This is a genomic window from Bacillus sp. FSL M7-0307, from assembly GCF_038627835.1.
Lineage (GTDB): Bacteria > Bacillota > Bacilli > Bacillales > Bacillaceae > Bacillus > Bacillus altitudinis.
Window position 1 is genome coordinate 1,229,461 of the sequence record NZ_CP152023.1, and the last position, 115,343, is coordinate 1,344,803.

Annotated in this window: 122 protein-coding genes, 7 riboswitches and 1 other annotated feature (2 of these 130 only partly in view); of the genes, 90 read left to right on the top strand and 32 right to left on the bottom strand. The window is 40.6% G+C overall.

The genetic code is table 11. The features are described 5' to 3' along the window. From MHI41_RS06225 to MHI41_RS06235, 3 genes are all read left to right on the top strand, one after another. Positions 1-503, top strand: partial view of an SDR family oxidoreductase gene (locus MHI41_RS06225; protein ID WP_008346247.1) — the 3' portion only. Its footprint begins 283 nt before the window's first position; the window shows 503 of its 786 coding nt (coding positions 284-786); the start codon falls outside the window, past its left edge; the stop codon is at positions 501-503. A 93-nt stretch (positions 504-596) separates the two neighbouring features. Further along, positions 597-1,553 (top strand): sugar-binding transcriptional regulator, encoded by a 957-nt coding sequence (locus MHI41_RS06230; protein ID WP_017359143.1) that lies wholly within the window; start codon positions 597-599, stop codon positions 1,551-1,553. A 63-nt stretch (positions 1,554-1,616) separates the two neighbouring features. Beyond that, positions 1,617-1,946, top strand: coding sequence for a hypothetical protein (locus tag MHI41_RS06235; protein ID WP_017359142.1), 330 nt, complete (start codon positions 1,617-1,619; stop codon positions 1,944-1,946). A gap of 13 nt (positions 1,947-1,959) precedes the next feature. On the opposite strand, the gene MHI41_RS06240 is transcribed toward MHI41_RS06235, so the two are convergent. Then, entirely contained in the window at positions 1,960-3,285 is a 1,326-nt protein-coding gene (locus tag MHI41_RS06240) for an amino acid permease (protein ID WP_008346243.1), read from the bottom strand. A 329-nt stretch (positions 3,286-3,614) separates the two neighbouring features. On the opposite strand from MHI41_RS06240, the gene MHI41_RS06245 reads away from it, so the two are divergent. Next, positions 3,615-4,565 (top strand): ring-cleaving dioxygenase, encoded by a 951-nt coding sequence (locus MHI41_RS06245; RefSeq protein ID WP_342494648.1) that lies wholly within the window; start codon positions 3,615-3,617, stop codon positions 4,563-4,565. Positions 4,566-4,607: 42 nt separating this feature from the next. Here MHI41_RS06245 and MHI41_RS06250 read toward each other — a convergent pair whose 3' ends face one another. Further along, entirely contained in the window at positions 4,608-5,927 is a 1,320-nt protein-coding gene (locus MHI41_RS06250; RefSeq protein WP_008346238.1) for a trypsin-like peptidase domain-containing protein, read from the bottom strand. A gap of 169 nt (positions 5,928-6,096) precedes the next feature. Between MHI41_RS06250 and proG the strand changes: the two genes are divergently transcribed. The 10 genes from proG (at position 6,097) to MHI41_RS06300 (ending at position 16,492) form a co-directional block, all read left to right on the top strand. After that, a complete protein-coding gene (gene proG, locus MHI41_RS06255; RefSeq protein ID WP_342494649.1) occupies positions 6,097-6,921 on the top strand; it encodes a pyrroline-5-carboxylate reductase ProG in 825 nt (274 codons plus the stop codon). Positions 6,922-7,110: 189 nt separating this feature from the next. Beyond that, positions 7,111-7,935: a M55 family metallopeptidase gene (locus MHI41_RS06260; RefSeq protein WP_008346235.1), complete on the top strand. Its 825-nt coding sequence runs from the start codon at positions 7,111-7,113 to the stop codon at positions 7,933-7,935. A gap of 18 nt (positions 7,936-7,953) precedes the next feature. Next, positions 7,954-8,889 carry an ABC transporter permease gene (locus MHI41_RS06265; RefSeq protein WP_342494650.1) on the top strand — a complete coding sequence of 312 codons (936 nt, stop codon included), beginning with the start codon at positions 7,954-7,956 and terminating at the stop codon, positions 8,887-8,889. After that, a complete protein-coding gene (locus MHI41_RS06270; RefSeq protein WP_008346230.1) occupies positions 8,886-9,848 on the top strand; it encodes an ABC transporter permease in 963 nt (320 codons plus the stop codon). Before MHI41_RS06265 ends, MHI41_RS06270 begins: the two co-directional genes overlap by 4 nt. Positions 9,849-9,855: 7 nt before the next feature. After that, positions 9,856-10,869: an ABC transporter ATP-binding protein gene (locus tag MHI41_RS06275; RefSeq protein ID WP_008346229.1), complete on the top strand. Its 1,014-nt coding sequence runs from the start codon at positions 9,856-9,858 to the stop codon at positions 10,867-10,869. After that, a complete protein-coding gene (locus MHI41_RS06280; RefSeq protein WP_008346227.1) occupies positions 10,866-12,485 on the top strand; it encodes a peptide ABC transporter substrate-binding protein in 1,620 nt (539 codons plus the stop codon). Before MHI41_RS06275 ends, MHI41_RS06280 begins: the two co-directional genes overlap by 4 nt. Before the next feature lie 114 nt (positions 12,486-12,599). Then, positions 12,600-13,541 (top strand): LD-carboxypeptidase, encoded by a 942-nt coding sequence (locus tag MHI41_RS06285; RefSeq protein WP_008346224.1) that lies wholly within the window; start codon positions 12,600-12,602, stop codon positions 13,539-13,541. Then, positions 13,538-14,617 (top strand): dipeptide epimerase, encoded by a 1,080-nt coding sequence (locus MHI41_RS06290; protein ID WP_017367086.1) that lies wholly within the window; start codon positions 13,538-13,540, stop codon positions 14,615-14,617. Before MHI41_RS06285 ends, MHI41_RS06290 begins: the two co-directional genes overlap by 4 nt. Next, positions 14,617-15,534 carry an NlpC/P60 family protein gene (locus MHI41_RS06295; protein ID WP_019743453.1) on the top strand — a complete coding sequence of 306 codons (918 nt, stop codon included), beginning with the start codon at positions 14,617-14,619 and terminating at the stop codon, positions 15,532-15,534. The genes MHI41_RS06290 and MHI41_RS06295 overlap by 1 nt, the downstream gene beginning before the upstream one ends. Continuing rightward, the gene (locus MHI41_RS06300) at positions 15,524-16,492 is read left to right on the top strand and encodes an oligopeptide/dipeptide ABC transporter ATP-binding protein (protein ID WP_017367088.1); all 969 of its coding nucleotides are present in this window, start codon (positions 15,524-15,526) and stop codon (positions 16,490-16,492) included. The genes MHI41_RS06295 and MHI41_RS06300 overlap by 11 nt, the downstream gene beginning before the upstream one ends. Before the next feature lie 53 nt (positions 16,493-16,545). Here the strand turns inward: MHI41_RS06300 and MHI41_RS06305 are convergent, their stop codons facing one another. Then, a complete protein-coding gene (locus MHI41_RS06305; RefSeq protein WP_342494651.1) occupies positions 16,546-17,406 on the bottom strand; it encodes a dimethylarginine dimethylaminohydrolase family protein in 861 nt (286 codons plus the stop codon). 178 nt (positions 17,407-17,584) lie between these two features. Between MHI41_RS06305 and MHI41_RS06310 the strand changes: the two genes are divergently transcribed. From MHI41_RS06310 to MHI41_RS06330, 5 genes are all read left to right on the top strand, one after another. After that, positions 17,585-18,106, top strand: coding sequence for an acyl-CoA thioesterase (locus MHI41_RS06310; protein WP_008346212.1), 522 nt, complete (start codon positions 17,585-17,587; stop codon positions 18,104-18,106). Positions 18,107-18,220: 114 nt separating this feature from the next. After that, on the top strand, positions 18,221-18,547 hold the full coding sequence (locus tag MHI41_RS06315) for a PadR family transcriptional regulator (protein ID WP_017367090.1): 327 nt from the start codon (positions 18,221-18,223) through the stop codon (positions 18,545-18,547). 4 nt (positions 18,548-18,551) lie between these two features. Continuing rightward, a complete protein-coding gene (locus tag MHI41_RS06320) occupies positions 18,552-19,304 on the top strand; it encodes a hypothetical protein (protein WP_342494652.1) in 753 nt (250 codons plus the stop codon). A 110-nt stretch (positions 19,305-19,414) separates the two neighbouring features. After that, positions 19,415-19,903, top strand: a complete 489-nt coding sequence (locus tag MHI41_RS06325) for a small multi-drug export protein (protein WP_017367092.1) — start codon at positions 19,415-19,417, stop codon at positions 19,901-19,903. Between the two features lie 16 nt (positions 19,904-19,919). Beyond that, positions 19,920-20,465: a GNAT family N-acetyltransferase gene (locus tag MHI41_RS06330; protein ID WP_046343353.1), complete on the top strand. Its 546-nt coding sequence runs from the start codon at positions 19,920-19,922 to the stop codon at positions 20,463-20,465. Between the two features lie 18 nt (positions 20,466-20,483). On the opposite strand, the gene MHI41_RS06335 is transcribed toward MHI41_RS06330, so the two are convergent. Beyond that, positions 20,484-21,527 carry a trifunctional transcriptional activator/DNA repair protein Ada/methylated-DNA--[protein]-cysteine S-methyltransferase gene (locus MHI41_RS06335; RefSeq protein WP_326114323.1) on the bottom strand — a complete coding sequence of 348 codons (1,044 nt, stop codon included), beginning with the start codon at positions 21,525-21,527 and terminating at the stop codon, positions 20,484-20,486. A 199-nt stretch (positions 21,528-21,726) separates the two neighbouring features. Further along, positions 21,727-21,836, top strand: a riboswitch (guanidine-I (ykkC/yxkD leader). Positions 21,837-21,902: 66 nt separating this feature from the next. Here MHI41_RS06335 and MHI41_RS06340 point away from each other — a divergent pair. After that, positions 21,903-22,232 carry a multidrug efflux SMR transporter gene (locus tag MHI41_RS06340; protein WP_017367095.1) on the top strand — a complete coding sequence of 110 codons (330 nt, stop codon included), beginning with the start codon at positions 21,903-21,905 and terminating at the stop codon, positions 22,230-22,232. Then, a complete protein-coding gene (locus tag MHI41_RS06345; protein ID WP_017367096.1) occupies positions 22,229-22,543 on the top strand; it encodes a multidrug efflux SMR transporter in 315 nt (104 codons plus the stop codon). Before MHI41_RS06340 ends, MHI41_RS06345 begins: the two co-directional genes overlap by 4 nt. A 33-nt stretch (positions 22,544-22,576) precedes the next feature. Here MHI41_RS06345 and MHI41_RS06350 read toward each other — a convergent pair whose 3' ends face one another. Then, on the bottom strand, positions 22,577-22,762 hold the full coding sequence (locus MHI41_RS06350; RefSeq protein ID WP_017367097.1) for a hypothetical protein: 186 nt from the start codon (positions 22,760-22,762) through the stop codon (positions 22,577-22,579). Between the two features lie 163 nt (positions 22,763-22,925). Between MHI41_RS06350 and purU the strand changes: the two genes are divergently transcribed. From purU to MHI41_RS06380, 6 genes are all read left to right on the top strand, one after another. Beyond that, positions 22,926-23,828 carry a formyltetrahydrofolate deformylase gene (gene purU, locus MHI41_RS06355; RefSeq protein WP_250026554.1) on the top strand — a complete coding sequence of 301 codons (903 nt, stop codon included), beginning with the start codon at positions 22,926-22,928 and terminating at the stop codon, positions 23,826-23,828. A gap of 43 nt (positions 23,829-23,871) precedes the next feature. Then, positions 23,872-24,090: a binding site (T-box leader), on the top strand. Between the two features lie 56 nt (positions 24,091-24,146). After that, positions 24,147-25,244, top strand: a complete 1,098-nt coding sequence (proB, locus tag MHI41_RS06360) for a glutamate 5-kinase (RefSeq protein WP_029575424.1) — start codon at positions 24,147-24,149, stop codon at positions 25,242-25,244. Positions 25,245-25,256: 12 nt separating this feature from the next. After that, entirely contained in the window at positions 25,257-26,504 is a 1,248-nt protein-coding gene (locus MHI41_RS06365) for a glutamate-5-semialdehyde dehydrogenase (RefSeq protein ID WP_017359123.1), read from the top strand. Positions 26,505-26,629: 125 nt separating this feature from the next. Continuing rightward, on the top strand, positions 26,630-27,766 hold the full coding sequence (locus MHI41_RS06370) for a tetratricopeptide repeat protein (RefSeq protein WP_008346192.1): 1,137 nt from the start codon (positions 26,630-26,632) through the stop codon (positions 27,764-27,766). Next, on the top strand, positions 27,756-27,890 hold the full coding sequence (locus tag MHI41_RS06375; RefSeq protein WP_008346190.1) for a hypothetical protein: 135 nt from the start codon (positions 27,756-27,758) through the stop codon (positions 27,888-27,890). The genes MHI41_RS06370 and MHI41_RS06375 overlap by 11 nt, the downstream gene beginning before the upstream one ends. A gap of 182 nt (positions 27,891-28,072) precedes the next feature. After that, positions 28,073-28,501 (top strand): organic hydroperoxide resistance protein, encoded by a 429-nt coding sequence (locus MHI41_RS06380; RefSeq protein WP_017367099.1) that lies wholly within the window; start codon positions 28,073-28,075, stop codon positions 28,499-28,501. Positions 28,502-28,534: 33 nt separating this feature from the next. Here MHI41_RS06380 and MHI41_RS06385 read toward each other — a convergent pair whose 3' ends face one another. Continuing rightward, a complete protein-coding gene (locus MHI41_RS06385; RefSeq protein ID WP_041092337.1) occupies positions 28,535-28,981 on the bottom strand; it encodes a MarR family transcriptional regulator in 447 nt (148 codons plus the stop codon). Positions 28,982-29,142: 161 nt separating this feature from the next. Here MHI41_RS06385 and MHI41_RS06390 point away from each other — a divergent pair, with 161 nt between their 5' ends. Continuing rightward, complete coding sequence (locus MHI41_RS06390; RefSeq protein WP_008346186.1) at positions 29,143-29,562, top strand: organic hydroperoxide resistance protein; 420 nt, start codon at positions 29,143-29,145, stop codon at positions 29,560-29,562. Between the two features lie 73 nt (positions 29,563-29,635). On the opposite strand, the gene MHI41_RS06395 is transcribed toward MHI41_RS06390, so the two are convergent. From MHI41_RS06395 to MHI41_RS06405, 3 genes are all read right to left on the bottom strand, one after another. Further along, positions 29,636-30,106 (bottom strand): nucleoside deaminase, encoded by a 471-nt coding sequence (locus MHI41_RS06395; protein ID WP_008346184.1) that lies wholly within the window; start codon positions 30,104-30,106, stop codon positions 29,636-29,638. 142 nt (positions 30,107-30,248) lie between these two features. Further along, a complete protein-coding gene (metE, locus tag MHI41_RS06400) occupies positions 30,249-32,537 on the bottom strand; it encodes a 5-methyltetrahydropteroyltriglutamate--homocysteine S-methyltransferase (protein WP_046343358.1) in 2,289 nt (762 codons plus the stop codon). A 155-nt stretch (positions 32,538-32,692) separates the two neighbouring features. After that, positions 32,693-32,885, bottom strand: a riboswitch (cobalamin riboswitch). A 113-nt stretch (positions 32,886-32,998) separates the two neighbouring features. Then, positions 32,999-33,958 carry a S8 family peptidase gene (locus MHI41_RS06405; protein WP_050827199.1) on the bottom strand — a complete coding sequence of 320 codons (960 nt, stop codon included), beginning with the start codon at positions 33,956-33,958 and terminating at the stop codon, positions 32,999-33,001. A 461-nt stretch (positions 33,959-34,419) separates the two neighbouring features. On the opposite strand from MHI41_RS06405, the gene MHI41_RS06410 reads away from it, so the two are divergent. The 9 genes from MHI41_RS06410 (at position 34,420) to MHI41_RS06450 (ending at position 41,115) form a co-directional block, all read left to right on the top strand. Beyond that, entirely contained in the window at positions 34,420-34,722 is a 303-nt protein-coding gene (locus tag MHI41_RS06410; protein ID WP_008346180.1) for a hypothetical protein, read from the top strand. Beyond that, complete coding sequence (locus MHI41_RS06415) at positions 34,712-34,927, top strand: helix-turn-helix transcriptional regulator (protein WP_169476040.1); 216 nt, start codon at positions 34,712-34,714, stop codon at positions 34,925-34,927. The genes MHI41_RS06410 and MHI41_RS06415 overlap by 11 nt, the downstream gene beginning before the upstream one ends. A gap of 199 nt (positions 34,928-35,126) precedes the next feature. Continuing rightward, a complete protein-coding gene (locus MHI41_RS06420; RefSeq protein WP_008346176.1) occupies positions 35,127-35,813 on the top strand; it encodes a response regulator transcription factor in 687 nt (228 codons plus the stop codon). A 3-nt stretch (positions 35,814-35,816) separates the two neighbouring features. Further along, positions 35,817-37,166: an ATP-binding protein gene (locus MHI41_RS06425; RefSeq protein ID WP_008346174.1), complete on the top strand. Its 1,350-nt coding sequence runs from the start codon at positions 35,817-35,819 to the stop codon at positions 37,164-37,166. 66 nt (positions 37,167-37,232) lie between these two features. Beyond that, positions 37,233-37,922 (top strand): PepSY domain-containing protein, encoded by a 690-nt coding sequence (locus MHI41_RS06430; RefSeq protein ID WP_008346172.1) that lies wholly within the window; start codon positions 37,233-37,235, stop codon positions 37,920-37,922. Between the two features lie 93 nt (positions 37,923-38,015). Then, positions 38,016-38,534, top strand: coding sequence for a PepSY domain-containing protein (locus MHI41_RS06435; protein ID WP_008346169.1), 519 nt, complete (start codon positions 38,016-38,018; stop codon positions 38,532-38,534). Positions 38,535-38,610: 76 nt separating this feature from the next. Then, entirely contained in the window at positions 38,611-38,754 is a 144-nt protein-coding gene (locus MHI41_RS06440) for a hypothetical protein (protein ID WP_008346168.1), read from the top strand. A 131-nt stretch (positions 38,755-38,885) separates the two neighbouring features. Beyond that, positions 38,886-39,049: riboswitch (M-box (ykoK) riboswitch) on the top strand. Between the two features lie 207 nt (positions 39,050-39,256). Further along, complete coding sequence (mgtE, locus tag MHI41_RS06445; protein ID WP_007498785.1) at positions 39,257-40,615, top strand: magnesium transporter; 1,359 nt, start codon at positions 39,257-39,259, stop codon at positions 40,613-40,615. Between the two features lie 101 nt (positions 40,616-40,716). Beyond that, positions 40,717-41,115, top strand: coding sequence for a hypothetical protein (locus tag MHI41_RS06450; protein WP_017367106.1), 399 nt, complete (start codon positions 40,717-40,719; stop codon positions 41,113-41,115). Positions 41,116-41,259: 144 nt separating this feature from the next. Here the strand turns inward: MHI41_RS06450 and MHI41_RS06455 are convergent, their stop codons facing one another. After that, positions 41,260-42,123: a LysR family transcriptional regulator gene (locus tag MHI41_RS06455; protein ID WP_025207232.1), complete on the bottom strand. Its 864-nt coding sequence runs from the start codon at positions 42,121-42,123 to the stop codon at positions 41,260-41,262. 205 nt (positions 42,124-42,328) lie between these two features. Here MHI41_RS06455 and MHI41_RS06460 point away from each other — a divergent pair, with 205 nt between their 5' ends. Next, complete coding sequence (locus tag MHI41_RS06460) at positions 42,329-42,691, top strand: cupin domain-containing protein (RefSeq protein ID WP_017367108.1); 363 nt, start codon at positions 42,329-42,331, stop codon at positions 42,689-42,691. A gap of 241 nt (positions 42,692-42,932) precedes the next feature. Here MHI41_RS06460 and MHI41_RS06465 read toward each other — a convergent pair whose 3' ends face one another. Beyond that, the gene (locus MHI41_RS06465; protein WP_007498778.1) at positions 42,933-43,262 is read right to left on the bottom strand and encodes a MerR family transcriptional regulator; all 330 of its coding nucleotides are present in this window, start codon (positions 43,260-43,262) and stop codon (positions 42,933-42,935) included. A gap of 192 nt (positions 43,263-43,454) precedes the next feature. Here MHI41_RS06465 and MHI41_RS06470 point away from each other — a divergent pair, with 192 nt between their 5' ends. From MHI41_RS06470 to MHI41_RS06480, 3 genes are all read left to right on the top strand, one after another. Continuing rightward, positions 43,455-43,610, top strand: coding sequence for a hypothetical protein (locus MHI41_RS06470; RefSeq protein ID WP_008346151.1), 156 nt, complete (start codon positions 43,455-43,457; stop codon positions 43,608-43,610). Between the two features lie 38 nt (positions 43,611-43,648). Then, a complete protein-coding gene (locus MHI41_RS06475) occupies positions 43,649-43,807 on the top strand; it encodes a hypothetical protein (RefSeq protein WP_035700511.1) in 159 nt (52 codons plus the stop codon). A 356-nt stretch (positions 43,808-44,163) separates the two neighbouring features. Then, positions 44,164-44,628: a MarR family transcriptional regulator gene (locus MHI41_RS06480; RefSeq protein WP_088004396.1), complete on the top strand. Its 465-nt coding sequence runs from the start codon at positions 44,164-44,166 to the stop codon at positions 44,626-44,628. Between the two features lie 234 nt (positions 44,629-44,862). Here MHI41_RS06480 and MHI41_RS06485 read toward each other — a convergent pair whose 3' ends face one another. Then, positions 44,863-47,286, bottom strand: coding sequence for an EAL domain-containing protein (locus MHI41_RS06485; protein WP_008346144.1), 2,424 nt, complete (start codon positions 47,284-47,286; stop codon positions 44,863-44,865). A gap of 248 nt (positions 47,287-47,534) precedes the next feature. Here MHI41_RS06485 and MHI41_RS06490 point away from each other — a divergent pair, with 248 nt between their 5' ends. From MHI41_RS06490 to MHI41_RS06505, 4 genes are all read left to right on the top strand, one after another. Further along, entirely contained in the window at positions 47,535-48,149 is a 615-nt protein-coding gene (locus MHI41_RS06490) for a DedA family protein (RefSeq protein WP_007498772.1), read from the top strand. A 78-nt stretch (positions 48,150-48,227) separates the two neighbouring features. Then, positions 48,228-48,337, top strand: a riboswitch (yybP-ykoY riboswitch). Positions 48,338-48,433: 96 nt separating this feature from the next. Next, a complete protein-coding gene (locus MHI41_RS06495) occupies positions 48,434-49,225 on the top strand; it encodes a TerC family protein (protein WP_046527615.1) in 792 nt (263 codons plus the stop codon). A 215-nt stretch (positions 49,226-49,440) separates the two neighbouring features. Next, complete coding sequence (sigI, locus tag MHI41_RS06500) at positions 49,441-50,196, top strand: RNA polymerase sigma factor SigI (protein WP_008346139.1); 756 nt, start codon at positions 49,441-49,443, stop codon at positions 50,194-50,196. After that, a complete protein-coding gene (locus MHI41_RS06505) occupies positions 50,193-51,386 on the top strand; it encodes an anti-sigma factor domain-containing protein (protein WP_342494653.1) in 1,194 nt (397 codons plus the stop codon). The genes sigI and MHI41_RS06505 overlap by 4 nt, the downstream gene beginning before the upstream one ends. Positions 51,387-51,425: 39 nt before the next feature. Here MHI41_RS06505 and MHI41_RS06510 read toward each other — a convergent pair whose 3' ends face one another. Together MHI41_RS06510 and MHI41_RS06515 are read right to left on the bottom strand one after the other, a co-directional pair. Beyond that, the gene (locus tag MHI41_RS06510) at positions 51,426-51,620 is read right to left on the bottom strand and encodes an alpha/beta-type small acid-soluble spore protein (protein WP_017367112.1); all 195 of its coding nucleotides are present in this window, start codon (positions 51,618-51,620) and stop codon (positions 51,426-51,428) included. Between the two features lie 124 nt (positions 51,621-51,744). Further along, complete coding sequence (locus tag MHI41_RS06515; RefSeq protein ID WP_017367113.1) at positions 51,745-52,461, bottom strand: DUF1836 domain-containing protein; 717 nt, start codon at positions 52,459-52,461, stop codon at positions 51,745-51,747. 278 nt (positions 52,462-52,739) lie between these two features. Here MHI41_RS06515 and htpX point away from each other — a divergent pair, with 278 nt between their 5' ends. The 5 genes from htpX (at position 52,740) to MHI41_RS06540 (ending at position 56,092) form a co-directional block, all read left to right on the top strand. Next, positions 52,740-53,639, top strand: coding sequence for a protease HtpX (gene htpX, locus MHI41_RS06520; protein WP_282833562.1), 900 nt, complete (start codon positions 52,740-52,742; stop codon positions 53,637-53,639). 143 nt (positions 53,640-53,782) lie between these two features. Beyond that, on the top strand, positions 53,783-55,129 hold the full coding sequence (locus MHI41_RS06525) for a TrkH family potassium uptake protein (RefSeq protein ID WP_007498761.1): 1,347 nt from the start codon (positions 53,783-53,785) through the stop codon (positions 55,127-55,129). Between the two features lie 98 nt (positions 55,130-55,227). Beyond that, on the top strand, positions 55,228-55,755 hold the full coding sequence (locus MHI41_RS06530) for a YetF domain-containing protein (RefSeq protein WP_017359458.1): 528 nt from the start codon (positions 55,228-55,230) through the stop codon (positions 55,753-55,755). Beyond that, positions 55,752-55,913, top strand: coding sequence for a hypothetical protein (locus MHI41_RS06535; protein ID WP_186365890.1), 162 nt, complete (start codon positions 55,752-55,754; stop codon positions 55,911-55,913). Before MHI41_RS06530 ends, MHI41_RS06535 begins: the two co-directional genes overlap by 4 nt. Continuing rightward, positions 55,910-56,092, top strand: a complete 183-nt coding sequence (locus MHI41_RS06540) for a hypothetical protein (RefSeq protein WP_017359457.1) — start codon at positions 55,910-55,912, stop codon at positions 56,090-56,092. The genes MHI41_RS06535 and MHI41_RS06540 overlap by 4 nt, the downstream gene beginning before the upstream one ends. Before the next feature lie 33 nt (positions 56,093-56,125). On the opposite strand, the gene MHI41_RS06545 is transcribed toward MHI41_RS06540, so the two are convergent. Continuing rightward, positions 56,126-57,145: an acyltransferase family protein gene (locus MHI41_RS06545; RefSeq protein ID WP_342494654.1), complete on the bottom strand. Its 1,020-nt coding sequence runs from the start codon at positions 57,143-57,145 to the stop codon at positions 56,126-56,128. 293 nt (positions 57,146-57,438) lie between these two features. On the opposite strand from MHI41_RS06545, the gene MHI41_RS06550 reads away from it, so the two are divergent. The 3 genes from MHI41_RS06550 to MHI41_RS06560 all read left to right on the top strand — a co-directional run bounded on the left by MHI41_RS06550 (position 57,439) and on the right by MHI41_RS06560 (position 60,351). Then, positions 57,439-59,634, top strand: a complete 2,196-nt coding sequence (locus tag MHI41_RS06550; protein ID WP_019743075.1) for a PAS domain-containing sensor histidine kinase — start codon at positions 57,439-57,441, stop codon at positions 59,632-59,634. Between the two features lies 1 nt (position 59,635). Next, entirely contained in the window at positions 59,636-60,127 is a 492-nt protein-coding gene (locus tag MHI41_RS06555; RefSeq protein ID WP_019743074.1) for a methylated-DNA--[protein]-cysteine S-methyltransferase, read from the top strand. Between the two features lie 89 nt (positions 60,128-60,216). Next, positions 60,217-60,351, top strand: a complete 135-nt coding sequence (locus MHI41_RS06560; RefSeq protein ID WP_008346115.1) for a hypothetical protein — start codon at positions 60,217-60,219, stop codon at positions 60,349-60,351. Positions 60,352-60,375: 24 nt separating this feature from the next. Here MHI41_RS06560 and mtnA read toward each other — a convergent pair whose 3' ends face one another. Both mtnA and mtnK read right to left on the bottom strand, forming a co-directional pair. After that, entirely contained in the window at positions 60,376-61,437 is a 1,062-nt protein-coding gene (mtnA, locus tag MHI41_RS06565) for an S-methyl-5-thioribose-1-phosphate isomerase (RefSeq protein WP_017367119.1), read from the bottom strand. Positions 61,438-61,443: 6 nt separating this feature from the next. Further along, positions 61,444-62,637, bottom strand: a complete 1,194-nt coding sequence (gene mtnK, locus MHI41_RS06570; RefSeq protein WP_268389787.1) for an S-methyl-5-thioribose kinase — start codon at positions 62,635-62,637, stop codon at positions 61,444-61,446. 79 nt (positions 62,638-62,716) lie between these two features. Further along, positions 62,717-62,880: riboswitch (SAM riboswitch) on the bottom strand. Between the two features lie 163 nt (positions 62,881-63,043). On the opposite strand from mtnK, the gene MHI41_RS06575 reads away from it, so the two are divergent. From MHI41_RS06575 to MHI41_RS06600, 6 genes are all read left to right on the top strand, one after another. Then, the gene (locus tag MHI41_RS06575) at positions 63,044-64,234 is read left to right on the top strand and encodes a pyridoxal phosphate-dependent aminotransferase (RefSeq protein WP_019743071.1); all 1,191 of its coding nucleotides are present in this window, start codon (positions 63,044-63,046) and stop codon (positions 64,232-64,234) included. 44 nt (positions 64,235-64,278) lie between these two features. Then, positions 64,279-64,380, top strand: a riboswitch (SAM riboswitch). Between the two features lie 99 nt (positions 64,381-64,479). Next, on the top strand, positions 64,480-65,697 hold the full coding sequence (mtnW, locus tag MHI41_RS06580; protein WP_342494655.1) for a 2,3-diketo-5-methylthiopentyl-1-phosphate enolase: 1,218 nt from the start codon (positions 64,480-64,482) through the stop codon (positions 65,695-65,697). Then, complete coding sequence (locus tag MHI41_RS06585) at positions 65,698-66,393, top strand: 2-hydroxy-3-keto-5-methylthiopentenyl-1-phosphate phosphatase (protein ID WP_017367123.1); 696 nt, start codon at positions 65,698-65,700, stop codon at positions 66,391-66,393. After that, on the top strand, positions 66,357-66,989 hold the full coding sequence (locus MHI41_RS06590; RefSeq protein WP_025207241.1) for a methylthioribulose 1-phosphate dehydratase: 633 nt from the start codon (positions 66,357-66,359) through the stop codon (positions 66,987-66,989). The genes MHI41_RS06585 and MHI41_RS06590 overlap by 37 nt, the downstream gene beginning before the upstream one ends. Before the next feature lie 16 nt (positions 66,990-67,005). After that, complete coding sequence (locus MHI41_RS06595; protein WP_008346104.1) at positions 67,006-67,536, top strand: cupin domain-containing protein; 531 nt, start codon at positions 67,006-67,008, stop codon at positions 67,534-67,536. Between the two features lie 301 nt (positions 67,537-67,837). Continuing rightward, positions 67,838-68,080 carry an aspartyl-phosphate phosphatase Spo0E family protein gene (locus tag MHI41_RS06600; protein WP_008346101.1) on the top strand — a complete coding sequence of 81 codons (243 nt, stop codon included), beginning with the start codon at positions 67,838-67,840 and terminating at the stop codon, positions 68,078-68,080. A 51-nt stretch (positions 68,081-68,131) separates the two neighbouring features. On the opposite strand, the gene MHI41_RS06605 is transcribed toward MHI41_RS06600, so the two are convergent. Continuing rightward, positions 68,132-69,631 carry an ATP-binding protein gene (locus MHI41_RS06605; RefSeq protein WP_008346092.1) on the bottom strand — a complete coding sequence of 500 codons (1,500 nt, stop codon included), beginning with the start codon at positions 69,629-69,631 and terminating at the stop codon, positions 68,132-68,134. Positions 69,632-69,835: 204 nt separating this feature from the next. Here MHI41_RS06605 and MHI41_RS06610 point away from each other — a divergent pair, with 204 nt between their 5' ends. Then, positions 69,836-70,291: a MarR family transcriptional regulator gene (locus MHI41_RS06610; protein WP_003211701.1), complete on the top strand. Its 456-nt coding sequence runs from the start codon at positions 69,836-69,838 to the stop codon at positions 70,289-70,291. A 181-nt stretch (positions 70,292-70,472) separates the two neighbouring features. On the opposite strand, the gene motB is transcribed toward MHI41_RS06610, so the two are convergent. From motB to MHI41_RS06625, 3 genes are all read right to left on the bottom strand, one after another. After that, entirely contained in the window at positions 70,473-71,237 is a 765-nt protein-coding gene (motB, locus tag MHI41_RS06615; RefSeq protein WP_017367125.1) for a flagellar motor protein MotB, read from the bottom strand. Continuing rightward, on the bottom strand, positions 71,230-72,024 hold the full coding sequence (motA, locus tag MHI41_RS06620) for a flagellar motor stator protein MotA (RefSeq protein WP_008346088.1): 795 nt from the start codon (positions 72,022-72,024) through the stop codon (positions 71,230-71,232). The genes motB and motA overlap by 8 nt, the downstream gene beginning before the upstream one ends. Before the next feature lie 386 nt (positions 72,025-72,410). Beyond that, positions 72,411-74,516, bottom strand: coding sequence for an ATP-dependent Clp protease ATP-binding subunit (locus MHI41_RS06625; RefSeq protein WP_342494656.1), 2,106 nt, complete (start codon positions 74,514-74,516; stop codon positions 72,411-72,413). Between the two features lie 245 nt (positions 74,517-74,761). On the opposite strand from MHI41_RS06625, the gene MHI41_RS06630 reads away from it, so the two are divergent. The 6 genes from MHI41_RS06630 to MHI41_RS06655 all read left to right on the top strand — a co-directional run bounded on the left by MHI41_RS06630 (position 74,762) and on the right by MHI41_RS06655 (position 78,893). Then, entirely contained in the window at positions 74,762-75,805 is a 1,044-nt protein-coding gene (locus MHI41_RS06630) for a hypothetical protein (protein WP_282833570.1), read from the top strand. Between the two features lie 71 nt (positions 75,806-75,876). Then, positions 75,877-75,921: riboswitch (PreQ1 riboswitch) on the top strand. A gap of 158 nt (positions 75,922-76,079) precedes the next feature. After that, the gene (gene queC / locus MHI41_RS06635) at positions 76,080-76,736 is read left to right on the top strand and encodes a 7-cyano-7-deazaguanine synthase QueC (protein ID WP_025207244.1); all 657 of its coding nucleotides are present in this window, start codon (positions 76,080-76,082) and stop codon (positions 76,734-76,736) included. Further along, positions 76,737-77,177 (top strand): 6-carboxytetrahydropterin synthase QueD, encoded by a 441-nt coding sequence (queD, locus tag MHI41_RS06640; RefSeq protein WP_342494657.1) that lies wholly within the window; start codon positions 76,737-76,739, stop codon positions 77,175-77,177. Continuing rightward, positions 77,170-77,901: a 7-carboxy-7-deazaguanine synthase QueE gene (gene queE, locus MHI41_RS06645; RefSeq protein ID WP_008348085.1), complete on the top strand. Its 732-nt coding sequence runs from the start codon at positions 77,170-77,172 to the stop codon at positions 77,899-77,901. Before queD ends, queE begins: the two co-directional genes overlap by 8 nt. A 17-nt stretch (positions 77,902-77,918) precedes the next feature. Then, positions 77,919-78,416, top strand: a complete 498-nt coding sequence (gene queF / locus MHI41_RS06650; protein WP_003211403.1) for a preQ(1) synthase — start codon at positions 77,919-77,921, stop codon at positions 78,414-78,416. A 258-nt stretch (positions 78,417-78,674) separates the two neighbouring features. Next, positions 78,675-78,893 (top strand): hypothetical protein, encoded by a 219-nt coding sequence (locus MHI41_RS06655; RefSeq protein WP_017367128.1) that lies wholly within the window; start codon positions 78,675-78,677, stop codon positions 78,891-78,893. A 99-nt stretch (positions 78,894-78,992) separates the two neighbouring features. On the opposite strand, the gene MHI41_RS06660 is transcribed toward MHI41_RS06655, so the two are convergent. Continuing rightward, positions 78,993-79,517 (bottom strand): GNAT family N-acetyltransferase, encoded by a 525-nt coding sequence (locus tag MHI41_RS06660; RefSeq protein ID WP_282833572.1) that lies wholly within the window; start codon positions 79,515-79,517, stop codon positions 78,993-78,995. Between the two features lie 133 nt (positions 79,518-79,650). Next, entirely contained in the window at positions 79,651-79,839 is a 189-nt protein-coding gene (locus MHI41_RS06665; RefSeq protein WP_003211747.1) for a DUF2187 family protein, read from the bottom strand. Positions 79,840-80,006: 167 nt separating this feature from the next. Here MHI41_RS06665 and MHI41_RS06670 point away from each other — a divergent pair, with 167 nt between their 5' ends. The 16 genes from MHI41_RS06670 (at position 80,007) to MHI41_RS06745 (ending at position 98,400) form a co-directional block, all read left to right on the top strand. Continuing rightward, a complete protein-coding gene (locus tag MHI41_RS06670; protein WP_008348081.1) occupies positions 80,007-80,201 on the top strand; it encodes a hypothetical protein in 195 nt (64 codons plus the stop codon). 306 nt (positions 80,202-80,507) lie between these two features. Next, positions 80,508-81,167, top strand: coding sequence for a cell wall hydrolase (locus tag MHI41_RS06675; protein ID WP_282833573.1), 660 nt, complete (start codon positions 80,508-80,510; stop codon positions 81,165-81,167). A 113-nt stretch (positions 81,168-81,280) separates the two neighbouring features. Beyond that, positions 81,281-82,597 carry a polysaccharide biosynthesis protein gene (locus MHI41_RS06680; RefSeq protein ID WP_317329085.1) on the top strand — a complete coding sequence of 439 codons (1,317 nt, stop codon included), beginning with the start codon at positions 81,281-81,283 and terminating at the stop codon, positions 82,595-82,597. Between the two features lie 54 nt (positions 82,598-82,651). Next, a complete protein-coding gene (gene stoA, locus MHI41_RS06685) occupies positions 82,652-83,140 on the top strand; it encodes an endospore biogenesis thiol-disulfide oxidoreductase StoA (protein WP_017367131.1) in 489 nt (162 codons plus the stop codon). A 295-nt stretch (positions 83,141-83,435) separates the two neighbouring features. Then, positions 83,436-85,355: a heavy metal translocating P-type ATPase gene (locus MHI41_RS06690; RefSeq protein WP_342494658.1), complete on the top strand. Its 1,920-nt coding sequence runs from the start codon at positions 83,436-83,438 to the stop codon at positions 85,353-85,355. A gap of 104 nt (positions 85,356-85,459) precedes the next feature. After that, on the top strand, positions 85,460-86,554 hold the full coding sequence (locus MHI41_RS06695) for a Xaa-Pro peptidase family protein (protein ID WP_008348072.1): 1,095 nt from the start codon (positions 85,460-85,462) through the stop codon (positions 86,552-86,554). Between the two features lie 291 nt (positions 86,555-86,845). Beyond that, a complete protein-coding gene (locus MHI41_RS06700; protein ID WP_039956480.1) occupies positions 86,846-87,835 on the top strand; it encodes a LacI family DNA-binding transcriptional regulator in 990 nt (329 codons plus the stop codon). 55 nt (positions 87,836-87,890) lie between these two features. After that, positions 87,891-88,745 carry a transcription antiterminator gene (locus MHI41_RS06705; protein ID WP_017359435.1) on the top strand — a complete coding sequence of 285 codons (855 nt, stop codon included), beginning with the start codon at positions 87,891-87,893 and terminating at the stop codon, positions 88,743-88,745. 202 nt (positions 88,746-88,947) lie between these two features. Beyond that, positions 88,948-91,047, top strand: coding sequence for a glucose-specific PTS transporter subunit IIBC (gene ptsG, locus MHI41_RS06710; protein WP_017367134.1), 2,100 nt, complete (start codon positions 88,948-88,950; stop codon positions 91,045-91,047). 93 nt (positions 91,048-91,140) lie between these two features. Further along, the gene (locus tag MHI41_RS06715) at positions 91,141-91,407 is read left to right on the top strand and encodes a phosphocarrier protein HPr (protein ID WP_003211078.1); all 267 of its coding nucleotides are present in this window, start codon (positions 91,141-91,143) and stop codon (positions 91,405-91,407) included. Beyond that, positions 91,407-93,125 (top strand): phosphoenolpyruvate--protein phosphotransferase, encoded by a 1,719-nt coding sequence (gene ptsP / locus MHI41_RS06720; protein ID WP_017367135.1) that lies wholly within the window; start codon positions 91,407-91,409, stop codon positions 93,123-93,125. Before MHI41_RS06715 ends, ptsP begins: the two co-directional genes overlap by 1 nt. A 98-nt stretch (positions 93,126-93,223) precedes the next feature. Continuing rightward, the gene (locus MHI41_RS06725) at positions 93,224-93,466 is read left to right on the top strand and encodes a transcriptional regulator SplA domain-containing protein (protein WP_034646394.1); all 243 of its coding nucleotides are present in this window, start codon (positions 93,224-93,226) and stop codon (positions 93,464-93,466) included. An 80-nt stretch (positions 93,467-93,546) separates the two neighbouring features. Further along, on the top strand, positions 93,547-94,575 hold the full coding sequence (splB, locus tag MHI41_RS06730; RefSeq protein ID WP_007498710.1) for a spore photoproduct lyase: 1,029 nt from the start codon (positions 93,547-93,549) through the stop codon (positions 94,573-94,575). Between the two features lie 115 nt (positions 94,576-94,690). After that, positions 94,691-96,652, top strand: a complete 1,962-nt coding sequence (locus tag MHI41_RS06735; RefSeq protein WP_035392234.1) for a methyl-accepting chemotaxis protein — start codon at positions 94,691-94,693, stop codon at positions 96,650-96,652. Positions 96,653-96,728: 76 nt separating this feature from the next. Beyond that, a complete protein-coding gene (locus tag MHI41_RS06740) occupies positions 96,729-97,514 on the top strand; it encodes an SDR family oxidoreductase (RefSeq protein ID WP_017367137.1) in 786 nt (261 codons plus the stop codon). Positions 97,515-97,527: 13 nt separating this feature from the next. After that, positions 97,528-98,400, top strand: coding sequence for an NAD(P)-dependent oxidoreductase (locus tag MHI41_RS06745; protein WP_342494659.1), 873 nt, complete (start codon positions 97,528-97,530; stop codon positions 98,398-98,400). A gap of 114 nt (positions 98,401-98,514) precedes the next feature. On the opposite strand, the gene MHI41_RS06750 is transcribed toward MHI41_RS06745, so the two are convergent. Further along, positions 98,515-99,312, bottom strand: coding sequence for a CAP domain-containing protein (locus MHI41_RS06750; RefSeq protein ID WP_048003071.1), 798 nt, complete (start codon positions 99,310-99,312; stop codon positions 98,515-98,517). A 336-nt stretch (positions 99,313-99,648) separates the two neighbouring features. On the opposite strand from MHI41_RS06750, the gene MHI41_RS06755 reads away from it, so the two are divergent. After that, positions 99,649-101,775: a penicillin-binding protein 2 gene (locus MHI41_RS06755; RefSeq protein WP_024719663.1), complete on the top strand. Its 2,127-nt coding sequence runs from the start codon at positions 99,649-99,651 to the stop codon at positions 101,773-101,775. A gap of 156 nt (positions 101,776-101,931) precedes the next feature. Next, a complete protein-coding gene (locus MHI41_RS06760) occupies positions 101,932-103,758 on the top strand; it encodes a PAS domain-containing sensor histidine kinase (protein WP_197197276.1) in 1,827 nt (608 codons plus the stop codon). A 25-nt stretch (positions 103,759-103,783) separates the two neighbouring features. On the opposite strand, the gene MHI41_RS06765 is transcribed toward MHI41_RS06760, so the two are convergent. Next, complete coding sequence (locus MHI41_RS06765) at positions 103,784-104,956, bottom strand: aminotransferase A (protein WP_272511450.1); 1,173 nt, start codon at positions 104,954-104,956, stop codon at positions 103,784-103,786. A gap of 294 nt (positions 104,957-105,250) precedes the next feature. Here MHI41_RS06765 and MHI41_RS06770 point away from each other — a divergent pair, with 294 nt between their 5' ends. After that, positions 105,251-106,135, top strand: coding sequence for a cation diffusion facilitator family transporter (locus tag MHI41_RS06770; RefSeq protein ID WP_342494660.1), 885 nt, complete (start codon positions 105,251-105,253; stop codon positions 106,133-106,135). Positions 106,136-106,200: 65 nt separating this feature from the next. On the opposite strand, the gene MHI41_RS06775 is transcribed toward MHI41_RS06770, so the two are convergent. Further along, entirely contained in the window at positions 106,201-106,353 is a 153-nt protein-coding gene (locus MHI41_RS06775) for a hypothetical protein (protein ID WP_017367142.1), read from the bottom strand. 300 nt (positions 106,354-106,653) lie between these two features. Here MHI41_RS06775 and MHI41_RS06780 point away from each other — a divergent pair, with 300 nt between their 5' ends. From MHI41_RS06780 to MHI41_RS06790, 3 genes are all read left to right on the top strand, one after another. After that, on the top strand, positions 106,654-107,193 hold the full coding sequence (locus tag MHI41_RS06780) for an RDD family protein (protein WP_007498690.1): 540 nt from the start codon (positions 106,654-106,656) through the stop codon (positions 107,191-107,193). A gap of 125 nt (positions 107,194-107,318) precedes the next feature. Continuing rightward, complete coding sequence (locus tag MHI41_RS06785; RefSeq protein ID WP_342494661.1) at positions 107,319-108,629, top strand: MFS transporter; 1,311 nt, start codon at positions 107,319-107,321, stop codon at positions 108,627-108,629. Between the two features lie 73 nt (positions 108,630-108,702). Continuing rightward, positions 108,703-109,611, top strand: coding sequence for a chemotaxis protein (locus MHI41_RS06790; RefSeq protein WP_008348035.1), 909 nt, complete (start codon positions 108,703-108,705; stop codon positions 109,609-109,611). A 34-nt stretch (positions 109,612-109,645) separates the two neighbouring features. Here MHI41_RS06790 and MHI41_RS06795 read toward each other — a convergent pair whose 3' ends face one another. Next, positions 109,646-110,107 carry a YkyB family protein gene (locus MHI41_RS06795; RefSeq protein WP_008356877.1) on the bottom strand — a complete coding sequence of 154 codons (462 nt, stop codon included), beginning with the start codon at positions 110,105-110,107 and terminating at the stop codon, positions 109,646-109,648. Between the two features lie 219 nt (positions 110,108-110,326). Beyond that, positions 110,327-111,223 carry a helix-turn-helix domain-containing protein gene (locus tag MHI41_RS06800; protein WP_125588961.1) on the bottom strand — a complete coding sequence of 299 codons (897 nt, stop codon included), beginning with the start codon at positions 111,221-111,223 and terminating at the stop codon, positions 110,327-110,329. Between the two features lie 113 nt (positions 111,224-111,336). On the opposite strand from MHI41_RS06800, the gene MHI41_RS06805 reads away from it, so the two are divergent. Continuing rightward, on the top strand, positions 111,337-112,269 hold the full coding sequence (locus MHI41_RS06805; RefSeq protein ID WP_342494662.1) for an EamA family transporter: 933 nt from the start codon (positions 111,337-111,339) through the stop codon (positions 112,267-112,269). Between the two features lie 169 nt (positions 112,270-112,438). Here the strand turns inward: MHI41_RS06805 and MHI41_RS06810 are convergent, their stop codons facing one another. After that, positions 112,439-112,654, bottom strand: a complete 216-nt coding sequence (locus MHI41_RS06810) for a hypothetical protein (RefSeq protein WP_008348016.1) — start codon at positions 112,652-112,654, stop codon at positions 112,439-112,441. 167 nt (positions 112,655-112,821) lie between these two features. Between MHI41_RS06810 and MHI41_RS06815 the strand changes: the two genes are divergently transcribed. Continuing rightward, positions 112,822-112,998: a hypothetical protein gene (locus MHI41_RS06815; RefSeq protein WP_008348014.1), complete on the top strand. Its 177-nt coding sequence runs from the start codon at positions 112,822-112,824 to the stop codon at positions 112,996-112,998. 227 nt (positions 112,999-113,225) lie between these two features. Here MHI41_RS06815 and MHI41_RS06820 read toward each other — a convergent pair whose 3' ends face one another. The 3 genes from MHI41_RS06820 to MHI41_RS06830 all read right to left on the bottom strand — a co-directional run. Next, a complete protein-coding gene (locus tag MHI41_RS06820) occupies positions 113,226-114,503 on the bottom strand; it encodes an MFS transporter (protein ID WP_008348012.1) in 1,278 nt (425 codons plus the stop codon). A 73-nt stretch (positions 114,504-114,576) separates the two neighbouring features. Continuing rightward, a complete protein-coding gene (locus MHI41_RS06825; protein ID WP_178930098.1) occupies positions 114,577-115,074 on the bottom strand; it encodes a L,D-transpeptidase family protein in 498 nt (165 codons plus the stop codon). 156 nt (positions 115,075-115,230) lie between these two features. Further along, positions 115,231-115,343, bottom strand: partial view of a metallophosphoesterase gene (locus MHI41_RS06830; protein ID WP_342494663.1) — the 3' end only. The gene runs 745 nt beyond the window's last position; only the last 113 of its 858 coding nucleotides appear in the window; its start codon lies off the right edge, out of view; its stop codon occupies positions 115,231-115,233.

A 115,343-nucleotide genomic window follows, 5' to 3' on the forward strand; every position in this document is an offset into this window, starting at 1 on the left:
AATCCCTTCCTTTTTTAGAAGTTGATTTTTCACTTTGGAAAAAAACACTGGCTGTGAATCTATATGGTCTTTTCTACTGCATCAAAGCATTAGCACCCTATCTATGTGAGCGGAAAGAAGGCAGCGTCGTCATTATTGGATCAGGATCTGCGATAACAGGCTCTGGCGGCGGCATCCAGTATTACGCGTCAAAAGCCGGGGCATTTGGTCTCATGCGTTCGCTTGTAAAGGAATTGGGTTCCCATCATGTCCGCATCAATGTCATTGCACCACGCGTCATTGAATCTCAGATGCTTGATACGCTCTATCCGACTGAGCTTGAGAAAAGTCAGCTTCGATCACTTATTCCTATCGGGAGATTAGGAAAACCAGAAGATATTGCTGGAGTCACTTTATTTCTCGCAAGTGACGAGGGAAGCTATTTGCACGGACAGATACTCTTATTAGATGGCGGGAGAACGTATCAGCCTAAATATAGCGAGGGAAAAAGAGCGGAGAGTTGATCGCTCTTTTTGTCATTTTCATAACAATTGTTCCAATTAGAAACGAATGTTTGGTATACTGGTAATCATAGTATATTAAAAGGATGATGTCACATGCTGAATTGGGAAGAAAGACGACAGCTCGTCAAGGTTGCTCATCTTTATTATACAGACGGGTGGACGCAGCAGGAGATTGCAAAAAAACTCAATGTCTCAAGACCAGTCATTTCAAAGCTCTTACAAAAAGCAAAAGATGTGGGAATCGTTGAAGTGTACATTAAAGACGAAAGTATTCATACAGTGGAACTTGAAAAGCAGCTGGAAACGACCTTTCAATTAACGGATGCTGTCGTTGTTCCAAGTGTCGGGACAATGTCTGAGATGGTCAAACGGGCAGTCGGTCAAGCGGGCGCCTATTATCTTTCTAAAAACATGAAAGGCGCTGAGAAAATCGGTATTTCATGGGGAACCACACTTGCCGAGCTCGTGAAGGAATATCCATTTGAGCGAAGAAACGATGTCAAAGTCATTCCTTTAGAGGGCGGAATGGGCAGGCAGGCAGTCGACATTCACGCGAATCAGCTGGCATATGAGCTGGCAAAGAAGATGAATGGTACGTGTTCCTATTTATATGCACCTGCGATTTTAGAAACAGAAGAATTAAAAGAGCGGCTGATGGCGATGCAGGACATAGAAGCTGTGCTTGAAGAAGGCAGAAATGTTGATATTGCCCTGATCGGTATTGGAAATCCGCATAAAGGCTCTACATTGAAAACAGTCGGTTATTTAAAAGAAGAGGATTTGTCTGGGTTGAGACAATCAGGGGCTGTTGGTGATATTGGTTTTCGTTTCTTTGATGGTGAAGGGAAACCAGTCCAAGATGAGCTGAACCAAAAGGTGATTGGATTATCGTTAGAACAATTAAAGAACGTGAAAAAAGTCATCGCAGTTGTGGAAGGAACCCATAAAGCTGAAAGTATTTTAGGGGCCTTAAACGGCGGCTTTATTCAGGTGCTCGTCACCGACGAATTAACTGCGGCAGCTATTTTAAAGGAAGCATCTGTCCAATAAACAGCTGACAGCTATCGTATTGTATAAAAAGAGCAACATCAAACGAGAAAGGAGCTGTGTATCTTGAAGAAAACCGAAATGGAAGCAAACCTACACTGTACTCGGTGCCAAGAAGAGACCCTCCACAGCATCGTTTATGTGAATGATCAGATGAAAAGCGTTGAGTGTACAGAGTGTCATCAGAAAATCAGTGTGCAAGTCGACATCATAAAGGAATTTTACAAAGAAGTATATGAAAAAATTGCCACAAAGCCGAAGCGGATGACGCAGGAGTATAAGGCGAATCTGAATGGATTTATTTCAAGACTCCCCATCCGGGTTTTAAGTAAGCCATACCGGCTGATGAGATATTTAAACGAATCTTATAAGGTCATTAAGCAATATAAAAAATAAAGCAGAGGCTGTCTTAGCGCTCTGCTTTATTTTGTGTTTTTTTCATATAGTAATAAATCGGCAGTCCGGCAATGCCGATCAGCATGGAGATCAGGCAGCTTTGCCAATCGGTGATCATGGTGCTGATTAAGACAAAGAAAGAGCCGATAATCGCAATGATCGGTGTGAGCGGATAAAGTGGTACGCTATAAGCGCGCTTCATTCCCTTGTTTTGTTTTCTTAGCTTAAAGACAGCGAAAAAGGCCATCACATAAAAGATGTAAATCATGAAAATCGAAACCTCTGACAGCTTCTCGGGATTACTGACGATCATAAACACAATGGCAATCAAAATCTGTACAAATACAGCGATCCAAGGTGTTTGAAAAGTAGGATGAATGCGTGAAATGGCTTTGGCAAATGGAATTTGTTTTCGTTCTGCCATCGCAAAAATGACACGCGGGAACGAAAGAACCTTTCCATTCAAACAGCCAAAGATACTAATGATGATTCCGATACTAATAATTTTACCGCCAATTGGACCAAAGAGCATTGTAGCAGCTGTGCTTGTGGCATTTTCACCTAGTTGAACGATTTGATCAGCTGGTAACACATGCAAAAGGGCGATGTTAATAAAGAGATAACATGCTGTGACAATTAAAATACCGCCTGCCATCGCGCGAGGAAGCAGTTTCTCTGGATTTTTCATTTCACCGCCAAGCGCTGCAAGCAAAATCCAGCCATCATAGGCAAATAATGTCGCCAAAATTGCTGCACCGAAGTTCATTTGTGCGATACTCTCATTGACGGCTGTGAAAATATGTTCATTTCCTTTCCATAAGCCAAACACAATAATTGCTGCAATTGGAACAAGCTTTCCGATCGTGGTCAGTCCTTGGACAAAACCACCGTATTTTGTTCCCATGATGTTGATTACACATAAAAAAAGAACGGTGATAATGCCAATGGTTGTAGCCCATAAAGAAGAAAGAGAAAATAAATTAGCTAATAATGAACCAAAATAAAGACCAAGAGCACCAATAATCGCTGGCCCGTAAATAATAATTTGCACCCAGCCACATAAGTAGCCCCAAAATTCACCGTATACTTCTTCAAGATAGGCATATAAACCGCCAGTACGTGGGATTTGTGTACCAATTTCAGCGACTGTGAGTCCGCCTGCAAGGGTTAAGATCCCGCCTAACAGCCATGCGAATAAGGCGATGCCTGAGCTTCCTGAATAAGAAAGGACGTTGCCAGGCTTCATAAAAACGCCAGATCCAATAATTGTTCCGATGACAAGAGATAGGGCAAAAAATAAGCCGATGTCTTGTTTTAACGCTGGTTGTTCTTTGTTCATTACACACGACCTCCTGCATCACTTTCATACGTTACTGTGACATGTATTTTGTTCATTGTAATACGATTTTAGGAAAACAAGAATTAAAAAAATTTTCTGATTTTCGTATTTGTATTTAAAAGTGTTCGTTTATTGGATATATTAGGATGAATGTTATCTTAAAAGCGAACAATACAAGAATATTTTTGATTTAATGTTAATTTAATAGGCGAAAGCCGAACATCCAATAAAGATGCAGCCGAATGGTTGACTTTTCTTCTAAAATGACCTATTTTATTCATAAGGATATTATCTTGAATTCGAGATATTTTATAATAGGAGTGAACACAATGAAAATAAATGGGATTCACCACGTATCAGCACTAACAGCAAATGCTCAGAAAAACGTTGATTTCTACCGCCAAATCCTTGGCTTAAAACTGGTGAAAAAAACAGTCAATCAAGATGATCCATCGATGTATCATCTATTTTATGGAGATGAGGTCGCCTCACCTGGTACAGAGCTGACGTTTTTTGAAATACCGATGCTCGCCCGCCGGCTGGACGGAACAAATGCGATCTCACGCACAGGTCTGATTGTCACTTCAGAAGAGGCACTCGCCTTTTGGGAAAAGCGCTTTGAAGAAAAAGGTGTAAAGAAAGAAACAGCTTCTTTAAGAGGCGGCAGACCTACCTTGAAATTTACAGATCCAGAAGGACAGCAGCTGTTTTTGACTGTAGAACCAAGCGTGCAAGATGGAGCGAAGCCGCCAGTGCATGATGAGATTCCTGCTGATTTTGCGATCAGAGGTTTGGGGCCAGTAGAATTAACAGTCGCAGAATCAGATAAAACGATCAGTGTGTTAACGAGCATCCTTGGTTTCACAGAAAAAGCACGTGAACAATCAAATGATGGGGAAATCGTGACGATTTTTGAATCAGGACAAGGCGGAGCTGGAACAGAGATTCATGTCATTGAAAAAGCAGAAGGACCTGTTGAGCGATCTGGCAGAGGTAGTGTTCATCACGTAGCTTTTCGTGTAGCGGACGCAGAAGAGCTTGAAAAATGGCATGATAAAATAGCCAAAGCCGGTTTCACCAACTCTGGTGTTGTAGAACGTTTTTATTTTAAAGCCCTATATTTTAGAGAGCCAAACGGCATTTTGTTTGAAATCTCAACAGACGGTCCGGGATTTACAGTGGATGAAAGCGTGGATGAACTTGGTGATCAATTAGCACTTCCACCATTTTTAGAGCACAAACGAGCAGAAATTGAACAAAGATTGGTCCCAATCAAGTGAACATGAAAAAAGCAGCTCAATTTTTATGAGCTGCTTTTTTCGTTAAGAGCTGACTTGCTTTGATTCAGATTGTGTTAATGTCACTTGTTTTGTTTCTTCTGTTCCATTACGAACGAGTGTGATGCTGACGGTATCTCCTACTTTTGCATTCGTGTAAAGCTCGTGGCGTAATTCACTGCCAGTTGTCACTTTTTTGCCATTGATGGCGGTGATGACATCCTCTGTCTTTAATCCAGCTTTTGCAGCAGGTGAGCCAGCAGCGATTTCTTTTACGTACACGCCTTTATCGAGCTGACTGTTTGTCAGTCCAAGCGTTTCCTTCTGATAAGCATCTGGTACTTGTTCGAGATCCAGCATGCTGATACCGATATAAGGTCGTTCGATTTTTCCTTTTGTGAGAAGCTGCTCTGCAATTGGTTTGACATCATTGATTGGGAGCGCAAACCCGATACCTTCCACACCTGTTTCAGAAATTTTCATACTGGTGATCCCCACAACCTTTCCGTCTGTTGTTAAAAGCGGCCCGCCGCTGTTGCCGGGGTTAATGGCTGCATCTGTTTGGATGACATTAATACTGCTTTCGCCAGCTGATGTATCCATAGAAACTGTTCGATCGACACCGCTGACAATTCCTTGTGTCACTGTTCTTGATAAATCTTCACCAAGCGGGTTTCCGATTGCGATGACGGTTTCTCCCGCACGAAGGGATGAGGAGTCTCCAAGTTCAGCGACTTTTGTAACGCCGTTGCTGCTAATTTCGACGACAGCAAGATCAGTCAGCGGGTCAGAACCGACCACTTTTCCTTCCACCGTCTTGCCATTATGCAAGGAGACTGTTAATTTATTTGCTCCTTCAATCACATGGTTGTTTGTTAATACATAGGCTTTACTGCCCGATTTTTTGAAAATAACCCCTGATCCGGTACCGCTTTCTTGCTCTTGACTGCTGCTGTTTTGATTTTGCTGTGATCCATCAAAAGGTGTGTTCATATCGCCAAAATCTGTGGTTGTTTGACTTTGTGTTTGATAGTTTGTAATGCCGACGATGGCTGGTGATACGTTTTCGACCATACTGGAAATACTGCTGGTCGAATTGGATGTTTGTGACGCTGTTGTTTTTGACGAATTTGTACTTGTATCATTTGTCGATACAGCGGCTGTTTTCGTTGACGAATCAGTTGAATTATTTTCTGAATGCTGAGCATATGGAGTCAGAACGTAAACACCTAACGCTAACGTACCGCCTACAATCCCGCTGACAAATGGCTTCAGCCAGCCACTTGGCTTCTTCTGATGTTTTTTCGGCTGTTCAATTGTTTGTAATTCATAAGAAGTGCGTTTTTCATCTTTTTGATGTGTCATCAAGATCACTCTCTTTCATCGATTTTTACATGTATGTGTTTAAGGTGATTGACCGTATGTGGTGGATACTGACTTTATCGTAAGAAAAAAGTGTGGGATAAAAATGAAAACATTGTGGGAAATTGTTAAAATAAGTAGTGAATCTAAGCAAAATAGAGGAGATTAAACTGTGGAGACTATTGGAATCATTGGATATGGAAGCATGGCAGATATGATGGTGCAAAAATGGCTGGACAAAGGAGTACTTCATGCCAGTCAGTTTATGATCCATACAAGAAGTGAAACGGAGCGGCTGCAACAGCTGAAAGAGAAGAACCAGCATGTAAACATTTGCTCTTTAGATGACATCTCTGCATCATGTGATGTCGTGTTTGTTTGTGTACCACCAATTGCTGTACTGGATGTCATAGATCAGCTGAGCCCCGCAAAGACATCTCTTCATATCGTATCAGTGGCAGCGGCTGTCACGTTAGACAAATTAATGCAACATACGAATCAGCCGGTTTCTAGATACATTCCCACTTTGACATCAGCCGTAGGGACGGGTGTATCCCTTGTGGCGCATGGTGAAACCGCTGGGCAGGAGGCGCAAGAACGACTCCACCACCTGCTTTCAGCTTTTAGTATTGTCAGGGAAGTGGAAGAGGACCGGTTTGATGCGGCGAGTAATTTGACAAGCTCTTCCCCAGGCTTTATTGCAGCAATCTTTGAAGAAATGGCGAGAGCCGCTGTTCGGAATAGTGAGCTGTCTTTAGAAGAAGCCTATGAATTTTTAACATATGCGCTGCTAGGAACAGGTCAGGTTCTTGTTGAACGAGGACTGACATTTGCTGAAACGGTGAACAGGGTCGCAACAAAAGGCGGAATTACAGGAGAGGGCGCTGCAGTCATTCAGCAGCAGGCACCGCAAATGTTCGATGACTTATTTACACAAACGATGAAAAAATATGCGCAGCTAAAATCGCAAATCGATGAAGCAGACAAACACCACTAAAGACATAGCTAGTGGTGTTTTTTCTGTAAAATAAATCCTTTCGCATCAATGCTTTTGACCTGTATTACATGAGTCTAATTTCCTTATTTTCAGACATTGTATTGAAAAATCAATCAAGTTCTCATATAATTTTTTAGAAAATTTAGAAAAATATACACAAATTTTAAGTTTAATTAAAGGGGGATGGGGATGAAGCTCTATTTATCAGTCGATATGGAGGGAATTACTGGTCTAGCTGATCATACATTTGTTGATAGCCGCCAGCACAATTATGAGCGCGGTAGAAAAATCATGACAGGTGAAGTGAACGCCTGTGTAGAAGCTCTTCTTACACATGGGGCGACCGATATTTTAGTGAATGATAGCCATTCTAAAATGAATAATCTGTTGATTGAAGAATTGCATGAGGAAGCATCTCTCATATCAGGTGATGTAAAGCCTTATTCAATGGTCCAAGGATTAGATCAAACGTATGATGCCGCTGTTTTTTTAGGCTACCATGCGAGGGCATCAATGAAAGGTGTGATGTCTCACAGTATGATTTTTGGTGTCAGACATTTTTACATAAATGATCATCCGATTGGTGAAATGGGCTTTAATGCGTATGTCGCAGGCTATTATGGTGTTCCGGTCATTCTTGTATGCGGAGACGATCAAGCGGCACTTGAAGCAGAAAAGCTAATGCCTGGCGTGAAAACAGTGGCGGTGAAAGAAACCATTTCAAGATCTGCTGTGAAATGCTTAACACCAGCGAAAGTGAGCACCCTCATCTCGCAGCAAGTGGAAGCTGCCATGAAGCAAATTCATCAAATGAAGCCGCTCACGCCTCCTGAGCAGCCAGTGCTGAAAATCGAGTTTGCCAATTATGGACAAGCCGAATGGGCGAATTTAATGCCGGGTACGGCCATCATCGAAGGGACAACAACGGTGACGTACCAAGCAGAGAATATATTAGAAGCCTACCAAGCCATGCTTGTCATGACAGAGCTTGCCGCACGTACAACATTTTGTTAAGCGAGGGGGAGACAGCAGATGGCCAGCTTTTTGCTCAAGCGTTTGATTGCCATAATTGCCACGATTTTAACCATAACAACTTTAACGTTTATTTTAATGAAGGTCATCCCAGGATCGCCCTTCAATGAAGAACGAAATACAAACGAAACTGTCCAGCGAAACCTCGAAAGCTACTATCACTTAGACGAACCACTCTATGTTCAATATATGATCTATTTAAAATCCATCGTTACTTTTGATTTTGGTCCTTCCATTAAAAAGCCTTCTGAAAGTGTCAATGATTTATTGGCGAGAGGTTTTCCAGTCTCATTAGAACTTGGTCTTATCTCTATTTTGATTGCTGTCATCTCCGGTATCTTGCTCGGAATCATGGCTGCCCTCCGGCATAATGGCTTGATTGATTATATCGCCATGACGATTGCTGTTTTCGGTATATCCATACCAAACTTTATCTTTGCTACCTTATTAATTCAGCAGCTTGCTGTGAATGTAAAGCTCTTTCCTACAGCGATGTGGACAAGTCCAATGCATATGGTGCTTCCTACCATTGCACTGGCGGTAGGTCCAATGGCGATCATTGCCCGGTTAACGAGATCGAGCATGATTGAAGTGCTGTCGCAGGACTATATTCGAACTGCAAAAGCGAAAGGACTTTCCCCTTATAAAATTGTGTTTAAACATGCCCTGCGGAATGCGCTTTTACCTGTTGTCACGATCCTTGGCACGCTTGTCGCAAGTATTTTAACAGGCAGTTTTGTGATTGAAAAAATATTTGCGATCCCTGGAATGGGAAAATACTTTGTCGAGAGTATTAATAACCGTGACTATCCTGTCATCATGGGAACCACTGTTTTTTACAGCATCATCTTAATTACCCTTCTTTTCATTGTAGATGTGACATATCGTCTGCTTGATCCAAGGATCCAGCTGCATCAGAAAGGAGGAAAGGCATGAGTATACACCTTCAGCATGATCAAATGAATCAAGCGCATGAAGTGCCAGATGAATGGTTTGCTCCTAAAGAACAAAAGACATCTGAAGTCCATGCCATTAAAAGACCCTCACTTTCGTATTGGGCAGATACTTGGCGACGGTTAAAACAAAATAAACTCGCTATGTTTAGTTTATCGGTGCTGATTTTTCTTTTCGTCATGGCTGTATTAGGTCCACTCCTTGCGCCGAATAGTGTGACAGAACAGCGGCTTTCCATGCAAAACTTGCCGCCGTCAGCTGCTCACTGGTTTGGAACAGATGAGCTTGGACGTGATGTGTTTACACGTACTTGGTACGGCGCACGCATTTCGTTATTTGTGGGCGTGATGGCCGCTCTCATTGATTTTGCGATCGGTGTCATCTATGGCGGTATTGCAGGATATAAGGGCGGGAAGTATGACCATGTCATGATGCGGATCGTCGAGGTGCTTTACGGTCTGCCGTATTTACTTGTCGTCATTTTATTGATGGTTCTGATGGGGCCTGGGCTTGTCACTATTATTGTGGCGCTCACTGTCACAGGCTGGATCGGGATGGCAAGAATCGTGAGAGGTCAAGTCCTTCAGCTGAAAAGCCAAGAATATGTCCTTGCCTCGAAAACCTTTGGCGCAAAAAGTTTGCGCATCATCCGCAGAAATTTACTGCCGAATACGATGGGACCGATTATTGTCCAGATGACGCTGACTGTACCGACAGCGATTTTTGCTGAAGCATTCTTAAGTTTTCTCGGTTTAGGGATTCAAGCGCCGTTTGCAAGCTGGGGTGTGATGGCCAATGATGCCTTGCCGACAGTGCTGTCAGATAATGGTCACTGGTGGCGTTTATTCTTTCCGGCATTTTTTATTTCGCTGACGATGTTTTGTTTTAATAATTTAGGTGATGGCTTGCAAGATGCGCTTGATCCAAAGATGAAGAGGTGATGGCGCTATGAGAAAAATGCTTCGGATTATCGATCTGCATGTCAGCTTTCGGACATATGGCGGTTCTGTTCAAGCGGTACGCGGAGTGAATGTGGATGTGTATGAAAAAGAAACCCTCGCCATTGTCGGAGAATCAGGCTGCGGAAAAAGTGTGACGTCTCAAAGTATCATGCGGCTTCTCCCTGCATACAGCGCACAAGTCGATCAAGGGGAAATTTGGTTTCGTGATCGCAACTTGCTGTCATTATCTGAAAAAGACATGCGCAGCATACGTGGTGTCGATATCTCCATGATTTTTCAAGATCCTATGACGGCACTCAACCCGACGCTGACAATTGGAGATCAGCTGATGGAGGCTGCAAAAGTGCATCAGAAGCTGACAAAAAAAGAAGTGAAAGAAGAGGCGCTTCGTATGCTTGATTTGGTGGGGATTCCGCAGCCGAAAGAGAGGCTGAAGCAATATCCGCATCAGTTCAGCGGCGGCATGAGGCAACGGCTCATGATTGCAATGGCTCTTATTTGTGAGCCGAAGGTGCTGATTGCAGATGAACCGACAACTGCACTAGATGTCACCATACAGGCGCAGATTTTAGAACTATTTAAAGAGATTCAGAAAAAAACAGGCGTGACGATTATTTTAATCACACATGACCTAGGGGTCGTAGCACAAGTCGCTGATCGAGTGGCCGTCATGTACGGGGGGAAAATCGTTGAAGTTGGGACAAGGCGAGATATCTTTTACAGTCCGCAGCATCCCTATACAAAAGGGCTACTGCAATCCGTTCCAAGGCTGGATATGAAAGATGAACTCATTCCTATTGAAGGAAGCCCGCCTGATTTATTTGCCCCGCCAAAAGGATGTCCATATACCGATCGATGCCCGTCTGCGATGAAAGTGTGTGATCATATCATGCCGCATGAAACGCAGCGTTCACCTACACATGCAGTACATTGCTGGCTCCAAGATGAACGAGCGAAGCAAACGGTTTTATCTTCAACACAAAGGGGGAGTTTTTCATGAGAAAAACAGGTTGGATTCTCAGTATGTGCTTTATCGCAGTGATGCTGCTTGCAGGATGTACAGCCAATGAGCAAGCAGGCAAAGGATCTTCAAGCAAGGGCGAAGAGAAAGTTTTAACATTAAATAATGAAAACGAACCGACATCATTTGATCCGCCTATTGGTTTTAATAATGTGTCCTGGCAAGGGCTCAATAACTTAATGGAAGGATTAACAAGACTGAATGAAAAGCACGAACCATCTGCTGCCATGGCGGAAAAATGGGACATCTCAAAGGACGGAAAAACGTACACGTTCCATTTAAGGGATGGGATTAAGTGGTCAAATGGTGATCCAGTCAAAGCAAGTGACTTTGAATATGCGTGGAAGCGGCTGCTAGATCCAAAGACGGGCTCTTCTGCGGCATTCTTAGCTTATATGATTGAAGGAGGCGAAGCGTTTAACAGCGGAAAAGGGAAGAAAGAAGATGTAAAAGTCAAGGCTGTTAATGATCAAACGCTAGAGGTCAAGCTAGCATACCCGCAGAAATCTTTCTTAAATATGACCGCAAACCCTGCCTTTTTCCCGGTGAATGAGAAGGTAGCGGAGAAGGACCCGAACTGGGCCAAGGATGCGAAAACCTTTGTCGGTAATGGACCGTTTAAGCTGACAGAGTGGAAGCATGATGAAAGCTTTACAATGGAAAAAAGTGACACGTATTGGGACAAACAAACGGTCAAGCTAGATCAAGTGAAATGGCTCATGATCAGTGACCGAAACACAGATTACCAAATGTATCAATCAGGAGATTTAGATACGGCCTTCGTTCCGGCAGAACAAAGTGAAGACCTGTTAAAAAGCAAAGATGTGCAAATTGAGGATCAAGCAGGGCTGTTTTTTTATCGCCTGAATGTCAACATGGAGCCTTTTCAAAATAAGAACATTCGCAAAGCCTTTCAAATGGCGATCAACCCTCAGGATATTGTAAAGTATGTGACGAAAAATGAAGAGAAGCCAGCACGTGCCTTCGTTTCACCAGGAATTTTAGATTCAAAGGGTGAAGATTTCAGAGAAGCTGGCGGCGACCTTGTCAAACATGATACGAGTGAAGCCGTAAAACTATTAGAAAAAGGGTTGAAAGAAGAGAACTATTCAAAGCTGCCGCCCGTCACATTAACATATAGTACAAAGCCTGAAAATAAGAAAAAAGCAGAAGCCATTCAGCAGCAATTAAAAGAAGCGCTAGGGGTAGACGTGAAGCTTGCAAACATGGAAGCAAATGTGTTTGCAGAAGATCAAAAGGCACTCAAATTCCAATTCTCGCAAAGTTCATTTCTAGCTGACTATGCAGACCCAATCAATTTCTTAGAGAGCTTCCAAACAGGAAATGCGATGAACCGGACAGGTTGGTCAAATGATACGTATGATCAGCTGATCAAAAAGGCGAGTCAAGAAGCAGATGAACAAAAGAGAAATCGTATGCTGCATGATGCCGAGGCACTTCTGATGGAAGAAGCACCAATCATTCCCATTCATTTTTATAACCAAGTCTATTTACAAAAAGAAGGCGTAAAGGGCATTGTCCGTCATCCTGTTGGTTACATTGATTTGAAATGGGCACAGGTAGATGGAGAGTAAATGAAAAAATGAGAGAACGGGACGCTTTGAAAAAAGCGTCTGTTCCTTTATTTGTTCATGTTATGAAGAAGATGCCCATAGATTGAAAGAAACGAAGAGAAAGAGGGGATTGGCATGAACCATCTGCCAGTGGCACTTCAAACAGGAGATAGAGTGGGAATCATTGCACCAGCAAGCCCGCCTGATGAGCTGAAATTAGCAAGAGGTATTTCTTTTTTAGAAAGCTTAGGGCTAAAGGTGAAAAAGGGGAAGTATATCGACTCCCGGTATGGTTATTTAGCAGGTCATGATCATGAACGAGTGGAAGATATTCATCACATGTTTCAAGATCCAGACGTGAAGGCAGTGATTTGTGCTTGCGGAGGTTACGGAACAGGAAGAATTGCAGAAGCCATTGATTATGACCTCATTCGCCGGAACCCAAAAATCTTTTGGGGATACAGTGATATTACGTTTTTACATACAGCGATTCAGCAGCAGACGGGTCTTGTGACCTTTCATGGTCCAATGCTCTCCTCTGATGTGGGACTTGAGGAGGTTCATCCGTATACAAAAGATACCTTTTTACAGCTATTCACTCCAAAAGCCTTTTCGTATACGAACCACCTGTCACCTCTTCACACTTTTTATCATGGCACAGCTTCAGGCGAAATCACCGGAGGAAATCTTGCCCTTATTGTCACGACACTTGGTACACCTTTTGAAATTGATACAAAGGGGAAGCTTTTATTGATAGAAGATATTGACGAAGAACCATATAAAATCGATCGAATGATGCAGCACTTAGCATCTGCAGGAAAATTACATGATGCGGCGGGATTTATCATTGGTGATTTTCATCAATGTGAGCCGAAAAAGAAAGAGCAGTCGTTAACGCTCGATCAGCTATGGGAGACGTATATTGTCCCGCAACAGAAACCTGCACTTGGCGGCTTTCGGATCGGTCATTCATCTCCAAACTTCGCCATTCCAATCGGCGTGCAGGCTACATTAGATGCTACAGGGAAAAAACTGCATATTTCCCCAGGTGTTGCAGCGAAAGAGGCGATCAAATGAAAATCGTAGATGTTCGCACAAGCAGAACGAGTGTACCGCTAAAGAAGCCTTTCAAAACAGCATTAAGAACGGTGTATGATGCCGCATCTCTTATTGTGATCATCACCTATGATCAAGGTGATGTCAGCTATGGAGAGGCAGTGCCGACATCGGTCATTACAGGTGAAACACTGGAAAGCATCGACTATGCTATTTGCGCTGTGATGAGGCCGATCTTGATTGGGGCCTCATTGTCACAATATGAACAAATCTTTTCAGCGATCGACCGTGTACTTGTAGGAAACACGAGTGCAAAGGCTGCAATAGATATGGCGATTTACGATGGTTTAGCGAAGCAGGCTGGCCTGCCGCTTTATCAATATCTTGGTGGTTATCGCGATCAGCTGGAAACGGATTACACGGTTAGTGTCAACCGTCCGCTAGAAATGGCAGAGGATGCGAAGCAATATGCAGCTGAAGGCTTTCGTACCTTAAAGATCAAAGTGGGAAAAGATGATATAGATACGGATATTCAGCGGATCAAACGGATTCGAGAAAAAGTCGGGCCGGATATTCAAATCAGGCTTGACGCCAACCAAGGCTGGACATGGAAGGAAGCGATTGTGGCCATTCGAAAAATGGAGGCACTCGATATTGAACTAGTCGAGCAGCCAGTGCCTAAAGAAGACATCGAGGCTCTGCGCCGGGTGACGGAAGCAACAGACACATTGATTATGGCAGATGAAAGTATTTTTAGCCTCCATGATGCCATCAAGGTGTTAGAAACGAGAAGCTGTGATCTCATCAACTTAAAATTAATGAAAACAGGCGGTATCAAAAAAGCGCTGAAAATCAATAGTTTAGCAGAAGCATACGGCGTCAAGTGCATGGTTGGCAGTATGATCGAGTCAAAACTAGGGATTACCGCAGCCGCTCATCTTGCTGCAAGCCAGCCGAATATTACCCGTTATGATTTTGATGCGCCGCTTATGCTCAAAGAGGACTTAATAGACGGAGGAATTGTCTATCAAGGAAAAGATATTCTCTTTCCGCCGCATCATGGATTAGGCATTCAAGGAGTGAAAGGGGTCTTATGATGTTATATGAATCAAAGGTTCCAGTCGCAAATATATGGACAGCACCGCAGTCGCCGAGAGATATGGATCGACACGTTCTTCAAAGTTCCGTCCAGATCAAAGAATGGATTGATCAGCAAACATATGAACAGAAATTGGCCTTATGTGAAGAAAACCTTATTCAAACCCAAGTACTGCTTGGCGAACGAGTCATTGGGCTGGAGGAGACAGATGGCTGGATGAAAGTTGTCATCCCGCAGCAGGCAAGCCGGAAACACCCGCAAGGCTACCCAGGTTATATCCCTGTAGAGCAATTAAATGAAGTATCAGAGAGTGAACCACCTGCTAGTCCCTTGATTGTTTGTCAGAAAAAAGCGGTTTTATATCAAAACGGAACACCGAATATGGAGGTTAGTTTTCTAACAGAACTAGCACCTGTTGAAGAAATGAGCGATTCCTTTGATGTTCTGACTCCAGTAGGAAGAAGAGAAATCAAAAAAGAAGATGTGCGCCGCGCTTCATCACCTTCTTCTATGAGCGGTAAGGATGCTTTAGCCATAGGAAAACAATTTATTGGACTGTCATATTTGTGGGGCGGCATGAGCAGCTATGGCTACGACTGTTCGGGTTTTGTTTACAGCATGTACAAAGCGTGTGGATGTTTATTACCGAGAGACGCAAGTGACCAAGCAGTTCAAGGAACTCCAGTCGCATCAAACCATTTAGCGCCAGGTGATCTCATGTTTTTTGCCAATGACAATGGGAAGGGAGCTGTTCGCCACGTAGGGATGTATGCTGGAGATGGCATGATGCTTCACTCGCCTAAAACGGGCAGACAGATTGAACTTCTTTCTCTTTCTGGTACTTCATATGAACAGGAATGGGCAGGAACAAGGCGGTATTTGAAAGCTGAGAGGGGGAGATGTGATGGGAAGTGAACCACTTCTGCAAGTCAACAACTTAAAAAAGCATTTTCATCTATCGAAAGGAAGAACGTTAAAAGCATTAGATGGTGTCACCTTTCAGCTGAAACAAGGCGAAACCTTTGGTCTTGTTGGTGAGTCAGGCTGCGGTAAATCTACACTTGGAAAAGTGCTCATGCGGCTTTATGACCCGACAGAAGGTGAAGCTTTGTATGAAGGGAAAAGTCTCCATCACTTATCGAACCGAGAATCATTTGATTTCAATAGACAAATTCAAATGGTGTTTCAAGATCCGTATTCTTCTTTAAATCCTAGGCTCTCTGTAAAAGATATTATGCTGGAACCGATGGAGATCCACCAATTGTATGGCAGTCAAAAGAAAAGGCTCGCACGTGTGAAGGAACTGCTTGAAGCGGTGGGGCTAAGTCATGATTTTGCTACACGCTATCCTCACGAATTCAGCGGAGGACAGAGGCAAAGAATAGGGATTGCTAGAGCACTAGCCTTATCGCCAAAGTTTATCGTGGCAGATGAGCCGATTTCTGCACTAGATGTATCCGTTCAAGCTCAGGTCGTGAATTTGCTGAAAAAACTGCAAAAAGAAGAAGGATTGACGTTTTTATTTATTGCCCATGATTTATCGATGGTCAAATATATTAGCGATCGAATCGGTGTCATGTACTTAGGACATCTCGTGGAAATGACTAGCAGTGATGCTTTATATAAAACACCGCTTCATCCATATACACAAGCATTGCTGTCTGCTATCCCGATTCCAGATCCTGATGTGGAAGATAAACGCAAGCGGTTTATTTTAAAGGGAGAAATTCCAAGTCCAGTGAATCCGCCAAGCGGCTGCGTATTTCGGACAAGATGTCCTGCTGCAATGGATGTATGTGCGGACAAAAAGCCAGTATTACAAGCAGTCGAAGAAGGACATGAAGTGGCCTGTCATTTATATGATAGGAAATAGATAAAGGGAAGCAGACAAGCGTTTAAAAAGCCAGCGAGTAAACAAGCTGGCTTTTATGAACGCCTAATAGGTAATGTACAGCATCTAAAAGAGCCGCCGGATTTAATGATTTCTGAAAAATCCACTTCAATGACGGTGTAGCCGCGTGCTGTTAATGCAGCATTTGTTTCTTGGTTGATTGGTAAGCTGATGACTTTTTTCTGACCAATGGACAAAACATTTGGTCCAAGTGTGAACTGCTCTTGCTCACTTATTTCAATGAGATCATAATGCTTTTTGAGTATATGAAGATTCTTTTCCGTAAAAGCTTCAGGGTAAATCAATATCTCATGAGAAGAAAGAATATTCATCACACAATCAAGATGCAAAATGTGAGAAGGAAGATGAATAGGAATGATGTCGTGATTCGGCAGTTCTTTTTTGAGTTGCTGGATGGCGGCTAGATTTGTTCTTTTGCTGATCCCCACAAATACCCGTGTTTGGTCTACAAGCACATCGCCGCCTTCAATCGTTCCATCATCCAGCGTGATGGTTGTCCATCCTTTTGTCTGTGCCCATTCTTTTAAGGAATGTTCTTCTCCTTGTCTGACAGGGGCTGCCATGTTTGAAACAAATAAAGTCTGTCCAATTGTAAATCCAATATCCCGAGTGAAGACTTGTTCAGGGAATCGTTCATTTGCAGGAAGAAGGACAGGCCGGACATGATGGTTTTTCAGCGTTTGGATGAATTGCTTATGCTGCGTGAGGGCTTTGATTTGAGAAATATTTTCTCTTGCAAAATGCTTTTGGGTTTCATTGATGATCTGTTTAATTTCCATATAAATTGGACTGCATAAGAGGACTTCTTGTAAATCATCATATTCACTCATACATTGCGGCGTTTTATACACTTTCTCTGATTTCATAGAATCCATCAAAGGCCTCCTTGTTTATCGATAGTTATATTATTCCTCCTTCTAGTAAATGTTGAAACATTTCCGAAAGAAAATCTCTCATGAGAGACTAAAGCAAAAAGTTTAGACAAACCTAATAGAATAGTGTTTAATAAAAGTCGTTCCGCATCAACGAAAACAGCAAGAAGGAGCTATGACGATGAGTGAAGAAAATTTCAAATACTGCAAGGAATCAAAAGTTGTGAAAACCAGCAGGGTATTCCCCCTCGATACGAATAACCACCAAACGTTATTTGGCGGGAAATTAATGAGTTATATAGATGACATTGCTTCCATCTCGGCAGCAAGACACAGCCGTAGTGAAACAGTCACCGCATCAATGGATTCAGTTGATTTTTTAGAGCCGATTGGACAGAAAGAGTCCGTCTGCTTAGAATCTTATGTGACATGGGTCGGCACATCTTCTATGGAAGTATTCGTCAAAGTCATTAAGGAAAACTTGATGTCTGGAGAGCGCAGACTCGCAGCAACTTCATTTCTTACCTTTGTCTCGCTTGATGAAAACGGGAAGCCAAAACGAGTTCCACAAGTCATGCCGGAAACAGAGGAAGAAATCATGCTTCATCAAACAGCGAAGCAGCGGGCAGAGGAAAGAAAAAGCCGCCGAAAGCATAGTAAAGCTTTGGCTGACGCACTTGGGACGGATAAGCCTTGGGCGTAAAAATCACCCTTTAAGCGGTGATTTTTTTCTGAGTCGGTATCTTGCATGGCAAGATAGTGTGTGGTAAGATCAAACTATCTTGTCATGCAAGGTACTGAAAGTGGAGGATCGATGATGACACAATCAACACAAATGCTAAAAGGAATTCTAGAGGGATGCCTACTGTCGATTATTTCTGAAGGTGAAATTTATGGCTATGAAATGACAAAGAAGCTTGCGCACTATGGGTTTGATCAAATTAGTGAAGGCAGTATTTATCCGATCTTGCTGCGCATGCAAAAAGAACAACTAGTTCATACGTCCACAAAAGCATCGGCGAGCGGGCCGAAAAGGAAATACTATACGCTCACACAAAGAGGCGAAGAAGCGCTGACGGATTTTACCATGCGATGGAATGAGCTGTCAGGGAATGTAGAGCGATTATTACATAAAGGGAAGTGAGAAGATGGTAACAAAAGAAACGAGACACATCTTATTAGAGCTGCAACTCTATCTCATATCAAAAGGGAAAAATCAGGACGAGATCGACGAAGTGATGGATGAATTAACGACACACGCTGTCGAAGCTGAGAAAGAGGGGAAAACAGGGGAAGATGTATTTGGAGGAGATCCACGGGGCTTTGCTGATGAGCTAGCAAAAGAGCTCTCTAGAAATCATAAAGACTGGGTTCCGTTTGTCAGTGCTTTTTTAATTGGATCTCTTTTTTACATGATGTTAGCAGATGCCATCAGTCAAAGTTTATCGTATTCTTGGTATGCACTCATTGGTTATCCGCTCATCATAGTGGCCAATGTGATCATGACCATTGTGATGTTTAGAGCTTCTGCCTTTCAAACAAGCAGGAGGGCATTCTTTTACTTTTGGATATTAGGTGTTTTTCAGATGACAGCCTTGATCACAGTGAAATTATTGGACCAAAAACTTGGTACTCCTTTACTTGTGCTGACCTCGAGCCAAAGATGGTGCGTCATTCTTCTGTTGCTGCTGTGTATTGTCTTATTAAATGCCATATTAAAGGCGAATATGGTGTCGCTCATTCCGGTGATCTTCTTTGGACCGCAACTCCTATTCGAATGGCTTGGATGGACATCACCTCTCATGCTTCTTTTCACAAGTCTGGTATCCATTGTGATTTTAGTCTTGCTCACAATTGCTTTTTTACGGAAAACAAACAAGAAAAATGAACATTTAATGTAAATAGAGCACATCACTTGCGATGTGCTTTTCTTTTTCTAAAAAAATGTAGATATGGGATCACATTTTTCTTTACAATGAGAAGAGGACAAAAATGAAAAGGGGTTCTGTGATTGGATATTGTATGGGGGTATGTACTCGTTTTTATATTGGCTGCTTTACCTTTCTTTGAAGTGGTTGGTGTCGTTCCGCTGGGGATTTTAAGTGGTCTGCATCCTGTGACAACGGCAGTTATTGGATTCGTCGGCAACTTTCTTACCGTCTTGCTACTCATCGTCTTCGTGGACCGATTTAAAGCGTGGTGGCTGAAGAGGAAAGAGGAGAAACATGATGAAAAAGGAGAGAAAAAACAGCTGAAAGCCAGAAAGGTTTGGGAACGGTATGGTCTCCCTGGTCTGGCACTTATTGGTCCTTTTATTATTGGCAGTCATTTAGCGGCTTTTATGTGTATGAGCTTCGGTACGAAAAGAAAACAAGTCGCTATGTGGATGACGGTCAGTTTAATCATGTGGACCGTATTAGCAGCTAGTTTAACGGGTGCGGGCTTCCATTACTTTGCCCCAGATTCAAATGGGTTGTTCGGGGATATTTTTAGCAAGTAAGCAGGGGGGATAAAAAATGGCACATCAAACACGGATCGTGCTTGAAACAGAGCGCCTCAGACTGAGAACAATGGATGAAGACGATGCGCCTTTTTTATATGAAAAGCTGTTCCAAGATGAAGAGGTCATGAAGTATTATCCTTCACTAAAGGATGAAAAGCAGACAAAAGAGTGGATTGCTTGGAATCAAAAGAATGACCGCACGTACCATACATCCCTGTGGATCATTGAAGAAAAAGAAACGAAAGAACCACTTGGACAAAGCGGAATTGTTCTCCAAAACGTCGAAGGACAAACAGAGCTTGAAATTGGCTATATGCTAAAGAGATCCGCATGGGGAAAAGGATATGCTGTTGAGGCTGCAAAAGGCTGTCTTGCGTATGGTTTTGACGAAATGAAGGTGAGACGAATGGTCAGCTTAATTCGCCCTGACAATGAAGCGTCAGTCAAGGTCGCAATGAAAATGGGGATGAAAAAAGAAAAAACCATTTCAAAATGGGATCAAATGATTGATGTTTACAGTGTTACTCGTGACGGAAAAAGCGGCTCGCTTGAATCATAAGGAGAGCCGCTTTTTCTTTTATATACGCTGTTCTAACTGAAGTAAATATTTCTTTCGTTCGATTCCCCCGCCATATCCGCCAAGTTCACCGCTTGTTTGAATGACTCGGTGACAAGGAATGATGATGGCCAACTGATTGGCACCATTTGCATTTCCAACTGCCCGAACCAAATGGGGATCGCCAAGCATGATGGCAAGATCTCGATATGATCTCGTTTCGCCTGGCGGGATCTGTAAGAGAAGATCCCATACCCTTTTTTGAAAAGGGGTGCCATGTATAGAAAGTGGCACAGTAAACTGCGTGAGTTTCTTTTCAAAATATAAGGCCAATTCCTTTGCTAATTGCTGATGAACGTTTGTTTCTCCAACTAAAATACGGGCATGATGTTTTTTTCTGATGTTCTCAATTTCTCTTTCTAATCCTCGCCTGTCCATAAATTCAAGCAAATACACATGGGTTGCATCTGAAATGCTCATCATCCGCCCAATCGGAGTAGAAATAAAATTCGCATGCAAAATATTGACTTGCGCCTTTTTGGGTGGATTTCCCATGATTTTCGTAAAGGCATCATTGAAGGCACTGGAAGACTCGTAACCGAAGGTGACTTGCTGATCTATGACTTTTTTTCCGTTCAGAATCTCTTTAAACGCTAGCCCCATTCGGCGTGATCTAGCATATTGAACAAAGGTCATTCCATAGATTTCTTTAAATTTTCTCCGAGCTGTTGCAGAGTGAATCCCTAATTGTCGAAAATCTTCTTCTTTCCATCGTTTCTCAGGACTCTCTTCAACTGCTGATACAAGTGTTTTGACTTCTTCTGGAATGCTGTTAGGATATGTTAAAGGCGTGCATCGCTTACACGGCCGATACCCTGCAAGCAGCGCCTCCTCTGCTGTAAAGAAAAACTCGCAGTTCTCATATTTTGGTTTTCTAGCAGTACATGTGGCATGGCAGAAGATGCCGGTTGTTTTAATACCAGCAAAAAACGTGCCGTCATATTGCGGATTCTTATCAACAAGTGCTTGATAAAATTCGTGTTTTTGTTCGTCGGTCATCATCATTTGATCCACCTCTTGTTTTATTATATCAGTGATGTGGTCGTTCCTCTTTCTAACATTTAGTATACTTCGCTTTCATCCACTTTCTTTCGAAAAATGAACAAGTATATTTGAAGGGGAAAAGCAAAGTGGTAGACCGGCATATCAGGGTGTGATACACTTTTTCATACAGAATCGGCTCTATGCTAGATCTGATTATCATGAATTGGTTTTCTAGGGTTCCGTGCGGGCAGCGCAGTCTGGACCGAGAGAAAACACATAGGGTCTAGACAATAGACCGTATGGACACGGAGGGATAAAAGCCCGGGAGATTTGATCAAACGATCGATTTCCGGGCTTTTTTTATTGCTTGGAATCGGTAAGAAAGGAAGAGATCGAATGAAATGGGGAAACGTTTTGATTGCAGCCGTATTTGAAGTCGGCTGGGTAATGGGGTTGAAATATGCTGACTCTATATTGGAATGGAGCGCAACCATCGTTTGTATTGTCGTCAGCTTTTATTTACTCCTGAAAGCCACGACTGTACTTCCAGTTGGCACACTTTACGCCGTTTTCACCGGACTTGGAACAGCAGGTACGGTCATAGTAGGTATGGTCATGGGTGAGCCGGTACAGCTAGTAAAATTACTTTTGATCATGGTCCTTTTAAGCGGTGTATTAGGACTCAAATTAACCACAGGTGAAAAGAAAGGGGAGGCTGAATCGTGAGCTGGCTTTTACTCATTGGGGCAGGCATCTTAGAAATGCTTTGTGTCACCATGATGAATCAATTCCAGAAAGATCGCCATGTCAAATGGATTTTCTTCATAGCAGCTGGATTTTCGCTATCCTTTCTGATGCTGTCTCTTGCGATGAATACAATTCCGATGGGAACGGCGTATGCGATTTGGACAGGAATCGGAGCAGCTGGAGGAGCGATTGTCGGAATGCTGTTTTACGGTGAGTCAAAAGATGCAAAACGTATTTTCTTTATCGCACTGATTTTATCGGCAGCGGTCGGGTTGAAAATCATTGAATAAGAAAAGGCTGGCACATGTTTGCCAGCCTTTTTGCTACATCGAAGGATGATTGGAATCGTTTTCATTTTTGCGGTAAAGCTGACTCACAAGCAGAAAACATACACCAAATGTAAGTAAAGGAATGAGTCTTTCTCCGGTCATAAATAGATAAATGCCCGTAATGAGACATACGATGCCGAGCCAAAAGCTCACTTTACCAAACAAAGTCATGCTTTTCATCTCCATCACTCCTTTTGTGATAAAAGGTCTATTCATATTATATCACGCCAGGTGCAGAATTGAATGAATATTCAATAAAAAATACGACGCTTAATTGCTTTTTCTCTTTCCAGTCCAGTATAATATTTCATTAGAATGAAAAACGTAAATGAGGTCATAAGACATGAGAACATTGATTACAGAGAAACTTGAATTACACAGACAAAAGCATGAGCAAAAAGGAAGGCTTTTAGTCAGCTGCCCGGATCAGCCTGGTATTGTGTCAGCTGTTTCTACTTTTTTATTTGAACATGGAGCAAACATCATTGAATCTAGTCAATACACAACAGATCATGAGAGCGGCCGGTTCTTTTTAAGAATTGAATTTGATTGGAAAGACATTTCTGCCAACTTAGATCAATTGAAAAGCTGTTTTGAGCCAATTGCGCAATCATTTCACATGACGTGGAGCATGTCGCGTGCAAGTGATCTGAAAAAGCTAGCGATCTTTGTGTCCAAAGAGCTTCATTGTTTACATGAACTTTTATGGGAATGGCAAAGCGGTAATTTAATGGCTGAAATAGCGGTTGTCATCAGCAATCATGAAACGGCAAAAGATACAGTCGAAGCACTCGGCATTCCATTCCATTTCGTGAAGGCAAATAAAGACATTCGTCAAGATGCAGAAAAACAACAGCTTGCATTATTAGAAGAGTATGACATTGATGCGGTTGTGCTAGCTAGATATATGCAAATTTTGACGCCAGCCTTTATTGAACAGCATCCGAACAAAATCATCAATATTCATCATTCCTTCCTGCCAGCGTTTATCGGTGCAAACCCATACAAGCGGGCATACGAGCGGGGAGTCAAATTAATTGGTGCGACTTCTCATTATGTCACCAATGATTTAGACGAAGGACCAATCATTGAACAGGATATTGAGCGGGTAGATCATAGAGATGATGCAGAGGCATTAAAAAATATTGGCCGCACGATTGAGCGCAGCGTGCTTGCCCGTGCTGTCAAATGGCATCTAGAAGATCGAATCATTGTCCATGAGAATAAAACGATTGTGTTTAATTGACCGCTTGACTTTTCTGAAGCAATTGGTGATAATATAAAAAAATTAACGAGCGTTGAGAAGGAATAGTAAGCAGGACCTGCTGTGTAAAGAGAGCAAATGACATGCTGAAACATTTGCCGCAGCCAGCTGCTGAACCTACCCTTTGAGCCTTAGAGGAAAAATCTAAGCGCATGCCTGGCGTTACAGGAGTTGAGTGGAATAAGCAGACGTATGCTTATTCAATGAAGGTGGTACCACGGAAAATCCCTTTTTCGTCCTTTACATAAGGAGAAAAAGGGATTTTTTATGTGGTGAAAGGTATAGCGGAGGGAATCAATGATGAAAAAGCAAAGGATCGTCATAAAAATTGGTAGCAGTTCATTAACAGAGCAAAAGGGAGCCATTGATGAACACAAAATGCAGGATCATGTCAAAGCCATCGCAAAGCTAAAAGAGGCAGGGCATGAAATCATTCTCATTTCGTCAGGTGCCGTTGCGGCGGGATTTGGCAGTTTAGGATATCCGTCAAGACCTGTGACCTTAAAAGGAAAGCAGGCTGCTGCTGCCGTTGGTCAAGGCTTGTTAATGCAGAAATACACAGAACTATTTTCACAGTTTCAGATGACGCCTGCACAAATGCTTTTAACACGTAATGACTTTTCAGATCGTACAAGATATCGAAATGCTTACGCAACGATGATGGAACTGCTCGAAAGAAAAATTTTACCGATCATTAATGAAAATGATTCTGTGTCCATCGAGGAGCTTACCTTTGGTGATAATGACATGTTATCAGCACTGGTCAGTGGCTTAATTCATGCAGACCAATTGATCATTTTAACAGATATCAACGGAATTTATGATGCCAATCCAAGTGAGAATCCTGATGCGAAGCGGTTTGATGTGCTGACTCACATTTCAGATGAATTGTTCTCATATGCGAAGAGTACGGGTTCAAAGGTTGGAACAGGCGGGATGAAATCTAAGCTTTCAGCTGCACAAACAGCTCTCTCCCTTGGCGTTAAAGTCTTCATTGGCACAGGTGCAGGAGAAGACAAGCTTCTTCACATTCTCGCTGGTCAAGGGGACGGCACATATATTGGTGAACAAGACTTATCATCAGTCAATAACCGTCGCCAATGGATTCAATTCCACTCACCAGTCTCTGGGAAGATCATGATTGATGCGGGGGCAGAGGCGGCGATTTTGCATAATGGAAGAAGTCTTCTTCCAGCTGGTGTCATTGATGTAGCTGGTGAATTTTCTAAAGGAGAGGTCGTCGAAGTCGTTGGTCCAAACGGATTAGTCGGTAAAGGACAAACATTGTATGATTCTGATGAGCTTCTTGGCATCAAAGGGATGCGAAGTCATGAGCTTTCTCATGAAAAACCTGAAGTCATTCACCGAGATCACTGGGTTCAGCACATACAAAACTGAGGAGGGAAAACGATGAATGAAGTTCTAGAAAAAGCAAAAAAGGCAAGTGCAGCCAAAGATCAGCTGCTATTAAAAACGACTGAACAAAAGAATGCTGCATTAGACGCTATTGCAAAAGCATTAAAAGCATCTTCAGCTTATTTAATTGCCGAGAACCAAAAGGACGTTCAGGCGGCTATAGACAAAGAGTTCACGCCATCTGTGATCGACAGAATTACATTAACAGAAGAGAGAATTGAAGCGATTGCAGACGCTACGCATCAACTCATTCAGCTCAAAGACCCAATTGGTGAAACATTAGAAACCATTCAAAAAGAAAACGGGCTTTTCATTGAAAAAGTACGTGTGCCTCTTGGAACGGTTGGGATGATTTACGAAGCAAGACCAAACGTGACAGTCGATGCGGCCACTCTTTGCTTGAAAACTGGAAATGCTGTGATTCTTCGAGGAAGTTCATCGGCCATTCATAGTAATAAAGCGATTGTGAAAGTCATTCATGAAGCGCTGCAACCAACGGATATTCCAGTAGACAGTGTACAATTGATTGAAGATACAGGCCGTGAGACAGCTAAAACCCTGTTCACTTTAAATGACTATCTAGATGTCCTTATTCCACGCGGCGGGAAACATTTAATTGATCTTGTTGTGAGAGAGTCTACTGTTCCAGTACTTGAGACGGGTGCAGGGAATTGTCATATTTACATTGATGAAACAGCCCAAAAAGAAATGGCTGAACAAATTGTTCTGAATGCGAAAACACAAAGACCATCTGTTTGTAATGCCATTGAGAGCATTGTCATTCATGAAACATGGGCAAAAGAACATGGCGCTTCGCTCTTTGAAGCACTTCAGACACATGGTGTAGAGATACGGGGCGATGAAGCAGTATGTGCACTTGCACCGAGTGCCACATTAGCTAAGGCCACTGATTTTGAAACGGAATTTTTAGCGCCGATTGTCAGTATTAAAACCGTAAAGACCATGGAAGAGGCGATACAGCATATTCAAATGTATAGCTCTAAGCATTCTGAAGCGATCATTACGGAAAACGAGCAGCATGCGGCACTTTTCTTAACAGCCGTTGATGCTGCCGCTGTGTATCATAATGCATCCACCCGGTTTACAGATGGCTTTGAATTTGGCTACGGAGCGGAAATCGGCATTAGCACACAAAAGTTGCATGCTAGAGGACCAATGGGTCTGCCAGCCCTAACCTCTGAAAAATTTGTGATTCGTGGTCAAGGACAAATAAGAGAATAACCAATCCAAAAAGAAAGTCTTATCGCACAAGGCTCTCTTTTTCCTTTCATTTTTGTATTTCTCCGGTCAAGTATGATAAAATATGGTAATGTTTTATATTTTGAGAAGATTGGAGAAGGCAACGTATGGCGAAAATCATTCCCTCTTCGGATATTGGAGTGAAAATCAACAAGTGGTATGAATTAATCCGCAGATTTGATTCAGAACAAGCAGAACAGTTAAAGCAGGAAATTCGCACCTCTCTTGATTCAATGGAAGAAGATCAGAATTTGCTTCTCTATTTTTCTTTAATGGAATTCAGGCATGAGGTCATGCTCGATTATTTAAAGCCATTAAAGGAAGGAAAGCTTCGCGCCAACTTTTCCGAGCTTTCGAAAGAAATAGATGAGCATCAAACGCATGTCACAGGCATGCTTGAATATTACTATCATTTCTTCAGAGGCATGTATGAGTTCGGCAGGAGAGAGTACATTGCTGCCATATCGTCCTATCAAAAGGCAGAGCACAAGCTTTCTTTTGTATCCGACGATATTGAACGTGCAGAATTTCATTTTAAAATGTCAGAAATATATTATCACATGAAACAAACACACATTTCGATGCACCATGCCAAACTAGCGCTGGATGTCTATATTCAGCACGAACTATATGCGCTTCGTACCATTCAGTGTGAATTTATTGTAGCCGGTAATTATGATGATATGAGAAGGCATGAAAAGGCATTGCCACATCTCGAAAGAGCACTTGCAAGGTCAAGAGACTTTCAGAATGTGCGTTTTATTGCTTCTTCTTTGTTTAATATGGGCAACAGCTATTACAGAATGGGAGACTTGAACCGCGCACTCGACTTAATGAAAGAATCCATCTCATTATTTGATCAAAACCAATCTGATCATCTTCGTCGATCGATAGACCCTCTTTATACAGCCGCTCAGATCTTATACAAACAAGGTAAAAACAATGAAGCATTATATTACAGAGAAGAATGTATGAAACGAGCAGAAGCTCTGCAGGATGACATTCATATTCAGAAGACCATTTTTTTAGAAGCGTTGTACTTACGACAAGATGCAGAGCATATTAAACGAATTTTCCATTTTTTAGAATCTTCCTATGCATATCCAGATATAGAAGAGCTGGCTTTAGACACCGCAAAGTATTATAATGAAATGGAGGATTATGAAAAATCTTCCATGTTCTATGGGGAAGCGGAACATGCTCGTATCTATATTCAGAGAGGGGATTGTTTATATGAATTTTAAAAAATGGGCAGTCGTCTGTACAAGCATCACGATCTTGGCATTATGGATCACATCACCTAATGCCGACCCCGATAACAGAAACCATACGCTAGAAAAACCGAATCCGCAGCATATCACGATCTAAAAAGCCCTTTTTAAAGGGCTTTTTTTTATTGCCTTGATTGGTTCCATCATCGTGCGATGTACATTCATAAAAATAAAAAATGGAGGAAAGATGAAAGTGAGTGTTTTTCATTGACTCTTGAATTTAGATTGTGTACAATTCAATTGTAGAAAATATTAATAGAGCGAAAGAGGGTTATATTCATGTCAGAAGTTTTATTTACTGCAACGGTATCAGCTGTAGGAGGAAGAGAAGGTAAGGTTGTTTCAACAGATGGTGTACTAGAGCATGATGTAGCAATGCCAGGAACGCCAAGAGCGAAAAAGCTTGAGAAAGCAACGAATCCAGAGCAATTATTCGCAGCGGGCTATTCTGCATGTTTTGATTCAGCCCTTCAAATGGTAGCAAGACAAGAGCGTATCCGTTTTGAAAGTGAAGTAACGGCACATGTAAGCTTAGTCAAAGACAGTTCAGACGGCGGTTTCAAACTAGGTGTCAAATTAGAAGTAAAAGGAACTGGAATTGAGCAATCTGCACTTGATGAACTTGTTCATAAAGCACACGGCGTTTGCCCATACTCAAAAGCAACGCAAGGAAACATTGAAGTAGAATTAGTAGCTGTCGCTCAATAATAGACATCAAAAAAAGGCTGAGGGAATATTCCCTCAGCCTTTTGATTGTGTTAATTTTTGCAAAAGCTCATGTAAAGAAGCGCGAAGTGTTTTCAGCTCTTCTTCTGATCTGCCTGTTCCAGACAGCATTTGAAATGGAATCGAAGTGGCCTTCTCTTGTAAAGCTTCTCCGTATTCTGTTAAACGAATTTGGACCGAACGCTCATCCTCTTTCGAACGTTCGCGGATGATGAGTCCATTTTGTTCCATTCGTTTTAGCATAGGTGTGAGTGTACCGGAGTCTAAATATAAAAGCTCTCCTATTGTTTTCACATTTAATGTCCCATGCTCCCATAACAAAAGCAGTGCCAAATATTGCGGGTATGTGATATTTAACTCTTCTAATAATGGTTTATACTGCTTCGTCATTTCTCTTGAACTTGCATATAACAAGAAACAAAGCTGATTTTCCAGCTTCATATGTTCAAATTCATTTGTCATATCTGTCACCAACTATTTTTTGTCATACTTATCATTGTATAAGATTTTCTTCCTTTTTAAAATAAATACAGACTAAAAATGAAAAATTCTTCAATGTGCCATAAATGTTTGAGCAACGAATAGAACGTGAAAGGTATAAGTAGAAGAAGGAGGAGATCAAGATGAAACCATTATTTACTGCAAAAGTAAAAGCACAGCACGGAAGAGCAGGACATGTTCGTTCTGATGATGGTGTGCTTGACCACAACATTGTGATGCCAAACGCAAAGAAAGATGGAGAAACTGGTACGAATCCTGAGCAATTATTTGCAGCGGGTTATGCGGCCTGCTTCGGAGGGGCGCTTGAACAAGTCGCCAAGAAGCAAGGTGTCGAAATTGAATCAGAAGTAGAAGGACATGTCAGTCTATTAAAAGATGAAAGTGATGGCGGTTTTAAACTTGGCGTGAAGCTGATTGTTTCCGCTAAAGGGCTTGACCATGACAAAGCGAAAGAGCTTGTTGAGGCTGCACATGAATTCTGTCCATATTCAAAAGCAACAAGAGGAAACATCGAAGTAGAGCTTGAAGTGGCGGAATCATGAAAAGAAAAAAGGGCTAAAATTTAGCCCTTTCTCAACAATCTACTGACACCTGCTGTGGAGCAGGTGTCTTTTTTTAATATTCTTTCTTTTTGTCGTATGTGTCCCATGCTTCAAATGGAGCAAGGGTTTTTTGAAGGGTCAGCTGGTAAAATGGAATGTTTCTTGATTCGTATTCTTTGTTGATTTCTTCATAAATAAAGGAGTCATCAAAACCAGAAGTCGCTGCATCCTTGTGTCCAGCGGCAAAATATACGGCCTTTGGTCTAGCCCAATAGATAGCACCAAGACACATTGGACAAGGCTCACAGCTTGTATACAAAATACAGTCTTCTAATTGGTATGTATGTAGTGTTTGGCACGCCTTTCGAATGGCTGTCACTTCTGCATGTGCGGTTGGATCATTACTCGTTGTGACATTGTTGCTTCCCTCTGCAATAATCTGACCGTCTTTGACAATGACCGCTCCAAAAGGGCCGCCTGTGCCACTATTTACTCCTTCTACTGCAAGATCAATTGCGCGTTGTAAAAAAGCTTCGTGATTCATTGTCTTCCTCCCTTTGTTCGACTGACTTCTCTAGTATAAACGAATCATGATAGAAAAGGAATCATTGTAGGAGGAGATCGAACAGGACAATTTACGGATAAAAAACCCCTGCCAAATGTTCAGCAGGGGAAGAGTGAGTTAATTATGCGTGCTGCGCTAGCTTTTTACGAGCGACTTCAGCAGCTGTCACCATGTTTTTCAAAGCAGCAATGGTTTCAGGTTCTTGTCTTGTTTTCAGTCCACAGTCAGGGTTGACCCAGAAGCGATCTGTCGGACAGACGTTCAGTGCATCATCAATGATTTTACTCATTTCTTCAACAGCTGGAACGCGCGGGCTGTGGATGTCATATACCCCAAGTCCAAGGCCTTTCAAATACGGGTGTTTTTCTAAATAATCGAGGAACCCGCCATGACTGCGTGAATGTTCAATCGTAATCACGTCTGCATCAAGGTCTTCAATCGTATCAACAATATCCTCGAAATTGCTGTAGCACATATGTGTATGAATTTGCGTTTCATTTTGAACAGACGATGTCGATAGACGGAATGACTCTGCTGCCCAGTTTAAGTATGCTGCCCAATCACTCTCTTTTAAAGGAAGGCCTTCTCTTAGCGCAGGTTCATCCACTTGAATCACTTGAATACCCGCTGCTTCTAACGCTTCTACCTCTTTACGTAAAGCAAAAGCGATTTGGAAGGCAATGTCTTTACGAGAGATATCTGTTCTTGGGAAAGACCAGTTTAAGATCGTGACAGGCCCTGTCAGCATTCCTTTGACTTTTTTCTCCGTTAAGCTTTGAGCGTAAACCGTCTCTTTCACTGTCATTGGCTCTGTAAATTCTACATCTCCATAAATGATCGGCGGCTTCACGCAGCGTGATCCATAAGATTGAACCCAAGCGAATTTTGTAAAGGCAAATCCAGCGAGTTTTTCACCGAAGTATTCAACCATGTCTGTACGTTCAAATTCTCCATGAACGAGTACATCTAGGCCAATCTCTTCTTGAATATCAATCCATCTTTTTGTTTCTTTTTTAATAAATTCATCATACTCTGCATCTGTCCACTCATTTTTGCGCCATTTTTGACGAGCACTGCGCACCTCAGCTGACTGAGGGAAGCTTCCGATTGTTGTGGTTGGAAGAAGCGGCAGTTCAAGAGATTCATTTTGAATGCGTAGTCGTTCTTCAAAAGCAACTGGACGTTTAAAATCTTTTGATGAAAGACTGTTGCGCTCTGCTGTCAGGTCGGCATTCGTTCCTTTCGCGAATTCTTTTAACGTCAGAAGTGCTTCATTTGCTGCATGGATGTCTGCATCAATGGCAGCCGCTCCTTTTGATAAGCCTTCTTTTAATAGCGTTAATTCAGCCAGCTTTTCAGTGGCATAAGAAAGTCCGTTTAATAGTTTTTCTTCAAGCTGTTCGCTCGGATGTTTTGCAACTGGTACATGTAGCAGGCTGCTTGAAGGCTGCAGCCATACTTCTTTCGGCTGCACGTCAGCAATCACTTCAGAAATAAACGATAATCTTTCTCCTAGATCTGATCTCCAAATATTTCTGCCGTCGATGATACCGGCTGCTAAAATTTTATCTTTTGGGAAGCCGTGTTTTTTCACTTGTTCAAGGTTTCGTCCTTGATCATGGACAAAATCAAGACCGATGGCTTCAACAGGATACGTGACAAGCTCTTCATAGGCATCTACTGAGTCAAAGTATGTTTGAAGGAGAACGTTTAAGGCAGGTACAGCTTCTTTAATCGTTTGATAGATGGCTTTTACTGCTTTCACGTCTTCACTTGAAGCTGTGACTAAAGCAGGCTCATCAATTTGAACCCATTTTACACCGGCTTCTTCAAGCTCTTTTAACAACTGAGTATAAAGCGGCACTAGGCGCTGCTGAATCTCTTTCACTTCATTGGCTTCATAGCCTTTAGAAAGAGAAACAAATGTATAAAGACCAAGGACGACAGGTTTTGTTTCAACACCAAACGCTTTTTTCACCTTTTCGTATGCTTCAAGCGGTTTGTTATGTGTGAGTTTGAATTCTGTGCTTTTTTCATATTCTGGAACGATGTAGTGATAGTTTGTATTAAACCATTTTGTCATTTCACTTGAGACAGCATCTTTTGTTCCTCTTGCTATCGCAAAGTATGTATCTAGCGGGTCTTTCAAGCTGCGGAAGCGCTCTGGAATCCAATTGAACATAACGGCAGTATCCAGCACGTGATCATAGAAGGTAAAGTCTCCAGAAGGAACAACGTCAATTTGTTGATCAATTTGAGTTTTAATAGCGGCTAAAAATTGTTCATCGAGTGTGCTTAAGAGGGTTTCTCTGTCAGTTTGACCTTTCCAATAAGACTCAAGTGCTTTTTTCCATTCTCTGTTTAAACCAATTCGCGGGAAACCTAGATTACTTGTTTTAACAATTGTCAATTCCAATTCCTCCTCTAAATATAAAAAGACACTCACACTCATGATCAAGATTGATGAGGGCAAATGTCTGGTTTAAAAAGACAAAATGTGTGTGCGAAAGAAGGCGTAAGTATCAATGACGAACGCTTTTCCGACATCTCCTATCAACCGTAGGGGGTTTGATGTGATAGAGCGGCTGGTATCCTGGCTCGCGAATCTGCAAGCTTTTCATCCTTCCCATCCTCATGACAGTGGATTATTAACGAAAAGCTCTCCTCACTTACAGTGGCGGGACCGCGCCGGATTTTCACCGGTCTTCCCAATTAAAATTCGACGTGTGATCGAATTACCGACTCTCAAACTATGAATTTATTGTGTTCGATTATATAACGTTCACTTCATTTCGTCAAAGTAAATTTTGAATAATTTTAATTAAAAAAATCCTGAGAAAATTCTATCTTTTCTCAGGACCTAACATGTACCTATAGAGACAAAAGTTCTGCTTCCAATGTTTTCTCAAGAAGCACATCTGGTGCAGTTAAATATAAAAACCCGTTTCCTACAAGGGTTTTCGATTGTTTTAGCGGAAGGGTTCTCCGTACGAGCTGAGCATATACCTCAGGTTCTGTCAGCTTACGCTGGAACGCTTCTTCTTCGGCATTTTTAATAATGGCGAGTGCACCGCTCACATGAGGGGCAGCCATGGAAGTGCCTGTTAGTCTTCCGTATTTATGGTTAGGGAGAGTGGATAAAATGTCTTCACCTGGAGCGACGAGGTCGATTTCTTTATTCGCATTGGAGAATTCAGAGGATTCTCTTGCAAGAGAGACAGAGCCGACGGCAATGACCTCATTGTATGCAGCTGGGTAGGAGAACTCTTCAGTACGCTCGTCTCCGTCACCTTCATTTCCTGCTGCGCAGACAACAAGCACACCGCTGCTTACCGCATGTTGGATGGCCTTTTGCAGTGCTGGTTCATTGCTTGGCCCACCGAGAGACATGGAAATGATATCAACCTTCTGCTCAACCGCATAGTTAATGCCATTGATAATCCATTCGTATTTCCCGCTGCCATTTTTCCCTCCAAGAACTTTTACGATCAACAGCTTGGCTTCAGGTGCAACACCTAAAATGCCGCCATTTTGATCCGTTGCTGCAATCGTTCCTGATACATGGGTACCATGTCCGTTGTAGTCTTTTACATTCTCAGCATCTCCATTGTCATCATCGGTAAAGTTTTTTCCTCCGATAATCTGATCTTTTAAATCGGGATGCTCCGTGTCGCAACCTGTATCAAGGACAGCAATGGTTATGCCTTTTCCTTTGAAGCCACTTGACCAAAGTTCGGGTGCTTTAATCTCCTGAATACTTTCCGGCGTCTCTTTCGCTTCCATCACATTGGCTTTTACTTCATACGGAATTAAGCGAATTTCACCTTTCATAAGAAAGCCCTCCTTATTTTGTTTTCAAAGTAGATTCAGGTTGCGTAATGTTATTGTATAAAACAAATGTTTGATCGGAAAGGGTCAATTGTAATAATTTTTCAAATAATCAAATAATTATTCATTGTGCAGTTCTCCTCATATCTTGCCGAAAGAAGTCACCTTTTGAGGAAAACTCTTAGTATCATATGAAAAAGAAGGAAATGCTGCATAGTGAGCTTGCACCTGTATAGATGAAAATGGGCGAAAAGAACTAAAAAAGGCAGATCGAAAAAGCAATCATATAAAAAGATAGATGATGACAGAAAAGAAAAAGGTACATGCCATGTGCGGATGATTGTTTTTTCATTATAATGATCGAAAGAATATAGAATGTAAAAAGTATTTGACATTTTTTAAGTGGATGATATGATTGAAATGTAAAAAGTATTTGACATTTTGATTGGGAGGGGGACTAACCGTTGGATGTTGTAAAAGTTGTGTATTCAGTCATCTTATTAGTGGTCGGACTGTTCATCTTTATCGCGCCTATGATTCAAAAGGGTGATGAAAGAAAGAGATTTATCTACTCAAAAGCTCAATCGTATGCATTTATGGTGGTCATCGGTATGCTTTTATTAGAAGTCGCAAAGTCTATATTTTTAACGACCCAAGGGAACAATTCTGATAAGGGGTTTGGGATTTCTCCCATCATGTTCCTAACTGTGATTTCGGTCATATATTTAGTTACATTACTCATATACAGAAAAAAATATGGTGATTAAATTGCAAAATCATATAAGAGAACTAAGGAAATCCATTAAATTATCCCAAGAAGAACTTGCTAAACGGTGTAAGGTCTCGAGACAAACCATCAATGCCATTGAAAACGATAAGTACGACCCTACTTTACAATTAGCCTTTGACATCGCCTCTGTTTTGAATACGACTGTAGATGAGCTTTTTGTCAGTCAACCTAAAAAGAAGTAAGGGACCAGCCTCAGAAAAGAGGCTTTTTTTGTTGATTTGTGTAATGTGAAAGGATCAGCTGAAAATAAAAATCAACCATATTACATAACAATTCCTCATTCATGAAAAATAAGATATGAAGATTGTGACTGTTCCAATGGAGAAAGGCAACATATAATAATGGAAAGACAAGCTTGCCTTTTAGATAGGAGAGATAGAGATGAACAAAGGGAAGATACTCGTGGTCGAAGATGAAAAGAAAATTGCAAGAGTGCTGTCATTAGAACTTGAATATGAAGGATATGAGGTCACAGTCCAAGATACAGGGATGAAAGGGCTCCAGGCGCTCGAGGAGGAGAGTTTTGATTTAGTGCTTCTAGATGTCATGCTTCCAGAATTAAGCGGACTTGAAGTGCTTAGAAGGGTTCGAAAGACAAATACGGCAACACCGATCATTTTGATTACCGCAAGAGGAAGTGTTCCCGATAAGGTCAGCGGTCTTGATCTTGGGGCAAACGATTATATTACAAAACCCTTTGACATAGAAGAATTATTAGCGCGAATTCGTGCACAGCTGAGGTTCAATCACAATGCGCAAGAGGAAAAAGAAATTGAGCTAAGTATTGCAGATTTAACGGTGAATGAGAAAACAAGAGAAATTCAAAGAGGCGGTCAGACGCTTGAGCTGACACCGAGAGAATATGACCTGCTTGTTCATTTATTGAAACATCAACAGCAAGTGCTCACAAGAGATCAGCTTTTAACAGCTGTTTGGGGTTTTGATTATTTTGGTGACACGAACGTGGTTGATGTCTATATTCGCTATTTAAGGAAAAAAATCGATTACCCGTTTGAAAAACAATTGATTCACACAGTGAGAGGTGTGGGTTATGTGATGAAAGGATAAAGCATGAGATTAAAAAATAAGATCCAGCTTTATACATCGTTGTCCTTGTTTTTAATGGTGCTGCTGTTTCATACAGCGATTTATTTTATTTTTTCGATGACCTTGACGCAAAAAGATATGTCCAGACTGTCAGAAGTAGCTGAAAATATTGCGATTGCACTAAAGAAGTCAGAAGAAGAGGGCCTTCCATCTTCAGAGCTTCTGAAAGCGTATCTGCCTCAAAATGGTATGATCCGTGTCGTCACAGAGAAAGGTGAATCAAAGCTGACCGTCACGAAGGAATCTACGTTTAGCTCACTTCCTTTTACATACGAATCTGGTCAGACAGCAGAAATTCAAGAATACAATAAGCATATGATTGCGTTCGCGGCTATCCCTGTCATTTGGACAAATGGGGACATTGTGTCGCTGCAAGTTTATGAAGAAATTGAAAATACAGAAGAGAACTTGGCGTTATTAAAAATGATTTTAATCGCTGCTGGCGTTTTGTTTATTGTGCTTTCTTATTTTGCAGGCCACATTTTAACGAAACAAATTGTCCGCCCAATTAGTCGAATGACCAATACGATGAAAGCAAGTATGAGAGAAAAGGCATTTAAACGAATTGAATTAACAGGCGATTCAAAGGATGAACTGTATCAAATGGGTCAAACCTTTAATGAAATGGCCGAAATTCTCGAGAAACATTATGAGAAAGAACAGCAATTTTTGCACGATGCTTCTCATGAATTGAAAACACCCATTACCGTCATCATGAGCTACAGCAATTTACTAAAACGCTGGGGGCAAAGCCGGCCAGAGGTCGTAGAAGAATCCTCTCAAGCCATTCATGATGAGGCAAAAAAAATGAAAAGGCTGACAGATCAACTACTCACACTGGCGAAAAATGGGCAGCCGCTTTACTTGGACATGAAGCCGGTTGATCTTGGTCATTTGTGCAGCCAAGTTGGCCATACACTTGAAGTGGCAACCAATCGAACCATCCTTACTCATGTACAAACAGATCAGCCTGTTATTGCTGAAGGGGACGAAGAGAAGATCAAACAGCTTTTGACCATCTTGATTGATAATGCGGTTAAATATAGTGCAGAGCCAGTTGATGTGAACTGCGGACGAGCAGGAGAGAAACCGTTTATTTCGGTTGTTGACAAAGGAATTGGCATAAAAGAAGAGGATCTGCCGAAAATCTTTGACCGCTTTTTCCGTGTGGATGAAGCGAGAAACAGTGAGACGGGCGGTACTGGACTTGGCCTGTCAATTGCGAAGCAAATTGCTGAAGAGCATGGGGCTGAGCTAAAGGTAGACAGCCGTATCGGTGAAGGAACCGTGATGACCATTCTTTTTCAGAAATAAGTAGGTCTTTTCTCATCAATTTCTCATTTCCTCCTTATAAAATAGGAAATAGGAAGGAGGCGCTGCATGTCTAGAAAACTGAAAATGCTGCTTACGCTCGCAGGATGTCTTTTCATTCTTGTGGCTTTTGCAATGCTCATGATTCAAACCATTGACAAAAAAATATTAAGCGAAGCAGACATTAAAAAAATCATCGCAAAAGACTACAATGGAAACATCACAAATATTGATCTGATCAACCATAAACAGGACTATACATTGACGCTTGAAAATTCAAATGGCATCTATCAAATCATTGCATCTTCCTCAAGCGGTCAAATGAAAGAGATGAAACAGTTAAAGAGCTATCAAAAACCAAATGAGAAAAATGCCGAACTCCAAGCAGAAGAAGTGGCAGTGAAAAAAGTGAAGGGTACCGTGATTCAAAAGAAAGAAAAATCGGATCGCTTTATCTTTACGATTCAATCAAAAAAAGAACTGTATCAAGTGGATGTTGAGAAAGACACGTTCAAGGTGATTGAAGCAGAAAAGAAAAAGCCAACCTCTAAAGAAAAGAAGCTCACAAAAATAACGGTAGAAGAAGCCATTCAGATTGCCGTAAAAGAAGTGGGCGGCACAGTGGATGATGCAGATCTTGAAACTTTTAGCGGAATGCTCGTGTTTGAGGTAGAGCTCGATTTGCCGGATGGAAGAGAGGCAGAGGTGTTAGTGAATGCCTATACAGGAGATATTGAAGGCATTACGTACGAAAACTAATCATTTTCTCATGATTTTCTCATGTTCCTTTCCTTCCTTTATCATCTTGTTTTTTTAAGATAAAGGAGAAATCAAACAGAGGAGGAATTAAACATGATAAAAAAAGTACTAGTAGCTACAGCATTCACAGGAGCACTTGTTGCAGGTGGTTTCACCCTTCAAGCGCAAAATACAAATCAAACGGCAAATGCCGAACAAGTGGTGCAAAAGAAATCTTCATTTGTCTCAAAGAAACAGGCTGAAAAAGCAGCATTAAAAGTTGTGAAAGGCTATGTAGATGATGTAGATCTTGAGCGTAAAAAAGGAAAATGGGTATATGAGGTCGAGATTAAAAAAGGCGGCTTTGAATATAAAGTATATGTCGATGCCAAAACAGGCAAAGCGCTCAATGATCCAGTCAAAGAAAAGAAACAAAATGTAAAAATCACCAAAAAACAGGCTGAACAAATTGCCCTTGCAAAAGTAAAAGGAACAGTCACAGATTCAGAATTAGATAAAGAAAATGGTGTGTACTTGTATGAAATTGAAATTACGACACCAAGCGGCGAAGAAGTTGATTTTGAGATTTCCGCTAAAACAGGCAAAATCCTCAAGCAAGAATGGGACGATTAAGGTATAAATGAACCTTACACTTTTATGTGTAAGGTTTTTTCATTGGGACAAACTACTGGAAAGGAGGCGAGAGAATATGATGAAGAAAAAAGAAGAAGAACAGACGATGGATCGTGCGGAATATGTTCCCCATCCTGATGGAGAAGGATATGCTTTGTTTTTGCATGATTCCTTTCATCTCCTCTCCCAAGAGGATATGAATCAGCCGGAAGAAGAATAAAAGACATGAAAGGGCGATGGTCAACTTGTCGATCGCTCTTTTTTTGAAAAGAAAGCGAATACATCAGGAAACTTGGCATCTTGCTTATTGACATCATTGCGCTTTTTCTGTAATCTCAGTGTGTCAACAATATGAGACTTCGTTAGGTGAGGCTCCTGTATGGAGATACGCTGCTGCCCAAAAATGTCCAAAGACGCCAATGGGTCAACAGGAATCATCGACATAAGGTGATTTTTAATGCAGCTGGATTAATCCTATGCCATACAGTGCTAAAGCTCTACGATTGAAGGAGCAAGTGTTTATTTGTCATGCTTACAAAGCGCCTTCATTCGGTTGAAGGTGCTTTTTTATGAGAAAAGGAGGTGTGGGGATGGATCATCCCGATTCGAGACACATAGAGAGTATGTCAAAAGATCAGATTGACGCATCAGATAGAGGAGATCCTGACCCCCGCACAATCTAAGGGATTCGGGTATCTCCTGATTTTGGGGAGGTAACAGCGATGATACAGAACATTACGTACGATGAACTCATTTTACGCATCATTATTTTACTAAGAGATGGAAAACGTAAAGAATTTAAAAACATTATGGAAGAACTTCAGCCTTATGATATGGCCTACTTATTCAAGGAGCTTCCAGAAAAACACCGCGGCCGCTTTCTCAGCTTTTTAACAGTCGATGACGTGACGGAAATGATGGGTGAACTGGAGCGGGAATATCAAGAGATTGTTCTTGAAAAAGTAGGGAAAGACAAAGCCACCTTCGTCACAAACAAAATGGATAACGATGATCTAGCCAACTTGTTTGATGAGATGGAGGATGAGCTGAAGGATCAGCTTTTATCTAACATGGAAGCAGAGGAATCCAAGGCCGTCCAGCTTCTCATGAATTACCCTGCTGAGACAGCAGGCCGGATCATGACCAATCGGTACGTTTGGATTCCGCAGCATTATACGGTTCAAGATGCCGTGGTGAAGCTGAAAAGCTTTGCTGAAATTGCCGAATCGATCAACTACTTATATGTCATAAATGATCAAAAACAGCTTGTAGGGGTACTCTCATACAGGGATCTTATTTTAGGTGAGCCAGATGAAAAAGTGCAGGATCTTATGTTTACAAGAGTCATTGCCGTTGGTGCCTTTCAAGACCAAGAAGAAATCGCAAAGCTCATTGAACGATATGATTTCCTTGCCATCCCTGTTGTAGAAGAGAACAATGTCCTAGTCGGAATTGTGACAGTCGATGATATCATTGATGTTGTGATTCAAGAGGCAGGAGAAGACTATGAAAAGTTTGCTGCCTCTGGTAAAGATATCACGTTCGACACACCGGCATTTGTGGCGGCATACCGCCGTCTTCCGTGGCTTATTTTACTCTTATTCATTGGGCTGATTTCAGGCAGTATCTTGAATTATTTTGAAGATACTTTGCAACAAGTCGTTGCTTTAGCGTTCTTCATGCCGATGATTGCAGGTATGACAGGGAATACAGGGACACAGTCTCTAGCGGTTGTCATTAGAGGATTGTCAAAAGAAGAATTAACGAAAAAAACCATTATGCGCTTGATTTTCAGAGAGCTGAGAACAAGTATTTATATTGGGATTGTTTGTTCAATCATTATTACGGTCGTTGCCATGGTATGGCAGGGCAATATGATTTTAGGTTTTGTTGTTGGTTCCTCGCTTCTTGCAACACTGATTATTGGGACAATGGCAGGTACGGTCGTGCCGATTATTTTACACAGATTAAACGTGGACCCAGCCATTGCATCTGGACCACTGATCACAACATTGAATGATATTTTATCCTTACTCATCTATTTTGGAATTGCAACAGCATTTCTTCATACACTGATGTAGTCAAAAGACTGTAAAATGTAACGTTTTACAGTCTTTTTTGAATAAAGATTGCATATAGCGCTTCCATCCTTTACATTTTAAGGAGAAGGTGGGAGAGAAAAATGAAGAAGTTTTTATTCATTTTCATGTGCATTGTTTTGCTAAGTGCATGTTCAAGAGAAGACGAGGGGAAAGACAGAAGACTGGTGGCATCAGAGCATATGCTTGAAGCGATAACTGAAGGAAATAAACGAAAAATGGACAATGTCTATGTCGAAGGCGCAGTCCCAAGCCCAAATGACATTCTTAAATCGAAAAAGGAATGGGGAATTGAGACGCTTTCTTATGAAGATTTTCAAATGGAAGAAGCCAGCATCCACGTCTTTCATGCAAATTATAAAGATGCAAACACTGGAGAAAAAAAGGCGCTTGCCTTTCGGGTGAAAGAAGATCCTGAAAAAGGCGGCGTACGAATTGACTTTGTAGGGGTTGTTGAAGGAACTGACGCTTCATCTAAATAAAAAGAATCGTTCATATGCTTTATGATCAGTCAGGCATAAGTTGAGATGATGTAAAAGGATAGAAGAGCTGAAAGAATGTCGCTCTATCTATCCTCTTTTTTTATCACACATGATCTTATTTATGAAACAATGATCTGTCTCAGATCACTTATTCGTGATGCCCATTAACTCCATAAATTGTGACAGGGCACTGGTCATGTACGAATCACGTCGCCTGATCAACACAGTGGGCACGATTCGATGTGGTTCTGGTAATGGATGACAGGTAAATTTGCCTTCTCCCCGAGATTCAACCATAGATTTTGGTAATACGGTCACTCCCAGCCCGCTTTCAACACATTTAAGGACGCCCTCTAACGTACCATATTCCATGACCTTCATAGGAGGATAGCCATTGTTCTCTAGCCACTTTTGCCATCGTCCTAAATAAATACAATGGGCGAATGACGAGAGCAACGGCTCATGTAAAATAGATTCTACCTGGAATTGCTCCGTGGAGTAGCTTGTAATGAGAACGAGGGATTCTTCCAATACAGGATACTCGATGATTTCTGGATGAAGAATTGGCCCATCTACCAAGGCGCCGTCTACTTTGTAGTTGAGGATAGCGCTAACTTGATCGACTGTAGGTGCCATATACAAGCTCAATTCTACTTGTGGAAATTTTTTGTGATATTCTGTGAAAATGCTGGGCAATCTCGTAGATGCGGTGGACTCTATAGATCCAATGTGTAAAGATCCCCGCGGAGTAGAGGAAAGCTTTACTGCTTCTATCGCTTCTTCGTAATCGTATAGTAATTTATTTACATAGGGCAGCAGTTCACGTCCTGCAGGCGTTAAAGATATTTTCTTATGATATCGATAGAGAAGAGGTACACCTAACTCTTGTTCAAGACGTTGGATTCTTGCGGTGACATTGGACTGCACATAATTTAATTTTTGAGCAGCTTTTGTGATGCTTTGTTCAATGGCAACGGCTTTAAATACTTCCAAAGATTTAATATCCAAACTAACTCTCCTTTTTTGCATCACAAATTGTGATGATCTATATGCTATTTTTTGATTTTACGTGATCCAATGAAGTATGTAAACTGAATGATAGAAGAGGTTGATGCTCATTGCGTCCCTTTTATCTGATCGAGAGGAGAAAATGAGAATTTTTTAGCTGTGGCAATTAAAACAGACGTTTCCATTTAATAAGGAGGGGAATCGATTGATTTCAAAGGTAAATATCGAAGAAAAATTTTCGCAAATAAATGATTATTGGAATCCTAGAATAAGTGGAGAGTTGAACGACTCATACATGAAAATGGTGAAAATTAAGGGTGAATTCATTTGGCATCACCATGATGATGAGGATGAAATGTTCTTTGTGTGGAAAGGCAATCTAGTCATCCGTTTTAGGGATAGGGAAATAACGCTTAATGAAGGAGAATTTCTTGTGATTCCAAAAGGAGTTGAACATCAGCCAATTGCTGAAGAAGAAGTTCACTTGCTCTTAATTGAACCCAAAACGACGCTAAACACGGGGAATGTGCTCAATGAACGAACTGTTTCGATTCCTGAACAAATTTGAAAAACTAAATCGTTAAAGATCAAGTATCTTAGGTGATAAATAGTTGAATGGTTGTTTTAGCTAATAACGAGGCTGCAATTGCTGCCTCGTTTTGCTGTTTCAATGATTCATTGGCTTTCGTTGTCTGAAATAGACTCTTCTGCAAGAATCGGTCTTTGGGTAAGTTCGTGCTTTCATCGTTTCATATTTAGGTCGATCAGGTGCTAAGTCAATTTTGCCGAGTAAGCGATTTTTATTTAGTTCATCGATTTTTGTACCGGAAGTGTGCATTAATTTGACCTTCCAGCATTTTTTTCTTATATTGTCCACTTTTTAATGCCTGTTCTTTTTTCTTCATGTCTTTTAAAATTTCCGCTGTCTGCACACCATCTTCCCGTTTATTGGCGATATCCATTAAACGTTCTACATCAGAAAAAGAATATTTCCGTGTGCCTCTTGTTGAGCGCTGGGGGTAGATGAGTTTCCGTTCCTCATAATATCGGATTTGCCTGACGGAAAGCCCTGTTAATTCACTGACAATCCCGATTGAAATGACTTTTTTATCTTTATAAGATACATCTTCCTGCGTCATATCCTCACCCCTGCAAGTCTTTTCTTCATATTATATCGAACAGTCAGTAAAAAAACCTAACGTTTGTTAGATAATATAACACAAAAATGAAAAAAGTGAAAAACAATGGAAGGAAAATTAACATATAACGTGCAAATCATGTCACGTGAACATATGATAATAAAAAGAAAAAATGAGGAGGAGGCGCACTTGATGGAGAAAACACAGATCATCCGTATGGCAAAAGAAATCATCGCATTAGATGTGAAGAGGGATGAACTGCTGGAGCAGTTCATGCAGGCTGCGGGTCAGAATGCACATGCTCTTCTTAGAGCCGTACAAAATGATTTGTATAAAAAGTCCTCATAAGCACCCGATCCATATCCATTGATAGGAGGGGAGATGTCGTGCGGCTAAAAGAAGCTTTAGCGAAAGAAAGACATTATTATACGAAGCAGCTTTGCTCACTTGGGGTGTATAGCCCTGATATGACCAAGAACATGACAATTAGTGACTTAAAAAAAGAGTATCATTTCTTTTTCAACAAAACAGACCGCTATCTTTAACATCCCTATCATGTGCACTGTCACATGAAGGGTTCTTTTTTTGCGTGTTTAATATTATAGCAATATTGAATTTTGTAGAAATTTGACGAATCAAATGTAAGAAAATATAGAGCCTTTACAGATTATGTTAAAATTTGTCGTAACATGATGGTTTGCTGGAAAAGCTTTTTTTCGAGATGATTGTGAAAAATAAGAAGGATTTTAAAAGTTTATATCGAAATCTTATACATAACACGAATGGAGTCACTTATGTGGTTGAAAGGGTTTTCAAAAACGTACTTCTATTTTTTACGAAAGGCTCCAACTGCACCGCAAGAAAGCCTTGAAGTTAAAAAAATATTATAAGAGGTAGATATGTGATGAGACTATCGTTTAATGAAGAAGAAGTAGAACGTTCAATGACGCTTTACAAAGTTTTTGCAAGGGCATTTAAAAGCGTTTCCGAACACAGTATTAGAGACAGCAAGGAGCATGGATTCAATCCAACTGAATTTGCCGTTCTCGAATTACTGTATACGAGAGGTGCTCAAAAACTTCAGCAAATCGGCTCAAGACTCCTGCTTGTCAGCGGGAATGTTACGTACGTAATTGACAAGTTAGAACGAAATGGTTTCATTGAAAGAGAACAGGACCCAAAGGATAAACGGTCAGTTTATGCCCATTTAACGGATAAAGGGCGCAGTTATTTGGATAAAATTTATCCAATCCATTCTCTTCGAATTGCGCGGGCGTTTTCTGGTCTTTCGCGTGAAGAACAGGAGCAATTAATTAGTCTGCTGAAAAAAGCAGGTATTCACAGTCAGCATTTGTTATTTAGATAAAACGAAAAGGTGCCATGGTTGGCACCTTTTAGATTGTTGACAAAGGGCTAAAATGAAATTGATTTTAGCCCTTTGTCTTCTTTTCAGCCCAGCGTGATAGAAAACCTTTGCAGTCTAGGAAGGACGAGTACTGGCGCGGAGCGAATTTGTCATTCGTGAGCACCAGCACGCAGGACTGACAAAGAATGCGAGGGTTTGTCTACACGCTGAAAGGTGCCATGGTTGGCACCTTTTTTATGTATCCAGCTGATGAGCAGGATAGGCGATAAATTTTTCAATATCACTAGCTGGAAGTGGCTTGGCATAATAAAAGCCTTGTAGATCGTCACAGCCCTGCGCAGATAAAAGTTGCGCTTGTGCAAAAGTTTCAACACCTTCAGCAATGACTTCTAGAGATAGCTGGTGCCCCATTGCAATAATAGCCCCTGTGATTTGCTCAGACTTTGAATCGCTCAAAATATCCTCGATAAATGATTTATCAATTTTCAGGCGGTGAATCGGCAAATCCTTCAAATAGCTTAAAGAGCTGTGGCCTGTACCAAAATCATCAATACTAATTCGGACGCCAAGTTGTTTTAGAGATGTCAGTACCTGTTTTGACTGCTTGATGTTGTCCATTGTCATGCTTTCTGTCACTTCAAGCTCAAGAAGTGATGGTTGAAGGTCGTATTTTTTTAGCGTTAGTTTAATCAAATCAATTAAGTCTTCAGAGTTAAACTGCTTAGCAGATAAATTGACCGCTACAGGAATTTTCAATTGCTTGTCATACCACAATTTTGCCTGCTGACATGCCGTGTCAATGACCCACCTTCCAATATCGATGATCAGGCCGGATTCTTCAGCAAGTTCAATGAAAGCCTCGGGTGATTTTAGAGAACCGTCTGGTGCTTTCATTCTTAAAAGGGCTTCAACACCTGTCATCTGTCTTGTTTTGGCGCTGATTTGCGGCTGATAATGAAGCACAAACTGCTTTCTTTGAATGGCATCCCGTAGCTCCAGCTCGCGATTGAGTCTGTCCTCACTCAATCTCTCCATAGATTCAGTAAAAAATTCATAGCGGCTTTGTTTATGTTTCTTTGATAAATACATGGCCATATCTGCTTTTCTCATCAATTCCATACCATTCTTTCCGTTTTGCGGAGAGATGGCGATTCCAATACTAATGGATGTAATGAGCTGATGGTTTTGAATGAAAAAAGGACGTTCAAATTGGCGAATGATGTTTTTCAAAAGCTGTTCAATTTTATGTGTGTTATGCTCCATGTGAGGAAAGATCATTAAAAATTCATCCCCGCCAATTCTTGCAATAAAGCCATTGTCAGGCAAACATTTGGTTAGTCTGTTTGCGGCGGCTTTCAACAGCAGATCGCCTATGTTATGACCAAGGGCATCATTAATAATTTTAAACCGATTTAAATCAAGAAAAAGAACTGCCGTTGACGTTTTTGTCTCTTCTTGAGCGGATAAAACATCATTTAAATGATTAATTCCGTGACGACGGTTCGGAAGTTCAGTTAGTGCATCATAATGTGCCATCACATGAATTTCTTTTTCAGCAATCTTCTGCTGGGTTAAATCCTTAAAAACGAGATAAATGCTGTCAAGTGTATGGTTGACGTGTACGGGTATGTATGTAACATGATAATAATAAAAACGATCTGCTGCTTTCAGTTCTGCTTCACGCGTAATTGCTTTTTTTGATTGATAAATAAAGTCTTCCCACATCTCAGTCGGCATGACGTATTGACTCACATCATCACCAATCCAGGAATTGCACATTTTCAAAATGTGTTTGCCTGGGTCATTCGCAGATATCACTTTTCGATCAACAGATAACACGATAATACCATCTATATTATGTTTGATCAGTGATTGGAACCGCTGTTCATTTTCTTTTAGCTGATCTGATTGTGACATAATCCGGTGATCAATATAGGCGCCGAAAATCATGAGTGATTGGACGATAAGTGTCATCAGGCCGATGAAAATGGACAGGCTGAATGGTGACATTTCAAGAGAACCACCCGCAGCGACCTGACCATCTGAATGAAAAAACATCGTCGAAGACGCCATGCCAGTGTAATGCATGCCCGCAATAGCACCGCCCATCATCAGTGCACCCGCTATTTTTAACAGCTGATCCTCCCGCCTTTTCTCAGAGCGATGGAGCCGGAAAAAAAGGTGTAATGAAAAGAATGAAGCGAGCGCACCAATAAAAAACGAAAGAAAAAAGAGAACAGGGTCATAGCTGATGGTGACATTCGCCATTGATTCCAATCCGAGATAGTGCATGCTGCAAATAGCTGAGCCCATCGTGATCGAACTAATCAAAAGTCGTCTTGTGGAAAGTTGCTGCTGAATACATATTGAAAAAGCAATGAAAGAACCGATAAAAGAGGTCAAAATCGATAAAATGAGTAAGGGTGTTTCATATGTGATACCAGAGCGTAGATGAAACGCCATCATGCCAATAAAATGCATTGACCATATTCCCATCCCCATGATCATCGCACCAATGATCAACCATACTCTTTTCTTTGCGCCGCTCGACTGGATCACCCGGCTGGCTAATTGAAGAGCTGAGTAGGAGGCGACAGCGGCGACAGCGACTGACAGAAAGACAAGCCATCCGTTGTAGCTTCCTGTTAAATGTGTCATGTAAGAAAACCTCCTGTATCTAAAAACAGACATATACTTAATATATCGGATCAAGTGGCGCCTGTGTTCACTTTTCCTTTACTTAAAAAGGGCATTCAGCATTTTTTTTGAACATTTTTTATAGTAAAATCAAATTTAATGTAAAAAAACGAAGAAAAGTGAATCATTTTTGGTTTTTTATTCGTTTAATAGGTGGCACGGTACGATTTGCAAGCATAGCCTGTCAAACTGATTATGTGTGAAAGGGATTGATAAACATCGAAGATTTTATTATTTCATTAGCTGATGCCTTTAAGAATTTGTCGTACTTCGGCATCTTTCTTGCATTATGCATTGAATTTGTTCCTGCTGAAGTGGTGTTGCCTCTTGCAGGTTACTGGGTTTCAAAAGGGGACATGGCCTTCATCGGTGTTGTGGCTGCCGGTTCTATTGGCGGTGTGGCAGGCCCCTTGACCTTGTACTGGTTGGGGCGTTACGGAGGCAGACCCTTTTTAAATAAATATGGGAAGTATTTCTTTGTGAAACCTGAGTCACTTGATAAATCGGATGCCTTTTTTGAAAAGCATGGCGGATTTGTTGCGTTTAGCGGCCGGTTTATTCCAGGGGTCAGAACCCTTATTTCAATTCCGTGTGGGATTGCGAAGATGAATGTGTGGGTTTTTTGCCTGTATACGTTTTTGGCAATTACGCCAATTACATTTGTATATGTGTATCTAGGATTTGTCCTTGGGGAGAACTGGCAAGAGGTTGGAACCATTTTAGAACCATATGTATTGCCGATTGGAATTGGTATGCTCTTATTGTTTGTTCTCTACGTGTGGCTGAAACGAAGAAAAAGAAAAACAGAAACACCAACGGCTTAATCAATGGGTGGAGATAAAAAGTCACCTGTTGACAATCCGGGGTCTGTTGATTATGATATAAGTAATCTAAATATTCTTAATCCCACCAAAGGGGAGTAGCGTCCGGTTTTTACCGGAAACAAAGTCGTCATTACATGGAACCTCATTCCATCGGCTTTGTTGGCATGATTATTTACATATCACATGTCTAGCAAGACCTTTGCCATTACAGGCAAAGGTCTTTTTTGCATTCATAAGCCTTTGTCTGTTGTGGGACAATAGATAAAAAATAAGGAGGAATGATGATGGATGCAGCAATTATTTTAGAGTACGGGTGGGTTCTTCTCGTATTGATTGGATTAGAAGGGATTTTAGCAGCTGATAATGCGCTGGTTATGGCTGTGATGGTCAAACACCTTCCTGAAAAACAAAGAAAAAAGGCATTGTTTTACGGACTTGCGGGAGCATTTGTCATGCGATTTGGTTCTCTTTTTCTTATTTCGTTTTTAGTAGATGTGTGGCAAGTTCAAGCCATTGGCGCAATTTATCTTCTATATATTTCGATTCACCATATTTTAAAATCGCACGTATTTAAGAAAAAGGAAGCAGACACAAACATGAAACAAAGCGGCTTTTGGGCAACCGTCGTGAAAGTTGAGCTTGCTGACATTGCATTTGCAGTAGATTCTATTTTAGCAGCTGTTGCATTAGCTGTGACTCTGCCAGCAACAAACCTTCCACAAATTGGCGGGCTTGATGGCGGTCAATTTATTGTCATTCTATTGGGCGGTATCATTGGTCTAGTGATCATGAGGTTTGCGGCGACTGTATTTGTGAAACTGCTTAAAACGAGACCAAGCCTAGAAACAGCAGCATTTGTCATTGTCGGATGGGTTGGCGTGAAGCTGACGCTCTATACACTTTCTCATCCAGCCATTGGGATCGTGTCCTCTCATTTCATTCATTCAACATTATGGAAAGTCATTTTCTGGACGGTTCTTCTCGCAATTGCAGCATTTGGTTGGTTTTTATCAAGTCCATCAAGAAAAGGCGGCCAGCAAAACGAGGAAAAACAAGAGATGCGGCTGGAAGAGTAGGTTTTTTGAAAGAAATATCATTTCATTTTCATAACACGTATATTACAAAAAAGGGGGGGATACCCCCTTATTTCTTTGCTTTTAAACGAAACGTTGTAAAGTAGATAAAGAAATACATGTCACAATTGAGTAACAGGAAATGAATTCCTCATTTCTTCCTTTGCGCTTCCCTCATAAATTAGCTATCATAAATGAGTAATATAGGGAGAACTGAGGTGAAACCATTGCTTAGCCTTTTGTTTAAAAAGGGAAAGAAAAAGCAAACATTAGAGCAGTCGGCAATCAACATCCAACAGGGTGATACCGAGCTGCAAAATGCATTAATCGAGCAATACAAACCATTTGTCGCTAAGACGGTTTCATCCGTTTGTAAACGATATATAGATGAAAAAGATGATGAATTCAGCGTAGGCTTAATTGCCTTTAATGAAGCGATAGAAAAATACTCTGCCGAAAAAGGCAACTCACTCCTTGCATTTGCGGAGTTAATTATTAAAAGAAAAGTAATCGACTATATTCGAAAAGAAGCAAGAAACGCGCCAACGGTTCAAATGGACCTTCAAGAAAGTGAGAATGGCGAGTACTCGCAAAGCATGATTGAAGCAGAGCTTTCTGCAAATGAATATAGGCGTTTAATTGAACAAGAACATAGAAGAGAAGAGATTGAACATTTTAAAGAACGATTGAAAGTATATGGTCTTACGTTTCAAGAACTGCTTGAGCATTCACCAAAGCATGCGGATGCGAGACAAAATGCCATTAAAGTGGCCCATACACTCGTTAAGCACGATGAACTGAGAACCATTTTATTTCAGAAAAAACAATTGCCAGTCAAACAGCTGGAAAAGCTAGTGGAAGTCAGCCGCAAAACGATTGAGAGAAATAGAAAATATATTATTGCGATGGCGATCATTATGACAGGTGATTATGTGTATTTGAAAGATTACCTTAAAGGGGTGCTTAATTCATGAGAAGAGGCATTATAGTAGAGAAAAACAAAAAATATGTCACACTGCTGACCCCTGATGGACAATTTCTGCGGACAAAGTATGAACAGCAAGACTATGAAATCGGTCAAGAAGTGACGTTTCCGAATGAATCACGTCTCGAAAGAAAAAGAGCCGGTTTTTTTGACCTGCTTCGTTTACGTCCGTTAAATGCAGGAATTCTATCAATTGCAGCAATTATTGTCGTGATCTTCACTATGATGCCATCTTTCTCAAGTCAAAAAGCATATGCATATATGACGATTGACATTAACCCAAGTTTTGAGCTGAAACTCGATCACAATTATCAAGTGATCGGTGTCACTCCGCTGAATAAAGATGCGAAGCAAGTACTGGCCAGTATGAAAGATTTAGAAAAAAACGACATGACCAAAGTCGTGCAGGAAATCATCGATGATTGTGATAAAAAAGGATACGTGAACCACTCTAAAAGCATTTATATTTCAACTGTTTATGAAAACAAGCAGGATCATACATACAAAACAAACGTAAAAAGTAAAATCAGCACCATCTCGGGGGAATATCAAAAGCGCAATTATAAGCTGGAAACTGTGGAAGGTGACCTGGAAACAAGAGAAAAGGCACAAAAAGCAGGCATATCAACAGGAACTTATATTAGAAATCAAGAAATGCAAGACAACGAACAAGAGGACGTTAAAAAAGAAGATGAAGATCCAGCAGATGACGAGGTTGTCAAAGAAGAAGAGCCGAAAAATGCTGATGAAGATCAAAAAGACGAAGACAAAAAAGAAGATATAAAGACAGACGGTAGCGATGAGATGCAGCCGGATAAAGAGGCTCCAGAAGGCGAAGACAAAGAGCAGAAGGAAGTTGAGAGGGAAGAGCAAGGAGCTGTTCAAAAGCCTCACCAAACAAGCCCTAATCATGAAAATAAAGAGAAAAAGGGAAAAGAAGAAAAGGACCGCCCTTTTGAAAAAGACAAAGAGCAAAAAAAAAATCACTCGACTGATCCTGATGAAAAAAGACATCCAAATGGCACATCACGTGGTGATGCTGAAAAGCATGTAAAAAAAAACGACAGTGGTCAGAATCGTCCGTACGTCGAACGTAACAGAAATGACGTCAAACAAAAAGGGAAAAATACACCGCATTCATACCGTGAAAACCGGGATGAGCCTACATATGAACAGTAAAAAAACGCCAGAATAGATCCGGCGTATTTCACCATGTCTTTATTTAGTTGAATGGCCCATTTGAGATTGCGCCTGCTGTACGAGTCTTTTTGTCATCTCGCCGCCAACAGAACCGTTTGAACGTGCGACTGTATCTGAACCGAGAGTCACGCCAAATTCTTGAGCGATCTCGTATTTAAATTGATCTAATGCTTGTTCTACTCCAGGAACAAGAAGTTGATTTCGATTTGCCATCACAGATTCCTCCTTTCACCTCATGTTTGTTGCGCCTTCTTATTTTGAAAAAAACAGCCTGCAATTATGCTGGCAATTGCTGCACAAAAAAGCCGAGGTGATGAAGGTCACCTCGGGCTCAGTTTTAAGCCTTTTTCAGCTGAAGCGTATTAAACATCATTTCTTGCGCTGTGCTTTGCAAGTGAGAAGTGAAAACGGAGAAAACTGTGGAACTGATAATGCCTTTAATCAATTGCCATTGCGGCTTCGTCAATTCTGTAAACTCTTCGTGGAGCTTGTCCGTCTGCTCTTCTGTCATTTCTCGTAAATTCGTTTCCTTTAATGGAAAATGTGTATGGTGATAAATAAAATCAAGGACGTGCGCATATGCTTCATAAAAACGGATGGGGCTGATAATATCATCCGTTCGATCTGTGATCGTATTAAATAAGGCAGATAAGATCATACGAATAGAATCAAAATCAAATACTGATTTTAAATCCCGGACAATTAATAAAATAACGACCTGATCAATGGAGTACTTCTTGCCAAGCTCTGGATGGCCGATCATATCTTTAATATCGCGCTTGATCCAGTTTTGAATGGCTGTCGATTTAAGAGAAGTCAGCTCACACAAGTTGCCAAGCTCAACGATTTCGTTCGTTGAAAGCCCGTGCTCTGATTTTTGCTTCCGCCGTTCGAGTTTTTCAAAAAACGAAGGGATTTTTAATTCATCATATTCATGTTCCTTATCGCTTTTTACAGATAAATTCAAAAGCTGAAGCGGAGTCAGATCTCCCTCGCCTTTTAGAGAATACAGAAGTCTCGTCATGTCAATTCTCGTTAATTTAAAAGTCACCATGTTCCACCTCATTTGTACGTCAAAAACGTGATTATTGATCTAATTCAACATCATAATCTCTTTTTAATGAAAATGCAAAATAAACTAAAATAGGACCGCTGCGTCACAATTTGTTCACTTTTTAGCGGATGCAAGTAGCGTAATCATTGAAATGACGAGGTTTGAGCCAGTATGATAAACATAGAAAACGATTCCTTTTTCCTTGCAATTTGAGACGTTTATTTTTATAATTTTATTAATAAGTTCAAATGAACTTAATATGACAGCGGAGGTTATGTATGGGTAAAAGAATATTTCTGTTTATATTAACGAACATTCTTGTTATCACTACGATTGGTATTGTCCTATCGGTTATTAGTGCAGCAACTGGTGTTGGTTCTTATATAGGAGCAGACGGAAGACTTAATATCCTTTATCTTCTTGTATTCAGTGCAGTTGTTGGTTTTGTAGGCTCGTTTATGTCACTAGCGATGTCTCGCTGGATGGCAAAAATGATGATGGGTGTGCGTGTGTTAAATCCAGAAAAGGATTCTTTAACATATGATGAGCAGCAGCTTGTTGACCGCGTTCACAGACTATCAAGAGCAGCAGGCCTTTCTAAAATGCCTGAGGTCGGTATTTACCAATCATCTGAAGTAAATGCTTTTGCGACAGGTCCTTCTAAGAGTAGATCGCTTGTTGCCGTATCAACTGGATTGCTTCATGAAATGGATGATGCAGCAGTTGAAGGGGTTATCGCTCACGAAGTCGCTCACGTAGCGAACGGTGACATGGTTACAATGACGTTACTTCAAGGAATCGTCAACACGTTTGTTGTCTTCCTTTCAAGAATTGCGGCATGGATCGCAAGTCGTTTCGTTCCACGTGAAGAGCTTGTCCCGGTTGTTCACTTTATCGCTGTGATCGTCTTCCAAATTATTTTCTCTATCTTAGGAAGCCTTGTCGTGTTTGCATATTCTAGACATCGTGAATTCCATGCAGACCGCGGCGGTGCGGACCTTGCAGGAAAAGATAAAATGATTCATGCGCTTCGTTCACTAGAGGCGTATACATCAAGAATTAAAGATGATGATCAAGCAGCTGTTGCTACACTGAAAATCAGTGGTAAAAGAAAAGCTTCTCTTTTCTCAACACACCCTGATTTAAACGAAAGAATTAGAAGACTAGAAGCAAAATAAGAAAGATCAAAAGACATTCTGCGTAAGGATGTCTTTTTCTTTTTGATGAAAAAGTAAATAAAGCACAAAATACCTTTAAAATCTTCTCTCTTTTCATTAAAATGATAAAGTATTCGAAAAGAAAGATAAAAGAAGGAATAACCATGAATCCAATGAAAAAACTAATTGACCGGCTGTCGGCTTTTCAGCTGATTGCCCTTTACTATTTTCTTGCTGTGACCGTGTCGTTCATTCTACTCAGTCTGCCAGTGGCTCACCAAGAAGGAGTCAAATGGACATTTATTGATGCGCTCTTTACAGCTGTGAGTGCTGTTAGTGTCACGGGTCTGACTGTTGTCGATACGTCACAAACATTTAGTGTGACCGGGATGTGGATCCTTGCATTTGTTTTGCAAATCGGGGGTATCGGCATTATGACACTTGGTACATTCGTCTGGCTGGTTATGCGAAAAAGGATCGGCATTAAAGAAAGAAAATTAATTATGGCAGACCAAAACCAGAGCAACTTATCAGGAATTGTGAAACTCATGAAGCAGGTCTTATATTTAATCTTGCTGATTGAGTTTGTAGGCGGTCTGATTTTAAGTATGTATTTTCTAAAGTATTACGATGTGCAAGGCGCTTTTTTACACGGATTTTTCTCTAGTATCAGTGCAACAACTAATGGAGGCTTTGATATTACAGGGAATTCGTTAATTCCTTATAAAGATGACTATTTCGTACAATTTATCACGATGCTGCTCATCATTTTTGGCGCTATTGGCTTTCCAGTACTTGTCGAAGTGAAGGATTATTTATTCAATCAAGACCGAAAACATGCATCGTTTTCATTGTTTACGAAAATTACAACGATTACGTTTGGTCTCCTTGTTGTCGTTGGGGCAATTGGGATTTATGCACTTGAAGCCCGGTTTACTTTTCTAGGGAAGAGCTGGCATGAAATCTTGTTTTATTCTTTGTTTCAATCAACAGCCACCAGAAGTGGCGGGCTTTCGACATTAGATATTACGCAATTGACAGAGCCGACACTGTTATTTTTATGTTTGCTGATGTTTATCGGGGCATCTCCAAGCTCGGTAGGGGGCGGAATTCGGACAACTACGTTTGCCCTTAATTTACTTGCTTTGTTTCACTTTGCGAGAGGAAATAAGTCCATTAAAATCTTTAAAAGAGAGCTTCATCAAGCGGATATTAATAAATCCCTCATGGTGACGATGATGGCCTTTATTTTAGTGTTTGGTGCTACGTTTCTGTTAACTTTATCAGACCATCATACACTTCTTGAAACTTTATTTGAAGTTTGTTCTGCCTTTGGAACAACGGGACTGTCGCTCGGAATTACGTCTGACTTGTCGGTATTTGGTAAGTGTATTATTATGGTGGTCATGTTTATAGGACGGATTGGAATTCCAAGCTTCTTGTATTTAATTGGTCGCCGGGAAAGTGAAGCGAATTATCATTATCCGAAAGAGCGTGTGATCATCGGCTAACCAGCATTTCTACTGAATGCTGGTTTTTTTATTTCCATTATATAACTGGCTAAATCACAAGGGATGTTCGCAATCTATAGGTAAGAGGTGAAAGAGACGTGCTGGATGTGTTATGGAAAGCAATTGTAATGCTGCTCGTTGGTACCTTGCTGCTGAGAATAGCAGGACCTAAATCCATTAGTCAATTAACGGTTCAACAGACAGTCATCATGATTTCAATTGGATCGATTATTATCCAACCCTTCATTGAGCATAATTTACTTGAAACCATTTATGCGGCCGCCATTTTTATTGTGGCGCTTGTGATTATGGAAAAGCTGTCGATCCAATTTGATTTTTTTGAAAAGTTGGTTTCAGGGAAGTCTGTGGTGATTTTAGAGGATGGAGAAATGCTTGATCACAAGCTGAAAAAAACGCGGCTGACAAGGGACCAATTCAAAATGCGCTTAAAGCAGCAGGGCATCACAGACATCAGCAGTCTCAAAAAAGCAACGCTAGAAGCGAATGGGCAAATTGGATATGAGTTAAAGCCTGAGGAAAAACCAGTGACAGTCAAACAAATGAAAGAGCTGTTTGATCAATTGAGCGAAGAACTAAACATGTTAAAAAGGAATGATGACAAATGAAAAGAAAAACAGCAAAAAATGAAGCACTCACGAATAATATGACGCCTACAGAAAGCATGGCACACGATCAAGGACAAACACAATTTGACGAGCAATCAGAAGACCGCCAGGCGAACCGAAATTCTCATCAAGGTAAACAGGGGGGGAGCATCTCGTGACTAAAAAACATGTGAAAAGTAAAGATATGAAAGACCATAAAAAACCGATGAACCCCGATATCTTGCAAGAGGAATTTGGCAGCGAGTTGGGAGATATAAACAGCAGTAAATGGATTGATACTTTAATGAAGCCTAAAAAAAACGATGAATGTCATACTGAACAGAAAAACAAAAAATAAATAGAAAAAAACGATCCTGAGAGATCGTTTTTTCTATTTAATATAACTGTTTTGTCTGCCAGTAATGGTTCGCATCAGACTGGTCATTTTGAGCTCGATGACTGGTTGTGCAACATTTTTAACAAATGTACTAGATAGGGTAAAGGTTAAGAGGATCGTAAGTAGCAATAGAATCAATACACTTGCCGTATTTAGAGCCCAATCATCAAACCAAGTCGTTCTTAAAAGCTTAATCACAAAGCCATGAAGTAAATAGACATATAGCGTTCTTGTGCCCCATTTGGTAAAGAAGAACCGGCGTGTTGGGACTAATGCAAAGAAACTAAAGGTAGCAGCAAATGCAAGTAAATACCATACCATTCGTTTCATAGCTGCAATGAGTCCTTCATCTCCAAGAGAAGCGTAAGACTGTGACCCAAATAAAAAGGAATAATCGAATTCATAAAAATAGCAAAACATGAACACGGCCATTAGTACAAGAAGTGCAGTCAGTTTCCCTTTGCTTGTTCGGATAAATTCAAAGTGCTGCTTTTTTAAATAAAAGCCAGCTAAAAACATCGGCAAAAAGACAAATGTACGAGATAGGCTGAGTGTATCGCTAATGCTGTCCACGTAACCGACAAGTAACGCCATCGATAAACTGACGATCATTGCCCAGTGGAATGGCAGTTTTGAAAAAGGAATAAGTAGTAAGTTCCAAAAGAATAAACTGATTAAAAACCATAAAGACCATTGCGGATCAATCGGATTTAAGTTAGAGATGCTTTGATCCTGTAAGAAATAATAATACACAGAATAGATGACCTGAAAAATCAAATATGGGATGATCAGCTTAACTGCGACTTTTTTCATAAAACCTGGTTTTCTAAAACCTTTGGCAAAGAAGCCAGACACCAATATAAAAGCGGGCATATGGAATGTATAAATAAATTTATATAAGTAGAGTATCCAGTCATTATCATGTATGAATGACCGTAACAAATGACCAAAAACAACTAGAAAAATCAGAAGAAATTTTGCATTATCAAAATAACTGTCTCTCGTGGACGTCATAACATCACCTTTCCTGCTTCATTTCGAACATAAACGTTCTAAGTGCACTGTTCCCTCATTTGCCCCATTTTAAAATACAAATTGGCTCATTTCGCTATTTGATGTGAAATTGTAGAGCGGTTGTAAAAGAAGCGTAAGAAAAGAGAATCGTTATACAATCGTGTCATCCAAATGAAACAAATGAAGCAAGCCTCGTGTAAAAAGTTCTCTTTTTTTATGAGTCGAATGAAGGAACAATGAAAATCTTGTAGAAATATTGTAGAGGAATGAGGCTGGAAAAGGAGTGTAAGAGAATGACTGAAACGCTCGATGGTGCGAAAAATATCAGAAAATTAGAAAAAGAAAACGAATATTTGCGAAATGAATTGATTCAGCACAAAATGCTGTTAAATAAGACGTTAGATGCCATTTTTATATTTGATCAGCACCTCAACATTATCCAAGCCAATGAAGCGACATGCAGGCTTGTACAAACACCGAAAGAAGACCTCCTCAATAAATCCGTTCTAGATTTCCTATACGGCATCCCGAAAAACAAAATTGACTGCTCACTTGAGATTTTTTTTCGAAAAGGAACTTTAAAAAGAGAGATCTCTATTCAACTAGAAAATGGAGAGACAAAATATATTGAATTTGCAGCAGAGCACGACGTGGTGAATCAACAATATATTGTCGTCATGCGTGATATTTCTTCAAAGAAAATATTAGAGCGAGAACGCTCGATGAATGAGCAGCTGTTTAAAGATTTATTTGATCGAGCGATTGACGGTATGGTCATTTTTGATCAGGATGGTTGTATGATTGACGCCAATCACTCTTTTTGCCAGAGCTTTGAACTTCAAAAAACAGATTTAACAGATCGCTACTTAAATGAATTTGTTGAAGAAGAAAATCTTCCAGCGCTCCAGCAGCTCTTAACTTCATTGAAAGAAACAGGGAAAGCAAAGGGAGAACTTCCTGTTACCCTTCAATCTGGGCAGCACAAATTATTCGAACTGACCATCACATCCAATGTGATGAGTGGTTTTTACATGTCCATCATGCGTGATATTACAGAAAAAAGATTAATGGAAGAAAAGCTGCTAAAAAGTGAAGAACGTTTTAGAGAAATATTCGAAAATGCGATGGATGCCATCATCATTTGGGCGGATGATGGAGAAATTGTCAGGGCAAATGAATCAGCCTGCCGAATTTTCGAATTACCGATGCATCAGCTGATTGGCAAGAAACTCATGGATTTTCTAGTCAAATCTGATCGCAGATACCGGCCGACAAGAAGACGGTATATAAGGAATCTTGAAATCAGAGAAGAACTCCTCTTTAGAATGGCGAATGGTCAATTCAAAGAGCTTGAGTTCACCTCTAAGCATGCGGTATTAGAAGGACAGCACTTAACCATTTTACGGAATGTCAGTGACAGAAAGCGAATGGAAGAGGAGCTGCGAGAAAGTGAGCTCAAATTCCGTAAAGTATTTAATGGCTCTATGGATGGCATTGTTCTTTTCGATAATCAATACCGGATTATTGATGTGAATCCTTCCGCAAGTGAACTGCTTGGCCTCAAAGATGATCACTTAACGGAAATGAACCTTTTTCATATCCTTGCGCCATATCAAATTGAAAATTTGGCGCAGCCAGCTCAGGCGATGTCATTAGATGAGATGGACAATGAAGTTCCATTTGTGCTGAATCATCCAGATCAACGTATTTTGGAGTTTTCTTTTAAACGAAATATTATTCATAACATGAATTTGGCCATCTTTAGAGATGTGACTGAGCGCAAGGAATTAGAGGAGCGAGTAAGAAAATCGGATACGCTTCATGTTGTCGGAGAGCTTGCCGCTGGAATTGCCCATGAAATTAGAAATCCAATGACGGCTTTAAAAGGCTTCATTCAGCTGCTCAAAGGAAACATTGAAGGGGAGTATTCGCTCTATTTTAATGTCATCACATCAGAGCTAAAAAGAATCGAATCCATCATTACAGAATTTCTGATTTTAGCAAAACCGCAGGCCATCATCTATGAAGAAAAAAATGTCGTGCAAATTGTCAAAGACACGATGGATCTTCTTCACGCACAGGCCAATCTTGGCAATGTGCAAATGCACTTAAATGTGCTGGATGATATTCCGCTCATCTACTGTGAACAAAATCAATTGAAGCAAGTCTTTATTAACATTTTAAAAAATGCGATTGAAGTAATGCCTCAGAAAGGAAATGTTTACGTGAGCATTCAAAGGAAGGGGGAGGAGCACATTGTGATTTCTCTTCGTGATGAAGGCTGCGGCATGACAGAGGATAAACTAAAGCGTCTCGGAGAACCATTTTATACAACAAAAGAAAGAGGAACTGGACTTGGGTTAATGGTTAGTTATAAAATTATTGAAGAGCATCAAGGAACCATTGAAGTAGAGAGTGAAGAAGGAGTCGGAACAGTGTTCCATCTCACGCTTCCACTCCGGCAGCAGAAACAAGAAGGGGAGCTTTAATGTGTATTATACAGTCTATACCGCACCAATCGGGGCATTATACATACTAGAGAAAGATGGAGCCATCATTGAAGTGAAGTTTGATGATGAATCGTTTTTGGTCAAAAAGCAGAGAGACCGTTTTAAACAAGAAGACACGCCTGTATTAAAAGAAGCGAAAAAACAGCTGGATGAATATTTTAAGGGCGATCGGAAAGTGTTCGATCTCCCGCTCAAGCAAGCAGGCTCTCCGTTTCAAGAGCAAGTGTGGGAGGCACTTTCTACTATTCCGTATGGTGAATCAAAAAGCTATGCTGATATTGCAGAAGCGATCGGCAATCCAAAGGCTGTCAGAGCCATTGGACAAGCTAATAGACGCAATGCATTGCCTATTTTTATCCCGTGTCACCGGGTCATTGGAAAAGACAGGACTCTGACTGGTTATGCAGGGACGAAGACAGGGATGAAAGCGATCCTGTTAGAATTAGAAGGCATCCCATTTGTTCAAAAATAAATGAATTGACCTGTTCCAAATGTTTAGCGAGCGACATATCCTTTTATTAAGCTAAAAAAGTTGGTCTAGGGAAAAAGGAGGCTGCTAACATGTTATGGGGCAAAAAAGATAAAATGTACGCCGTCACATCACTATTTGTCAAAATGAACGTGTTGACAGAAGAGCAGAAAAAAGAAATATTAGCAAAAACGAACGAAACAAAAAAGCGCGGTGCTCTTAAATGATAAGAACCCCGCGCTTTTGTTTGATTAAAGTGACACGCTTTCGGTGAATAGTGCATCAATCTCTTCTGTATAGTTGGAAGTGATAATGCCTTTTTCTGTAATGATTCCGGAAATGAGGTGATGAGGAGTGACATCAAAGGCAGGGTTAAATACCTGCACGTCAGGAGGCGCAATTTGGATGCCGTTTAATTCCTTTACTTCCTGCGGGTCGCGTTCTTCAATCGGAATATCTGACCCATCCTGAGTTGACACATCAAAGGTCGAAAGAGGCGCTGCCACAAAAAATGGAATTTGAAAGTGTTTAGCTAAAATAGCCAGACTTAACGTTCCAATTTTATTTGCTGTATCACCGTTTCTAGCGATTCGATCTGCACCAACAATAACGGCAGAAATTTGTTTTTCTTTCATCGTATGGGCTGCCATATTATCCGTGATAAGCGTCACATCTACGCCGCCCTGCATCAATTCCCATGTCGTCAGACGAGCGCCTTGAAGGACAGGACGTGTTTCACATGCGTAAATGTGAAGATCGAGGTTTTTCTTTTTCGCTAAATAAAAGGGTGCAAGCGCTGTTCCGTACCGGCTTGTGGCAATGGAGCCTGCGTTGCAAATGGTCATAATTCGATCACCAGATTTAAAGAGCTGAAGAGCATTTTGACCGATTTGCCGGCATGTTTCTTCATCTTCGATTTGAATTTGAATGGCTTCATGGACAAGATCAGTTTTGGCTGCATTCACCGAAGCAGCACGCTCAATGCGCTGATAAAGCCGGTCTAATGCCCAGGCAAGGTTCACAGCGGTTGGACGAGCACTGTTTAAATATTCTTTCAGGCGAGCGACTTCTCGCTTAAAGAGATCAATGTCTTCTGTATCAATCTCTTGTGCACTGAGTGCGAGCCCAAAAGCCGCTGTAATGCCAATAGCAGGTGCTCCGCGTACTTTTAGCGTCACAATGGCATCATACACATCTTCTTTTGTATATAAATGCTCAAACACGGTTTCAGCGGGTAATTTTTGCTGATTCAAAATGTTGATACGGTTTTCTTCCCATTCGACGGAACGGGGAACTTCAAATTCTTTAGACAAAACTCGTCACTCCTTTACAGTTTGCTGGAATAATGCGACGAGGTCAGACGCTGTTTCCACTGCTTGATATTGTTTGATCAATGTTTTTCCTAGTGTAAGTGCTGCTTTTTTCTGCTGAAGCCTTCTAGAATGTGATGGAATCGCATCGAGATCAGCCGCATGCGCAAGACCGATGGTTCGGCGAACAAGCTCACAGCCAGCAAAGCCGGTGGCTTCTTTTAAAATACGGTCAAAGGTTGTTTCTAAAAAGCTGTCCGATACACTAAACGCTTCAATACTGTCTTCTTTCCATGCTTTTGTGAACACTTCTTTGAATGTTGCCCACACATTGACGACATGATCAAAAAGGTGCTGCTGATCCTGCTCATTCTCATGAGATAAAGCATTGATGAACAGATTGGCAATAAAGTGACCGATATCGAATCCGAAAGGACCGTAAAAAGCGAACTCTGGATCAATGATTTTCGTTTCCGTTTCGTTTGCAAAAATACTGCCTGTATGAAGATCTCCATGTACCAGTGTTTCAGCAGAGGTTAAGAAGATCCGTTTCAATTCGGCTGCTTTTGCTTGCAGTTCAAGATCAGCCCATAGTGCTTGTGCCTCTTCTCTTAATTCCTCTTCGAAGTCATTCGTTTCGCTGTCAAAGAAAGGATCTGTGAAGACGAGTTTCTCTGTAATGTCACAAAGATCAGGGTTCGTAAACTGCTTCACGAATTGCTTTTTGATTTTAGGATTCGTGGCAAAGTCAGATGTGTAAAATAGTGTTTTGCCTAAAAATTCTCCGACATGATCTGATAAGTACGGGTATTGTTTTCCGGCAATTAGCCCTTTTCTGACGATTTCAAGGTGTGATAGATCTTCCATTGCCGTCACTGCAAGAGCTGTATCCGAATAATAGACGGCTGGTACGAGATGTGGTGCATACTCTGATTGCTTGATGAGTGCAGCACTTTCAATTCTTGCGCGGTCTAATGTCAGCGGCCAGCTTTCTCCAACGACCTTTGCATAAGGAAGAGCCTGCTTGATAATCAGTCCTTTTGCTTGTTTGTGATCATAAATATGAAAGACGTAATTTAAATTTCCGTCGCCAATTTCAGTGCAGGTCAAATGACTGCTCTCTTGAATCAATCCAAGTCTAATGGCTAATGCAACTGCCGAACTCTCTGTTAATTCTTCATATGATGCCGTAAGTGTAACCAATTGCTTCCCCTCCAAATCATATAAAAAAGCCTCTTTCTCCTGAGAGAAAGAGGCTTGATGGCGTGTATGCTCGAAGCCTCTCTTATCTCTCAGCACATACGTCTGATGGAATTAGCACCGTGCCCTATAAGACAATGAATTGTCTTGGCGCTGTTCTTGCTGCGCCCCACTTCACAGTGGTATTAACGGTCGGTTGCTGTTGGGGTCAAAAGGCCAAATCCCTCGCCCAACTCTCGATAAGAGAAATCAATATGTAATTGTTTCATGTCTACTTGCATTTCTTAATTCTAGATATTATCAGAGCTGCAGTTCACATGTCAATCTTTTTTCAAAATTGCTTTACAATTCATAAAACAATCCATTACAGTGATTGTATTGTCATGTAACTTGAATAGAAGGTGAAAAAATGGAATTCCAGCAATCGGATGTATTGAAACATTTACCGAAACAATTTTTTGCGTCGCTTGTACAAAAAGTACAGAAAAAAGTGCAGGAAGGGGCAGATGTGATTAATTTAGGTCAAGGAAATCCTGATCAGCCCACTCCTCCACATATTGTGAAAGCGATGCAGGAAGCAGTAGCAAAACCTGAAAATCATCAATACTCCTCATTCCGCGGGACAGCAAAACTAAAAAAGGCCGCAGCTGCTTTTTATGAAAGAGAATATGGCGTCACGCTTGACCCAAAGACAGAGATTGCCATCTTATTTGGAGGGAAAGCGGGACTAGTCGAATTGCCGCAATGCCTACTGAATCCAGGTGATACGCTGCTTGTTCCAGATCCAGGATATCCTGATTACTGGTCAGGCGCTGTGCTTGCCGGAGCTCGCATGGTCACAATGCCTCTTCTTGAACAAAATGATTTTTTACCTGACTACCACCAACTGTCAGAAGAGGATAAGAATCAAGCAAAATTGATGTACTTAAATTACCCAAATAATCCGACTGGTGCGACTGCAACCCGGACATTTTTTGAAGATACTGTTGCGTTTGCGAGTGAAAATAAGATGTGTGTAGTCCATGATTTTGCATATGGTGGCATAGGATTTGACGGCGAAAAGCCCCTCAGTTTCCTGCAAATAGACGGAGCAAAAGAGACAGGTATTGAAATCTATACATTGTCCAAAACGTATAATATGGCTGGCTGGAGAGTCGGTTTTGCAGCAGGGAATGCCTCTGTTATCGAAGCCATTGAGCTTTATCAGGATCACCTGTTTGTGTCACTGTTTAAAGCAACTCAAGATGCAGCAGCAGAAGCACTTTTAAGCGATCAAACGTGCGTCCAAGTACAAAATGATCGGTACGAAAAAAGACGAAACACTTGGATTGCTGCATGCAAAGAGATTGGCTGGGACGTCAGTGCGCCAAAGGGCTCGTTTTTTGCTTGGTTAAAGGTGCCTGAAGGGTATACATCTGAAACTTTTTCTGATGTATTATTAGAAAAAGCACATGTTGTTGTTGCACCGGGGAATGGCTTTGGTGCTCATGGTGAAGGCTACGTCAGAGTCGGTCTTTTAACAAGTGAGGAGCGGCTAAAGGAAGCCGCTGATCGTATCGCTGCCTTGCAGTTATTTGAAAAAAAGCCATTGACAACGTAAAAAAATGGTGCGATAATTCAGGCAATATTTAAGAAAATTGAATATTCTTATCAAGAGTAGGCAGAGGGACTAGCCCAATGAAGCCCGGCAACCGACTTCCATGAAGCACGGTGCTAATTCTTGCAGCAAGCGCTGAGAGATAAGATTCGGATGAATGAGACGAAACCTCTTTAACGCGCTGATCAAGCACTTAAAGAGGTTTTTTTATTGACCATATACAGGACGCAATCGAAAGGGGATTCCTAGTGAGTGAACTACTGGCAACATACGTACTAACACATCGAGAGGATGAACAAATAGACCGAAAAGCAGAGCAGATCGCACTTGGGTTAACGGTCGGGTCATGGACGGACTTGCCGCAGCTCAAAAAGGAGCAGCTGAAAAAACATAAAGGCCGTGTGGTGAGCGTAAAAGAACAGTCCCCCGCAATTGGTGGTCTGTATCAATCAGAGGTGACCATTGCTTATCCTGAGGCGAACTTTTCAGCTGATATACCAGCGGTGTTGACGACGATTTTTGGAAAGCTTTCACTGGATGGGAAAGTAAAGCTCGTCGATATTGAATTTTCGGAAAGGTTTAAACGCTGTCTGCCAGGACCGGTATTTGGCATTGAGGGGATACGAAAGAAAGTAGGCGTGTTTGATCGGCCGCTATTGATGAGTATATTTAAAGGCGTAATCGGCCGTGATATGGAGGATTTAAAAGAACAGCTCCGCTTACAGGCTTTAGGTGGAGTAGACTTCATCAAAGATGATGAGATTTTATTTGAAAGCCCATTAGCGCCTTTTGAAGATCGAATCAAGGAAGGAAAAAAGATATTAAAAGAAACATATGAAGAGACAGGACATCGCACGCTTTATGCTGTTAATTTAACTGGTAGAACTTTTGATTTGAAAGATCGAGCAAGAAAGGCAGCCGAACTCGGGGCTGATGCGCTTTTATTCAACGTTTTTGCCTATGGACTTGATGTCATGCAAAGCTTGGCTGAAGACCCAGAGATCCCATTGCCGATCATGGCACATCCAGCAGTGAGCGGTGCAATGACATCCTCTCCAGACTATGGATTCTCGCATTCCCTTCTTTTAGGCAAATTAAATCGATATGCTGGCGCTGATTTAAGTCTTTTTCCCTCTCCTTATGGATCAGTCGCCCTTCCGAAAAAAGATGCCTTTGGCATTTTCGAAGCATGTGTGAAAGAGGATACAGTTCAACAAACATTTCCTGTTCCTTCAGCAGGCATTCACCCGGGAATGGTGCCGGTCTTAATCAAAGATTTTGGACTTGATCATGTCATTAATGCAGGCGGGGGAATTCACGGACATCCGCGGGGAGCAATTGGAGGAGGGAAAGCCTTTCGTTCGATCATTGATGCGGTGGTCAAAAAAGAGTCTATTGAAGAAAAAGCATCAACTTGTCAAGACTTACAAGCAGCACTTGATCTTTGGGGAAGGGTAGCAGAATAAATGAAAAAACCAATTGTCTGTTGTGATTTTGATGGCACGATTACGAAAAATGATAATATCATTCGCATCATGAAGCAGTTTGCTCCAAAAGAATGGACGAAATGGAAGGATGGTGTTCTAGCAAAAGAGATCACGATCCAAGAAGGCGTCGGACAGATGTTTCAGTTACTGACGAGTGATCAGAAAGAAGCCATTCGGTCATTTATTTTAGAGGATACAGAGATTCGTGAAGGATTTGAACAGTTTGTGGATGATGTCAAAAAAGCAGACATTCCTTTCTATGTGCTCAGCGGCGGTATGGACTTTTTTGTCTATCCCATCCTGGAAGGGATTGTCGAACAAGAGAATATTTATTGTAACCATGCATCATTTAAAGAAGACCATATTCAAATTGAATGGCCGCATGCCTGTGATTCAGAATGCCAAAATGGCTGTGGCTGCTGCAAGCCTTCCATTATTCGAGAGCTGACGCAGGAAGATGACTTTATTATTATGATTGGTGATTCAGTGACTGATATTGAGGCAGCGAAACATGCGGATCTCACGTTTGCGCGTGATTATTTACTGAACGAATGTAAAGAGCTAGGGCTCGTACATAAAGAGTATGAAACATTTGTTGATCTAAAAGCGCAATTTGATCAAATAAAGGAAGTGAAGGAATGGCAGACGAGAAGAGTAAACGCTGGAAGGAACTAGCAGACGTCAAACGTGAATTGGCACAAAGAGACTGGTTTTACGGAACGAGCGGCAATTTATCGATAAAAGTGTCGGATGATCCCATCACGTTTTTGGTGACGGCAAGTGGCAAAGATAAACGAAAAGAAACCGATGAAGATTTTGTTCTTGTTGATGCAGCAGGTCAGCCGGTTCATCCGAATCAGCCGCTCAGGCCATCAGCTGAAACACTGCTTCACACATACGTTTATGAGCGGACGAAAGCAGGATGTTGTCTTCACGTCCACACGATCGATAACAATGTCATTTCTGAGCTGTATGGCGATAAAGGAGAAATTCGTTTTAAAGGCAACGAAATCATTAAAGCGCTTGGTTATTGGGAAGAGGATGCAGAAGTCACTGTTCCTATTATTGAAAACCCAGCTCATATTCCGCACCTTGCAGAACAATTTGCAGTGCACCTGACGGACGATGCTGGTGCTGTACTCATTCGTAATCATGGCATCACCGTTTGGGGGAAAACCGCATTTGAAGCCAAACGAGTCTTAGAGGCTTATGAATTTTTATTTACCTATCATTTGAAAGTAGCGCTTTATCAAAAGCAGCTTGTTAAATAAAAAGGAGGAAAAACACATGGCGACTATTTACATTCATAATGAAGAGAACACGTTACTTGAGAACGAACAAGAGGTCCGAGCGTATTTAGAACAGCAAGGGGTCATTTATGAACATTGGGATATTGAAAAACTACCAAAACAGTTATCAGAAAAGTACGATTTAACAGATGATGAAAAGGAAGAAATTTTAACTGTGTTTCAAGAGGAAATAAAGAGTATTTCCGAGCGAAGAGGATACAAAGCGCAGGATGTGATTTCATTATCAGATGCGACCCCTAACCTTGATGAACTGCTTCAAAACTTTAAACGTGAACATCATCATACGGATGATGAAGTCAGATTTATCGTGAGCGGTCATGGAATCTTTGCCATTCAAGGCAAAGACGGCGTCTTTTTTGATGTGAGACTGAATCCAGGTGATTTAATTTCTGTGCCTCCAAATATTCGTCACTACTTTACACTTCAAGAAGATCGTCAAGTCGTCGCAGTTCGTATATTTGTCACAACTGAGGGCTGGGTGCCAATTTACGAAGAAGAAACGGTTTAATAGTGGGAGCTGATCATTTCGCATGAGGCGGAAGATCAGCTTTTTTTTAGGAAAATAGACATAAAATGAGAGAGAAAATAGTTGATTTTGGTCTTCTGCATAGGATAAAATTCTGTTTAATCAATGTGTCAGTCCTGTCCAATTTTGAAGTTTACCCCCAGAATTCATTGGGTAAAAGGTCTTTAGGCTGTAAAAAATTAAATAAAATAAGCATATTTAATTTAATTTACAAATAAAGTATAATTTTGGTGTCGGATCATTTAGAGCGTAGACAGACGAATTCATAGCGGGAGCTGAGATCATGAATATTTATGTACGGAAAGAACAGCTATTAATGTCAATTGATGAAAAGAGAAGACAAATGGTAGAAGCTGCTCAAGTAGAAGGCTATACAGGTGAGACGACAATTAAATATAGTCAAGAACTGGACAACCTGATGAATGAGTATCAGTATCTTCTTTTTCATGAACAACAATCTGTTGCTTCCTTTCATGATCTTGTATCACAAATGAGTCTCCTTTCTGTCAATCGTCCTTCTTATTGACATCAAAAAACCGGTCTTGCCATTAGCAAAACCGGCTGAATGTTTCAGCTATTAGTGTGCAGAAGGTAGCATGATGATCACGGTTGTTCCTTTATTCACTTCGCTCTCGATATCGATTGTCCCCCCATACATCGAAATGATCCGTTTACACACAACAAGCCCAAGACCTGTTCCTTTTTCCTTCGACGTAATAAAAGGGAGGAAGATATGTTTCAGCATCTCTTCTGGTATACCTTCACCTGTATCTTTCACTTTTATGATGACCTGTTCTTTTTCAGCCTCAATGACAATCTTCAAATGACCGCCATTTGGCATCGCTTCTAACGAGTTTTTCGCTACATTCAATACCACTTGTTTAATGTGATCCTTCGTGCAATACACGCCAACATCTTGAATGGTATTGATTTGCAAATCAACCTCGACATTATAAAGGTTCGCCTCAGAAAATACAATTGGCATGATCTCACTGACAATTTCTTTCACAGAATTATTTTGCCACTTTTCAGCCGTTGGTTTTCCTAGCACAAGAAACTCACTGACGATTTGGTTAATCCGTTTAATTTCTTCCTCGATGACAGAAAAATAAAGCTGATCCTCTTCTGAACGATACTTTTTTTGCAAAAGTTGAATAAACCCGCTAATGCCTGTTAATGGATTGCGAATTTCATGCGCTGTACTTGCCGCGAGTGTTCCAATGAGTTCAAGTTTTTGTGCTTCATTTTGGTGGCGTTCCTGCTGGGTTTGTCGTCTTAAAATGATATATTGGACGAGTGTGAATAAGATATTTAAGAGAATAAATGCACTGGATAAAGGAAACAGCATCACAGACAGTACTTCACTTGTTGTCGCACGCTGCGGAAAAACCTCCAGCTTCCAGCTGTTTTCATCTAAATATGTAGACACGGTGCTATCACTTTCAGATGCTGGCTGTGGACCACTTGTAAACACAACGTCTCCATTTTGATTCAGCATCTTAAAATGAAGCTCTGGGTTTAATACATTCATAATATTTCTTAAATAATCAATTTGAATCGCAGCGACTAGCACATCCGTGACTTCGTCGTTTTCATTCAAAACAGGGACACAAATGGAGAGAATCCGCTGCTTAGTAATGCGGCTTACATAGTTATCTGTGATGACGGTCTGTTTTGTGACTTGAATACGTTTAAAGTAATCTCTAAATGACAGGTTGATTTTTTCCTTTAATGGTGTGGTGCTGGCTGTGACATTTCCTTTTTGGTCTAGGAGATACAGGCCTGAAAAACGAGGTTCTTGTTTATAGATTTTCTCTAGGATGTTTTGTACTCTTTTCGTTTCAAGCGGCTGGTCAAATCCCATGGCAAGGGAAGTTAATCTTGCTTCTGTTTCACTGATTAAATAATTCATTTGGTTTTTGTGAATATTTAACATAAGTGTAGCGGTTTGTTTGTTTTTTACATCAATTTTCTCAGTTTCTTTTTCGTAGATAAAATAACTAATGATGAGGGTTGGAATCACGACCAAAATAAGGTAAAGCTTGATCTTCTTCCAAAACCCTTTCAGTATACTCATGATTCATCGCTCCAACGTATTACCTAATAGACTTATTATAGCATTGAACCTATCTTTATTACGATGACTTGTGAGATTTTTAAAAAATTAGGTGATTCGTTCTGGTCTCTTTTTCATGCTAAAAATGGTTCAACATGTTGACATTTTACTTATTGTTTATTAATGTCACATTAGTGGGTTGCATTTCATAAAGGATGATAAAAAATGGAAAATCATAATGTTGAGAAATCTTTGAAATTATTTATTGTACTATCACGTGCCTATCGCTCCATTAATCACCACATGAACAAACATATTGTGAAGCACGGTCTGAATCCGACTGAATTTGCTGTATTAGAATTGCTGTATCATAAAGGTGATCAGCCGCTTCAGCAAATAGGTGATAAGATCTTACTCGCAAGCGGAAGCATCACGTATGTGGTTGATAAATTGGAGAAAAAAGAACTCCTTAGCCGGAAAGCTTGTGCAGAAGACCGCAGGGTGACATTTGCACATATTACGGAGCAGGGAAGAGCGTTGCTTGATGACATCTTCCCAGATCATGCAAAAGAGATTCACGAGATGATCAGTGTGCTTAGTGAAGAGGAGAAGGATGCCTGCATCGATATGCTCAAACATGTAGGACTGCGTGCCAAGCATTTATATGACCATAAAGAATAAACAAAGGAAGCCGTTGGCTTCCTTTTTAGTATGTAGAGTAATCCTCGCATATGTGGTGTCAGTCCTACGCACCGATAAACGACAAGAGCTTTCAAACGCGCTCATAAGAAAGACAAAGGACTAAAATAAACATCATTTTAGCCCTTTGTCATGATCTGAAAGGAAGCTGCTGGCTTCCTATTTATTTTGCTTTTTTCTCAATTGGCAAAATAAGAACTTCGACGCGTCTGTTTTTACTTCTGCCTTCTGCGGTATCGTTAGATGCAATCGGTTTAAATTCACCGTAACCTTTTGTGCTAAAGTTCTCTTGGTCTAGGTTGCTGTTTTCAAGGAGAATATTTAAAAAGTTGACCGCACGAATGGCGCTTAAATACCAGTTGGATTCAAATTCAGAATTCCGAATCGGAACGTTATCTGTATGTCCGCTAATGACGATGTCACGAGCAGGGTTAATGACGAGCAGCTTGGATATTTCTTTGGCTAACGGAACATCCTGTGAGCGGATCACCGCTCGCCCAGAATCAAAAAAGATGCTGTCTTCAATTGTAATAAGCAGACCTTCATCCGTCAGCTTTGTTTCAAGCTTCGAACCAAGTTTTTTATCCGCAATGAATGAATCTACTTGCTTTTTAACCTTTGTTAATACCGCTTGGTCACGAGCTTTCGCTTTTGCTTCTTCTTCATCTTCTGCTGATTTTTTGGTTTGATTGCTGTTTTCTGTTTCCTCGGTGCTCTGCATGCTTGATTGGTCCATTACGCCAGTGCCGCCAGTAAAGACAACATTAAACGATTTAGCCATCTGTTCATATTTTGCCGCATCAATGGAGCTAGATGCAAACAGCACAATGAAGAGGGCGAGAAGAAGCGTAAGAAGATCGGCGTAAGGGATCAGCCAAGACTCATCTACATGGTCTTCATGATCATGTTTTTTACGTTTCCTAGCCATTCTGTTTTTCTCCTTCTTCAATGACAAGATTTGCACGTTCTTTTGCTGGTAAGTACATCAGAAGTTTTTGCTCAATGACCTTTGGAGACTGGCCTTCAAGGACAGAAAGAATCCCTTCAATCATAATGAGACGAAGCTTTACTTCTTCCTTTGATTTACGCTTCAGCTTGTTGGCAAATGGATGCCACAACACATACCCTGTAAAAATCCCAAGCAGTGTGGCGACGAAGGCAGCACTGATCGCATGTCCAAGTGCTTCAATGTCTCCCATGTTTGCAAGTGCGGCAATAAGTCCGACAACGGCACCAAGTACCCCTAGAGTCGGAGCGTATGTACCAGCTTGTGTAAAGATTAATGCGCCTGACTGATGTCTCTCCGACATGGCATCGACTTCTTCTGTTAAGACGTCACGAATAAATTCAGCACTTTGACCGTCAACCGCCATGCTTAAGCCGTTCTTTAGAAAATCGTCATCGACTTCCTCAAGATTTGCCTCTAATGCCAAAAGACCTTCACGACGAGCAATTTGTGCCCAGTTTGAAAATAAAGGAATCATCTCTTGTATCGTTGGAAGCTTGCTATCTTTGAAAATTTTGCCGAATAATTTTGGTGTTTTCTTAATTTCACTAGATGGGAAGGCAATGACAACAGCTGAAATTGTCCCAACCACAATGATCAATATAGCCGCCGGGTTGATAAGAGCGGTTAGACTCACACCTTTCAAAACCATACCGACACTCAGTGCAATAAATGCTAAAATAATACCAATTAACGATGTTTTGTCCATTATCTCACCAAATCCTTTAACTATCTTTTTCTATAGTTAATATCGGTGTCTTCTAGAAGGGTTTTAGTCAGAATATAAAATTAAGACAGTTTATGTGAAGAAATTTTGACGAAAGCGCTTTCTAGAAGCCGTAAAAAAAGAAACTCCCTCATATAAAAGGGAGTTTTCAACTTCATCTTTTTTGAGCTGTTTCATCTAAGAGCAATTCTTTTAATTTTTCTTCATGTATGATTTTGATCAAATCGTAGTTCCAATTGATCATGTGATCCATGTGTTCCACCTCTTTTTCTTTTATCGTAAAGGAAAAGAGGCGGGGGAGCGTCGGCGCTCAGATGGAATTTAGACACTGCCACATGATGGAGCTGAAGATCCTCCTTAGGATGTACTTAGCTCTTTTTCACAACAATTTCGTCATGTTCAACATCGACTGTAAATCCAGTAAGTTGTTCTTCTTCAAGCAAGATGTCCGTCATTTGATCCTCAATATGCTCTTGAATCGTTCTTCGTAACGGGCGAGCCCCAAATGCTGGATGATAACCAAGTTCAGCGATTTTTTCTTTCGCTTCGTTTGTGACGTGAACAGTTAGATTTTGTTCTTTTAACTGCTCTGACAAATCTTTGAGCAGAAGATCCACAATTTTGACTAAATCGTCTTTATCTAATGAATCAAACTGAATGATGCTGTCAAAACGGTTCAAGAATTCCGGTTTGAAATAAGCGCTCAGTGAATCAATCAATGATTGTTCTTCGATGGCTTCTTCTTGTTCAGACTGGAATCCGACTTTGACTGCTTTTTTATCTGTGCTGCCAGCGTTACTTGTCATAATGATGACTGTGTCTTTAAAGCTGACGGTTCTGCCTTGGCTGTCTGTTAGACGGCCATCTTCCATGATTTGAAGGAACATATGCTGGACATCAGGGTGCGCTTTTTCGATTTCATCGAGCAAAATGATGCTGTATGGTTTTCTGCGAACCTTTTCCGTGAGCTGGCCGGCTTCATCATGTCCAACGTAACCAGGAGGAGAACCGATGATTTTGGACACGGAGTGTTTCTCCATGTACTCACTCATATCTAAACGAATGATCGCTTCTTTTGAGCCAAATAATTCTTCCGCTAATGTTTTAGACAATTCGGTTTTCCCGACGCCTGTTGGCCCAACGAAAAGGAAGGAGCCAGTTGGTCTGTGTTTTGATTTTAAGCCGGCTCTGCTTCTTTTTACGGCTTTCGCCACTTTTTCAACCGCATGTTCCTGACCAATGACGCGGGCTTTTAAGCGCACATCAATTTCTTTCATTTTTGTTTGTTCGTCTGCTTGCAGTTTGCCGACAGGGATACCTGTTTTTTGTTCTACAATCGACTGAATGTCTTCAGCTGTGACGACATGTTCTTTGTCATTTGTTTTGTTTTGCAATCTCGATTCAATCGCTTCTTCTTCGTCTCGAAGTTTCGCTGCTTTTTCATATCGTTCTTCATTTAAAGCAGCTTGTTTTTCAGCGGCAATTTGCGCAAGACGGTTTGTTAATTCATCTTCACTTGCTGCATCAATGGAGAGATTCGCTTTTGAACCTGCTTCATCCATTAAATCAATGGCTTTATCCGGCAAGTGGCGGTCTTGAATATACCGCGAAGATAATTGAACACACGCTTTAATCGCTTCGTCAGAATAGGTGACGCCATGATAGGCTTCATACTTATCTTGAATGCCTTTTAATATCTCGAATGCTTCATCCTGTGTTGGCTCATCAACGATGACAGGCTGGAACCTGCGTTCAAGTGCAGCATCTTTTTCAATTTGACGATACTCTTTTAATGTTGTCGCACCTACTAGCTGCAGTTCCCCTCGAGCTAGAGCTGGTTTCAAAATGTTTCCGGCATCCATTGACCCTTCGGCAGAGCCTGCGCCTACAAGAAGATGAATTTCATCAACGAATAAGATGATATTTTTACGGCTTTGCAATTCTTTGATTAATTGCTTCATCCGTTCCTCAAATTGACCACGTACACCTGTGTTTGCCACAAGTGAAGAGACATCTAATAAATAAACTTGTTTGTTCTTTAATTTATTTGGTACATCTCCATTTGCAATTTTTAGTGCTAGTCCTTCGGCTATGGCCGTTTTACCAACACCAGGTTCACCAATGAGGACAGGATTGTTTTTATTTCTTCTATTTAAAATCTCAATGACTCTTGTGACTTCTTCATCACGGCCAATGACAGGATCGATTAAACCAGCATGTGCGCCATCCGTTAAGTTCCGGCCAAGCTCGTCTAGCAAGCCTTTTTGTTTAGGCCGCTCTTGGCTCGTCGCATGTCCTGCTTGCTCAGAGAAGAATGAGCTGCCTCCGAAAAGGTTAGGACCCATTTTCATTTTTGACTGTTCCATCAAAGAGGTATAGCAGTCTTCACATAAAACCATTTGGCTACGGGACGAATTTACTTGCATATTCAGGCGAATAGTTGCTTCATTCACTTGACAATGTTGACAACGCATGAGCCATGACCTCCTTAAAATAAAGTTTGACTTTATTTGACCAATGAATGTTAAATAAAATGGTCTGTTGTTTGACCATCTTTGACTATAGTATACTCTGACCTATTTTGACTTTCAACTGTTTTGCTCATAGCTGAATGAAAAATCCTTTTTTGCATTTAATCATGGTTTGTCCTTCTTTTCAAGGAACTTGTCTCATAGGATAAAAAAGAGACAATCGAAAGTGATGGGTGCGGAGGGGTCATATGAAACGTTCAAATGAATCCGCTTTTCAGCTTGCCTTTGTATATGTAGGAACAGTGGTTGGAGCTGGGTTTGCGACAGGAAAAGAAATCGTAGAATTTTTTGTTCGTTTTGGCTGGATTGGATTGATCGGGATTTTGATTAGCGGTGTTATTTTTACCGGCCTTGGCGCAAAAATGATGCTGATTTCCAAACGAATTGAAGCGGAGTCTTATCAAGATATGAATCGGTTTTTATTTGGATCTGCTGCGAGTCGATATATTAACATCGTCATGTTTTTTATATTACTAGGTGTTACGTCAGTGATGATTTCTGGAGCAGGCGCTATTTTTGAAGAACAACTTGGCATCTCAAAAGAATATGGTATTTTTTTAACGATTATTTTAAGTGTCATTGTCCTTTTTAAGGGTTCAAAAGGGTTATTTGGTGTCAATGTACTTGTCGTTCCAATGCTGATTTTCTTTTCGCTGATTGTGTTTCTAGACTCATTTGTGTTTAGTAGCGGTGAAAGCCACGTTCTGGGGCTGCAAATGGGAGAGGGCGAATGGATGTTGTCTGCGATTTCATATGGTGCATTTAATTTAGCGCTGTCTCAAGCCGTATTAGTGCCGGTCGCAAACGAAATGACATCCGAAGCCGTTATAAAAAAGGGAGCGGTGCTTGGGGGACTGATGTTGACACTCATTCTGCTCGCCTGCTTTTTATCCCTTTCTTCATTAGAAATGCTGGAGGCGTATGATATCCCGATGGCTCAAGTGGTGTATCAAGTCGCAAACTCCATTCATCTCATCTATTTATTCGTGATCTTCGGTGAAGTCTTTACATCCGTTATAGGGAATTTATACGGTCTCGAAAGACAAGTGAGGGCGTATATCCGATTGAACAGTACGTATACGATATCCTTTATTCTTCTTTGCTGTTATGTGATCAGTAAAATTGGATACGGCACACTCATTTCAACGGTTTACCCTGTTTTTGGCTATGTCAGTATCTTTTTTATCCTCTTCCTTTGTCTGAAAAAAGTGCCTGCATCAGGTGATAAGTAAAGAAGGGATAGCTTGTACACCAATTATGTGGTACACTATCCTCTGTGAAAATTGAACAAAAATCCGTGAAAACGGGAGAGGTTCTAGCAAAACCCTCTATAAAAAACTAAGGACTTGCCGTATCCTTGGATGTGGCATTTTTTATTTTTTATGGCTGGGACACCTCATACACATGTAAAGGTGTCTTTTCTTTTGAGAAAATAGGGGTTTTCATGAACCTTTCAGATGCAGCTTTGTGCGGTGGTACGGGTCTGGAAAAGGAGGAAAAGGAAAAATGAAAAATGAAAAAGCGGTCGTTGTCTTTAGCGGGGGACAGGACAGTACGACATGTTTGCTATGGGCACTTCAACAATTTAAAGAGGTTGAAACGGTAACCTTTCATTATAATCAGCGTCATCAAGAAGAAATTGATGTCGCCAAAAGAATTGCTGACAAGCTAGGTGTGAAAAATCATCTATTAGATATGTCTCTTTTAAATCAGCTTGCACCAAATGCCTTAACAAGAGATGACATTGATATTGAAGAAAAAGAAGGAGAACTGCCTTCCACATTTGTTCCCGGGAGAAACTTAGTTTTCTTATCCTTTGCATCCATTCTTGCGTATCAAATCGGAGCACGTCATATTATCACGGGTGTGTGCGAGACAGACTTTAGCGGCTACCCAGATTGCCGAGATGAGTTTGTGAAATCTTGTAACGTCACGGTGAATTTGGCAATGGAAAAACCATTTGTCATCCATACGCCGCTCATGTGGCTGAATAAAGCTGAAACGTGGAAGCTGGCTGATGAACTGAATGCGCTAGATTTTGTGAAAAATGAAACGCTCACTTGCTATAATGGCATCATTTCTGATGGCTGCGGGGAATGTCCTGCATGTAAGCTTCGGAAAAATGGCTATGACACGTATATGAAAATGAAGGAGGCAAACTAAATGCTTTCTCAAATTTATCCACAAACGGATCATCCATTTTCGTTTGAATTAAATAAAGATATGCATCTATCGGCAGCACACTTTATCCCGAGAGAAGATGCTGGCGCCTGCAGCCGTGTACATGGTCATACGTATACGATCAATATGACGATTGCAGGAGATCATTTAGATGAGTCAGGTTTCCTTGTGAATTTCAGCACGCTAAAAAAACTCATTCATGGACAGTACGACCATACACTGCTCAATGACCATGAAGAATTCTCATCGAATGATCCATATGCGATGCCAACCACTGAGGTTGTCGCAAAGACTGTGTATGATAAAGTGGCCGCATATTTAACGACTTTAGCGAACAAACCAGTATGTGTTCAAGTTTTTGTCAGAGAGACACCAACAAGCTACTGCATTTATCGTCCGAAACGAGTTGAGCTCAATGACTAAAGCGATTCCTGTGTTAGAAATCTTTGGTCCAACCATTCAAGGAGAAGGAATGGTCATTGGACAAAAAACCATGTTTGTCAGAACGGCTGGCTGTGACTACTCTTGCAGCTGGTGTGATTCATCTTTTACATGGGATGGATCAGCTAAGCATGATATTCAGTGGCTTCAGGCAGAGGACATTGTAAAAGAGCTGAAGAGAATAGGTGGAAAGGCATTTTCTCATGTCACCATTTCAGGTGGGAATCCTGCGCTTTTGAAACAAATGGAATCACTTATTGATTTATTGCATGAAGAAGGAATTGATACGGCGCTTGAAACGCAGGGTACGATGTATCAAGATTGGTTTTTGAAGATAGATGATTTAACCATTTCTCCAAAACCACCAAGTTCAAATATGAAAACAGATTTTACGAAACTAACGCGTATCATAGATGAATTGAAAAATGGAAACAGATTGCATCATGCAAGCCTGAAGGTCGTCATCTTTGATGATCTTGATCTAGCCTATGCAAAGGATGTCCATGCGAAATACCCAGAACTTCCTTTTTATTTGCAGGTGGGAAATGATGATACAACAACAGCTGATGATGCGTACCTATTGACGCACTTATTAAAAAAATACGAAATGCTTGTAGATCAAGTAGCGCAAGACCCTGATTTGAATCGTGTGAGAGTCTTACCACAACTGCACACGCTATTGTGGGGAAATAAACGAGGCGTATAGAAAGGAAGAGAGACAAAATGACGACAAGAAAACCAGAAGAATTAGAAGGTGTCACTTTACTAGGAAACCAGGGGACCAATTACTTGTTTGACTATGCACCACAAGTGCTTGAAACGTTCCCGAATAAACATACGAATAGAGATTATTTTGTGAAATTCAACTGCCCAGAATTCACATCACTTTGCCCGCAAACAGGGCAGCCAGATTTTGCGACCGTGTATATCAGCTACATCCCAAATGAAATCATGGTCGAAAGTAAATCATTAAAATTATATTTGTTCAGCTTCCGTAACCACGGTGACTTCCATGAGGATTGTATGAATATTATCATGAACGACCTCATTGAATTAATGGACCCAAGATATATCGAAGTATGGGGCAAATTTACACCAAGAGGCGGTATTTCAATTGATCCGTATACGAACTACGGAAAACCTGGGACAAAGTATGAAGAGATGGCATCGTATCGTATGATGAATCACGATATGTATCCAGAAACGATTGATAATCGCTAATAAATAAAAAAAGACATGCGGATGACATGTCTTTTTTTATGGAATAGATCATGATGGCGCATAAAAAAAGAGAAGAGTCATGTCACTCTTCTCATACCAATAGGAATAGAACTTGCTAGGACGGCTGGGGGCTACCAGCTCGTATGTATAGTATACACGACAGAACGTATGTTTGTAAAGGTGTATCATGCTTTTATTCTTCATATATTTACTTTAAGATAAAATTGAAACGAGCGAATGAAAATGGGGGCGTTTGTGTTGGCAAACAAAGAAGACAAAACAGAGAAGCTGCTGATGGAATTAAGGGAAGAGCTTCAGATGCTTGAACATCAAAACAAAGAACGATATAAATGGAGTGCCTCCACATTACTTGGAGTGATCGCCCTTTTAATTGATAAAGGCGTGATAACACCTGAAGAAGTTGATATGTACAAAACAAAAGCGGAAATGCAAACCTTTCACGCGCAAAAAGACTGACGCCTTCATCAAATGATGTAAGAGAAAATAAGAAAAAGACATAATAAATTGATGATTCAATTTATTATGTCTTTATTTCTGCAATTCTTTTTCATCGTATTAAACGAGCTTATACATTAATACATCATCCCAGTATTCATGATCATTTATTTTAAATTCATTGATTTTACGCCCTTCTTCTAAAAAGCCCATCTTTTTATACAAAGAAATAGCTTTTTGGTTTGTGGAGAAAACGGCTAAACTAACCTTTTCAATTGAAGGGTTCTTTTCTGCCCAATTTAATAATGCTGTTAGTAACATTTCCCCTATGCCTAAACCTCTATAGCTCTTATCAACCATCAAGCCGAAAGAACCAACGTGAGAAGTTCTTTTTCTATTTGATGATTGTTCAAAGGCTATCCATCCAATGACTTGATCGCCAGTTTCGGCAACTATGTACGTCTCATTTTCGTTTTCTATTCTTTTCTGTATCCATTCCTTGTGTTCTAACAAGGTTTTTTTGTATTCTTCCGGCGTTGTCAGTAAATAATCTGACTCAGCAATCACTGATTTTTGAATTTCTAAAGTAGTTTCAGCATCTTCTATTTTTCCAAAACGTACAATGATATCATTTGAATGTTGCATATTAGTTTCTCCTATCTAGAGCTAATATTGCATCAGATCACTTTTTTTACATAAAACATAAAAAGTAAGGTATTGTGATCAGCTCTGCTTCGTATATCCTTATGTAACGGTAGGCTGAATTGAGGATTGCAAATTAATGTACGGAGTCTTTGATGATTTTATAGTTTTTATGATTAACGACTGTTAGTGAATCCAGTTCTAAATCTCTATAGTTGTCCATAATGGTGACATCCACAATAACAGAGTTTTCATTCACTTTTTCAACTACACCTGTTAAACCATTTCTAAATTCGATCACATTCCCAATTTTTGCAATCTTCAACCGATCCCTCTCCTTTAAAAACAGATTTCATTCCCTATTAAAAAGTATTTTGCAATATTTTCATACCAATGTAAAGGATAAAGACGTTTTTCTTTCGTTTTCGTTGTACGCTTTGAAAACGAATGGTATATTTAATATTTGATCAAGGCTGAAAAGGAGCGATTTTTTTGACTGAAGAACACATCAACACAATACTAGAATCATTACGGAATGGTACTGAAAAACAAGTGACCATTCAAAAGGATGATTTTTTAACATTTCGTTCTGTATTGGTCAATCAAGATGATTTTAAACATTTTCGCGGAATCGCCAAGCATGGTGGAGATGTTATTTTTGAATATCTTAAAGAAGCAAGAAGCTAAAGCTTTTTCTCATTCATGAGAAAAAGCTTTTTATTTTGGTTCTTTTGTCACACTTCAAACCAGCTTGATACATATGAAAAGAAAATGTAATAACCCATAATCAGGAGCATAAGGATGATTATAGGCTAAAAAGAGACTATATTAAACGCTTACATTACCAGTTCATGCGTATTTCAACTAGGACATGCCATTTAATGACGGAATTTGGACAGGCATGAAAATCTTTGTGCGTGAAAATAGAAGAAGCTCTTGTTAGAGTGGACAAGTATCTTACAGCCTACATTGATTAAAGGAGGAATGAGGCGAATGATCAAAATTCATACAGCTCTTTTTGCCATCCTTATGCTCATCTCAGCGATCAAGATGGACAATATACAAGAGCAAGAAGGCACATTAAGTCAGAAACTTGAACAAGCACCTGTAAAGCATCAGCTTTCATATATAGATCAAGATGAAAAGCATACTGTGATCCCAGCGTTTTCAGAGGAGAAACATCAGCCGAAAGTGAAAATGCTAAGCACGTCAACAGAGGAGAAGGCATCAAAACCGAAGCCGAAGCCGAAGCAAAAGGAAACGGCAAAGCCAGCAAGCTCAAGAAATCAATCACACTATTCTAATGAAGAAATGGACTTGCTTTCTCGGTTGGTACATGCCGAAGCAAAAGGTGAATCTTACGCCGGGAAAAAAGCTGTAGCAAGCGTCGTCTTAAACCGCGTGGAACACCGCTCTTTTCCTGACAGTGTCAGAGGCGTGATTTATCAGCGAAATGCCTTCCAGCCAGTATCAAATGGAAGTATCAATGATAAGGCAGACCAGGATTCCGTAAAAGCAGTGAAGCAGGTTGTCAAAGAAGATGACAGAACAACAAAGGCGATTTATTTTTATAATCCAAAAACGGCGACAGATAACTGGATTCGTTCTCGTAAAATTGTAGAACGCATTGGCCGTCATGTGTTTGCAGTGTAAAGAAAAGCAGCGATCAATCAGTCGCTGTTTTTTTGTCTTCAATTATTAAAATATTTTCAGGACTTGTCTCATAGAATGTGAAAAGAATTTGCTTTTAGACAAGGGGAGGCTACATGAATCGATTTGTAAAAGGGGTCATTCTGCTATCTGTCGCAGCTTTCATTGCTGAGTGTATCGAGTTTTTAGTCAATATGATTTTAGCGAGAGAGCTTGGAGAACATGGAATGGGTTTATATATGAGCATCCTTCCCATCATCATGCTTGTGCTTGTGATCGCCAGCTTAGAGCTGCCAGTCTCCATTTCTAAATTCATTGCAGAATCGCATGAGCGGCTTCATAAAAGTATGCTTCGCCATGCATTTAAAATGACGCTTGTGGTGACATGCACAACAACGGCAATAGCAGCCATTGTACTGCCTTTCATTCCTGTATTTCAATCGTATCATCCGCTGATGAAGGGCCTGGTTCTGTCACTCATTCCAATCATCGCTTTTACTTCCATTGCACGCGGCTATTTTATGGGCAAGCAGCAAATGGGCAGAATTGCTCTAGCCAATATGCTGAAAAAAACGATCCAGCTTATCTGTTTGTTTTTGTTTTTTCATTGGTATTCGTTTGATATTGAAACAGCGGTGCTTATCGCGATTGGTGTGATTGTTGCAAGTGATCTCGTCGTCTTTATCTATTTATATTCCCAATACGTCATGGCGAAAAATGCTGTGAATGTCAGAGCGGTTGAGTTAAGAGGAATTGACGTCAGAAAACGTTTGTTAGCAGTCTCCATTCCGACAACAGGTATGCGTATCTTTCATGCCATTGCCAATGCGATTGAACCGTTTTTAATCAAAGGAGCCCTCGTTGCAGCGGGCATTTCTGGTACGCTTGCTGTTGATCATTACGGAATGCTTGCTGGCGTAGCGATGTCGATCGGTTTTTTTCCGGCGTTTATCGCTCATTCCATTATGATTGTGATGATTCCGAATGTATCAGAAGCCTATGCCTTGGGGCAGTATGATCTCGTGAAAAAACGTGTCAGACAAGCGATTCTCATTACGTTTGGATATGGGGTGCCAGCCGTGATGATCATGTATTATTTCGCTTATCCGCTCACGCAGCTCTTTTTTGACTCACCTCAAGCAGCCGTCTATTTACAGCTGCTATGGCCTTACTTCTTATGCCACCTGTTCGTGATGCCGTTTCAAGCGTGCTTAATTGGTATGGGTCTTATTAAAGATGTGTTCCTACATAATATATGGGTGCACGTGGTGTCGTTCTCTATGGTGTATTTCCTAGGATCCATCGAATCCTTAAATATGATGGGCGTTATCTTAGGAATGAACACGGGGATGCTGCTATTAACGGCTTTGCATTATGCGACGATTTGCAAGGAACTCGGCGTCTCCATGTTTCTTACATTGAAAAAAGCTTGAATGTCATGTGCAGCTAGCGGGCAAGCTATAGGAAAATCAGGAAGGAAGATGCTGATGAATCGTAAATATCTACCCGCCAGTCTTCTCATGATGACCCTTCTTTTATTTCTGATGAACATAGAGGCTGAAGCAAAAGAGCCTGTCATGGCGCCGAGGATAGAAGCTCCTACATTAACAGGTGAAACGCAGGTGATCCCGGTGAAAGGGAAGCGGACCATTCTGCATTTTTGGACAACGTGGTGCCCATCCTGCAAAATGGAGCTTCCAGCCTTTGAACAGATTGTGAAAGAAAATCAAAGTGATGTAGACATACTGACTGTTAATTTACTTGGTGCTGAGCAAAGCAAGCATGCTGTTGCCCAATTTGTGAAAGACAGAAAGTTTACATTTCCGATCGTTCTCGATGAGCACGGCGAAATGATGAAGAAATACCAAATCATGACGATCCCGACGACTTTTTTCATCAATGAAAAGGGTGAAGTGGTCAAAAACCATGTAGGTCCGCTGACGAAAAAACAAATCAAAGAGTGGACTAATTCTTAGAACACAAGCTTTCTGTAAAGAACCAATGGTCGATCCGTTGGTTCTTTTTTGTGTTCAATTACCTTTCAGATGAATAAAATGTGCTCAGAAAGAGGAAGAAATGTCGGGTGCTAATAATGATAATTATTATCAAAAAGAAATTATAATAATTATTAATTGAAAATTGATCAGAACCTGTTATAATGAGTTACAGACCTATAAAAAGCTTGAAATAGCAGAAAATATAGATGATAAACGGAACGGGCAACGATTGATAATGTGGAAATCATTATCAATTAGAGAGGAGAAAGTAATCATGAATGAGAATACAGCACTTTATCAAACGACAGATCAAAAGGGATCTAACTCGCTCTTTCATAAATGGGCACAGCACGGAGAATTAATCGCAGCAGGTATTTCGGGGATTCTCATCTTGATTGGATGGTTTCTAAAGGATGAAACGATGTGGAGTATTCCTCTTTTCATTCTTGCTTTTGTTATTGGTGGTTTTGCAAAGGCAAAGGAAGGAATTGAAGAAACCATTTCATCCAAGACATTAAATGTAGAACTTTTAATGATATTTGCTGCGATAGGCTCAGCGATCATTGGCTACTGGGCAGAGGGCGCCATTTTAATTTTTATTTTTTCGCTCAGCGGTGCGCTAGAAACGTATACGTCAAATAAAAGTAAAAAAGACTTAACGGCCTTAATGAGGATCGCTCCAGATGAAGCCACTTTAATTGAAGAAGATGGCACCACCATCCAAATCGCTGCTTCTTCACTTACGCCAGGCGACCGTATTTTAATCAAAGCGGGCGAACGAATTGCAGCAGATGGTGTGATCATGAGCGGAAGAACAAGTGTAGACGAATCTGCCTTAACGGGTGAATCGGTGCCTCAGGAAAAAGGGCAAGGGGAAGATGTGTTTGCAGGAACAGTGAATTTAAATGGTTCATTAACAGTAGAAGTAACAAAACATAATGAAGAAACACTTTTTCATAAAATCATTAAGCTTGTGGAATCTGCACAAGAAAGTGTATCGCCAAGCCAAGCATTTATTGAAAAATTTGAAGGTGCATATGTAAAAGGTGTGCTCATCACTGTGGCGATTTTAATGTTCCTGCCTCATTTTGTACTTGGCTGGAGCATGAGTGAAACGTTTTACCGTGCGATGGTGTTTATGGTGGTTGCCTCGCCTTGTGCACTTGTTGCCTCAATTATGCCAGCAGCTCTTTCACTCATCTCAAACGGTGCAAGAAACGGTATGCTTGTAAAAGGAAGTGTCTTTTTAGAAAAACTGGGCACAAGTACGATGATTGCATTTGATAAAACGGGTACGATTACAAGTGGAAAACCAGCTGTTGAAAAAGTGGTCTTGGCAAAAGGGCAGGATGAATCGACCTTTTATCAAACGCTCTATCAAATTGAAAGTCAGTCAAACCATCCATTAGCTAAAGCCATTTCTGATATGGCAAAAGAGCATCATACAGGGCGGTCAGCCCACGTAACCATTGAAGAAACATCAGGTTTTGGTGTGGAAGCACAATTAAATGAGGACACATGGCGGATTGGGAAGAAAGATTTTGCCGGAAAAGCTTCAATGGATCGTGACATTGAAGAGAATGGTGATGTTCTTTCATCCAAAGGATATACAGTTGTCTATGTTCAAAAAAATCAAGAAGTTGTCGGCTGTCTCGGTTTGAAGGATCAAATCAGACCTGAAGCCAAAAAAATGATTCAGGAGCTGAATGATTTAGGCATCCAAACCGTCATGCTCACAGGGGATCAGCAAAAAACAGCTGAAGCGATTGCAGAGGAAGCAGGCATCCAAACCGTTGTCGCTGAATGTCTTCCAGATGAAAAGGTACATGAAGTCAATCAACTGAAAAAACAAGGTGATTCGATCATTATGGTCGGAGATGGAATCAATGATGCACCTGCACTCGCCACAGCAGATGTTGGCGTCGCAATGGGCGGAGGCACAGATGTTGCTTTAGAAACAGCAGATCTCATTTTAATGAAAAATAACTTAAACAATCTGACAAAGATGATCCGTCTTTCAAGAAAGATGAACCGAATCATTAAACAAAACATCATCTTTTCATTAACTGTTATTTGTTTGTTAATCTGTGCGAATTTCTTACAAGTTCTTGATTTACCTTTTGGTGTCATTGGACATGAAGGCAGTACGATTTTGGTTATTTTAAACGGACTTCGTTTGCTTCGTGCTTCTTAAGCAAATCACAAAAGCGCACTGGCTTTAGGTCAGTGTGCTTTTGTGCGAAATACAGTGAAAACTGATACAATAGATCAGTAGTCAAACGTGTGAGGAGGATCACGATGAATCGAATGAAAAACTTGTCTTCTTGGCTTAAGAAAAAAGACATTCAAGGTGCATTTATACATACAAAGGAGAATGTATTCTATCTATCTGGATACTTCACAGAGCCGCATGAAAGAGTGATGGGGCTGTTTGTTTTTCAGGAAGCAGATCCATTTTTCATTTTGCCTAAGATGGAAGTTGAGCAAGCAAAAAATGCGGGATGGGCTGGAGATCTCATTGGATATGAAGACCATGAAAACCCCTTTGATTTCATACAAAAGGCACTAGAAAAACGAGGAGTAAAAGCGACTCGCCTAGCGATTGAAAAAGAATCCATTCCTTTGCAAAGAGCAGAGCAGCTTCAAGCTATCACTGGGGCAGAAACATTCGTCCGGGCAGAAGATGTGCTCAATCAGCTAAGACTAATTAAAGACGAAGCTGAAATTGAAACATTGAAAAAAGCTGCTCAATTGGCAGACGAAGGCGTCAAAATTGGGGTTCATGCTTTAAAAGAAGGGGTGACGGAAACCGAAGTTCTTGCTGTCATCGAATATGAACTGAAGAAAAAAGGCATTCAGGGCATGTCCTTTTCAACCATGGTACTATTCGGAGAAAAATCAGGAGAACCTCATGGAAATCCGGGACAGGCAGCCTTGAAAAAAGGCGATTTTGTTTTATTTGACCTTGGCGTGATTGTGGATGGCTATTGTTCAGATATTACAAGAACCTTCATCTATCAAGAAGCGTCTGAACAACAAAAGGATATTTACAACACCGTCTTGAAAGCCGAATTGGCAGCACTTGATATGAGCCAGCCGGGTGTGAGAATTGGTGACCTTGACTTAAAAGCAAGAGGGCTGATCGCAGAAGCAGGATATGGCGAATACTTCCCGCACCGTCTAGGGCATGGACTCGGGGTTTCTGTTCATGAGTTCCCTTCTATGAGTCAAGCAAATGATGACCTTCTAAAAGAAGGGATGGTCTATACAATCGAGCCTGGTATTTATGTACCAGGAGTCGGCGGGGTTAGAATTGAAGACGATGTTCTCATTACAAAAGATGGCCCAGTCACCTTGACCAATTATCCAAAAGAGTTGACGATCATCAAGTAATGAAAAAATCACGATGAACGTCCAAGTATTGGGAGCGTCATCGTGATTTTTTTGTCACTCTTTGCGATCCTTATCAACAAAAAAATCATCAATTGATTGAAACGGCTTGATTTTATGTTCTTTTCCTAAAGGATGTAGTGCGAATCGAGCAGAAAACAAAATAGTCAAACATAATATGATCCATATGATAATACCCATCTTGAATTCCCCTTTCCACCCAGTGATTTGTTCAGCTCACATACATCTTAAAGTATGAAACGCTTACCATATCAAGAGAAAGTAGGAGAAAAAATGCCTAACATAAGGGATATTGCGAAAAGAGCGGGTGTATCTGTTACCACCGTATCACGAGTGATGAATGATCATCCTTATGTCAAAGAAGAAAAGCGAGAGCGCGTACTTAGTGCGATGAAAGAGCTCAAATATACACGGAATATTCAGGCAGTGCATTTAGCAAAGGGCTATTCCAATATGCTTGGAATTGTGCTTCCGACAATTGATCACTCCTATTTCAGCGGAATTGTCACAGGGATTGCAGAGAAAGCACAGGAGCGCGGAATGCATTTTGCCTTGTTTCAAACAGGATATGACCCATTAAAGGAAAAAGAAGCATTAATGAGCTTAAAAGAGCAGCGTGTGGATGGTTTAATCTTTTGCTCAAATGCGTTAAGTGATCGAGACATTTTAAAGTGGCAGGAATCTGGTCCTATTATTTTTTGTCATCCTACTCCGCATGATACATGTTCATCGGTATCGATTGCGCATGATCAGGCTTTTAAGGAAGGGCTTGAACACTTAGCGGCATGCGGTCATGAGCGAATCGCAATCGTTCTTGCTAGAACAGAAGGGGAGAATAGCCAAGTTCGCATTCAGACTTATCAAGAAATGATGCGGTCGCTTGGGCAGGACATTGATGAGGAATGGATCATTGAAGGAAAACTGACCATTTTTGATGGCAAGCAATTATTTACAGAATGGAAAGAGATGAAAAATCGTCCGACAGCCTTACTGATTACAAACGATGATGTCTCAGCAGGTTTTTTACTAGAAGCACAGCGTCACCAAATAAACGTTGGAGAATCACCAGCCATACTTGGCTTTCAAAACGATCAATTGAGTGAAGCATTGGGGATTTCTAGTATAGACATTCCCCTCAAACAAATGGGGCAGGAAGCATTTGACTTGTTCAATCGAGCGTTACAAGGAGAGGCACCAGAAAAAAGGGTGCTGTCATATCGACTCGTTGAGCGCACAACGACTATTTTAAAAAACAATCGTTGACGCACGTTTCATCTGTTTTGTACGATAAGAAGGATTGAATAAGAAGGAGGTGGGGATGTTCATGGAATCCTTCACCGTTGATAAAGCGTTAAATAATAATGTCATCATCGCAAAACACCCTTCTTTAGGCGAAGTGGTCCTGATTGATAAAGGGATCGGCTTTGGGAAAAAATCGGGTGACGTTCTCGATCAAGCGGCATTTGAGAAAATGTTTGTGTTAAAGAACACAAAAGAGCAAACAGAATACAAACAATTGCTGCACCACATTAATGAGGACATGATTGAGCTTGCCAATGACGTCATTTATCATATACGAGAAAAAATGGGGCATCGCTTAAATGAGCATATTCACATTGCTCTGACAGATCATATTGCCTTTAGTTTTAAGCGAGTTAAGCAAGGCTATGATATCACCAATCCTTTTATGCTTGAAACGAAATCCTTATACCCGAAAGAATACGAGGTCGCAAAGGAAGTCGTGGAACTGATAAATGCGCGACCAGATGTTGAAACAAAGCTGCCCGAAGGAGAGATTGGGTTTATTGCGCTCCACATTCACTCTGCTTTAACGAACCGGCCTTTATCCGAGGTCAACCGTCATTCGCAGCTCATGACACAAATGGTCCAAGTCATAGAAGATGCATTTCATATGAAAGTAGATAGAGAAAGTATTCATTATTTACGCTTACTGCGCCATATTACGTTTTCGATTGAGCGTATTAAACGGGAAGAATCATTAGAGGAGCCAGAAAAGTTGCTTCATCTATTGAAAAATGAATATCCTTTATGCTACAATACTGCTTGGAAAATGATCAAAATTTTGCAACATGCATTGAAAAAGCCTGTACAAGATGCTGAAGCTGTCTATTTGACACTTCACCTGTACAGATTGACGAATAAAATTTCATAGTTTCCTTGAAACGTGTAACTGATTCGATCAGGCATGAGTGACTTAAGGTAAATACAGGATAAGATCCTGTTATTTGCGCAACCTTATATCACCATGCCTTTTTTGTGTTCTGAAAGTGAAATGTAAACGGTTAATTATGAAATGTACGTCAATATGTGATTGAAATGTATGTTGTAAGCGAAAACAAAAGGAGGTTCAACCAGTGTTTAAATCACTTTTTGGTGTGTTGCAAAAAATTGGACGAGCACTTATGCTTCCAGTTGCGATCCTTCCTGCTGCTGGTATTTTACTAGCACTCGGAAATGCGATGCAAAATCCGCAGTTGATTGATGTCGCTCAATTTTTAAGCAATGATACAATTCAGCTTGTTGCTAGTGTTATGGAGAATGCGGGGAATATTGTCTTCTCGAATCTTCCACTCCTATTTGCTGTAGGGGTTGCCATCGGTCTTGCCAATGGAGACGGTGTGGCAGGGATTGCCGCGATCATCGGTTACCTTGTCATGAACGTGACGATGAGTGCCGTATTAATGGCCAACGGTTCTATTCCATCCGATTCAGTCAAATTGGCTAAGTTCTTTAAGGAAAGTCATCCAGCATATGTGAATATGCTCGGCATACCGACCTTGTCTACCGGCGTTTTTGGCGGAATTATTGTCGGGGTATTAGCGGCTTATATGTTTAATAAATTTTACAAAATTGAGCTCCCGCAATATCTTGGCTTCTTTGCTGGTAAGCGTTTTGTTCCAATCGTTACGTCGATTTCAGCACTTATTTTAGGGCTTTTGATGCTCGTCATTTGGCCGCCAATCCAAGGTGCATTGAACTCATTTTCAACAGGACTGCTTGCAGCGAATGAGCCGCTGGCTGCCTTTGTATTCGGTGTCATTGAACGCTCATTAATTCCGTTTGGTCTACACCACATATTCTACGCACCATTCTGGTATGAATTTTTTAGCTATAAGAGCTTATCAGGAGATATTATCCGTGGTGACCAGCGTATTTTCATGGCGCAAATCAAAGATGGTGTTCAGCTGACAGCTGGGACATTCATGACAGGGAAATATCCGTTCATGATGTTTGGACTTCCAGCAGCAGCACTTGCGATTTACCATGAAGCCAAACCTAAGAATAAAAAGCTTGTAGCAGGAATTATGGGATCAGCGGCCCTTACTTCTTTCCTAACAGGGATCACTGAACCGCTTGAATTCTCATTCTTGTTTGTTGCACCGATATTATTTGCGATTCACTGTGTATTTGCTGGATTATCCTTTATGATAATGGATATTCTAAACGTGAAAATCGGGATGACCTTCTCAGGAGGGTTAATCGACTTCTTCCTATTTGGTATCCTGCCGAATAGAACCGCTTGGTGGCTTGTCATTCCAGTCGGTCTCGTACTGGCTGTCATTTACTACTTCGGATTCAGATTTGCGATTCGCAAGTTTAATCTGAAAACGCCAGGACGCGAAGATGAAGCAGCTGACGGTGCAAGCAGCGCTCAATCTGGAAAAGGCGATGACTTACCTTATGAAATTCTTGAAGCAATGGGTGACCAAGAAAACATTAAACACCTAGATGCTTGTATTACGCGTTTACGTGTCACTGTAAATGATCAGAAAAAAGTGGATAAAGACCGCTTGAAAAAGCTTGGCGCTTCAGGTGTCCTTGAAGTAGGGAATAACATTCAGGCCATCTTTGGTCCACGCTCTGATAATTTAAAAACACAAATGCAAGACATTATTGCAGGGCGCACACCTCGACCAGCGAAAGACCCTTCTGCAAAAGAAGAAGTTAGCCAGCAGGTTGAAGAAGTCATTGCAAAGCCGCTTCAAAACGAACAAGGGGAAGAAATGTTTGCTTCACCAATTACAGGGGAGCTTCATCCAATTACAGATGTGCCAGATCAAGTATTCTCAGGGAAAATGATGGGTGACGGTTTTGCTATCTTGCCAAAAGAGGGAACAGTGGTTTCACCAGTAAGAGGAAAAATCTTAAATGTGTTCCCAACAAAACACGCCATCGGCCTCCAGTCTGATGGTGGACTTGAAATCTTGATTCACTTCGGGATTGATACAGTCAGCCTCAAAGGAGAAGGATTTGAAGCATTTGTACAAGAGGGAGATCAAGTAGAAATCGGTCAAAAACTTTTAGAGGTTGATATTGATAAAATTAAGTCAGAAGTACCATCTTTAATGACACCAATTGTATTTACAAACTTAAGTGAAGGACAATTTATTGACCTTCAAGAATCCGGTGAAATCAAAGCTGGCCAAGAAAACATCATGAAAATTTCAAAATAATTTTCATAACTGCCGTTCTTGTTAGATGACAAGCTCGGCAGTATGATATAATATTGTGGATGTATGAAATGTATAAAAAGGAGATTGATAAAAATGGCTCAACAAACATTCAAAGTAACTGCAGATTCTGGAATTCACGCACGTCCTGCAACAGTTCTTGTACAAACTGCTAGTAAATATGATGCTGATATCAACTTAGAATATAATGGTAAAACAGTGAACCTGAAATCTATTATGGGTGTAATGTCTCTAGGAATTGCGAAAGGTGCTACAATCACAATCTCTGCTTCTGGTTCTGATGAAAATGATGCACTTGCTGCACTAAAAGACACAATGAAAAGTGAAGGCCTAGGCGAGTAATGCAACAACTGAAAGGAATCGGTGCTTCAGCAGGCGTTGCGATTGCAAAAGCATATCGTCTAGAAGAACCAGATTTAACAGTTCACCAAAAAGACATCAATGATCCAGAGACAGAAGTGAAACGCTTTGAAGAAGCAATTCATGTTTCAAAGCAAGAACTTGAAGCAATTAAAGAGCATGCGCTAAAAGAACTTGGCCAAGATAAAGCGGATATTTTTTCTGCACACCTTCTTGTGTTAAGTGATCCAGAGCTGCTCAACCCAGTGAAGGATAAAATCACATCGGATAAAGTAAATGCTGAATTTGCTTTAAAAGAAACAGCAACAATGTTTGTTACAATGTTTGAAGCAATGGACAATGAATACATGAAGGAGCGTGCAGCGGATATTCGCGACGTTACAAAACGTGTCACTGGTCATTTGCTAGGCGTTGACATTCCAAACCCAAGTATGATTTCTGAAGAAGTCATTATCATTGCTGAAGATTTAACACCTTCTGATACAGCTCAGCTGAACAGACAATTCGTCAAAGGTTTTGCGACAGATATCGGTGGTCGTACTTCTCACTCAGCGATTATGGCAAGATCAATGGAAATTCCAGCAGTTGTTGGGACAAAAGAAGCAACAAAAACGGTGAAAAACAATGATCTGATCATTGTTGATGGTATTAGCGGAGACGTCATCATTCAGCCTTCTGAAGATGAAGTGAAAGCGTATCAAAAAAAGCATGAAGACTACTTAGCTCAAAAAGCGGAATGGGCGAAACTTGTTGACCAACCAACGGTCACAAAAGACGGCGTTCACGTAGAGTTAGCTGCGAATATTGGAACACCTGAAGATGTGAAAGGTGTACTTGAAAATGGCGGCGAAGCAGTTGGATTGTACCGTACAGAATTTTTATACATGGGCAGAGATCAGCTCCCAACAGAAGAAGAGCAGTTCGATGCGTATAAAACCGTTTTAGAGAAGATGGAAGGCAAAGCTGTGGTTGTCCGCACACTAGATATTGGTGGCGATAAAGAACTTCCTTACTTGCAGCTTCCAAAAGAAATGAATCCGTTCCTTGGCTATAGAGCGATCCGCCTTTGCCTTGAAGAGCAGGAGATTTTCAGAACACAGTTACGCGCGTTACTTCGTGCAAGTACATACGGAAACTTGAAAATCATGTTCCCTATGATCGCGACGTTATCAGAATTTAGAGAAGCAAAAGCTATTTTACTTGAAGAAAAAGAAGCATTGGTTGCTGCTGGTACAGAAGTATCTGATTCCATTGAAATCGGAATGATGGTAGAAATTCCATCAACAGCTGTTATCGCAGATCAATTTGCAAAAGAAGTAGATTTCTTCAGTATTGGAACAAATGATTTGATTCAATACACAATGGCTGCTGATCGAATGAACGAACGAGTGTCTTATCTTTACCAGCCATACAATCCAGCTATTTTACGCCTCATAACGCTTGTGATTGAAGCAGCGCATAAAGAAGGTAAATGGGTTGGCATGTGCGGTGAGATGGCAGGAGATGAAATCGCAATCCCGCTCCTACTTGGATTAGGATTAGATGAATTTTCAATGAGCGCAACATCAATTCTTCCAGCAAGAACGCAGTTAAGCAAGCTTTCTAAGGAAGAAGCTGCATCATTTAAAGAGCATATCTTATCACTGAGTACAACTGAAGAAGTGGTTGATTTCGTGAAAAATACGTTTCAACATAACTAGGTGATGTAAACCAGACAGGTCAAACTGTCTGGTTTTTTTGTCGAATTTTATCATAATCAGTCATATCGCTTGCAGAGAAGGGCATCCTAAAATAAAAAATGGAGGTGACCAGTTTGTCTTTCTCTAACTATAAGCCAGGTGATCAAGTATATGTCATTTATCGAAATCCACATGCAGCCAATGTCGCACAAATTAAAGAAGCGGAAATCGTTTCACACCCTTACAATGAACAAGAGCTTGCGCTATTTCTACTTGAAACATATCACCCATTAGCCCCTGATGATGCCGTATTTCCAACATACGAAGAAGCAGAAGCCCTTTATCAAGATCTGTTTGAATAAGGGAGATTTTAGAAAGGATAGAAGCCATCCTGAGAGGTTAAAGTAACGGTATGAACCTATAAGGTAAGGATGTGCTAAATATGATCAAACCGTTCGTTCCTCAGCTTGTGTATATTGAACCTCGGGCGCTAGAGTACCCATTAGGACAAGAGCTGAAAGAAAAGTTTGAAGGTATGGGAATTGAAATTAGAGAAACAACGTCACACAACCAAGTGAGAAATATTCCGGGGAAAAATGATTTACAAAAGTACCGTAATGCAAAATCGACGCTCGTTATCGGCGTGAGAAAAACCTTGAAATTTGATACATCTAAACCATCTGCAGAGTATGCCATTCCGTTTGCGACAGGATGCATGGGGCATTGCCATTATTGCTACCTGCAAACGACGATGGGGAGTAAGCCGTATATTCGTACGTACGTCAATGTAGAAGAGATCTTAGATCAGGCTGAACAGTACATGAACGAGCGTGCACCTGATATCACGCGATTTGAAGCTTCATGTACATCCGATATCGTAGGAATTGACCATTTGACTCACACACTCAAACGAGCGATTGAATACTTTGGTCAAACCGATCTTGGCAAACTGCGCTTTGTTACGAAATTTCATCATGTAGACCATTTGTTAGATGCAAAACACAATGGGCGAACAAGATTCCGCTTTAGTATCAATGCCGATTATGTCATTAAATATTTCGAACCTGGAACATCACCACTCGATCAGCGGATTGAAGCGGCTGTAAAGGTAGCAAAAGCAGGCTATCCACTTGGCTTTATTATTGCCCCTATTTACATTCATGAAGGGTGGCAAGAGGGCTATAAAGTCCTATTTGAAAAACTCGATGCAGCTCTCCCTGAAGAAGTGAGACAAGATATCACCTTTGAAATGATTCAGCACCGTTTTACAAAACCGGCGAAGCGTGTCATCCAAAAAAACTATCCAAAAACAAAACTAGAACTAGATGAAGAAAAGAGAAGATATAAGTGGGGTAGATATGGAATTGGAAAATATATCTATCAAAAAGATGAAGAACAAGAACTTAGACAGACATTAGAATCATATATCGAACAGTACTTTCCGTCTGCAAAAATTGAATATTTTACTTAAAACAAGTCATTATGGCTTGTTTTTTCTATTTAAATTTTCTTACAACTATTGAATGCGGTACCAATTTTGCCGATATACACATTAAGATGCGAAAGTAGGATGTAGGGGTGATGAGATGTTTAAGAAACTTCAAGTGAGAATAGCTGTTTTCATCTCAGTTATTTTAATTTTAACCGTTGTCGCAGTTCAAGTGGGTTCCAATTTAGTATTAAGACCATTGATTGAACGAGATGCGAAAACAACGACAGCAGCAACGGCAGAAAGCATGAGAGACATCATAGCACTAAAGCTTGAGAATTACGGTGATACGATTAACAAATTGGCAACAAGTACACTTACTGAAGATTTTGCACAGAAACAAACAAAGCAGACATTGGCATTTGAAAACGATGAATTAAAAGGATTGCAGGAGCAGGATGAACTCATCTCGCTTGCCTATATAGGAACAAGTGATGGTAAAATGTTCGCTTTCCCGGAGTCCGATTTTGGTGAAGGGTATGATCCGTCTAAACGAGACTGGTATATTCAAGCAGCTGAAAAGCCTGACGAAGTCCTATGGACAGATCCGTACATTGATAAAGCAACAAATGAAATGGTCGTTTCAGCCACGAAGGCGATCGTACGAAATGGGAAAGTAGTCGGTGTCGCTGGACTTGACTTGAAACTGGCTTCCATTCAGTCTTATATAAAAGAACAAAAGATTCCTTATATGGGAACGGCTTTCTTAGTTGACGGCACAGGGACCATTTTGGCACATCCAACAGAGCAAGGAAAAAATATCTCAAAAGTCGCTTCTGTGAAAAAAGCGATCGACAACTCGGGTATTGATGATGATAAACAGCTGACCGTCATCTCAAAAATTAAAGAGGCAAACTGGACGATCGGTGTGAGCTTCGAGAAAAAGAAACTTCTTTGGATCACTGAACAAATGAATCAGACAAGTATCATTATTTCTGTCATTGCCATTATACTTGCCATGATTCTAAGCTACTTATTGGCTAGAAGCATTACAACACCAATTAAACGCCTCATCGAGCATGTTCGTAAAGTGTCTGAAGGCGATTTAACCAGCTCGCTTGAGTCGAAGTCTCAGGATGAGATAGGTTTCCTTACGAAAAGCTTTAATCAAATGACTGAAGGTATCAGGGATTTAATTGAAAAAGTGAAAGAGTCTTCAGATCAGGTTGTGAAATCAACGGATGAAGTGACACAAATTTCAAACGAGACCTTGCTATCTAGTGAACAGATTGCAACGGCTATTCAAGAGGTCGCTGTAGGAGCGACGAAACAAGCATCAGAAGCGGAAACCATTAATGAAAAATCAGAGCATTTGTATGAAAAAGTTCGTCATATGGGTGAGCTTGCCACGCAAATGCAAACCAACTCAAAATCATCGGAAGATGCAAGCTATAGAGGACTTGATGCTCTTGGTCTGCTCGTCCAAAAATCAACACAAGCGAATGAAGAATCGAAGAAGGTAGAGCAAATGCTGCTTGACCTTGAGCATAAAACGAAAAATATTGAAAACGTCGTAACAGCGATCTCTGAAATCTCAGATCAAACGAATTTACTCGCACTGAATGCAAGTATTGAAGCAGCGAGAGCAGGAGAAAGCGGAAGAGGATTTGCTGTTGTTGCAGAAGAAGTCAGAAAGCTGGCTGAACAATCTGCAGAATCAACGAAACATATTAGTGAAACCGTAAAACTCATTCAAGATGAATCGAAAAAGGCAGCTGAAGCGATGACAGCAGCAAGCAAAATGAATGAAGAACAAGGTGATGCCATCAATTCAACAGGAGAGGCACTCAGCAGTATCACAATGGAAATGCAGGCACTTGTCGGCTCCATTGACAGCATTCATACACAAATCAATGAAATGACTGAAGAACAGCAGAAAATGAATGATTCCATTCAAAGTATTGCGGCCATTTCACAAGAATCCGCCGCTTCAGCTGAGGAAGTACATGCTTCGACAGACGAACAAGTACAAGCTTTAGAAAGAACGAAAACATCAACAGAAATGTTGAACGAATCAAGTCAGGCACTGCGTCAGGCAGTCAATCGGTTTAAACTATAATCTTGCAGAAAAGAACCTTGCCATGTGAGCAAGGTTCTTTTTGTATGATAAAATATGAACAGAGGAGGGTGCCAACATGCATGTTAATCTATCTGGAAAAAAAGCATTGGTCGCAGCAAGCAGTCAAGGTATCGGTAAAGCCATTGCCTTTCATCTTGCAAAAGAGGGAGCAGATGTGATGCTCTCGGGAAGACATGAGCACACGCTGCAAGAAGCGGTCAAAGAATTATCCCCGCTTGTAAAAGGGAAGCTGACGTATCAAGTATGTGATGTATCTGACGCCGAGCAAATTAAAGCGCTTGTCGTCGCAGCAGCAGGTGATGAAAAACGTCTTGATATACTCGTGAACAATACAGGCGGTCCTCAAACAGGAACACTTGAAACCTTAACAGATGAAGATTGGATGGAATCATTTCAGCTTCATTTACTCAGCTATATTCGGTTATTAAAAGAAGCCTTGCCGTATTTAAAAAAACAAGGTGCACGTGTGTTAAATATTGCATCTATGTCGGTCAAAGAACCGATCCCAGGCTTGATGCTGTCGAATACATTTAGACCGGCCATTACCGGCTGGACAAAAACAGCTGCCCAGGAGCTTGCCAAAGATGGTATTTTGATCAATACCTTAGCCCCGGGGAAAATTGAAACAGAGCGTGTGAAACAGTTGGACAAACACCGTGCACAAGAGGAGCAACAATCGGTTGAAGAGATCAAAGCACAAGCTGAACGTATGATTCCGCTGGGCCGTTACGGGCAGCCAGAGGAATTTGCAGCATATGCGGCTTTTCTTTTATCTGAAGCCAATACATATATGACAGGTCAAACCCTCATCATTGATGGTGGATTGACAAAGTCTCTATAAGGAGGAATTCGTGATGGCACAAATCAAAACAGTTGGTTTTATTGGAATCGGTGTAATGGGACGTAGTATGGCAGGGCATTTAATGGATGCTGGCTACGAAGTTCTCGTTTATACAAGAACAAAAGCAAAGGCAGACACATTGGTTCAAAAAGGTGCTCTTTGGAAATCGACCGTAAAGGAGATCGCAAAGGAGGCAGATGCCGTCATCACAATGGTCGGGTATCCATCAGATGTAGAAGAAGTCTATTTAGGAGAAGATGGACTCGTGACACATGCTGCGCCTGGTACATACCTCATTGATATGACCACATCGAAACCTCAGCTGGCAAAAGAAATTGAAGCGAAAGCGAAGGAAAAAGGACTATTTGCATTAGATGCGCCGGTCTCTGGCGGAGACGTAGGAGCCAAAAATGGCACGCTTGCCATTATGATTGGTGGAGAAAAAGCAGCCTATGAAGCGTGCCTGCCGCTATTTCAGCAAATGGGAGAAAATATTCAATATCAAGGACCTGCAGGAAGTGGTCAGCATACAAAAATGTGTAACCAAATCGCTATCGCAGCAGGGATGGTAGGTGTGGCAGAGGCAATGGCTTATGCGGAAAAATCAGGACTTGATCCAGAGCAGGTACTTAAAAGCATCACAACAGGAGCAGCCGGCAGCTGGTCTTTGTCAAACCTTGCGCCAAGAATGCTGAAAGGTGATTTCGAGCCAGGATTTTATGTGAAGCATTTTATTAAGGATATGGGCATTGCACTTGAAGAGGCAGAGCTGATGGGAGAAGAGATGCCAGGCCTTTCACTAGCGAAGTCATTATATGAAAAGCTCAGCGAACAGGGCGAAGAAAACAGCGGAACACAAAGCATCTATAAATTATGGGTGAAATAAAAAAACTGCCCCGCCTAGGTGGAACAGTTTGTAGCGTGTAAACAAGCCCTCACATGGCTGAAAAAAGAAGACAAACTAAAAACCTGTCCCAAATAGAGACAGGTTTTTTTGATCTTATTTTCCGATGAATTGCTGCGTCCAGTAGTTACCAGATTTCACATAACCTACACCGATATGTGTATAGTTTTTGTTTAAAATGTTCGCTCTGTGACCTTCACTGTTCATCCAAGCTGTTACTACTTCTTGAGGTGATCTTTGACCTTGAGCAATGTTTTCACCTGCTGTTTTGTACGTGATACCAAATTGCTTCATTTGATCAAATGGAGATCCGTAAGTTGGGCTTGTATGAGAGAAATAGTTTTTATCTTTCATATCTTGTGATTTAGCGCGAGCAGATTTGCTTAATTTAGAATCAACGGAAAGAGCTTTTAAGCCTTGTTTTGCACGCTCTTTATTTGTCAGTTCAACCACTTCTTGTTCAAATGCATTTAAGCTGCTGTCTGCTTTTGTTGCAGTTGTGTCTTTTTGATCAGATTTTGAGCTGTTGTTCGTTGTGTTTTGTTTTGCTGGTGTGCTTGGTTTAGAAGCAGCTGGTTTTTTCACTGATTCTTGTTTTTGCTCATTTTTTGCTTTATTAACTTCTTTCACCACTTTTGTACCAGTAACAGGTTGACCACTTTTGATCAGCTTGTTTAATAGAGCTTCGATCTCTTTTTGATTTGAAGTGCTTAGCTTGTTTACATCTGAAGAGATATGTAATTTTGCAGCTAATGTATGAAGATCAATGGCTTGATGCTGTACGTTTATGACTTGTTTCAGGTTAAGCTCTTTCGCATCAGCTGAATGCCCTCCAGTGAACGTGATCAATGCAGCAGCTGTCAGCGCTGAAAAAATGAATGATTTCTTTTTCATTTTGTAACTCCTCCTAAAATCTTTGTTTTGTTTTCTCACAGAAAATCATAACATGGACTTTTTGTTATAAACGTACCAGCATCCTCCATTGACAACGCCCATTTGTCATTTTTGTTAAAGTCATAGAAAGAGTCTCCTTATATCAATGAATGGAGAATCTTTCTATTTAAAGAAAACGACATAAACATACCAATATTTTAAAGTGTTAGTATATTTTTTTGCAGAATAGGGATTGACAGCTTTTTTTCACTTGTTTCGCTGTAACAACTATTACAAAAGTGTTACAATAATGAGTGGTAATTGTAAAAGATTGAAAGGATGAGAGGAGCTACATAAGTGGGAGAGAAACAGCATCAAGGTGCTGCCGAGCAGAAAAAAATGAAGCGCCGGAACGCCTGGAGAATTAATCTCTTTTTCTTCGCTGTATTTAGTTTATTTGCTGGACTTGTCATCAAGCTCGGCGTGCTGCAAATCGTCAATGGTGAGGATTATAAAAAGCAAGCCAACCGAACTGAGGTCAAAACAGCATCATACCCGTCTCCAAGAGGAAAAATGTATGACGCGAGAGGAAGAGTCGTTGTTGATAACGAAAGTGTACCTGCCATCGTTTATACATCAGAAAGCGGTGTGAAAGCGGAGGATAAGATTAAAGTAGCAAGAAAACTTGCGACTTATATAAAAATGGATACAGATTTTTTGAGAGAGCGTGACATTCGAGATTTTTGGCTGGCAAGCCATCCGAAAGAAGCGGATAAGCTCATTTCAAAAGCAGAGCAAAAGAATCTTAAAGCAAAAGATGTCTATCCTCTTCAAGTAGAGCGTGTGCCTAAGAAAGAAGTCAAGGCGATCGAAAAAGATGCAGAGGAAAAAGCAGTTGCAGCGATCTATCGCAGGTTTACAGGCGGATATGCCTTTGAACCTCAAATCGTGAAAGCGATGGACCCGAACGAAGAGAAAAAAGGGGACGAAAAAGTTGCGCTGCTTGATGAAACAAAAGAATCAAAACAGACATCATCCGTAAGTTTGACATACGAAGAGATCTCACTTGTATCAGAGCATCTTGATGAACTGCCTGGTGTAAATGTCATCAATGACTGGACAAGGAAATATCCGTATGAAAAAACCCTTTATAATGTCCTTGGCGGTGTCACCACCCCAGAGCAAGGCATTATAAAAGAGCGTGAAGATTACTATATGGCAAGAGGTTACTCGCGAAATGACCGAGTAGGAAAAAGTTATTTAGAATATCAATATGAGGACTTTCTCAATCCAGAAAAAGCAACTGTTCAATATACACAGGTCGGCGGAAAACTGCTTGATGAAATCAAGCGGACAGAAGGACGAAGAGGACTTGACCTTGCACTCACATTTGATATGGAGCTGCAAAAGGAAGTCGACAAAATCGTTGAATCAGAGCTAAGATCCGCTAGTGCAAGAAACTATATGATGGACCGTGCCTTTGTTGTGATGATGGACCCAAACACAGGTGATGTTCTCGCGATGTCAGGGAAGAAAATGGACGGCAGAGACGTCACAGATTATGCGATCGGAACATTTACGACACAGTATGAAATGGGCTCTGTTGTCAAAGGAGCTACTGTCCTCTCTGGTTATCAAGATGGCATGTCACACAACCAATCCTATATGGATACACCGCTGTATTTTGCGGGAAGTGGAGGAAAGCCGAAACAGTCTTACAAAGTTCTTGGATGGGTTAACGACCTTCAGGCACTCCAAAAAAGTTCCAACGTTTACATGTTCCAAGTGGCGATGAGAATGGCAGGGATTACCTATCAAAAAGATGGCCCGTTACCAGCAAGACCTGAACATTTACAAAAAATGAGAAACTACTATGCGCAATTCGGTCTTGGCGTGAAAACAGGCATCGACTTGCCGCAGGAATCAAGCGGAATGCAGACGCATCCTAAGACAGTCGGCGGACTCTTGCTTGATGAAGCGATTGGTCAGTATGACACATATACACCGCTTCAAGTCGCACAATACATGTCGACCATCGCAAATGGAGGTAACCGTATTCAGCCAAGAGTGGTGAAAAGTGTTCACTTTCCAACGAATAAGGAAGAAGTAGGCCCTGTTGTGAAGAAATATGAGCCGAAGGTGCTGAACACCATTAACAACTCGAAAGCAGATATCGACCGCGTCAAAATGGGACTAAAAATGGTCACATCAACAGGCGGGACTGCCGCTGGCCGGTTCGGTCAGCATGATGTTGCAGGGAAAACGGGTACAGCCCAAACCTTCTACTATGGTGCCAACCGGAGCTGGTGGGGGAATGCCACGTACAATTTAACCTTTGGAGGATATTATCCTTCTTCCAATCCGAAAGTGGCATTTAGTGTCGTCACACCTTATGTATCAGATAAAGATCCTGTCATTAAAACCATTCCAAGTAAAATTGTTGATAAGTACGTTGAATTACAAAAGAAATATGAAAAGCAATAAACAGCAGGGAGCACAGCAAGAGAAAGTGCTCCCTTTTTGCTGAAAATATGGACGTTTCACACGAGATTGGGAGGAAAATACGGTTTTTCTAGCGAATCCTTTTTATACATCAAACTAAGGACAACCCTAAAAAAATTAAAGGAGGGTCGGACGACGATGGAACAAAAAATGAAAGATTCGAATCAGCTGTACTCGAATATTGATTTACATGCCGTTCTTTCTTCTAATGGCCGCTTTCTCTACATTTCTTCCAATTGTAAGCAGCTTTTGCTCTATGAACAAAAGGATTTACTAGGGTGTTTTTTGAAAGACTTTGTTCATACCGAAGATCAATTTCTCGTCGAAAGTTATTTCTATAATCAGCACATGCTAGAGATTTGCCACTTTAGACTGCTTAGAAGTGATCTTACAGCTGTATGGGTAGAAGCAAGCATTGATTTTGTTGCTTGTGATGGGTTAGACAACGAATTAAGTAGAGAAATGATCCTGAAAATGAGGGTAATGAATACAGAGCCTCAAAAAGCAGCATTTCAACCAACAGAAGTGTCAGAACAGTCGTTAGGCAGTCTACCGGCTTTCCAAGATGTCAGTGAAGCTGAAAATCTGATTGCCATGCTGCCAAATCCGTTATGTATTACGGCGCTTGGAAAAATTGTGTATGCCAACGATGCGATGCTGCAATTAATGGGTGTATGTACAAAAGATGAAATGATCGGCAAGTCTGCGTTTGATTTTATTGCCGAGGAGTACCATGACATTGTGAGAAGCCGAATCAAAAGACTGCAGCAAGGCCTTCCAGTCGGAATGATTGAACAAATATGGAAAAGGAAAGACGGGAGCATGATTCATATTGAAGTGAAGTCATCTCCGGCAATTTATCAAAATCAACGGGCAGAACTTTTACTATTAGTGGACATCTCTTCCCGTAAAAAATTTCAAACCGTTCTTCAAAAAAGTAGAGAGCGGTATCAGCTGCTTATCCAAAATTCCATTGATACCATTGCCGTCATCCACGATCATAAATGGGTATTTATGAATGAATCAGGTATTAAATTATTTGAAGCCGAACATTACGATAAATTAATCGGAAAAGATATCTTTCATCAAATCCATTCATGTGATCAGCAAAAAGTCAAAAAGAGCATATCACGTATTATCGAAAGAGCATCAGATTCTGAGATTGTGACGATGAGCTGCCATACGTTTAAACACCGGTTGATTTATACAGAAATGGTTTGTATCCCTACCACATTTTTTGGTGAAACAGCCGTTCAAATTATTTTAAGAGATATATCTGAACGAAAACAAACAGAAGAACTCATGCTGCGCTCTGAAAAATTATCAATCGCAGGTCAATTGGCAGCAGGCATTGCACATGAAATAAGGAATCCACTGACGGCGATTAAGGGCTTTTTACAGCTCATTAAACCAAAAACAAAAGACCGTGATCAATATTTTGAAATTGTCTTCTCTGAGCTGAGCCGGATTGAAATCATCTTAAGTGAGCTACTAATGCTTGCAAAGCCGCAGCAAACGGCATCCATGCAGACGCTTGATTTGAAAAAAATCATTAGCGAAGTCACCGCTCTGCTAGAAACACAGGCCAACTTAAATGGAATTTTGATGAACACAAGTGATATTGAGGAGGATCTCCTGATGAATGGGGATCAAAACCAGCTGAAGCAGGTGTTTATCAATTTAATCAAAAATGCCGTCGAATCCATGCCAGACGGAGGGAAGGTAGACATTACCGCCAAAGCCGAAAAAGAAGGGATACTTGTCACGATTAGAGATGAAGGAATTGGTATTCCTGAATCGGTCATGAAGCGGATCGGTGAACCTTTTTTAACGACAAAAGAAAAGGGAACAGGGCTTGGGCTCATGGTGACATTTAATATTTTAGAAAATCACAACGGAACCATCCGGGTAGATAGCCACCCTGAAAAAGGGACTGTGTTTCACATCATGTTTCCCGCAAAATAAAAACAACGGCAAGAGAGCCGTTGTTTCATCCGTCTGTTGATTGTATGGAACGCTTTTCAAGTACAAATTGTTCGAGACGGTCAAGTCCTTCTTTTAACGTTTCAAGTGAATATGCATAGGAAAGGCGCACATATCCTTCTCCGAGTGAAGAGAAAGCAGAACCAGGTACGACCGCAAGTTTTGTACTTTCTAACAACTCCATGCAAAAATCAAAAGAACTCATCCCAAACGATTCAATGGAAGGGAAAATATAAAAAGCGCCGGAAGGCTTAATGACCGGAAGCCCCATAGAAATGAGTCGATCATATACATAGTCGAGCCTTTTCTTATATTGCTCTCTCATGATCAGTGCATCATCCACACCATTTGTCACTGCTTCAAGTGCCGCCTTTTGTGAGATAGCCGAGGCACAAGACACGTTATATTGATGTACTTTTAATACATGTTTAGCAATAGGAGCGGAAGCAAATAAAAAGCCGATTCTCCATCCGGTCATGCTATGAGATTTTGACAGTCCATTGATGACAATCGTCTGTTCCTTTAAGAAAGAAGCAATGGAATGATGCGGACGATCAAATGTCAGCTCACTATAAATTTCATCAGATAGAATAAAAATATCCTTTCCTTCAAGAAGCTGTGCAATTTCTTTCAATTCTTCTTCTAATAGCGTGACCCCAGTTGGATTTGAAGGGTATGGAAGGACAACACACTTTGTCTTATCCGTTAATGCATCTTCAATCAGCTTGGCATTTAATTTAAAACCGGCATTTGTTGTGTCGATATGCACGGGCACCGCACCGCACATCCGAATGATCGGTTCATAGCCAGGGTACACAGGGCCGGGCAGGATGACCTCATCGCCTTCAGTCAAAATGGTTCGAAACGCAGCATCAATTGCTTGACTCGCACCTGTTGTCACAATGATTTCTGACTCTGCATCATAATCAAGATGGACTTTCTTTTTGATGTACTGCTGGATCGCTTGTCTTAGCTCTAAAAATCCAGCATTATGAGTATACGAGGTGAAATTCTCGTCAATGGCTGTTTTGGCAGCTGTTTTGACATGATGCGGCGTATAAAAATCGGGCTGACCTATGGTCAATGAAACGACATCCTCATATGAAGATACGAGATTTGAAAATGTTCGAATGCCTGAAATTTCAATATCCTTTACTCTTGGATTCAGCAAATGCTCCATTTCTCATCACCTTAAAAATTTATGTTTTTATCCTATTTTACCATTCACTGCATAAATGTCACCTGCGGAAAGGCTTCGGATATCGTTATATGTAGTCTATTCTCCTATCCATCACAGCATGAGTGATATATGAAGAAAGAGCAACATTTATTATAGCGTAACCTGCTCGGAAAATACAGCTCTGCTTAAGATGATTAGAATAAGGCAAAACGGTATAAACTGAAAGAACGAGAGAATCAAGTCATGGGAATTGCTTTCACAGGCATACGATCTCCTGAAGGAGGACGATAATAGATGGATCAATCAGCAAAGACATCGAAAATAGCCTTTTTATCCGTCATGAGTAATACGTTTGTTGTGGTCCTTAAAATCATTGTAGGGGTGTTAACTGGATCTGTTGCGGTTTTATCAGAAGCCATTCACTCTTTTCTCGATTTAATGGCCTCTTTTATTGCATTTATCTCTGTTCGTATTTCAAGAAAGCCGGCAGATTCAAAACATCCTTATGGACATGGGAAAGTTGAGAATATTTCTGGAACGATTGAAACTTTGTTGATTTTTGTTGCTGGGATTTGGATCATTTATGAATGTGTTCATAAATTAATGCATCCAGAGCCTGTTAAACTGCCGGTACTTGGTATTGTGGTCATGCTGATCGGGGCACTTATCAATTTTGTTGTGTCGAGAGTTGTGAACAAAGAGGCAGAGCGAGTACATTCTGTTGCCATGAAATCGAATGCACTGCATCTTTTAACAGATGTGTTTACGTCACTAGGGGTCGCTATTAGTTTATTGCTTGTTGCATTAACGGACTGGTATTTCCTCGATCCGATTATTGGAATGGTGCTAGCGATCTATATTATGCGTGAAGCGTTTAAACTCATGAAGGAAGCCTTCCCGCCGCTTGTCGACGCCCGGTTAACCCCGGAAGAAGAACAAGCGATAGAGGGCATCATTCAAACATTTAGTCAAGAATTCATTGAATATCATGACTTTCGAACAAGACGATCCGGTGCTGAAGAATATATTGATTTTCATTTGATTGTTCATGGAAAAACAACCATTGAAGATGTTCACCAATTATGTGATCGAATTGAAGAGAACATTCAGCAGGCGTTTCCGCATGCACAAATCTTTATTCATGTAGAACCTGAAAGTGAAAGAAGCACACAAACGTAAAAAAGGCGATACCACCTCTTTGAAGGTTGTATCGCCTTTTTTTACGCTTCATCTATGAAATGAAATCAATATCCATAAGCAGTATCGTAATCTTCATACCAAGAGATATAAGCAGCATCTTCATTAGATAAACCATGTTTCATATCTAAAAAATCAGCTTCGCAAATATCTTCAATCACAGTCATTTCGTTGTTCTTTAATAGTACGACAGTTCCCATCATGAACACCTTTCTTTAAAAAATCCTTGACTATTGTACCATGTGAAACGTGATTGTCAACAGAAGAATCGAAATGAGAGGAAAATATCACAAAATGTTAAAAAATTAGGCGTTGAAAGAACTAGATGTGCCATAATTTCTGTGAATTTTCAGTATTTATTCACATAAATCATCATTGAAAGATGATCTAAAATTCATGTAAAAATGTAAAGCTCCATTGATCTTGCGATATTCATAAGATATAATAACGAATGATTATAAGAAATTTATAGAAAACATACATAATAAAGGAGAAATAGGATGGAAACAAACATGTCAGAAGCACCTATTCAAGAAGAAAAACATCCTGAACTAGCTGGAGTAGGTTATCGTTTTCTTGCTCATCTTTTAGACGGTGTCATTATTAGTGTACCATTTTCAATCATTGTATTTATTCTCGCAACACTCTTTTTTGTCTCAAGCCCTGAGGCGGCATTTTTAATGTATGATGATAGCTATTACTATTCTTCAACGGTGATCACGGATGAAGAATGGGCAGTCATTGTGGGCCTTCTCTTTTTCTATGGCGTAACGACCTTAATCGGTATCGCGGTGACTTGGCTTTATTATGCGATCATGGAATCATCAAAGTTGCAAGGAACTCTTGGCAAGATGGCTCTTGGCATCAAAGTGACAAAAGTAACGGGTGGAAAAATAACATTCGGGCGCGCGACAGGCCGCTTTTTTGCAAAAGGCTTTTTGTCTCCAATCTTATTCATTGGCTACATCATTGCGTTTTTCACAGAAAAAAAACAAGCACTTCACGACTTGATTGCAAGTACCATTGTCGTAAAGAAATAATGAAGAGAAGCACCTCTGCTAAATAGTAAGGGGTGCTTTTTGTATAGATTGCTTGTATGGAAGAGGGAAACGTCACATAAAGTAGAATGATAGTGAAAATAAAAGCAGAGAAGGGAGTCAATCTATTGAAAAGAGGGAAAATGACTGTTCAGAAAAAAGGGGCAAGCTTCGGGCTCTTTTTCACCGCACCTGTTTTGGCCTGGGCATTGTATGATTTTGCAAATACGATATTTTCATCGAATATGATCACCATTTTCTTCCCATTTTATTTGCAGGAGACGATAGGCGACAGTGCGAGGATGGATCAAATCGCCAGTACATTTATTTCTTATGCGAACGCACTTGCAAGCTTTTTCCTCGTCATTTTTACGCCTTTATATGGTGTGCTGATTGATCGTACAGGGAAAAAGAAGCGGTATATCACGGTGTTTACCCTGATTTGTATTGCCTGTACCTTTATGATGGGGATCTTTGCTGGGATTGATTTCTCAAGCGAATGGTTTGGTCTTCCTGTCTCCTTATTGGTGGTGGTTACCTTGTTCGTCATCGCCAAATTTTTCTATCACTCTAGTCTTGTTTTTTATGACACCATTTTGCCCGATCTTGGGACAAAGGATGAAATCCCCCTCATTTCTGGATTCGGTATTGCTGTCGGCTATTTAGGTACACTTGTCGGCCTTTCTGTTTATTTACTTGTAGGAAATGACCAGTTTCATGGAGCGTTCATTCCGACAGCCCTTTTATTCTTTCTCTTTTTTCTGCCCTTTCTCTTTATTATAAAGGACCCCCACCCTCTGCCGCAGCAAGAGAAAAAGGCGTCTTTTTTTAGCGGGTATAAAGAGATTATTCGTACGTTTAAAGAGATGAAGCAGTACAAACCGGCCTTTATTTTTATGATCGCTTTCTTTTTTATGAATGATGCGTTACAGACAGCGATTGCGATGATGGCTGTTTATGCAAAAATTATCATTGGTTTTACGGCAGGTCAATTTATTTTGCTGTATCTTGTGTCCACGATTTCAAGTATCATTGGCTCGTTTCTATTCGGATATGTCACAAAGGCCATCGGGGCAAAGCGCTCGATTACAGTCGTGTATGTCATTTTAATTGTGGCGCTCATTCTAGCTGTGACAGCGACAACTGAATGGGTCTTCTGGGTAGCAGGCAGTCTATTCGGAATTTCACTTGGCGCAAGTTGGGGATCATCACGAATCCTCATTATTGAGCTGACGCCTAAAGAAAAACGAGGACAATTTTTTGGTCTCTTTGCGTTTTCGGGAAAGGTGTCTTCAATTGTTGGTCCCATCATTTATGGCTCCGTCACACTGCTATTTGCAGCACATGGGAATCTCGCAAGCCGTCTTGCATTAGGGTCTTTGCTCATCCTTGCAGCCATAGGACTTGTGATTCATCAATTCGTGCGAGAGAAAGCGTAAAGAAACGTCAACTTTTTACCCATGCTGCCGATATAAAAAGTACAATCTTATATTGAAGAATAGAGGGATTTCCGTGGCTTTAAACAAACAAGAAATTTTACTTGACTCTGGTACTAATGAATTGGAAATTGTGAAGTTTGAAATTGGTTCAAATCAATTCGGCATTAACGTCATGAAAGTAAGAGAAATTATTCAGCCAGTTGAGGTGACAGTTGTACCGCACTCTCACCAAGATGTAGAAGGGATGATTAGTTTACGAGGCGAGATTTTACCAGTCATCAATCTATTTTCCTTTTTTAATGTCGAGTCAGATCAGTCAGAACAAGAGAAATACATTGTGACTGAATTCAACCAACGGAAATTTGTGTTCCATACAGGAACGGTATCACAAATTCACCGCGTCAGCTGGGAAGAGATTGAAAAACCAACTGCACTCAATCAAGGAATGGACCGTCATTTAACAGGGATCATCAAGCTTGACGAGAAAATGATTTTCCTTCCAGATTACGAAAAAATCATCTATGATATTGAATCCGCATCTGGCGTAGACACATATCATATGTTTGACGGTGAGAAAGACGAGCGAAGAACAGGGAAGAAGCTGTATGTTGTTGAAGATTCTCCGCTTCTCATGCGCTTATTAACAAATGAATTAACCGAGGCAGGCTATAAAAACATTGTGACCTTTGAAGATGGGAAACAAGCATATGACCATGTCATGGATCTTGTCAGTAAAGGCATTAGTGTGACAGAAGAAATTGATATGATTATTACAGATATAGAAATGCCAAAAATGGATGGACATCGATTAACAAAGCTGCTGAAGGACAATCCTTTAACACAGTCCATTCCAATTCTCATTTTCTCTTCATTAATTACGGACGATCTGCGTCATAAAGGGGAAACCATCGGTGCAGATGATCAAATTAGTAAACCAGAAATTCATCAGTTGATTGAAAAAGTAGATCATTTTATTATCTAAAGAAAAAACCACTCGCTTTGAGTGGTTTTTCTGTTTAAAAATAACTTTCCCCGAGCCGTTTGAAGACGGGTTTTGTATAATGTGATTTTTGTTTTGTGGCGGCAGGTTTTTCTTTTAAACCGACATACGTTTGAAGTATTTGTTTCGCTCGATTTAATGACATATTCGCTTTTGGATTGCGATATGATTGATTTAAATTTCCTAAGTGTGGCAAAAATTCGAAGTCTTCTTTAGTTGGTGGCAGATGAAAATAATAATCTCCAATTTCAATCAGCACGTCGGACTGTTGTTGACTATATTTGGGATTGTTAGAGAAATGTAGGCCCACTTTTCTTCCTTTACCTTCTTGCAATAGTTTTTGCAGCGCACGTTTTTTCAAAAGATAAAGAAACTTGGGATTTGGTGCGGTTTTAGCATGGCGGTTAACAGTATAAATGGCTTTTGCGATGTTTTCTGCTGTAGGTTCTATGTCTTTAGTATGAGCATAATCGTCCATTTTTTCTCTCCTTTGTCTTTCGTCTTCCTGTGCTTAGTATAAATTATACGTTTTTATTAGTAAATTGCAAATAGACTTATTGTAAAAACCATTAGATTTTCATCACTCTTATTTACAATAGCCATTCATGATGATTCTGAAACGTGAAGAAGAACAATGAATGAATCCTTCTTAGCAAAAGCACCATCATTTATCCGGTATCCTTTCCAACTAGGCGTTTCAGTTGGATGTAAACGACGCCTTTGATTTTCTATATGATAAAGGTGTTGTATTTTTTACTCTTTTAAAAATATTAATAAAATAGCTAGTGCTGCTGAATCCAACTTGGTAGGCGATTTCTGTTATGTTTAAGTCCGTCTTTTGAAGCAAAATGAGGCTTTGTTGAATTCGATATTCATTCACATAATGTATAGGAGATTTCTTTAAAATATCATTGAAATATCTACAGCATTCAGAGCGGCTTAATTGTCCTTCACGAGCGATATCTTGAAGAAGAACCTTTTCATGATAATGTTCATGAATCCAATTCAGCATATGTTTCATACGTTCATTTCTATCGTGCTTACGTGCATCATATGTCAGTTGAAAACGATTTTGTAAAAGGCATTTCCAAATCGTGATGAGCTGTATATTAAGTTCGAGTTCATAATATGCCGGAGTTTGTTCGATTAATCGTTGAATGATTTGTATACATTGATAGATTCGGTTTGGCCATCCGTCTTTTCGGTTGAATAAAATAAAAGGTGTTTGACTCGCATGCATATATGGATGAACGAACGTGGTGAATAACTCATTGGCTGTGATGAAGTGAGGTGAAACGTTTAAACAAATATAAGTACATGTCGTCCCATTTGCATCCTTTGCCATGTGTAAGCAGCCACTGTTGATGAATACACCATCTCCTTGCTGAATGTTCAATATCTTCTCGTTAATGTGAAACTCAGCCTCTCCCTCCAAAATAAAGACGAATTGAAATTCGTCGTGCCAATGAAGAGGGATATATCCGCTCATATGATCACGAATCTTTGTATGATATAGAGCAATAGGCCATGTGGTGGTTGAATGCTCCGTTAATTCTTTCAGATTGTTGTCAATAAGAAAATGATGATTGTGCATGGTTCTCCTCAATATTCTTTTATTTTTATGTTCAATTGATATATCAATATGTAAAAAATTGAACTACTATCAACTATATTATCATGATTTTTTTAGAATTGAGGAGAATAAAAATGAAGAGGAGAAAGGGAATCTTTCTTGTACTGATAGGAGCTATCTGTTGGGGAGTAGGAGGAACCGTTTCACAAAAATTGTTTCAGCAATATGGAATTGACGTCCATTGGCTGGTCACTGTCAGGCTGCTCATTTCAGGTGGGTTGCTTTTATTTGTTCATTACATGACGAAAGAACGCACGCAATTGATTGGCGTGTTGAAAAAGAAGAGTACGGCCATTCAAGTGCTGATATTTGGACTAATGGGCATGTTAGCTGTTCAATATACTTATATGGTGTCCATTCATCATGGGAATGCTGCGGTAGCTACATTGCTACAGTATACAGCACCTGTCATGATTATCGTGTATCTAGTATTTCGCCGGCAATCCACTTTTACAAAAAGAGATATGTTGACGGTCGCATTGGCTTTGGTTGGCATGTTTCTCTTATTGACGAATGGTTCCGTTTCCACATTAACTGTTCCAGCTGTCGCGGTATTTTGGGGAATACTATCAGCCGTGGCATTGTCCTTTTATACGTTATATCCAATCAACCTGTTAAAACAATTCGATTCACTTGTTGTTGTTGGCTGGGCGATGCTTATAGGGGGAGCTGCCCTTAGCTTGGTCCATCCTCCATGGAAGGTGAATCTGTCTCAATTACCTTTTGAAGCGTATATCTATTTATTATTTGTCATTGTATTTGGAACGATGGTCGCTTTTTGGTTTTACATCGAAAGTTTGAAGTATTTATCTCCGAAGGACTCAAGCTTAATTGGAAGTGTCGAACCCCTTGCAGCAGTGATAACCACTGTTTTCTGGTTAAAAGAGCCATTTGGTCTTTTCCAGTGGATAGGGACAGCGTGTATTGTATACATGATATTATTCATGGCATTATACCAGCCTAAAATAAGAGGGGAAAAGAAGAAATTGGGTTCATTGGATAGATGATAAGGTAAATTGAATGTGTGAAATGTATATAAAGTGAACTATTAAACATAGATAACTACCTGTTTTAAAATAAATGGGTAGTTAATGACTTATATGAGAACGGGATTGCCGGATAAAATCTACCATATGCAAGACAATCAAAGTCGAACATATGGCTTAAAAACATGGACTATTTTGTATGGCTAGAATAAGCACAGTAAAAACAGCCGTTAAAATCAGTTTCACTCGTCATTTTTTTGGCTTCATCCATGGCGCTTTCACTGTTCATGTGCAGACCAATCAATGTACGACTTGCTGCATCACCTAAAAATGCGCAGTCTTCTGTATGTACAACATATTGTCCTTGATCATTTTTTGTATGAATAAAATAATAGCTTTTTAACATACCCCTCACCTCCAACCTGACTATCCTACTATAAAACTTCCAATAATGTAAAGGTTTTTTATTAAAATTGTTGCAATTTTATGCACATTCCTTTTATTTTATAAAAAGGAAAATATATTATAAAATATGAAGATCAAAGTCAATGAGGACAGAAAGGACGGTTTAGATTGAAAGATATTTTAACTCCTTTATTGGTCGCTTTTGTCGTTGGAGGCATTGTGTACGTGATAGATGATCGGCCGATTCATCCTTTTCTTCTTTTTCTCATCTTATTTATTAGCATTTATACAGTCGATAGAATCGTTCATTTTGCTTCGAATCATTTCCATGAGCAGAAAAAATAATCGTCGTTTATGTTACACCCATGAAAAAAGGACTTTCTATAGAAGAAAGTCCTTTCAGCGTGTAGACAAACCCTCGCAATCTTTGTCAGTCCTGCGTGCTGGTGCTCACGAATGTGAAATTCGCTCCGCGCCATTACTCGTCCTTCCTAGACTGCAAAGGTTTTCTATCACGCTGAAAAGAAGAAAAAGGGCTAAAATAATGTATATTTTAGCCCTTTTTGCTTCATCTATTGTACTCCCTGACCTTTTAATTCACGCTGTACATCTAAGTCAGCAGCTTCTCTGCTGAACTTTGGCAGTGTAATGAAGTAAAAAAGGAAGACGAGTAAAATAATAATACCCATTCCGTAATAAATGTAAGAAACATTGGTGATGAGCTTTGGAAATAACACGGCAATTAAACCTAGCGTCATTGATTGTGCAAACATGGTGAGCGGATCAACCCACCCTGATACGCGTCCCATCAGACGAGGGTGAACAATTCTTGGGAGCCAGCCTCCAATGACAATGTTGACTGGACCAATACATGTACCAATGACAAATGATGTGACATAAAATAACCATAATGTATGGGTAGAACCAAGGACAAAAATTAAAATACCTGCAACTAGAATTGGAATCGACATGAGATATTGCATCTTTACCTTTTTCGCAAGAATAGAGCCAAGTAAGCTTCCAACTAGAAGTCCGGCACCGATCGCGATCGTAAAAAAGGATGTATGCAGTTCAAAATGGTCCGGTGAAAGACCGTATTTCATTGTAAACATCGGAAGAACGGCAAATGCGCCATTCACAAGACCAAAAACAAAAAAGCCAAAAATTAAAGAAGCCAATAATTTATTTTTTAAAATATAGAGAATGCCTTCTTTAAAATCTTTTAGAGATGTTTTAACGGTCATGCCTTTCCAGCCTGCTTGTCCATTTGGCTGACGTGCTTCAATTGGAATATTGCATGATCGAATGAGAATACCGGAAATAATAAAACTGACCAAATCAATGGTAATGGCACCGTGAAGTCCAATCGTTTTATACATAATGGCACCAATTCCAACACCAAATACCATAAACAAACTAAACAGCATCTGATTTAAACCTGCAGCTTTTGCATATTGATCTTTATTTAAAATGGCCTGAACGAGAGAGGCTTCAGCTGGATAGAAGAACTTCGTAATGGCACTTCGTATAAACAAGATCAAGAAAATAAGCGGCAGTGAATTAAAATAAATGACGATAAATAAAACGATCGTCAGCCCAGCTCGTATCCAATCACAATTCTCTGCGACTTTTTTACGATCAAAACGGTCTGCGACCACACCGACCATAAAAAAGACAAAGATCGTAGGCAGTGAATACATTAACTCTGCTAAAGTGGCGTAAGCGGGCTGATGACTAAAATGGTCGAGCAAATAAAAGGCAAACGCCATATTGCCTACTGTTGTCCCCATTTGCGAGGCAAGTGCTGCAAAAAAGAGACGAACAAAATTTCTGTTTTTAAAAATATCCATAAATACGCTCCTTAACCTGAAGATCCCACTTTCTATCATATAAAATTTTAACCATTCGTACAATTAATTTCTCCTACTGGCTAATGGTCACAGGTGTTCCATTTGGAACAATTGAAGCAAGTTCGATGACATTCTGATTGTACATGCGAATGCACCCTCTAGACACAGCTTTACCAATTGAAGACGGGTTATTCGTTCCATGGATGCCGTAATGAATTTTTGAAAGGCTCAGCCAATAGGCGCCAAAGGGACCTCCTGGGTTTGGCTGTCTGTTGACAATATAATAAGAACCTGTCGGTGTCATGTTTAATATTCTGCCGGTTGCAATCGGGTATGAGCGCAAGAGCTGTGATCCAGAAAACAGCACGAGACGTTTCGCTGAAATTGACACAGATATGCGGTAAGGGATCGTGTTAGGATCCGGTAACCCAGGGATGATGATGACTTCATTTTGTTCTGGCTCGCGGGCTTGAAGTGACGGATTTGCAGCCTTTAAAGCATCTGTCGTTGTTCGAAAATCAAGTGCTATAGAAGCAAGTGTTTCTCCACTTTTTACCGTGTATCGCAGCACGAAAGGACACTCCTTTTACTCAAATAAAAGAAGCCGTGATCCCCGTCTCACATATACTATATGGACGGGATCAGGCCCAGTAAGGTTTCTCCTAACATTTGTCATGAGAATGATCTTTGTTTATACATATGCAGGAAAAGGTGATTTGGCTTCTCTTTACACGTGAGATGTTAAGGTGAAAAAAGTGATTTCAGGTTTGGCTAAAAACCGAAGCGGCAGTCTAGTTGTCCCAAGCCCGCGGTTGACATAGATACGGTGCTGATAGCTAC

What these genes read in the sequence shown, in the direction of transcription:
- MHI41_RS06230 (WP_017359143.1), top strand. Translation starts at nt 597, where the DNA reads ATGCTGAATTGGGAAGAAAGACGACAGCTCGTCAAGGTTGCTCATCTT.
- MHI41_RS06240 (WP_008346243.1), bottom strand. Translation starts at nt 3,285, where the DNA reads ATGAACAAAGAACAACCAGCGTTAAAACAAGACATCGGCTTATTTTTT.
- MHI41_RS06245 (WP_342494648.1), top strand. Translation starts at nt 3,615, where the DNA reads ATGAAAATAAATGGGATTCACCACGTATCAGCACTAACAGCAAATGCT.
- MHI41_RS06250 (WP_008346238.1), bottom strand. Translation starts at nt 5,927, where the DNA reads ATGACACATCAAAAAGATGAAAAACGCACTTCTTATGAATTACAAACA.
- MHI41_RS06260 (WP_008346235.1), top strand. Translation starts at nt 7,111, where the DNA reads ATGAAGCTCTATTTATCAGTCGATATGGAGGGAATTACTGGTCTAGCT.
- MHI41_RS06265 (WP_342494650.1), top strand. Translation starts at nt 7,954, where the DNA reads ATGGCCAGCTTTTTGCTCAAGCGTTTGATTGCCATAATTGCCACGATT.
- MHI41_RS06270 (WP_008346230.1), top strand. Translation starts at nt 8,886, where the DNA reads ATGAGTATACACCTTCAGCATGATCAAATGAATCAAGCGCATGAAGTG.
- MHI41_RS06275 (WP_008346229.1), top strand. Translation starts at nt 9,856, where the DNA reads ATGAGAAAAATGCTTCGGATTATCGATCTGCATGTCAGCTTTCGGACA.
- MHI41_RS06280 (WP_008346227.1), top strand. Translation starts at nt 10,866, where the DNA reads ATGAGAAAAACAGGTTGGATTCTCAGTATGTGCTTTATCGCAGTGATG.
- MHI41_RS06285 (WP_008346224.1), top strand. Translation starts at nt 12,600, where the DNA reads ATGAACCATCTGCCAGTGGCACTTCAAACAGGAGATAGAGTGGGAATC.
- MHI41_RS06290 (WP_017367086.1), top strand. Translation starts at nt 13,538, where the DNA reads ATGAAAATCGTAGATGTTCGCACAAGCAGAACGAGTGTACCGCTAAAG.
- MHI41_RS06295 (WP_019743453.1), top strand. Translation starts at nt 14,617, where the DNA reads ATGTTATATGAATCAAAGGTTCCAGTCGCAAATATATGGACAGCACCG.
- MHI41_RS06300 (WP_017367088.1), top strand. Translation starts at nt 15,524, where the DNA reads ATGGGAAGTGAACCACTTCTGCAAGTCAACAACTTAAAAAAGCATTTT.
- MHI41_RS06305 (WP_342494651.1), bottom strand. Translation starts at nt 17,406, where the DNA reads ATGGATTCTATGAAATCAGAGAAAGTGTATAAAACGCCGCAATGTATG.
- MHI41_RS06310 (WP_008346212.1), top strand. Translation starts at nt 17,585, where the DNA reads ATGAGTGAAGAAAATTTCAAATACTGCAAGGAATCAAAAGTTGTGAAA.
- MHI41_RS06315 (WP_017367090.1), top strand. Translation starts at nt 18,221, where the DNA reads ATGACACAATCAACACAAATGCTAAAAGGAATTCTAGAGGGATGCCTA.
- MHI41_RS06320 (WP_342494652.1), top strand. Translation starts at nt 18,552, where the DNA reads ATGGTAACAAAAGAAACGAGACACATCTTATTAGAGCTGCAACTCTAT.
- MHI41_RS06330 (WP_046343353.1), top strand. Translation starts at nt 19,920, where the DNA reads ATGGCACATCAAACACGGATCGTGCTTGAAACAGAGCGCCTCAGACTG.
- MHI41_RS06335 (WP_326114323.1), bottom strand. Translation starts at nt 21,527, where the DNA reads ATGATGATGACCGACGAACAAAAACACGAATTTTATCAAGCACTTGTT.
- MHI41_RS06340 (WP_017367095.1), top strand. Translation starts at nt 21,903, where the DNA reads ATGAAATGGGGAAACGTTTTGATTGCAGCCGTATTTGAAGTCGGCTGG.
- MHI41_RS06350 (WP_017367097.1), bottom strand. Translation starts at nt 22,762, where the DNA reads ATGAAAAGCATGACTTTGTTTGGTAAAGTGAGCTTTTGGCTCGGCATC.
- purU (WP_250026554.1), top strand. Translation starts at nt 22,926, where the DNA reads ATGAGAACATTGATTACAGAGAAACTTGAATTACACAGACAAAAGCAT.
- proB (WP_029575424.1), top strand. Translation starts at nt 24,147, where the DNA reads ATGAAAAAGCAAAGGATCGTCATAAAAATTGGTAGCAGTTCATTAACA.
- MHI41_RS06365 (WP_017359123.1), top strand. Translation starts at nt 25,257, where the DNA reads ATGAATGAAGTTCTAGAAAAAGCAAAAAAGGCAAGTGCAGCCAAAGAT.
- MHI41_RS06370 (WP_008346192.1), top strand. Translation starts at nt 26,630, where the DNA reads ATGGCGAAAATCATTCCCTCTTCGGATATTGGAGTGAAAATCAACAAG.
- MHI41_RS06375 (WP_008346190.1), top strand. Translation starts at nt 27,756, where the DNA reads ATGAATTTTAAAAAATGGGCAGTCGTCTGTACAAGCATCACGATCTTG.
- MHI41_RS06380 (WP_017367099.1), top strand. Translation starts at nt 28,073, where the DNA reads ATGTCAGAAGTTTTATTTACTGCAACGGTATCAGCTGTAGGAGGAAGA.
- MHI41_RS06385 (WP_041092337.1), bottom strand. Translation starts at nt 28,981, where the DNA reads ATGACAAATGAATTTGAACATATGAAGCTGGAAAATCAGCTTTGTTTC.
- MHI41_RS06390 (WP_008346186.1), top strand. Translation starts at nt 29,143, where the DNA reads ATGAAACCATTATTTACTGCAAAAGTAAAAGCACAGCACGGAAGAGCA.
- MHI41_RS06395 (WP_008346184.1), bottom strand. Translation starts at nt 30,106, where the DNA reads ATGAATCACGAAGCTTTTTTACAACGCGCAATTGATCTTGCAGTAGAA.
- MHI41_RS06405 (WP_050827199.1), bottom strand. Translation starts at nt 33,958, where the DNA reads ATGAAAGGTGAAATTCGCTTAATTCCGTATGAAGTAAAAGCCAATGTG.
- MHI41_RS06415 (WP_169476040.1), top strand. Translation starts at nt 34,712, where the DNA reads ATGGTGATTAAATTGCAAAATCATATAAGAGAACTAAGGAAATCCATT.
- MHI41_RS06420 (WP_008346176.1), top strand. Translation starts at nt 35,127, where the DNA reads ATGAACAAAGGGAAGATACTCGTGGTCGAAGATGAAAAGAAAATTGCA.
- MHI41_RS06425 (WP_008346174.1), top strand. Translation starts at nt 35,817, where the DNA reads ATGAGATTAAAAAATAAGATCCAGCTTTATACATCGTTGTCCTTGTTT.
- MHI41_RS06430 (WP_008346172.1), top strand. Translation starts at nt 37,233, where the DNA reads ATGTCTAGAAAACTGAAAATGCTGCTTACGCTCGCAGGATGTCTTTTC.
- MHI41_RS06435 (WP_008346169.1), top strand. Translation starts at nt 38,016, where the DNA reads ATGATAAAAAAAGTACTAGTAGCTACAGCATTCACAGGAGCACTTGTT.
- MHI41_RS06440 (WP_008346168.1), top strand. Translation starts at nt 38,611, where the DNA reads ATGATGAAGAAAAAAGAAGAAGAACAGACGATGGATCGTGCGGAATAT.
- mgtE (WP_007498785.1), top strand. Translation starts at nt 39,257, where the DNA reads ATGATACAGAACATTACGTACGATGAACTCATTTTACGCATCATTATT.
- MHI41_RS06450 (WP_017367106.1), top strand. Translation starts at nt 40,717, where the DNA reads ATGAAGAAGTTTTTATTCATTTTCATGTGCATTGTTTTGCTAAGTGCA.
- MHI41_RS06465 (WP_007498778.1), bottom strand. Translation starts at nt 43,262, where the DNA reads ATGACGCAGGAAGATGTATCTTATAAAGATAAAAAAGTCATTTCAATC.
- MHI41_RS06470 (WP_008346151.1), top strand. Translation starts at nt 43,455, where the DNA reads ATGGAGAAAACACAGATCATCCGTATGGCAAAAGAAATCATCGCATTA.
- MHI41_RS06485 (WP_008346144.1), bottom strand. Translation starts at nt 47,286, where the DNA reads ATGACACATTTAACAGGAAGCTACAACGGATGGCTTGTCTTTCTGTCA.
- MHI41_RS06495 (WP_046527615.1), top strand. Translation starts at nt 48,434, where the DNA reads ATGGATGCAGCAATTATTTTAGAGTACGGGTGGGTTCTTCTCGTATTG.
- MHI41_RS06505 (WP_342494653.1), top strand. Translation starts at nt 50,193, where the DNA reads ATGAGAAGAGGCATTATAGTAGAGAAAAACAAAAAATATGTCACACTG.
- MHI41_RS06510 (WP_017367112.1), bottom strand. Translation starts at nt 51,620, where the DNA reads ATGGCAAATCGAAATCAACTTCTTGTTCCTGGAGTAGAACAAGCATTA.
- MHI41_RS06515 (WP_017367113.1), bottom strand. Translation starts at nt 52,461, where the DNA reads ATGGTGACTTTTAAATTAACGAGAATTGACATGACGAGACTTCTGTAT.
- htpX (WP_282833562.1), top strand. Translation starts at nt 52,740, where the DNA reads ATGGGTAAAAGAATATTTCTGTTTATATTAACGAACATTCTTGTTATC.
- MHI41_RS06525 (WP_007498761.1), top strand. Translation starts at nt 53,783, where the DNA reads ATGAATCCAATGAAAAAACTAATTGACCGGCTGTCGGCTTTTCAGCTG.
- MHI41_RS06535 (WP_186365890.1), top strand. Translation starts at nt 55,752, where the DNA reads ATGAAAAGAAAAACAGCAAAAAATGAAGCACTCACGAATAATATGACG.
- MHI41_RS06545 (WP_342494654.1), bottom strand. Translation starts at nt 57,145, where the DNA reads ATGACGTCCACGAGAGACAGTTATTTTGATAATGCAAAATTTCTTCTG.
- MHI41_RS06550 (WP_019743075.1), top strand. Translation starts at nt 57,439, where the DNA reads ATGACTGAAACGCTCGATGGTGCGAAAAATATCAGAAAATTAGAAAAA.
- MHI41_RS06560 (WP_008346115.1), top strand. Translation starts at nt 60,217, where the DNA reads ATGTTATGGGGCAAAAAAGATAAAATGTACGCCGTCACATCACTATTT.
- MHI41_RS06575 (WP_019743071.1), top strand. Translation starts at nt 63,044, where the DNA reads ATGGAATTCCAGCAATCGGATGTATTGAAACATTTACCGAAACAATTT.
- MHI41_RS06585 (WP_017367123.1), top strand. Translation starts at nt 65,698, where the DNA reads ATGAAAAAACCAATTGTCTGTTGTGATTTTGATGGCACGATTACGAAA.
- MHI41_RS06590 (WP_025207241.1), top strand. Translation starts at nt 66,357, where the DNA reads ATGGCAGACGAGAAGAGTAAACGCTGGAAGGAACTAGCAGACGTCAAA.
- MHI41_RS06595 (WP_008346104.1), top strand. Translation starts at nt 67,006, where the DNA reads ATGGCGACTATTTACATTCATAATGAAGAGAACACGTTACTTGAGAAC.
- MHI41_RS06600 (WP_008346101.1), top strand. Translation starts at nt 67,838, where the DNA reads ATGAATATTTATGTACGGAAAGAACAGCTATTAATGTCAATTGATGAA.
- MHI41_RS06605 (WP_008346092.1), bottom strand. Translation starts at nt 69,631, where the DNA reads ATGAGTATACTGAAAGGGTTTTGGAAGAAGATCAAGCTTTACCTTATT.
- MHI41_RS06610 (WP_003211701.1), top strand. Translation starts at nt 69,836, where the DNA reads ATGGAAAATCATAATGTTGAGAAATCTTTGAAATTATTTATTGTACTA.
- motB (WP_017367125.1), bottom strand. Translation starts at nt 71,237, where the DNA reads ATGGCTAGGAAACGTAAAAAACATGATCATGAAGACCATGTAGATGAG.
- motA (WP_008346088.1), bottom strand. Translation starts at nt 72,024, where the DNA reads ATGGACAAAACATCGTTAATTGGTATTATTTTAGCATTTATTGCACTG.
- MHI41_RS06625 (WP_342494656.1), bottom strand. Translation starts at nt 74,516, where the DNA reads ATGCGTTGTCAACATTGTCAAGTGAATGAAGCAACTATTCGCCTGAAT.
- MHI41_RS06630 (WP_282833570.1), top strand. Translation starts at nt 74,762, where the DNA reads ATGAAACGTTCAAATGAATCCGCTTTTCAGCTTGCCTTTGTATATGTA.
- queC (WP_025207244.1), top strand. Translation starts at nt 76,080, where the DNA reads ATGAAAAATGAAAAAGCGGTCGTTGTCTTTAGCGGGGGACAGGACAGT.
- queD (WP_342494657.1), top strand. Translation starts at nt 76,737, where the DNA reads ATGCTTTCTCAAATTTATCCACAAACGGATCATCCATTTTCGTTTGAA.
- queE (WP_008348085.1), top strand. Translation starts at nt 77,170, where the DNA reads ATGACTAAAGCGATTCCTGTGTTAGAAATCTTTGGTCCAACCATTCAA.
- queF (WP_003211403.1), top strand. Translation starts at nt 77,919, where the DNA reads ATGACGACAAGAAAACCAGAAGAATTAGAAGGTGTCACTTTACTAGGA.
- MHI41_RS06660 (WP_282833572.1), bottom strand. Translation starts at nt 79,517, where the DNA reads ATGCAACATTCAAATGATATCATTGTACGTTTTGGAAAAATAGAAGAT.
- MHI41_RS06675 (WP_282833573.1), top strand. Translation starts at nt 80,508, where the DNA reads ATGATCAAAATTCATACAGCTCTTTTTGCCATCCTTATGCTCATCTCA.
- MHI41_RS06680 (WP_317329085.1), top strand. Translation starts at nt 81,281, where the DNA reads ATGAATCGATTTGTAAAAGGGGTCATTCTGCTATCTGTCGCAGCTTTC.
- stoA (WP_017367131.1), top strand. Translation starts at nt 82,652, where the DNA reads ATGAATCGTAAATATCTACCCGCCAGTCTTCTCATGATGACCCTTCTT.
- MHI41_RS06690 (WP_342494658.1), top strand. Translation starts at nt 83,436, where the DNA reads ATGAATGAGAATACAGCACTTTATCAAACGACAGATCAAAAGGGATCT.
- MHI41_RS06695 (WP_008348072.1), top strand. Translation starts at nt 85,460, where the DNA reads ATGAATCGAATGAAAAACTTGTCTTCTTGGCTTAAGAAAAAAGACATT.
- MHI41_RS06700 (WP_039956480.1), top strand. Translation starts at nt 86,846, where the DNA reads ATGCCTAACATAAGGGATATTGCGAAAAGAGCGGGTGTATCTGTTACC.
- MHI41_RS06705 (WP_017359435.1), top strand. Translation starts at nt 87,891, where the DNA reads ATGTTCATGGAATCCTTCACCGTTGATAAAGCGTTAAATAATAATGTC.
- MHI41_RS06715 (WP_003211078.1), top strand. Translation starts at nt 91,141, where the DNA reads ATGGCTCAACAAACATTCAAAGTAACTGCAGATTCTGGAATTCACGCA.
- ptsP (WP_017367135.1), top strand. Translation starts at nt 91,407, where the DNA reads ATGCAACAACTGAAAGGAATCGGTGCTTCAGCAGGCGTTGCGATTGCA.
- MHI41_RS06725 (WP_034646394.1), top strand. Translation starts at nt 93,224, where the DNA reads ATGGAGGTGACCAGTTTGTCTTTCTCTAACTATAAGCCAGGTGATCAA.
- splB (WP_007498710.1), top strand. Translation starts at nt 93,547, where the DNA reads ATGATCAAACCGTTCGTTCCTCAGCTTGTGTATATTGAACCTCGGGCG.
- MHI41_RS06735 (WP_035392234.1), top strand. Translation starts at nt 94,691, where the DNA reads ATGTTTAAGAAACTTCAAGTGAGAATAGCTGTTTTCATCTCAGTTATT.
- MHI41_RS06740 (WP_017367137.1), top strand. Translation starts at nt 96,729, where the DNA reads ATGCATGTTAATCTATCTGGAAAAAAAGCATTGGTCGCAGCAAGCAGT.
- MHI41_RS06745 (WP_342494659.1), top strand. Translation starts at nt 97,528, where the DNA reads ATGGCACAAATCAAAACAGTTGGTTTTATTGGAATCGGTGTAATGGGA.
- MHI41_RS06750 (WP_048003071.1), bottom strand. Translation starts at nt 99,312, where the DNA reads ATGAAAAAGAAATCATTCATTTTTTCAGCGCTGACAGCTGCTGCATTG.
- MHI41_RS06760 (WP_197197276.1), top strand. Translation starts at nt 101,932, where the DNA reads ATGGAACAAAAAATGAAAGATTCGAATCAGCTGTACTCGAATATTGAT.
- MHI41_RS06765 (WP_272511450.1), bottom strand. Translation starts at nt 104,956, where the DNA reads ATGGAGCATTTGCTGAATCCAAGAGTAAAGGATATTGAAATTTCAGGC.
- MHI41_RS06770 (WP_342494660.1), top strand. Translation starts at nt 105,251, where the DNA reads ATGGATCAATCAGCAAAGACATCGAAAATAGCCTTTTTATCCGTCATG.
- MHI41_RS06775 (WP_017367142.1), bottom strand. Translation starts at nt 106,353, where the DNA reads ATGGGAACTGTCGTACTATTAAAGAACAACGAAATGACTGTGATTGAA.
- MHI41_RS06780 (WP_007498690.1), top strand. Translation starts at nt 106,654, where the DNA reads ATGGAAACAAACATGTCAGAAGCACCTATTCAAGAAGAAAAACATCCT.
- MHI41_RS06795 (WP_008356877.1), bottom strand. Translation starts at nt 110,107, where the DNA reads ATGGACGATTATGCTCATACTAAAGACATAGAACCTACAGCAGAAAAC.
- MHI41_RS06800 (WP_125588961.1), bottom strand. Translation starts at nt 111,223, where the DNA reads ATGCACAATCATCATTTTCTTATTGACAACAATCTGAAAGAATTAACG.
- MHI41_RS06805 (WP_342494662.1), top strand. Translation starts at nt 111,337, where the DNA reads ATGAAGAGGAGAAAGGGAATCTTTCTTGTACTGATAGGAGCTATCTGT.
- MHI41_RS06810 (WP_008348016.1), bottom strand. Translation starts at nt 112,654, where the DNA reads ATGTTAAAAAGCTATTATTTTATTCATACAAAAAATGATCAAGGACAA.
- MHI41_RS06820 (WP_008348012.1), bottom strand. Translation starts at nt 114,503, where the DNA reads ATGGATATTTTTAAAAACAGAAATTTTGTTCGTCTCTTTTTTGCAGCA.